At 66.3% G+C, this 113,095-nt stretch carries 105 protein-coding genes and 1 riboswitch (1 of these 106 only partly in view); of the genes, 74 read left to right on the forward strand and 31 right to left on the reverse strand.

Annotated elements, in window-relative coordinates; genetic code table 11:
* The first annotated feature begins 40 nt into the window (after nt 1-40).
* The 4 genes from metG to CDV49_RS03805 all read left to right on the forward strand — a co-directional run bounded on the left by metG (nt 41) and on the right by CDV49_RS03805 (nt 3,125).
* Entirely contained in the window at nt 41-1,759 is a 1,719-nt protein-coding gene (gene metG, locus CDV49_RS03790; protein WP_088214248.1) for a methionine--tRNA ligase, read from the forward strand.
* 76 nt (nt 1,760-1,835) lie between these two features.
* Nucleotides 1,836-2,210, forward strand: a complete 375-nt coding sequence (locus tag CDV49_RS03795) for an NADH:ubiquinone oxidoreductase subunit NDUFA12 (protein WP_035744715.1) — start codon at nt 1,836-1,838, stop codon at nt 2,208-2,210.
* A gap of 4 nt (nt 2,211-2,214) precedes the next feature.
* Complete coding sequence (gene mlaD, locus CDV49_RS03800; protein ID WP_088214249.1) at nt 2,215-2,760, forward strand: outer membrane lipid asymmetry maintenance protein MlaD; 546 nt, start codon at nt 2,215-2,217, stop codon at nt 2,758-2,760.
* 89 nt (nt 2,761-2,849) lie between these two features.
* Nucleotides 2,850-3,125, forward strand: a complete 276-nt coding sequence (locus CDV49_RS03805; RefSeq protein ID WP_256947227.1) for a DUF2155 domain-containing protein — start codon at nt 2,850-2,852, stop codon at nt 3,123-3,125.
* A gap of 4 nt (nt 3,126-3,129) precedes the next feature.
* Here CDV49_RS03805 and aat read toward each other — a convergent pair whose 3' ends face one another.
* The 3 genes from aat to accB are packed head-to-tail and all read right to left on the reverse strand — an operon-like array spanning nt 3,130 to nt 5,627.
* Nucleotides 3,130-3,792: a leucyl/phenylalanyl-tRNA--protein transferase gene (gene aat, locus CDV49_RS03810; protein WP_088214251.1), complete on the reverse strand. Its 663-nt coding sequence runs from the start codon at nt 3,790-3,792 to the stop codon at nt 3,130-3,132.
* Entirely contained in the window at nt 3,785-5,131 is a 1,347-nt protein-coding gene (accC, locus tag CDV49_RS03815; protein ID WP_088214252.1) for an acetyl-CoA carboxylase biotin carboxylase subunit, read from the reverse strand. Before accC ends, aat begins: the two co-directional genes overlap by 8 nt.
* Before the next feature lie 7 nt (nt 5,132-5,138).
* Entirely contained in the window at nt 5,139-5,627 is a 489-nt protein-coding gene (gene accB / locus CDV49_RS03820; RefSeq protein WP_088214253.1) for an acetyl-CoA carboxylase biotin carboxyl carrier protein, read from the reverse strand.
* A 247-nt stretch (nt 5,628-5,874) separates the two neighbouring features.
* On the opposite strand from accB, the gene CDV49_RS03825 reads away from it, so the two are divergent.
* Nucleotides 5,875-6,606, forward strand: a complete 732-nt coding sequence (locus CDV49_RS03825) for a VPLPA-CTERM sorting domain-containing protein (protein ID WP_088214254.1) — start codon at nt 5,875-5,877, stop codon at nt 6,604-6,606.
* Nucleotides 6,607-6,787: 181 nt separating this feature from the next.
* On the opposite strand, the gene CDV49_RS03830 is transcribed toward CDV49_RS03825, so the two are convergent.
* Both CDV49_RS03830 and CDV49_RS03835 read right to left on the reverse strand, forming a co-directional pair.
* Nucleotides 6,788-7,360 (reverse strand): suppressor of fused domain protein, encoded by a 573-nt coding sequence (locus CDV49_RS03830; protein WP_088214255.1) that lies wholly within the window; start codon nt 7,358-7,360, stop codon nt 6,788-6,790.
* Complete coding sequence (locus CDV49_RS03835; RefSeq protein ID WP_088214256.1) at nt 7,357-7,986, reverse strand: TetR family transcriptional regulator C-terminal domain-containing protein; 630 nt, start codon at nt 7,984-7,986, stop codon at nt 7,357-7,359. The genes CDV49_RS03830 and CDV49_RS03835 overlap by 4 nt, the downstream gene beginning before the upstream one ends.
* Before the next feature lie 155 nt (nt 7,987-8,141).
* On the opposite strand from CDV49_RS03835, the gene CDV49_RS03840 reads away from it, so the two are divergent.
* The 16 genes from CDV49_RS03840 to CDV49_RS03915 all read left to right on the forward strand — a co-directional run bounded on the left by CDV49_RS03840 (nt 8,142) and on the right by CDV49_RS03915 (nt 23,245).
* On the forward strand, nt 8,142-9,392 hold the full coding sequence (locus CDV49_RS03840; protein ID WP_088214257.1) for a Zn-dependent hydrolase: 1,251 nt from the start codon (nt 8,142-8,144) through the stop codon (nt 9,390-9,392).
* A 38-nt stretch (nt 9,393-9,430) separates the two neighbouring features.
* Entirely contained in the window at nt 9,431-9,685 is a 255-nt protein-coding gene (locus tag CDV49_RS03845) for a hypothetical protein (RefSeq protein ID WP_088214258.1), read from the forward strand.
* A complete protein-coding gene (hydA, locus tag CDV49_RS03850; protein ID WP_088214259.1) occupies nt 9,682-11,133 on the forward strand; it encodes a dihydropyrimidinase in 1,452 nt (483 codons plus the stop codon). The genes CDV49_RS03845 and hydA overlap by 4 nt, the downstream gene beginning before the upstream one ends.
* Nucleotide 11,134: 1 nt before the next feature.
* Nucleotides 11,135-11,287, forward strand: coding sequence for a hypothetical protein (locus tag CDV49_RS20410; protein WP_179209113.1), 153 nt, complete (start codon nt 11,135-11,137; stop codon nt 11,285-11,287).
* Nucleotides 11,284-11,982, forward strand: a complete 699-nt coding sequence (locus CDV49_RS03855; RefSeq protein ID WP_088214260.1) for an SDR family oxidoreductase — start codon at nt 11,284-11,286, stop codon at nt 11,980-11,982. Before CDV49_RS20410 ends, CDV49_RS03855 begins: the two co-directional genes overlap by 4 nt.
* Before the next feature lie 190 nt (nt 11,983-12,172).
* Complete coding sequence (locus CDV49_RS03860) at nt 12,173-12,961, forward strand: ABC transporter ATP-binding protein (protein WP_088214261.1); 789 nt, start codon at nt 12,173-12,175, stop codon at nt 12,959-12,961.
* Nucleotides 12,962-13,413: 452 nt separating this feature from the next.
* The gene (locus CDV49_RS03870) at nt 13,414-14,289 is read left to right on the forward strand and encodes an ABC transporter permease (RefSeq protein WP_088214367.1); all 876 of its coding nucleotides are present in this window, start codon (nt 13,414-13,416) and stop codon (nt 14,287-14,289) included.
* Between the two features lie 142 nt (nt 14,290-14,431).
* Nucleotides 14,432-15,232 carry an ABC transporter permease gene (locus tag CDV49_RS03875; RefSeq protein ID WP_373447784.1) on the forward strand — a complete coding sequence of 267 codons (801 nt, stop codon included), beginning with the start codon at nt 14,432-14,434 and terminating at the stop codon, nt 15,230-15,232.
* Between the two features lie 95 nt (nt 15,233-15,327).
* A complete protein-coding gene (locus CDV49_RS03880; protein WP_179209114.1) occupies nt 15,328-16,314 on the forward strand; it encodes an ABC transporter substrate-binding protein in 987 nt (328 codons plus the stop codon).
* Nucleotides 16,315-16,317: 3 nt separating this feature from the next.
* Nucleotides 16,318-17,070: a metallophosphoesterase family protein gene (locus tag CDV49_RS03885; protein WP_088214264.1), complete on the forward strand. Its 753-nt coding sequence runs from the start codon at nt 16,318-16,320 to the stop codon at nt 17,068-17,070.
* Nucleotides 17,071-17,305: 235 nt separating this feature from the next.
* A complete protein-coding gene (locus CDV49_RS03890) occupies nt 17,306-18,583 on the forward strand; it encodes a helix-turn-helix transcriptional regulator (protein WP_088214265.1) in 1,278 nt (425 codons plus the stop codon).
* 105 nt (nt 18,584-18,688) lie between these two features.
* Nucleotides 18,689-19,057 (forward strand): response regulator transcription factor, encoded by a 369-nt coding sequence (locus CDV49_RS03895; RefSeq protein ID WP_088214266.1) that lies wholly within the window; start codon nt 18,689-18,691, stop codon nt 19,055-19,057.
* Nucleotides 19,058-19,060: 3 nt separating this feature from the next.
* Complete coding sequence (locus CDV49_RS03900; protein WP_088214267.1) at nt 19,061-19,324, forward strand: hypothetical protein; 264 nt, start codon at nt 19,061-19,063, stop codon at nt 19,322-19,324.
* Nucleotides 19,325-19,391: 67 nt separating this feature from the next.
* The gene (locus tag CDV49_RS03905) at nt 19,392-22,103 is read left to right on the forward strand and encodes an ATP-binding protein (RefSeq protein WP_088214369.1); all 2,712 of its coding nucleotides are present in this window, start codon (nt 19,392-19,394) and stop codon (nt 22,101-22,103) included.
* 42 nt (nt 22,104-22,145) lie between these two features.
* Nucleotides 22,146-23,036 carry a FliM/FliN family flagellar motor switch protein gene (locus tag CDV49_RS03910; protein ID WP_088214268.1) on the forward strand — a complete coding sequence of 297 codons (891 nt, stop codon included), beginning with the start codon at nt 22,146-22,148 and terminating at the stop codon, nt 23,034-23,036.
* A complete protein-coding gene (locus CDV49_RS03915) occupies nt 23,033-23,245 on the forward strand; it encodes a hypothetical protein (RefSeq protein ID WP_088214269.1) in 213 nt (70 codons plus the stop codon). The genes CDV49_RS03910 and CDV49_RS03915 overlap by 4 nt, the downstream gene beginning before the upstream one ends.
* Nucleotides 23,246-23,384: 139 nt before the next feature.
* On the opposite strand, the gene CDV49_RS03920 is transcribed toward CDV49_RS03915, so the two are convergent.
* The gene (locus CDV49_RS03920; RefSeq protein ID WP_088214270.1) at nt 23,385-23,612 is read right to left on the reverse strand and encodes a glycine zipper 2TM domain-containing protein; all 228 of its coding nucleotides are present in this window, start codon (nt 23,610-23,612) and stop codon (nt 23,385-23,387) included.
* A 250-nt stretch (nt 23,613-23,862) separates the two neighbouring features.
* Between CDV49_RS03920 and murD the strand changes: the two genes are divergently transcribed.
* The gene (murD, locus tag CDV49_RS03925) at nt 23,863-25,266 is read left to right on the forward strand and encodes a UDP-N-acetylmuramoyl-L-alanine--D-glutamate ligase (protein WP_088214271.1); all 1,404 of its coding nucleotides are present in this window, start codon (nt 23,863-23,865) and stop codon (nt 25,264-25,266) included.
* 7 nt (nt 25,267-25,273) lie between these two features.
* Here murD and CDV49_RS03930 read toward each other — a convergent pair whose 3' ends face one another.
* Complete coding sequence (locus CDV49_RS03930) at nt 25,274-25,474, reverse strand: hypothetical protein (RefSeq protein WP_088214272.1); 201 nt, start codon at nt 25,472-25,474, stop codon at nt 25,274-25,276.
* Between the two features lie 132 nt (nt 25,475-25,606).
* On the opposite strand from CDV49_RS03930, the gene CDV49_RS03935 reads away from it, so the two are divergent.
* The 13 genes from CDV49_RS03935 (at nt 25,607) to recN (ending at nt 40,534) form a co-directional block, all read left to right on the forward strand.
* The gene (locus CDV49_RS03935; RefSeq protein ID WP_143413115.1) at nt 25,607-26,554 is read left to right on the forward strand and encodes a DUF429 domain-containing protein; all 948 of its coding nucleotides are present in this window, start codon (nt 25,607-25,609) and stop codon (nt 26,552-26,554) included.
* An 85-nt stretch (nt 26,555-26,639) separates the two neighbouring features.
* Nucleotides 26,640-27,803, forward strand: coding sequence for a peptidoglycan glycosyltransferase FtsW (locus CDV49_RS03940; protein ID WP_088214274.1), 1,164 nt, complete (start codon nt 26,640-26,642; stop codon nt 27,801-27,803).
* Between the two features lie 3 nt (nt 27,804-27,806).
* A complete protein-coding gene (gene murG / locus CDV49_RS03945; protein WP_088214275.1) occupies nt 27,807-28,919 on the forward strand; it encodes an undecaprenyldiphospho-muramoylpentapeptide beta-N-acetylglucosaminyltransferase in 1,113 nt (370 codons plus the stop codon).
* Nucleotides 28,916-30,358 (forward strand): UDP-N-acetylmuramate--L-alanine ligase, encoded by a 1,443-nt coding sequence (gene murC, locus CDV49_RS03950; RefSeq protein ID WP_088214276.1) that lies wholly within the window; start codon nt 28,916-28,918, stop codon nt 30,356-30,358. Before murG ends, murC begins: the two co-directional genes overlap by 4 nt.
* Nucleotides 30,359-30,383: 25 nt before the next feature.
* Nucleotides 30,384-30,617 (forward strand): DUF2484 family protein, encoded by a 234-nt coding sequence (locus CDV49_RS03955; protein ID WP_088214277.1) that lies wholly within the window; start codon nt 30,384-30,386, stop codon nt 30,615-30,617.
* A gap of 36 nt (nt 30,618-30,653) precedes the next feature.
* The gene (gene murB / locus CDV49_RS03960; protein ID WP_088214370.1) at nt 30,654-31,589 is read left to right on the forward strand and encodes a UDP-N-acetylmuramate dehydrogenase; all 936 of its coding nucleotides are present in this window, start codon (nt 30,654-30,656) and stop codon (nt 31,587-31,589) included.
* A gap of 80 nt (nt 31,590-31,669) precedes the next feature.
* Entirely contained in the window at nt 31,670-32,581 is a 912-nt protein-coding gene (locus CDV49_RS03965; protein ID WP_088214278.1) for a D-alanine--D-alanine ligase, read from the forward strand.
* On the forward strand, nt 32,569-33,456 hold the full coding sequence (locus CDV49_RS03970; RefSeq protein WP_256947228.1) for a cell division protein FtsQ/DivIB: 888 nt from the start codon (nt 32,569-32,571) through the stop codon (nt 33,454-33,456). Before CDV49_RS03965 ends, CDV49_RS03970 begins: the two co-directional genes overlap by 13 nt.
* Entirely contained in the window at nt 33,453-34,787 is a 1,335-nt protein-coding gene (gene ftsA, locus CDV49_RS03975; RefSeq protein ID WP_035708102.1) for a cell division protein FtsA, read from the forward strand. Before CDV49_RS03970 ends, ftsA begins: the two co-directional genes overlap by 4 nt.
* 174 nt (nt 34,788-34,961) lie before the next feature.
* Nucleotides 34,962-36,656, forward strand: a complete 1,695-nt coding sequence (ftsZ, locus tag CDV49_RS03980; protein WP_088214280.1) for a cell division protein FtsZ — start codon at nt 34,962-34,964, stop codon at nt 36,654-36,656.
* A gap of 250 nt (nt 36,657-36,906) precedes the next feature.
* Nucleotides 36,907-37,827 carry a UDP-3-O-acyl-N-acetylglucosamine deacetylase gene (gene lpxC / locus CDV49_RS03985; RefSeq protein WP_088214371.1) on the forward strand — a complete coding sequence of 307 codons (921 nt, stop codon included), beginning with the start codon at nt 36,907-36,909 and terminating at the stop codon, nt 37,825-37,827.
* Nucleotides 37,828-38,007: 180 nt separating this feature from the next.
* Nucleotides 38,008-38,856 (forward strand): outer membrane protein assembly factor BamD, encoded by an 849-nt coding sequence (locus tag CDV49_RS03990; RefSeq protein WP_088214372.1) that lies wholly within the window; start codon nt 38,008-38,010, stop codon nt 38,854-38,856.
* A gap of 25 nt (nt 38,857-38,881) precedes the next feature.
* Nucleotides 38,882-40,534 carry a DNA repair protein RecN gene (recN, locus tag CDV49_RS03995; RefSeq protein ID WP_088214281.1) on the forward strand — a complete coding sequence of 551 codons (1,653 nt, stop codon included), beginning with the start codon at nt 38,882-38,884 and terminating at the stop codon, nt 40,532-40,534.
* Between the two features lie 3 nt (nt 40,535-40,537).
* Here the strand turns inward: recN and CDV49_RS04000 are convergent, their stop codons facing one another.
* Together CDV49_RS04000 and cobT are read right to left on the reverse strand one after the other, a co-directional pair.
* Nucleotides 40,538-42,340 (reverse strand): aminopeptidase P family protein, encoded by a 1,803-nt coding sequence (locus CDV49_RS04000; protein ID WP_088214282.1) that lies wholly within the window; start codon nt 42,338-42,340, stop codon nt 40,538-40,540.
* Nucleotides 42,341-42,501: 161 nt separating this feature from the next.
* Complete coding sequence (gene cobT, locus CDV49_RS04005) at nt 42,502-44,394, reverse strand: cobaltochelatase subunit CobT (RefSeq protein ID WP_088214373.1); 1,893 nt, start codon at nt 44,392-44,394, stop codon at nt 42,502-42,504.
* Nucleotides 44,395-44,564: 170 nt separating this feature from the next.
* On the opposite strand from cobT, the gene CDV49_RS04010 reads away from it, so the two are divergent.
* Nucleotides 44,565-45,149: an NADPH-dependent FMN reductase gene (locus CDV49_RS04010; protein ID WP_088214283.1), complete on the forward strand. Its 585-nt coding sequence runs from the start codon at nt 44,565-44,567 to the stop codon at nt 45,147-45,149.
* 105 nt (nt 45,150-45,254) lie between these two features.
* Nucleotides 45,255-45,791: an isochorismatase family protein gene (locus CDV49_RS04015; RefSeq protein ID WP_088214284.1), complete on the forward strand. Its 537-nt coding sequence runs from the start codon at nt 45,255-45,257 to the stop codon at nt 45,789-45,791.
* Nucleotides 45,792-45,859: 68 nt separating this feature from the next.
* On the opposite strand, the gene cobS is transcribed toward CDV49_RS04015, so the two are convergent.
* The gene (gene cobS / locus CDV49_RS04020; RefSeq protein ID WP_256947229.1) at nt 45,860-46,831 is read right to left on the reverse strand and encodes a cobaltochelatase subunit CobS; all 972 of its coding nucleotides are present in this window, start codon (nt 46,829-46,831) and stop codon (nt 45,860-45,862) included.
* Nucleotides 46,832-46,993: 162 nt separating this feature from the next.
* On the opposite strand from cobS, the gene CDV49_RS04025 reads away from it, so the two are divergent.
* Entirely contained in the window at nt 46,994-47,758 is a 765-nt protein-coding gene (locus CDV49_RS04025; protein ID WP_088214286.1) for an SDR family NAD(P)-dependent oxidoreductase, read from the forward strand.
* Between the two features lie 3 nt (nt 47,759-47,761).
* Here CDV49_RS04025 and CDV49_RS04030 read toward each other — a convergent pair whose 3' ends face one another.
* The gene (locus tag CDV49_RS04030) at nt 47,762-48,394 is read right to left on the reverse strand and encodes a J domain-containing protein (protein WP_088214287.1); all 633 of its coding nucleotides are present in this window, start codon (nt 48,392-48,394) and stop codon (nt 47,762-47,764) included.
* A 72-nt stretch (nt 48,395-48,466) separates the two neighbouring features.
* Between CDV49_RS04030 and CDV49_RS04035 the strand changes: the two genes are divergently transcribed.
* Nucleotides 48,467-48,724 (forward strand): BolA family protein, encoded by a 258-nt coding sequence (locus CDV49_RS04035; protein WP_088214288.1) that lies wholly within the window; start codon nt 48,467-48,469, stop codon nt 48,722-48,724.
* A gap of 16 nt (nt 48,725-48,740) precedes the next feature.
* Here CDV49_RS04035 and CDV49_RS04040 read toward each other — a convergent pair whose 3' ends face one another.
* A complete protein-coding gene (locus CDV49_RS04040) occupies nt 48,741-49,184 on the reverse strand; it encodes a hypothetical protein (protein ID WP_088214289.1) in 444 nt (147 codons plus the stop codon).
* 946 nt (nt 49,185-50,130) lie between these two features.
* Nucleotides 50,131-51,642, reverse strand: a complete 1,512-nt coding sequence (gene gatB, locus CDV49_RS04045) for an Asp-tRNA(Asn)/Glu-tRNA(Gln) amidotransferase subunit GatB (RefSeq protein ID WP_088214290.1) — start codon at nt 51,640-51,642, stop codon at nt 50,131-50,133.
* A gap of 147 nt (nt 51,643-51,789) precedes the next feature.
* Between gatB and CDV49_RS04050 the strand changes: the two genes are divergently transcribed.
* Nucleotides 51,790-52,347 carry a type 1 glutamine amidotransferase domain-containing protein gene (locus CDV49_RS04050; RefSeq protein WP_088214291.1) on the forward strand — a complete coding sequence of 186 codons (558 nt, stop codon included), beginning with the start codon at nt 51,790-51,792 and terminating at the stop codon, nt 52,345-52,347.
* Nucleotides 52,348-52,507: 160 nt separating this feature from the next.
* The gene (locus CDV49_RS04055) at nt 52,508-53,086 is read left to right on the forward strand and encodes a lytic transglycosylase domain-containing protein (RefSeq protein WP_088214292.1); all 579 of its coding nucleotides are present in this window, start codon (nt 52,508-52,510) and stop codon (nt 53,084-53,086) included.
* 181 nt (nt 53,087-53,267) lie between these two features.
* Here CDV49_RS04055 and pepN read toward each other — a convergent pair whose 3' ends face one another.
* Nucleotides 53,268-55,829: an aminopeptidase N gene (gene pepN, locus CDV49_RS04060; protein WP_088214293.1), complete on the reverse strand. Its 2,562-nt coding sequence runs from the start codon at nt 55,827-55,829 to the stop codon at nt 53,268-53,270.
* A gap of 117 nt (nt 55,830-55,946) precedes the next feature.
* On the opposite strand from pepN, the gene CDV49_RS04065 reads away from it, so the two are divergent.
* Both CDV49_RS04065 and CDV49_RS04070 read left to right on the forward strand, forming a co-directional pair.
* The gene (locus tag CDV49_RS04065; protein WP_088214294.1) at nt 55,947-56,276 is read left to right on the forward strand and encodes a hypothetical protein; all 330 of its coding nucleotides are present in this window, start codon (nt 55,947-55,949) and stop codon (nt 56,274-56,276) included.
* 119 nt (nt 56,277-56,395) lie between these two features.
* Complete coding sequence (locus CDV49_RS04070) at nt 56,396-57,175, forward strand: gamma-glutamyl-gamma-aminobutyrate hydrolase family protein (protein WP_088214295.1); 780 nt, start codon at nt 56,396-56,398, stop codon at nt 57,173-57,175.
* Between the two features lie 29 nt (nt 57,176-57,204).
* Here CDV49_RS04070 and CDV49_RS04075 read toward each other — a convergent pair whose 3' ends face one another.
* From CDV49_RS04075 to dapA, 4 genes are all read right to left on the reverse strand, one after another.
* Nucleotides 57,205-58,404, reverse strand: a complete 1,200-nt coding sequence (locus CDV49_RS04075) for an amino acid aminotransferase (protein ID WP_088214296.1) — start codon at nt 58,402-58,404, stop codon at nt 57,205-57,207.
* 4 nt (nt 58,405-58,408) lie between these two features.
* Nucleotides 58,409-59,257 carry a 3-mercaptopyruvate sulfurtransferase gene (gene sseA, locus CDV49_RS04080; protein WP_088214297.1) on the reverse strand — a complete coding sequence of 283 codons (849 nt, stop codon included), beginning with the start codon at nt 59,255-59,257 and terminating at the stop codon, nt 58,409-58,411.
* A gap of 345 nt (nt 59,258-59,602) precedes the next feature.
* Nucleotides 59,603-60,076, reverse strand: coding sequence for an SsrA-binding protein SmpB (gene smpB, locus CDV49_RS04085; protein WP_088214374.1), 474 nt, complete (start codon nt 60,074-60,076; stop codon nt 59,603-59,605).
* A gap of 106 nt (nt 60,077-60,182) precedes the next feature.
* The gene (gene dapA, locus CDV49_RS04090; protein ID WP_088214298.1) at nt 60,183-61,055 is read right to left on the reverse strand and encodes a 4-hydroxy-tetrahydrodipicolinate synthase; all 873 of its coding nucleotides are present in this window, start codon (nt 61,053-61,055) and stop codon (nt 60,183-60,185) included.
* 145 nt (nt 61,056-61,200) lie between these two features.
* On the opposite strand from dapA, the gene CDV49_RS04095 reads away from it, so the two are divergent.
* Entirely contained in the window at nt 61,201-63,156 is a 1,956-nt protein-coding gene (locus CDV49_RS04095) for a lytic transglycosylase domain-containing protein (RefSeq protein WP_088214299.1), read from the forward strand.
* 222 nt (nt 63,157-63,378) lie between these two features.
* Here CDV49_RS04095 and CDV49_RS04100 read toward each other — a convergent pair whose 3' ends face one another.
* Nucleotides 63,379-64,293 (reverse strand): DMT family transporter, encoded by a 915-nt coding sequence (locus CDV49_RS04100; RefSeq protein WP_088214300.1) that lies wholly within the window; start codon nt 64,291-64,293, stop codon nt 63,379-63,381.
* Between the two features lie 18 nt (nt 64,294-64,311).
* On the reverse strand, nt 64,312-64,998 hold the full coding sequence (mnmD, locus tag CDV49_RS04105) for a tRNA (5-methylaminomethyl-2-thiouridine)(34)-methyltransferase MnmD (protein ID WP_088214301.1): 687 nt from the start codon (nt 64,996-64,998) through the stop codon (nt 64,312-64,314).
* Nucleotides 64,999-65,067: 69 nt separating this feature from the next.
* Between mnmD and CDV49_RS04110 the strand changes: the two genes are divergently transcribed.
* Both CDV49_RS04110 and CDV49_RS04115 read left to right on the forward strand, forming a co-directional pair.
* On the forward strand, nt 65,068-66,105 hold the full coding sequence (locus CDV49_RS04110) for an NAD(P)/FAD-dependent oxidoreductase (RefSeq protein WP_088214302.1): 1,038 nt from the start codon (nt 65,068-65,070) through the stop codon (nt 66,103-66,105).
* 254 nt (nt 66,106-66,359) lie between these two features.
* Nucleotides 66,360-68,024: a thiamine pyrophosphate-binding protein gene (locus CDV49_RS04115; protein WP_088214303.1), complete on the forward strand. Its 1,665-nt coding sequence runs from the start codon at nt 66,360-66,362 to the stop codon at nt 68,022-68,024.
* 68 nt (nt 68,025-68,092) lie between these two features.
* On the opposite strand, the gene CDV49_RS04120 is transcribed toward CDV49_RS04115, so the two are convergent.
* The gene (locus CDV49_RS04120) at nt 68,093-69,427 is read right to left on the reverse strand and encodes an MFS transporter (protein ID WP_088214304.1); all 1,335 of its coding nucleotides are present in this window, start codon (nt 69,425-69,427) and stop codon (nt 68,093-68,095) included.
* Nucleotides 69,428-69,647: 220 nt separating this feature from the next.
* Between CDV49_RS04120 and cyoA the strand changes: the two genes are divergently transcribed.
* The 9 genes from cyoA (at nt 69,648) to CDV49_RS04165 (ending at nt 79,330) form a co-directional block, all read left to right on the forward strand.
* On the forward strand, nt 69,648-70,832 hold the full coding sequence (gene cyoA, locus CDV49_RS04125; protein ID WP_256947230.1) for a ubiquinol oxidase subunit II: 1,185 nt from the start codon (nt 69,648-69,650) through the stop codon (nt 70,830-70,832).
* 14 nt (nt 70,833-70,846) lie between these two features.
* Nucleotides 70,847-72,850 (forward strand): cytochrome o ubiquinol oxidase subunit I, encoded by a 2,004-nt coding sequence (gene cyoB, locus CDV49_RS04130; protein WP_088214305.1) that lies wholly within the window; start codon nt 70,847-70,849, stop codon nt 72,848-72,850.
* A gap of 18 nt (nt 72,851-72,868) precedes the next feature.
* Entirely contained in the window at nt 72,869-73,498 is a 630-nt protein-coding gene (cyoC, locus tag CDV49_RS04135) for a cytochrome o ubiquinol oxidase subunit III (RefSeq protein WP_088214306.1), read from the forward strand.
* Complete coding sequence (gene cyoD / locus CDV49_RS04140; protein ID WP_088214307.1) at nt 73,495-73,908, forward strand: cytochrome o ubiquinol oxidase subunit IV; 414 nt, start codon at nt 73,495-73,497, stop codon at nt 73,906-73,908. Before cyoC ends, cyoD begins: the two co-directional genes overlap by 4 nt.
* Nucleotides 73,905-74,684: an SURF1 family protein gene (locus CDV49_RS04145; protein WP_256947231.1), complete on the forward strand. Its 780-nt coding sequence runs from the start codon at nt 73,905-73,907 to the stop codon at nt 74,682-74,684. Before cyoD ends, CDV49_RS04145 begins: the two co-directional genes overlap by 4 nt.
* Nucleotides 74,681-76,024, forward strand: a complete 1,344-nt coding sequence (locus CDV49_RS04150; protein WP_218821882.1) for an ATP-binding protein — start codon at nt 74,681-74,683, stop codon at nt 76,022-76,024. The genes CDV49_RS04145 and CDV49_RS04150 overlap by 4 nt, the downstream gene beginning before the upstream one ends.
* Entirely contained in the window at nt 75,963-76,520 is a 558-nt protein-coding gene (locus CDV49_RS04155) for a response regulator transcription factor (protein ID WP_035744874.1), read from the forward strand. The genes CDV49_RS04150 and CDV49_RS04155 overlap by 62 nt, the downstream gene beginning before the upstream one ends.
* Before the next feature lie 117 nt (nt 76,521-76,637).
* Nucleotides 76,638-77,816 carry a biopolymer transporter ExbB gene (locus CDV49_RS04160; RefSeq protein WP_088214309.1) on the forward strand — a complete coding sequence of 393 codons (1,179 nt, stop codon included), beginning with the start codon at nt 76,638-76,640 and terminating at the stop codon, nt 77,814-77,816.
* Nucleotides 77,816-79,330 carry a peptidoglycan -binding protein gene (locus tag CDV49_RS04165; protein WP_088214310.1) on the forward strand — a complete coding sequence of 505 codons (1,515 nt, stop codon included), beginning with the start codon at nt 77,816-77,818 and terminating at the stop codon, nt 79,328-79,330. Before CDV49_RS04160 ends, CDV49_RS04165 begins: the two co-directional genes overlap by 1 nt.
* 340 nt (nt 79,331-79,670) lie before the next feature.
* On the opposite strand, the gene clpA is transcribed toward CDV49_RS04165, so the two are convergent.
* Both clpA and gloB read right to left on the reverse strand, forming a co-directional pair.
* Nucleotides 79,671-82,019, reverse strand: coding sequence for an ATP-dependent Clp protease ATP-binding subunit ClpA (clpA, locus tag CDV49_RS04170; protein WP_088214311.1), 2,349 nt, complete (start codon nt 82,017-82,019; stop codon nt 79,671-79,673).
* A gap of 202 nt (nt 82,020-82,221) precedes the next feature.
* On the reverse strand, nt 82,222-82,992 hold the full coding sequence (gene gloB, locus CDV49_RS04175) for a hydroxyacylglutathione hydrolase (RefSeq protein WP_088214312.1): 771 nt from the start codon (nt 82,990-82,992) through the stop codon (nt 82,222-82,224).
* 67 nt (nt 82,993-83,059) lie between these two features.
* On the opposite strand from gloB, the gene CDV49_RS04180 reads away from it, so the two are divergent.
* From CDV49_RS04180 to CDV49_RS04205, 6 genes are all read left to right on the forward strand, one after another.
* Entirely contained in the window at nt 83,060-83,818 is a 759-nt protein-coding gene (locus tag CDV49_RS04180) for a methyltransferase domain-containing protein (RefSeq protein WP_088214313.1), read from the forward strand.
* A 225-nt stretch (nt 83,819-84,043) separates the two neighbouring features.
* A complete protein-coding gene (locus CDV49_RS04185; protein ID WP_088214314.1) occupies nt 84,044-84,613 on the forward strand; it encodes a F0F1 ATP synthase subunit delta in 570 nt (189 codons plus the stop codon).
* Nucleotides 84,613-86,151, forward strand: a complete 1,539-nt coding sequence (gene atpA, locus CDV49_RS04190; protein WP_035744890.1) for a F0F1 ATP synthase subunit alpha — start codon at nt 84,613-84,615, stop codon at nt 86,149-86,151. Before CDV49_RS04185 ends, atpA begins: the two co-directional genes overlap by 1 nt.
* 24 nt (nt 86,152-86,175) lie before the next feature.
* Entirely contained in the window at nt 86,176-87,051 is an 876-nt protein-coding gene (locus CDV49_RS04195; protein WP_088214315.1) for a F0F1 ATP synthase subunit gamma, read from the forward strand.
* Between the two features lie 15 nt (nt 87,052-87,066).
* The gene (gene atpD / locus CDV49_RS04200; protein ID WP_088214316.1) at nt 87,067-88,485 is read left to right on the forward strand and encodes a F0F1 ATP synthase subunit beta; all 1,419 of its coding nucleotides are present in this window, start codon (nt 87,067-87,069) and stop codon (nt 88,483-88,485) included.
* Between the two features lie 10 nt (nt 88,486-88,495).
* Nucleotides 88,496-88,894, forward strand: coding sequence for a F0F1 ATP synthase subunit epsilon (locus CDV49_RS04205; protein ID WP_088214317.1), 399 nt, complete (start codon nt 88,496-88,498; stop codon nt 88,892-88,894).
* Nucleotides 88,895-89,057: 163 nt separating this feature from the next.
* On the opposite strand, the gene CDV49_RS04210 is transcribed toward CDV49_RS04205, so the two are convergent.
* Complete coding sequence (locus CDV49_RS04210) at nt 89,058-90,074, reverse strand: ribose-phosphate pyrophosphokinase (protein WP_035744902.1); 1,017 nt, start codon at nt 90,072-90,074, stop codon at nt 89,058-89,060.
* A gap of 98 nt (nt 90,075-90,172) precedes the next feature.
* Between CDV49_RS04210 and CDV49_RS04215 the strand changes: the two genes are divergently transcribed.
* On the forward strand, nt 90,173-90,769 hold the full coding sequence (locus CDV49_RS04215) for a 2-hydroxychromene-2-carboxylate isomerase (RefSeq protein WP_088214318.1): 597 nt from the start codon (nt 90,173-90,175) through the stop codon (nt 90,767-90,769).
* Between the two features lie 8 nt (nt 90,770-90,777).
* Nucleotides 90,778-91,575 carry an alpha/beta fold hydrolase gene (locus CDV49_RS04220; protein WP_088214377.1) on the forward strand — a complete coding sequence of 266 codons (798 nt, stop codon included), beginning with the start codon at nt 90,778-90,780 and terminating at the stop codon, nt 91,573-91,575.
* On the opposite strand, the gene CDV49_RS04225 is transcribed toward CDV49_RS04220, so the two are convergent.
* Nucleotides 91,576-93,483 (reverse strand): hypothetical protein, encoded by a 1,908-nt coding sequence (locus CDV49_RS04225; RefSeq protein WP_088214319.1) that lies wholly within the window; start codon nt 93,481-93,483, stop codon nt 91,576-91,578.
* A gap of 158 nt (nt 93,484-93,641) precedes the next feature.
* Between CDV49_RS04225 and CDV49_RS04230 the strand changes: the two genes are divergently transcribed.
* Entirely contained in the window at nt 93,642-94,334 is a 693-nt protein-coding gene (locus CDV49_RS04230) for an SIMPL domain-containing protein (RefSeq protein WP_088214320.1), read from the forward strand.
* 84 nt (nt 94,335-94,418) lie between these two features.
* Here CDV49_RS04230 and CDV49_RS04235 read toward each other — a convergent pair whose 3' ends face one another.
* The 3 genes from CDV49_RS04235 to CDV49_RS04245 all read right to left on the reverse strand — a co-directional run bounded on the left by CDV49_RS04235 (nt 94,419) and on the right by CDV49_RS04245 (nt 97,121).
* On the reverse strand, nt 94,419-95,705 hold the full coding sequence (locus CDV49_RS04235; protein ID WP_088214321.1) for an O-acetylhomoserine aminocarboxypropyltransferase/cysteine synthase family protein: 1,287 nt from the start codon (nt 95,703-95,705) through the stop codon (nt 94,419-94,421).
* 188 nt (nt 95,706-95,893) lie between these two features.
* Nucleotides 95,894-96,304, reverse strand: coding sequence for a hypothetical protein (locus CDV49_RS04240; RefSeq protein ID WP_088214322.1), 411 nt, complete (start codon nt 96,302-96,304; stop codon nt 95,894-95,896).
* Between the two features lie 85 nt (nt 96,305-96,389).
* Nucleotides 96,390-97,121 (reverse strand): lipopolysaccharide kinase InaA family protein, encoded by a 732-nt coding sequence (locus CDV49_RS04245; protein ID WP_088214323.1) that lies wholly within the window; start codon nt 97,119-97,121, stop codon nt 96,390-96,392.
* 160 nt (nt 97,122-97,281) lie between these two features.
* Here CDV49_RS04245 and ftsY point away from each other — a divergent pair, with 160 nt between their 5' ends.
* Nucleotides 97,282-98,388, forward strand: coding sequence for a signal recognition particle-docking protein FtsY (gene ftsY / locus CDV49_RS04250; protein ID WP_088214324.1), 1,107 nt, complete (start codon nt 97,282-97,284; stop codon nt 98,386-98,388).
* A gap of 120 nt (nt 98,389-98,508) precedes the next feature.
* On the opposite strand, the gene CDV49_RS04255 is transcribed toward ftsY, so the two are convergent.
* Nucleotides 98,509-99,012 carry an MgtC/SapB family protein gene (locus CDV49_RS04255; protein ID WP_088214325.1) on the reverse strand — a complete coding sequence of 168 codons (504 nt, stop codon included), beginning with the start codon at nt 99,010-99,012 and terminating at the stop codon, nt 98,509-98,511.
* Between the two features lie 63 nt (nt 99,013-99,075).
* Between CDV49_RS04255 and CDV49_RS04260 the strand changes: the two genes are divergently transcribed.
* Both CDV49_RS04260 and CDV49_RS04265 read left to right on the forward strand, forming a co-directional pair.
* Nucleotides 99,076-99,984, forward strand: a complete 909-nt coding sequence (locus tag CDV49_RS04260) for an EamA family transporter (protein WP_088214326.1) — start codon at nt 99,076-99,078, stop codon at nt 99,982-99,984.
* A 52-nt stretch (nt 99,985-100,036) separates the two neighbouring features.
* Nucleotides 100,037-100,645, forward strand: coding sequence for an inner membrane-spanning protein YciB (locus CDV49_RS04265; RefSeq protein WP_088214327.1), 609 nt, complete (start codon nt 100,037-100,039; stop codon nt 100,643-100,645).
* 119 nt (nt 100,646-100,764) lie between these two features.
* Here CDV49_RS04265 and CDV49_RS04270 read toward each other — a convergent pair whose 3' ends face one another.
* Nucleotides 100,765-101,472: a glutathione S-transferase N-terminal domain-containing protein gene (locus CDV49_RS04270; protein ID WP_088214328.1), complete on the reverse strand. Its 708-nt coding sequence runs from the start codon at nt 101,470-101,472 to the stop codon at nt 100,765-100,767.
* Nucleotides 101,473-101,571: 99 nt separating this feature from the next.
* A riboswitch (SAM riboswitch) is annotated at nt 101,572-101,649 on the forward strand.
* A gap of 55 nt (nt 101,650-101,704) precedes the next feature.
* Here CDV49_RS04270 and metZ point away from each other — a divergent pair.
* The 3 genes from metZ to CDV49_RS04285 all read left to right on the forward strand — a co-directional run bounded on the left by metZ (nt 101,705) and on the right by CDV49_RS04285 (nt 105,940).
* Nucleotides 101,705-102,883 (forward strand): O-succinylhomoserine sulfhydrylase, encoded by a 1,179-nt coding sequence (gene metZ, locus CDV49_RS04275; protein ID WP_088214329.1) that lies wholly within the window; start codon nt 101,705-101,707, stop codon nt 102,881-102,883.
* A gap of 165 nt (nt 102,884-103,048) precedes the next feature.
* Nucleotides 103,049-104,155, forward strand: coding sequence for a GTP cyclohydrolase FolE2 (folE2, locus tag CDV49_RS04280; RefSeq protein ID WP_088214330.1), 1,107 nt, complete (start codon nt 103,049-103,051; stop codon nt 104,153-104,155).
* 336 nt (nt 104,156-104,491) lie between these two features.
* Nucleotides 104,492-105,940: a TrkH family potassium uptake protein gene (locus CDV49_RS04285; RefSeq protein ID WP_088214331.1), complete on the forward strand. Its 1,449-nt coding sequence runs from the start codon at nt 104,492-104,494 to the stop codon at nt 105,938-105,940.
* A gap of 159 nt (nt 105,941-106,099) precedes the next feature.
* Here the strand turns inward: CDV49_RS04285 and CDV49_RS04290 are convergent, their stop codons facing one another.
* Entirely contained in the window at nt 106,100-107,758 is a 1,659-nt protein-coding gene (locus CDV49_RS04290; protein ID WP_179209115.1) for a peptidoglycan-binding protein, read from the reverse strand.
* A gap of 143 nt (nt 107,759-107,901) precedes the next feature.
* Here CDV49_RS04290 and CDV49_RS04295 point away from each other — a divergent pair, with 143 nt between their 5' ends.
* From CDV49_RS04295 to CDV49_RS04310, 4 genes are all read left to right on the forward strand, one after another.
* A complete protein-coding gene (locus CDV49_RS04295; RefSeq protein ID WP_088214333.1) occupies nt 107,902-108,831 on the forward strand; it encodes a glycine--tRNA ligase subunit alpha in 930 nt (309 codons plus the stop codon).
* Nucleotides 108,828-109,313: a DUF6446 family protein gene (locus CDV49_RS04300; RefSeq protein ID WP_179209116.1), complete on the forward strand. Its 486-nt coding sequence runs from the start codon at nt 108,828-108,830 to the stop codon at nt 109,311-109,313. The genes CDV49_RS04295 and CDV49_RS04300 overlap by 4 nt, the downstream gene beginning before the upstream one ends.
* Nucleotides 109,294-111,438 (forward strand): glycine--tRNA ligase subunit beta, encoded by a 2,145-nt coding sequence (glyS, locus tag CDV49_RS04305; protein WP_088214335.1) that lies wholly within the window; start codon nt 109,294-109,296, stop codon nt 111,436-111,438. The genes CDV49_RS04300 and glyS overlap by 20 nt, the downstream gene beginning before the upstream one ends.
* Nucleotides 111,439-111,517: 79 nt before the next feature.
* Nucleotides 111,518-113,095 carry the 5' portion of a putative PEP-binding protein gene (locus tag CDV49_RS04310; RefSeq protein ID WP_373447783.1) on the forward strand. Its footprint extends 960 nt past the window's final position, so only the first 1,578 of its 2,538 coding nucleotides appear in the window; it begins with the start codon at nt 111,518-111,520; its stop codon lies off the right edge, out of view.

Below are 113,095 nucleotides of genomic sequence, written 5' to 3' on the forward strand. Positions count from 1 at the left end.
AGCGGCAGGCAATCTGGCAGGCCCGACAGGAAAGACGCGCATGGCCCGTATTCTCATCACCTCTGCAATCCCCTACATCAACGGGATCAAGCATCTGGGCAATCTGGTGGGCTCGCAGCTGCCTGCCGACCTGTTTGCCCGCTACATGCGGGCACGGGGGCATGAGGTCATGTTCATCTGCGCGACCGATGAACACGGCACGCCCGCCGAACTGGCCGCGGCCAAGGCAGGCAAGCCCGTGGAAGAATACTGCGCGGAGATGCATGAGGTGCAGAAGGAGCTTGCCGCGGGCTTCCGGCTGTCCTTCGATCACTTCGGACGGTCGTCCTCAGAGCGCAACCGCAAGCTCACGCAGCATTTCGCCGGCAAGCTCGCCGACAACGGCATGATCGCCGAGGTGGCGGAGCGGCAGGTGTTCTCCATCGATGACAACCGCTTCCTGCCCGACCGCTATATCGAGGGCACCTGCCCGAACTGCGGCTATGACCGGGCGCGGGGCGACCAGTGCGAGAACTGCACCAAGCAGCTCGACCCGACCGATCTGATAAATCCGCGCTCCGCCATCTCCGGCTCCACCAATCTGGAAGTGCGGGAGACGAAACACCTCTACCTCCGCCAGTCCCTGATGCGCGACCGGCTTGAAGAGTGGATCGCTTCCAAGACGGACTGGCCGATCCTGACCACCTCCATCGCTAAGAAATGGCTGAACGATGGCGACGGGTTGCAGGACCGGGGCATCACCCGCGACCTGCACTGGGGCGTGCCGGTGAAGCGGGGCGACCAGGACTGGCCGGGGATGGAGGGCAAGGTCTTCTACGTGTGGTTCGACGCGCCCATCGAATATATCGCCGCGACGGCGGAATGGGCCGATGCTCAGGGCCTGCCCGACAGTGCCTGGCGGCGCTGGTGGCGGCTGGACGAGGGCGGCGATGACGTCACCTACTTCCAGTTCATGGGCAAGGACAACGTCCCCTTCCACACGCTGTCATTCCCCGCGACGATCATGGGGTCGGGCGAGCCGTGGCGGCTTGTCGATTACATCAAGTCGTTCAACTACCTGAACTATGACGGCGGCCAGTTCTCCACCAGCCAGGGCCGCGGCGTGTTCATGGATCAGGCGCTGTCGATCCTGCCCGCCGACTACTGGCGCTGGTGGCTGCTCTCCCATGCGCCGGAGAATTCCGACAGCGAGTTCACCTGGGAGAATTTCCAGGCGAGCGTGAACAAGGATCTGGCCGATGTGCTGGGCAACCTCGTGTCCCGTGTCACGAAGTTCTGCCGCTCCAAGTTCGGGGAGGCAGTGCCGGAGGGCGGTGACTGGGGCCCGCAGGAGGAGGCGCTGATCGCCGAACTCACCACCCGGCTTCGCGCCTATGAGACCTTCATGGAGCAGATGGAGATCCGCAAGGCCTCCTCCGAGCTGCGCGCCATGTGGGTGGCCGGCAACGAGTATCTGCAATCGGCCGCGCCCTGGACTGCCGTCAAGACGGACCCGGAGCGGGCGGCGGCGATCACCCGGCTCGCGCTGAACCTCATCCGGGTCTATGCCGTCATTTCCGCGCCGTTCATTCCCGATACCTCGGCGCGGATGCTGGCCTCGCTCCGCACGATGGAGGGGGTGTGGCCCGACGATCTGGCGGAGGCGCTGACGCAGCTGAAACCCGGACATGCCTTCGAGGTGCCGGACGTGCTGTTCAACAAGATCGCGGATGAAGACCGCGAGGACTGGGAACGCCGCTTCTCCGGCACGCGGAGTTGAGGTTGTCCGTCCCGTCACGACTGGACGTCGTGGCGGGGATGGGCCATATCAGGGCAGGCAAGGCCCGGAGGGACGGATGGACTTTCTCAAACGTGTGCTGACCTGGTGGAATGGCCAGACCATCGGAACGCAGGTCTTCACCTGGCGTAACGGCATCCGTGTCGGTGAGGACGATCAGGGCAACGTGTTCTACCGCAACAAGGACGGCAGCCGTCGCTGGGTCATCTACAACGGTGAGGCAGAGGCCTCTCGTATCAGCCCCGACTGGCATGGCTGGCTGCACCACACCTGGGACAAGACCCCCGAACAGGCGCCGTTGGCCCGCAAGACCTGGGAAAAGCCGCATCAGGAGAACCTGACCGGCACGCCGCTCGCCTACGTGCCGCCGGGATCGCTGCTGCGGCCCGAACCTGCCGAACGGCGGGATTACGAGGCGTGGCAGCCGGAGTAGGTAGATGGCGGAAACGAAGATCTCCGAAGTTCTGGTTGGCGGACTTGTTCTTGTCGTCGCAGCGGGTTTCCTGCTGTATTCCTCGGGCACAATCGGCCTGCATCGGGCGGGCGGCAGCTATGATCTGCATGCGAGCTTCCGCTCGGCCGAGGGTATCGCCGTCGGCACCGATGTACGGCTCGCGGGCGTCCGGGTGGGGTCGGTCACCGGTCTTGCGCTGAACCCGCAGACCTACTTCGCCGATATGACGATCTCCGTGCAGAACGGGCTGGAACTCCCGCAGGATACGGCGCTGCTCGTGTCATCCGAAGGGCTGCTCGGCGGCAACTTCATGGAGCTGGTGCCGGGCGGGATGCCGATGAACCTCGCCGCGGGCGATGAGATCGTCGATACGCAAGGGTCGGTCAGCCTTATTTCGCTACTCATGAAGTTTGTCGGCGGCTCCGCCAGCGATGCGCTGAGCGGTGGCGGTGAAGCCGGGGAGCATTCCTCGACAGAGGGGGCACCCCCCGTCGAAACAGAGCCCGCTCCGGCGCCTGCGGGTCAATGACGGGCGGGCGCGCGCTCCTGGTGGCGGCTTTGCTTGCGGTCTCGGCAGGCAGCGCCGGGGCTGTCCCGGTGTCTTCCGCAACGGGAGGCATGGTTCGCTGGCTCGACAAGGTCTCCGGCGAGACACGGGACATTCCCCTTCGTCGCGGCGAAACCAAGACGGAAGGGCGGCTTTCCATCACGCTCGACGAATGCCGCTATCCCAGCGCCGACCCCGCTTCCAACGCTTACGCACATCTGACGATCGTCGATTCGCTCCAGACCAGCGGCCCGGTATTCGCGGGCTGGATGATCGCCGACAGCCCGGCGCTCTCCGCGCTGGAAAGTTCCCGCTACGACGTGTGGATACTCCGCTGCACCAACTGACGGCTCATTGCGCCTGACGGGAGAGCAGAACCTCCGGCGCGGGGATGTCTCCGGGTGCCTCGAAGCTCGCATCCTTCCTGATTGCGGCGTGCAGCTGCTTCAGATAGGTGGCGCGCGGGATTTCGATGGCGCCGAGACTGGCGAGGTGGGGCGTCAGAAACTGCGTGTCGAACAGGACGTAACCCCCGGCGCGCAAGCGGTCCACCAGATAGGCCAGTGCGATCTTGGAGGCATCCGTACGGCGGGAGAACATGCTCTCCCCAAAGAACGCGGCCCCCAGCGTCACGCCATAGACCCCTCCGACCAGCATCTCCCCCTCCCATACCTCTATGGAATGGGCGTGGCCCGCGCGGTGCAGTGCGCCGTAAACCGACATGATCTGGTCGTTGATCCATGTCTCCTCCCGTCCGGCGCAGCCTTCCATGACGGCAGCAAAAGCGCGGTCCGCGGTCACGCGAAAGCGGCCGCTGCGGATGCGGCGCGCCAATGACCGGGAAATGTGGAAGTCGTTGAGTGAAAAGACACCCCGAAGCGGAGGGTCTATCCAGCGCAGCTCCGTCGCCTCACGGCTGTCCGCCATGGGAAACAGGCCAGCGGCATAGGCACGGAGCAGAAGCTCCGGCGCGAGCGGCAGGACCTCGGTGCCTGCCGCTCCCCGGTCAGGCATAGGCCTGCGCCAGCCAGCGTTCGAGCCAGTGGATATCGTAATTCCCGGCCTGAATATCCGGCTCGCCCATCAGGTCGTAGAAGAGCGGCACCGTGGTATCCACGCCGTCCACGATCAGCTCGCCCAGCGACCGGCGCAGCCGCGCCAGCGCCTCCTCCCGGTCGCGCCCATGCACGATGAGCTTGCCGACGAGGCTGTCGTAGTAGGGCGGGATCTTGTAGCCGCTGTAGAGCGCCGAATCCATCCGCACTCCCAGACCGCCCGGTGCATGGAACATCTTCACCAGACCGGGGCAGGGCGCGAAGTTCGGCAGCCGCTCGGCGTTGATCCGCACCTCGATGGCATGGCCGTTGATGACCAGATCGTCCTGCCCGAAAGAGAGCGGCATCCCGGAGGCCACGCGGATCTGCTCCCGCACCAGATCGACGCCGAAGATCGCCTCCGTCACCGGATGCTCCACCTGAAGCCGGGTGTTCATCTCGATGAAGAAGAACTCGCCATTCTCGTAGAGGAACTCGACGGTGCCCGCACCGGAATAGCCGATCTTGGCAACCGCATCGGCGCATATCGCCCCGATACGCGCCCGGGTTTCCGCGTCGATCACCGGCCCGGGGGCTTCTTCGAGCACCTTCTGATGGCGGCGCTGGAGCGAGCAGTCCCGCTCTCCCAGATGCACGGCCTGGCCCTTGCCGTCGCCGAAAATCTGGATCTCGATGTGACGGGGCTTTTCGAGGTATTTCTCGATATAGACCTCGTCGTTGCCGAAGGCGACCTTGGCCTCGGAGCGGGCGGTGCGGAAGGCGATCTCCAGATCCTCCTCGCTCCGCGCGGTCTTCATCCCGCGCCCGCCGCCGCCGGCAGTGGCCTTGATGATGACCGGATAACCGATCTCCCGCGCGATGACCTTTGCCGTCTCCACATCCGGCACGCCGCCGTCGGAGCCGGGAACGCAGGGCACGCCGAGCGCGCGCATGGTTTCCTTGGCGGTGATCTTGTCGCCCATGATGCGGATATGCTCGGCGCGCGGACCGATGAAGGTCAGGCCGTGATCTTCCACCATCTGCACGAAGCTGGCGTTCTCCGACAGGAAGCCATAGCCGGGATGGATCGCTTCCGCGCCGGTGATCTCGCAGGCGGAGATGATGGCGAGCGGCGAGAGATAGCTTTCGGAGGAGGGGGGTGGCCCGATGCAGACGCTCTCATCGGCCATGCGGACATGCATCGCGTCGGAATCGGCCGTGGAATGCACGGCGACGGAGCGGATACCCATCTCCTGACAGGCGCGCACGACGCGAAGGGCTATCTCACCCCGGTTGGCGATCAGGATCTTCTCGAACATTCCCGCCTCACTCGATGATCATGAGGGGCGCGCCGTATTCGACAGGGGTGCCGTCCTCGATGAGGATCCGCTTGACCGTCCCGGCCCGCGGCGCCGGAATATGGTTCATCGTCTTCATCGCCTCGATGATGAGGACGGTCTGCCCCTCGCGCACCTGCGCGCCGATCGTCACGAACGGCTGCGCGCCGGGTTCGGGCTGGAGATAGGCGGTGCCGACCATGGGGGAGGTCACGGCGCCCGGATGCTGGGCAGGATCCTCGACCGCGGCCGCTTGTGGGGCCGCCGGTGCGGCCGGTGCGACTGCGAGCGGGGCCGCGTACGCCGCCTGCGGCGCGGGCGCATAGGTCACCGTCGATTGGCGCGAGATGCGCACGTCGAGGCTGTCATCCTCGCCATAGTCGCGTTTCACGGCGATTTCCGCCAGGTCGCTCTTGTTCAGGATTTCTGCCAGCGCTTCGATGAACGCGACATCTGCCTCCCGCGTGGATTTCGTCATGCTCTTCCTCTTCGTGCGGCGATAGGACGTTCGGCCTTTGGACGCGCTTATATGCGACACGGCCCGCGGTTTAAAGCGGGCATCGTAGCGGCGCGAAAGCGCGCTCATGCACGCTTTCGGGGCAAAGGCCCGCAGCAATTTTATTGGCCTTTCGGTCAAAACATGGTTAATCTTCCAAAAGAAAGCGATTTTGCTTTCTGTTGGCTCAGAATTTTGGTCGAAGAGCCTATTTTATTGGGGGATTTTTATGAAGTTAGCTTTGATGGGCGCATGTGCGCTCGCCATGTCCACTCTCATGGCACAAGCCACGACCCTGACGGTTTATGACGGGGTCAAGGCGGGCAAGCAGAAGTTCGATGCAACGGTCGCGGCGGCGGATGGCGTGGTCAAGAACGATGTCCTCGACGATCTTCCCTATGCGTCGGACAGTATCGACAGGGGCGACTACACCATCACCAAGAATGATGGCGGCACGCTCTATTCCACCACTTACGGCACGCTCTCCGGTCAGGTGCTGGGCATCAGCCCGGCGGGAACGGGGCCGGGACTGGGGGCCTTCGGAAGCGGCATCACCTTCACCTTCAAGGACAAGGTCAACGCCTTCGGTTTCGAGGTGGGCGACTGGGCGACCTGCTGCTTCCTCCCGACGAACCTCTACATCTCGTTTGACGGCGGCGCTCCGATCCTTGTGGGAAGCGCACTGGACCCGTCCGAAGGACAGTTTCCGTCGCAGGATGGAAACGGCTCTATCGTCTATGAGATTTTCGTCGCGGCTTTTGACGATACCGGCAGCTTCGGAACCGTCTCCTTCTGGGGCGATGGCTTTGGCGAATATCTGGTCGCCGGAGGTCAGGTGAAGTACGCGCTGCTTGATGAAGGCAGCCTCCCGCCGCCCTCTGCGGTTCCGCTGCCCGCGGCGGGCCTCCTGCTCATGGGCGGGATCGCCGCAGCGGCCGGCCTGCGGCTTCGCCGCCGCTGAGGGAAGGGGCGTGGCCCACGGGCCGCGCCCTCCGGCAGGGCGCTGAAAAAGGTCTGAAGTGTCCGGCGCAGGCTCTGGAATCGGGAAAATCGACGGCGGACTGGACCAAGATCGCCAGATTTCCTCAGATTACGAACGGTTTCCACTCCAATGGAAATCTGAAGGCCCTTTTCAGCAGCCTTCAGACCACCGACTCGCGCTCGAAATCGAGTACGTCGGCTTCGGCTTGCTCCAGCAGATCCTCCAGCCGCTCTGCACCGTCCTGCAAGGCCAGGGCCCGCTCCGCCTCACTGATCGGGATGGCCTGCAGGAACAGCACCAGCCGTTCGGGCAGGCGAAGCGGCGCAGGCGGCGTGTTCCACAGAAAAGGCGCGGAGAGGAGGACATGGCGCAAATGCGGCGCGATGCCCGCGCGCCCCTTCAGCGCATCGGTCAGGATCATGTCAGGCACCAGCGCCTTGCCATGGTCGGCGACCTGCTGCGCGATATCGGCCAGAAGTCCCGCGCCTTCCTCACCTACGACGGAGGCGAGCACGATCTCCGCCCCGTGACCGGCGGTGGTGCCGTCATCCAGCCGCAGCGGAAGGGCAGAGAGGCCAAGCGTGGCGTGGCTCTCCACCCCCGGTTCGGGACTGTCCTCGACCGTCAGGAGGGCGGAGCCCCGCTCCCGGCGCAACCGCGCGGATTGTCCGAGGCTGTCGCGCAGATGCCGGACAAAGGCATCGCGGGGCACGTCATGGAGGGTATCGGTCATGGTTGCAGCAGCTTTCTGAACAGCAGGTCGAGATGGGCTTCCGCCGGGGGGAAGGGATCGCTTTCATGCGGGCCGAGCACCGCGCGCACCTGCACGTCGAAATCGGCGTAATGCTGCGTCTCTGCCCAGATGGAGAAGATCAGATGCTTGGGGTGGACCACGGCGATCCGCCCCTCTGAGGACCAGCGGGCGATGACCTGCGCCTTCTCCTCCACCAGTTCGGCCAGCGCCCCCGCAAGCACCCCGCCGATATGTGGAGCACCCTGCAGAACCTCATTGGCGAACAACCGGCTTTCGCGGGGGAACTGGCGGCTCATCTCCAGCTTGCGGCGGACATAGGCGAGGATCTCCTCCACCGGTTCCCCCGCCGGATCCAGCGCGCGGAGCGGGTCGAGCCAGCTTTCCAGCATTCTGCCGATCAGGGTGAGATAGATCGCCTCCTTCGACGGAAAGTAATAGAGGAGGTTCGGTTTCGACAGCCCCGCCGCCCCCGCGATGGCGTCGAGCGTGGTGCCCCGGAACCCCTGCTGGGAGAAGAGGTCGAGCGCGGCCTCAAGGATCGCGTCGGAATTCTTGCGCTGTATCCGCGTCTTGCGAGCGGGGCGGACCGTGCCCTCTGGCTTCATCGCGATCTCCTGTTGCCTTGATGATAGGCGTTTCTCCGGCTTTGCGCCAGAGAAGCGGCAACGGGCGCCGGGGCCGGGTTGACTGTCTTCCGGCCTTTGATAGCGTCCGCTGTGTGCTGCCGGACAGGCGCGCGGAAGAACAGGCAGGACGGACTATGACGGCAGCAGCCGGGAATCTGAAGGTCGATGGCGCGCGGCTGTGGACAAGTCTGATGGATATGGCGGAGATCGGGCCCGGCGTTGCGGGCGGCAACAACCGCCAGACGCTGACCGATGCGGATGGCGAGGGACGCGCGCTCTTTGCCCGCTGGTGTGAGGCTGCGGGACTGACGATGGGTGTCGATGCGATGGGCACGATGTTCGCGACCCGCCCCGGCACGGATGCGGAGGCGCTGCCGGTCTATGTCGGCTCCCATCTCGACACCCAGCCGACGGGCGGGCGGTTCGATGGTGTGCTGGGCGTGCTTGCCGGGCTGGAGGTGATCCGCACGCTGAACGATCTGGACATCCGCACGAAGCATCCGATCGTCGTCACCAACTGGTCGAATGAGGAAGGGGCGCGCTTTGCCCCCGCGATGCTGGCGTCCGGTGTCTTTGCCGGCGTGATCGGTCTTGAGCATGCCTACAGCCGCACCGATGCCGATGGCCTGACCTATGGCGCGGAGCTTGAGCGCATCGGCTGGAAGGGCGATGAGCAGGTCGGTGCGCGCCGCATGCACGCCTATTATGAGCTACATATCGAACAGGGTCCGATCCTTGAGGCGGAGGATGTCGATATCGGCGTCGTCACCCATTGTCAGGGCCTCTGGTGGCTGGAATTCACGTTGGAGGGGCGGGAGGCGCATACCGGCTCCACGCCCATGGCGATGCGGGTGAATGCGGGCCTCGCCTTCGGCCGCATTCTGGAGAGCGTGCAGCGGATCGCGATGGAGGAGCAACCCGGTGCGGTGGCCGGTGTCGGGCAGGCGCGGTTCTTCCCGAACTCCCGCAACGTCCTCCCCGGCAAGGTCGTTTTCACCGTGGATCTCCGCACGCCGGACGCCGAAAAGCTTGCCCGCATGCGCTACCGGATCGAGACGGAGGCTGCGGCGATCTGCGAGGGTCTGGGCGTCGGCTGCGCGGTGGAGGCGGTCGGCCATTTCGAGCCGGTGACATTCGACGAAACGCTGGTCGGCAATGTGCGCGAGGCGACGGAGGAACTGGGCTACAGCCACCGCAACATCGTCTCCGGCGCGGGTCACGATGCCTGCTGGGCCGCACAGGTCGCCCCTGCCACGATGATCTTCTGCCCCTGCAAGGATGGCGTGAGCCATAACGAGGCCGAGGAAATCACCCCGGAATGGGCGGAGAAGGGCACGAACGTGCTGCTCCACGCGGTCCTGAAAAGCGCGGAGGTTGTCGTTTGAGAACAGTCTGTGCCCGCACCAGGCGGAAGGCGAAGCCCATGAAGGGCCGCCTCGACCCGCTGCCGGGCTACAAATGCTTTCCGCCCGCTGGCAGGACGAACGGCGGCAGGAAGAACAGGGACGGCACCGCCGTGAAATTCCGGCTGATCGAGGATGCCGCAAACTGGCTGCGCGTGACGTCCGGCGGCGGCATCCGTGCTGCGCCGAACGGCGCCTCCGCAGGTCAGGGAAGTGCGATCCTGAACCGGGATCTGGCGATCGAACATGATGACGGAAGGAGGGAGTTCCCATGACCACCGTTATAAAGAACGGCACCGTCCTCACCGCCGATCTGAGCTACAGGGCCGATGTTCTGGTGGAGGGCGGGCGCATCGCCGCCATCGGGCCTGACCTGTCGGGCGACACCGTACTGGACGCCACGGGTTGCTATGTCGCGCCGGGCGGGATCGACCCGCATACGCATTTCGAGATGCCCTTCATGGGCACCTATTCCGCTGACGACTTCGACAGCGGCACCCGCGCGGCACTGGCTGGCGGTACGACGATGACGGTGGATTTCGTCCTGCCGGAGCCGGGGCAGTCGCTTCTCGACGCGCTGAAGATGTGGGACAACAAATCCGCGCGGGCGCATTGCGATTACTCCTTCCACATGGCGATCACGTGGTGGGATCAGCAGGTGTTCGAGGAGATGAAGGCCGTGACGGAACGCGGCATCAACTCCTTCAAGCATTTCATGGCCTACAAGGGCTCGCTCATGGTGAATGACGAGGAGATGTTCGCCTCCTTCCGCCGCTGCGCGGATCTGGGCGCCATCCCCTTCGTCCATGCCGAGAATGGCGATATCGTGGCCCAGATGCAGGCGCGCCTCATGGCCGACGGCAATACGGGCCCGGAGGCGCATGCCTACAGCCGCCCGACCGCCGTGGAAGGGGAGGCCGCCAACCGCGCCATCGTCATCGCCGACATGGCGGGGGTGCCGGTCTATATCGTCCACGTCTCCTGCGAGGAGGCGCATGAGGCCATCCGGCGCGCACGGATGCAGGGCAAGCGCGTCTGGGGCGAGCCGCTGGTGCAGCATCTGCTGCTGGACGAAGGCGAATATGCCAACCCGGACTGGAACCACGCCGCCCGGCGTGTGATGTCGCCGCCCTTCCGCAGCAAGGCGCATCAGGACGGGTTGTGGGCCGGGCTGGCCGCGGGGACATTGTCCTGCGTGGCGACCGATCACTGCGCCTTCACCACCGCGCAGAAGCGCACCGGGCTGGGCGATTTCACGAAGATCCCCAATGGCACCGGCGGGGTGGAGGATCGTCTCGCGCTGCTCTGGACCTATGGGGTGGAGCAGGGGCGGCTCACGCCCAGCGAATTCGTGGCTGTGACCTCCACGAATATCGCCAAGATCCTGAACATCTATCCCCGGAAGGGGGCGGTTCTGGTCGGTGCGGATGCCGATCTGGTGGTCATCGACCCGAAACGGGGCAAGACCATCAGTGCCGCCTCGCAGCAATCCGCTATCGACTACAACGTGTTCGAGGGGATGGAGGTGCGGGGCCTGCCGCGCTTCGTGCTTTCCCGCGGGCGCGTGATGGCGGAGGAGGGCGCGCTCCGTCCCGCGGAAGGACACGGCCGCTTCGTGGACCGTCCGCCCGCAGGGCCGGTCAGCCGCGCGCTCTCCACCTGGAAGGAACTGACCGAACCCCGCGCCGTCGCCCGCGGGCCCATCCCAGCAACCGGAGTATGACATGACACAACCCGCCCGCCGCCCGTCGCACCTGCCCTCCGCCTACATGAAATCCGCCTGGTGGATTTACCGCCACCCCGTCCGCTCAATGGCGATTGTCGCAGGCTCCATGGCGCTCGCCACGTTGCTTGGCGCGCGGCTCGGGGGGCGATGATGAAGGTCGCTCTCGTCACTGCGGGCGGATCGGGCATGGGTGCGGCGGCGGCCCGGCGTCTGGCCAAGGACGGCTTCGCGGTCGGCATCCTTTCTTCCTCAGGCAAGGGAGAGGCGCTTGCGGAGGAGCTGGGCGGCCTCGGCATCACTGGCTCAAACCAGTCGCAGCAGGATGTCGCGTGGCTCGTCGATGGCGCCATGGCGCGCTGGGGACGGGTCGATGTGCTGGTGAATTCCGCGGGACACGGGCCGCGGGCCGATATCCTCGACCTTACGGACGAGGACTGGCACCGGGGGATCGACACCTATTTTCTGAACGCGGTGCGCCCTACTCGGCTGGTCACGCCCATCATGGTGGCGCAGGGCGGTGGCGCGATCATCAACATCTCCACCTTCGCGGCCTTCGAACCCGACCCGGCGTTTCCGACCTCGGGCGTGGCGCGGGCGGGGCTGGCGGCCTTCACCAAGCTCTTCTCCGACCGCTATGCCCGCGACAATGTCAGGATGAACAACGTTCTGCCCGGCTTCATCGACAGCCTGCCGGAAAAGGAGGCGGCCCGGGCGCGGATCCCCATGGGTCGCTATGGCCATATGGAAGAGATCGCGGCGACCGTGGCCTTCCTTGCCTCTCCCGGGGGCGGCTACATCACCGGACAGAACATCCGCGTGGACGGCGGCATCACGAGGTCCGTATGAGCGGAACCGCTTGCCGGGCGTCGGAAAGTCCGCGGCATCGAGCCACGGCCTTTCCGGCTGCCGCGGAATATCCGGCGCGGCATGGCGCAAGACCGGACGGAGGAGCAGCGGCACAGGCGCCCAACCCGGTCCGAGTGGAAGCGGCGCTGCTCCGCGCGGCCACCGACGCCGTTCCGGCAGGTGAGCGGCCATGAGTGAACCGCGGCCCGTGATCGCCGCCAAGAGCCTCGGCCTGACCTTCACTACGGCGGATGGACCCGTCGTTGCGTTGAAGGATGTGAACCTCACCATCCGGCAGGGAGACTTCGTCTCCTTCATCGGTCCCTCCGGCTGCGGCAAGACCACCTTCCTGCGTGCTATCGCCGGGCTGGAGGAGCCGACTTCCGGCGAGCTGTCCGTCAACGGCATGACGCCGGATGCCGCGCGGCGGGCGCGCTCCTACGGCTATGTCTTTCAGGCGGCCGGGCTCTATCCGTGGCGGACCATCGCCGCCAATGTCCGCCTGCCGCTGGAGATCATGGGCCTTCCGCGCGCGGAGCAGCGGGAGCGTGTGGCGCGCGTCCTCGATATGGTGGAGCTTGGCGGCTTCGCGCGGAAATACCCCTGGCAGCTGTCGGGCGGCATGCAGCAGCGCGCCTCCATCGCCCGCGCGCTCGCCTTCGATGCGGATATCTTGTTGATGGACGAACCTTTCGGCGCGCTGGATGAGATCGTACGCGACCGTCTGAACGAGCAACTCCTGGCGCTCTGGGCCCGCACGGGCAAGACGGTGGGCTTCGTCACCCACTCGATCCCGGAGGCCGTATTTCTCTCCACCCACATCGTGGTCATGTCGCCGCGTCCCGGGCGGATCACGGATGTCATCGAAAGCCCGCTCCCGCGCGAACGGCCGCTCGACATCCGCGACAGCCGGGAGTTCATCGAGATCGCGCACCGTGTTCGTGAGGGGCTGCGGGCGGGGCATGGCGATGCCGTTTGAGGGTCCGTCGGACGGTCCCGCCGCTGCGTCGGTGCACCACAGGTCCAGAGGGCCGCTTTATCGGCGGGGGACGATAGCGATGCTTTTTGAGCGTCCGCGAGACCGTCCCGCCGCTCTATCGGTGGGCACCGCAGGTCCAGAGAGCCGGCTTCATCCGCGCGAAAAGATTGCGTTCGGAGGCCGGATGTTTTCCGAGGGTTCCGTCATGACCGGCAAGGTGGTTCTCATTAAGGCTTCCGCGGCCACCACGCCCTTCAGGAGGCAGGCTGTCCTCCGGGAGAGCGGGCCCGGTGCGGCCACCTCAACGGCTCCCCTTCCCGGCCGGCTAAAATCCTGCGGCGGGCAAGCCACTGCCGGGGCAAGCGAGGCGCGATTTCGGCACAGGAAGCATGCGGCAGACGATGGGCGGGAGCATGGCATCGGGCGGAGCGGCCTGCGGTACCGGCGGCATGATGACCGGGCGTAGCGCCTCCGTCCTGCCGGTCGCGGTGCTGGTCGCGCTGCTGATTGCCGTCTGGTATGTCGCGGCGGTCTGGATGAATGCCACCTGGACCTATGATCAGGCCGCGCGCGCGGGAACGACCCCGACGCTGGCGGAAGTGATCCGGGATACGATGGGGCAGGATCGCCCGAAACTTCCCGCTCCGCATCAGGTCGCCGCGGAGTTGTGGCGGACGGTGGCCGGGGTTGCGCCCACGTCCCGGCGCAGCCTACTCTATCACGCCTGGATCACGCTCTCCGCGACTTTGGCGGGCTTTGCCATCGGCACGGCGGCGGGGCTGCTGCTGGCGATCGGCATCGTTTACAGCCGCGCGATGGAGATGAGCGTCATGCCCTGGGCCATCGCGAGTCAGGCCATACCGATCCTCGCCATTGCACCGATGATCATCGTGGTGCTGAACTCGGTAGGGGTGTCGGGGCTGCTTCCGAAGGCGGTGATCGCGGCCTATCTGTCGTTCTTCCCGGTGGTGGTCGGCATGGCCAAGGGGCTGCGAAGCCCCGAGGCGTCGGATCTCGACCTCATGCGCACCTATTCAGCCAGCGGTTTCCAGACGTTCGTCAAACTCCGCCTCCCGGCCTCTCTCCCGTGGTTCTTCACGGCGCTGAAGGTAGCGGCGGCGGCGGCCCTCGTGGGCGCGATCGTCGGCGAAATGCCCACCGGCGCGGTGGCGGGGCTAGGCGCGCGGCTGCTCTCCGGCTCTTACTACGGACAGACGGTTCAGATCTGGGCTGCGCTCTTCATGGCAGCCCTGCTGGCGGCGCTCCTTGTGGCGGTGGTGAGTCTTGTTCAGCGCGTAGTGCTGGGGAACATGGGGCTTGCGAGGTGATCGGTGTCCTCACCGCTCGCATGCGGCAGCCGGAAAGGCCGGGGTTCGATGCCCCGGTCTTGCCGCGCCCCGGCATAGGGAGGGTGGGCGTGTGTCAGGCTGGCTGATCGGTGCGCTTCTTTTCTGGCTCGCAGCCTGGGCGGTGAACGTCGGTCTGGCGAACGGGCGCTTTGCCCGCCGCCGCTGGGTCAGGATCGTCGTGCCGCTCCTGTTCGGTGTGACGGTCCTTGTGCTGTGGGAGGGGGTGGTGCGCGGCCTCGGCGTGCCGGGAGCGATCCTGCCGCCGCCCTCCGCTATCGGGTTGGCGGTCTGGCAGAATGCGGCCCTGCTGCGGGAGGATTTCGTCCAGACTTTCCTCAAGGGCGCGCTGACCGGCTGGGTCATAGGCTCCGCGGTGGCGTTGCTGACTGCCGTCGCCATCGACCGCTCCCCCTTTCTTCAGCGTGGGCTGCTGCCGATCGGCAATTTCGTGGCGGCCCTTCCCGTCATCGGGATCGCCCCCATTCTTGTGATGTGGTTCGGGTTCGACTGGCAGTCCAAGGCCGCGGTCGTCGTGGTCATGGTGTTCTTCCCGGTGCTCGTGAATGCTATGGAGGGGCTTCGCGCCACGCAACCCATGCAGCGGGATCTGATGCGGACCTATGGCGCGCGCTATGGTCAGGCGCTGGCCAAACTGCGCGTTCCCGCGGCGATGCCCTTCATCTTCAACGGGTTGAAGATCGCGGCGACGCTGGCGCTCATCGGGGCCATCGTGGCTGAATTCTTCGGCTCGCCCACACGCGGCATGGGTTTCCGCATCTCCACTGAAGTGGGCCGCCTGCGTCTCGACATGGTCTGGGCGGAGATCGCGGTCGCGGCGGCGGCGGGCACAGCCTTCTATGGCCTCGTCGCTCTGGCCGAGCGCGCGGTGACCTTCTGGCACCCCGCCCAGCGCGGCGGCTGAGAGGGAGCCTGCGTCCCCGCTTCTCAACGAGGCGGGGAGGTGGCAAATCTGGAACGGGAAATCGCGGGAAACACCGCGGCAACAGGGAGTTCGACATGAAGAAGATGCTTTTTGCGGCGGCGCTGGCCACCACCGGCAGTGCGGGGGCCGCGATGGCCGCCGATGCGGTCACGCTGCAACTCAAATGGGTCACGCAGGCGCAGTTCGCGGGGTATTACGTGGCGCTGGACCAGGGTTTTTACGAGGCGGAGGGGCTGGACGTCACCATCCGCCCCGGCGGGCCGGACATCGCGCCGGTGCAGGTGCTGCTGGGAGGCGGGGCCGACGTGATGGTGGACTGGATGCCCTCCGCCCTCGCCGCGCGGGAGGGCGGGACGCCGGTCGTCAACATCGCCCAGCCCTACAAGACCTCCGGCATGATGCTGACCTGCCTGAAGGAAAGCGGCGTCGCGACGCCGAAGGATTTTCCCGGCCATACGCTCGGCGTCTGGTTCTTCGGCAACGAATACCCGTTCCTGAGCTGGATGGCGCATCTTGGCATCCCGACCGACGGTTCGCCGCAGGGGGTGACGGTGCTGAAGCAGGGCTTCAACGTCGATCCGCTTCTTCAGAAGCAGGCCGCCTGTATCTCCACCATGACCTACAACGAATACTGGCAGGTGATCGACGCCGGTATCACGCCGGAGCAGCTCGTGACCTTCAAGTATGAGGATCAGGGCGTTGCCACGCTGGAGGACGGGCTTTACGTGATGGAGGACAGGCTCTCCGACCCGGCGTTCGTGGAGAAGATGGCGAAATTCGTCCGCGCCTCCATGAAGGGCTGGAAATGGGCGGAGGAGAACCCCGAGGACGCCGCGATGATCGTGCTCGAATACGACGAAACCGGCGCCCAGACCGAGTCCCACCAGAAGCGCATGATGACCGAGGTGGCAAAGCTGACCGCCGGTTCCAACGGAGCGCTTGATCCCGCCGATTACGAGCGGACGGTCAAGACGCTGCTGGGCGGCGGTTCTGATCCCGTGATCTCGAAGGAGCCGGTGGGCGCCTGGACCCATGCGGTGACCGACAAGGCGTTGAACTGAGTCATGCGCCGTCTGGCCGCCATCGCAGACATCCACGGCAACAGCGCCGCGCTGGAGGCCGTGCTGGCCGATATCGCCGCGCTGGGCGTGGAGAAGGTGGTCAATCTCGGCGACTGCCTTTCCGGCCCGCTCGATCCCGTGGGGACAGCCCGGCGGCTCATGGCGCTCGACCTGCCGACCGTGCGGGGCAACCATGACCGCTGGCTGGCGGAGCGGCGGGCAGGGTCGAGCTGGGAGGATGTCACAGCGCCCCTCATCGATGAGGAGACGCGCGCCTGGCTCGGCGGTCTTCCGCCCTGCCGGGTGGCGGAGGGCGTGTTCCTTTGCCATGCCACGCCCGGCGACGACGTGACCTACTGGTTGCACCGTGTGGCGGGCGGGGGCGGGATGCGGCCCGCGACGCTGGAGGAGGCGGAGGCCTCCGCTCATGGGCTGACGGAGCGGTTGCTGCTTTGCGGGCACACGCACCTGCCCCGCGCGGTGCGGTTGTCGGACGGCCGGCTCGCGGTCAATCCCGGCAGCGTGGGATGTCCGGGCTACACCGACGACACGCCCCTGCCGCATCGGGTGGAAGCGGGGGTTCCCCATGCCTCCTACGCAGTGCTGGAGGAAGGGGCGCAGGGCTGGCATGTGAACTTCCGCCTCGTCCCCTATGACGCGGGGGAGATGATCGCCTGCGCGCGAAGACAGGGATTCGACGATTGGGTGAGCCTCCTCTCCACCGGCTTTCTTCCGCGGGATCAGGTGCTGGCGTGATGTGATCCACCTCACGCCCTCGATCACGGTTCCCGTTCTGCGGGAGCCGTGATCGAGGGGAGCACGCCGAGGGGAGCACGCCGAGGGGAGCACGCCGAGGGGAGCACGCCGAGGGGAGCACGCCGAGGGGAGCACGCCGAGGGGAGCACGCCGAGGGGAGCACGCCGGGGGGGTGCTTGCCTCCGCGGTGCCCGCCGCGCATCCTTGCGGCGGGGCAGCGTTTCGGGGGGACGGAATGGCGCGACGGTCATTGCTCGGCAGCCGCATCCGGGAGCGGCGGGGGCTCCTCGGGCTGCGACAGGCGGAGCTTGCGCGGGCAGCGGGGGTGTCTGCCTCCTATCTCAACCTCATCGAACACAATCGCCGCCGGGTGAGCGAGGATCTGCTGGACCGCATCGCCCATGCGCTCGGCACGGAGACGGCCGCGTTGAGCGAGGGGGGGGAGGCCCGCGTGATCGACGGCCTGCGACTGGCTGCTGCCGGAGGGGCGGAGAGCGGGACGGAAATCGACCGGCTGGAGGAATTCGCCGGACGCTTTCCCGGCTGGGCGGGCCTGCTCGCTTCTCAGGCGCGGCAGGTGCAGGGGTTGGAGCGGGCGGTGGAGACGCTGACTGACCGTCTCGCCCATGACCCTTACCTTTCCACCGCGCTCCATGAGGTGCTTTCCGCAATCACCTCCATCCGCACGACAGCGGAGATCCTTGCAGAGACGGAGGATATAGACCCGGCATGGCGCTCCCGGTTCCACGGCAACCTGCGCAGCGATTCAGAGCGGGTGGCCCATGCGGCGGAGGCACTGGTCGATTACCTCGACAGCGTGCCGGAGGAGCGGACGGGTCTCGCTTCGCCGCAGGAGGAGGTGGAGAACTGGCTGGAGGGGCGCGGCTATCGCTTTCCCTCGCTGGAAGGGGATGAAGATCCCGCGCGGCTTCTTGAGGCGCGGGATCTGACGGGGGTCTCCGCCTCCGCGCGGCTGCTGGCGGAGCGGCACCTTGCCCGCTACCGGGAGGATGCACGCCTCATGCCGGAACATCCGTTTCGGGCCCTATGGGCCGAAGCGCCCGACCCGACCCGCCTCGCGGCCCGGTTCGGTGTGCCGACGACCGCGGTTCTGCGGCGGGCAGGGGTGCTGCTTGAGACGGTCGGCTTCGTAATGTGCGATGCGTCCGGCACGCTGACCTTCCGCAGGCCGCTGCCGGATTTTCCGCTGCCGCGTTTCGGGGCGGGCTGCCCGCTATGGCCGATCTACCGTGCATTGTCGCGCCCCGGCGAACCCATCAGCGCGCGGGTGGAGATGGCGGGCCGGTCGCCACGGGTCTTCCGCGTATGGGCGGCGGCGGAGCGACGCTGGCCCGACGGTTTCGCGGCGGGAGAGGTGGTGGAGGCGGCGATGCTGCTTCTCCCGGACGAGGGGAGCGGCCCGCCGCTTCCGGTGGGGACCGGCTGCCGCATCTGCCCGCGCGCGTTCTGCATCGCGCGGCGAGAGCCGTCGATCCTGACGCAACTCACCTGACCCGTGATCTGCACCGGAATTTAGCCACGGGGGATTTTGACAGGCCCTCGCCCTTCCGCGATAGTCGCGAAAACGCAAGCCGCGACCGGGGGAGGGGCGCACGCCATGCGGAGAGACGTGCTTCTCATCGAGGACGAACCCCATATCGCCGAAGCGATCCGCTATATCCTCGCCCGCGACGGCTGGGAGGTCGCCGCCCATGCGGACGGGGCGAGCGCGATGACCGCGATCCTTGCGCGCAGCCCGCTCCTCGTCATCCTTGACGTGATGCTTCCCGGCCGCTCCGGCTTCGACATCCTGAAGGACATGCGTGACGATCCGGCGACGCGCGCCATCCCCGTTCTCATGCTCACCGCGCGTAGCCAGTTGAAGGACCGCGAGCTGGCGGAGCGGCTCGGGGCAAGCCGCTTCGTGGCCAAACCCTTTTCCAATGCCGACATGCTTGCCGCCGTACGCGATCTGGCGGGAGGATAGACCATGCGGGGCACACAGCAGCCGGTGTTTCTCGCCCGCCAGACCTACCGGATGCGGCGCGTGGTGGACGCGGCGCGCGTGCTGCCCGCGGTGGGCCTGATGCTGTTTCTGCTCCCGCTTCTGTGGGCAGAGCCATCTCTGGCGGCTGTCGGGCTTTACGTCTTTGCCGTGTGGTTGCTGCTGATTGTGGCCGCCCTCGCCATGTCCCGCCGCCTTGCACGGCTGACGGGGGGCGAGGGGGAGCCGCCCGAAGGCCCGGAGCCATGACGGCTGCCCTGCCATGCCGCAGGGGCCGGGCCGGGCCGCGAACACTGGCGGGAGACGCGGCGCCGTGATCCCGTTCAAACTCCTGCTGCTCGTCTGCCTGGCCTATGTGGTCTTTCTGTTCCTCGTCGCCTTCTGGGCGGAGCGGCAGGCGCAGGCCGGGCGGCTCCGGCTGTTGCGCTCGCCGCTCGTCTATACGCTGTCGCTGTCCATCTACTGCACAGCATGGACGTTTTACGGCGCGGTGGGCTATGCCGCCCGCTCGGGGCTGGAGTTCGCGACCATCTATCTCGGGCCGACGCTGGTGTTTGCCGGGTGGTGGCTTCTCCTTCGCAAGCTCGTACGGATCGGGCGGCAGCAGCGGGTGACTTCCATCGCGGACCTCGTCTCCGCCCGGTACGGAAAGTCGAGCCGTGTTGCGGTGATGGTCACGCTGATCTCCGTCGCCGCCGCCACGCCGTATATCGCGCTGCAACTGCGGTCCGTCACGCTGTCCTTCGGGGTCTTTGCCGCGGACGTGCCGGAGGAGTGGACAGCCTCCGGCTCCGGCACCGCGCTCTGGGTGGCGGTGGGGCTGGCCTTCTTCACCATCCTGTTCGGCACGCGCAAGATCGCCGCGAACGAACAGAACCACGGGGTTGTCGGGGCCATCGCAGTGGAGGCGGTGGTGAAGCTGGTGGCGCTGATCGCCGTCGGTATCTGGGTGGTATGGTTCGTGGCGGCAGGGCCCGTGGACATGTATCGCCGCATCGAAACCTCGCCGCTGGCCGCCAGCACGCTCGTCCCGAGCCGCTGGGCGGGGCTGACGCTGCTGTCAGGGGCGGCGATCTTCACCCTGCCACGCATGTTTCAGGTGCTGGTGGTGGAGAACACCAACGAGCGCTACCTTGCCACGGCGGGCTGGGCCTTTCCGCTCTACCTGCTCGGGATGAGCCTGTTCATCGTGCCCATTGCGGTGATCGGGCTGGAGTATATGCCCGCAGGCTCCAACCCGGACCTTTTCGTCCTGACCCTGCCCCTGTCCTTCGACAAGGGATGGCTCGCCATGCTGGCGTTTCTGGGCGGCTTCTCCTCCGCCACCTCCATGGTCATCGTCGCGGCCATTGCGCTTGCCACGATGGTGTCAAACCATATCGTGACGCCGCTCTGGCTCCGCATCCGGCCGGGCGTGAGCGAGGATCTGCGCGGCGTCGTCCTTACCGCGCGGCGGCTGTCGATCCTTGGCGTGCTCGCCCTCGGCTACGTCTATTACCGCATGATGAACGAGGCCGCCGCCCTGTCCGAAATCGGCCTGATCTCCTTCGTGGGGGCCGCGCAGGTGCTGCCCGCGCTGGTCGGGGGGCTGTGCTGGCGGGGGGCCACGCGATCCGGGGCCATGGCGGGGCTTTTGATCGGCGCGGCACTCTGGGCCTATTGCCTGCTCCTGCCCACATTGGCGCCGGGCTGGGCCGCCGGGCTTCTGACGGCCGGACCCTTCGGCTGGGGATGGCTCCGTCCCACGCATCTGCTGGGGATGGATACGCTGGACCCGCTCCTGCACGCGCTCTTCTGGTCCATGCTGCTGAACACGCTGGCGTATGTTCTGGTGTCGCTCCTGACCTTTCCCACGCCGATCGAGCGTCTTCAGGGCGTTCAGTTCGTTAACGCCTTCGAAGCGGACGCCACCCCCGGCGGCTGGCGGCGGAGCGGGGCAGAGGCGGAGGAGCTTCTGGTGCTCGCCCAGCGGATACTCGGGCGGGACGATGCGCAGGAGTTGTTTTCCAGAGAGGCGGCGGCGCAGGGGCAGTCGAGCCTTCTGCCGGAGACCACGCCCGAATTTCTTGGCAGACTGGAGCGGCGCCTCGCCGGTTCGGTGGGGGCAGCCACGGCGCATGCAATGCTCGCGCAGCTTGCCGGGCGCGCATTGGTGACGGTGGAGGATCTGATGGCGGTCGCCAACGAAACCGCACAGATCATGGAATATTCCAGCCAGCTCGAAACCAAGTCGGAGGAACTGGCCCGTACGGCCCGCCAGCTTCGCGCCGCCAATGAAAAGCTGACGGCCCTCTCCGTGCAGAAGGATGCGTTTCTCGGTCAGATCAGTCACGAGTTGCGCACGCCCATGACCTCCATCCGGGCATTCTCGCAGATACTGGCAGAGGAAGGCGACCTCCCGCCGGAGCGGCAGCGGCACTATGCCGGGATCATGGCCGCTGAATCCGCGCGGCTGACGCGGCTGCTGGACGATCTTCTCGATCTCTCCGTTCTGGAACATGGCGAGGTGCAGCTCGACCTTCAAAAAGTGCGGCTGGGCGATCTCATCGACACCGCGCTTGCCGCGGCGCAGGCGGGAGGTACGGGGCCGCTTCTCCGGCTCGACCGCGATCCGGCGGGGGAGGGGACGGAGATCGTCACCGATGCGGGCAGGCTCACGCAGGTCTTCATCAACCTGATCTCCAACGCGCGGAAATACTGCGACGCGGCGGTTCCCACGCTGCGGATCGAGGTGACGCCCCTGCCGCGCGGGCGGCTTGCGATCGACTTCCTCGACAACGGTCAGGGCATTGCGCCACGTCACCGGGCGCTCATTTTCGAGAAGTTCTACCGAGTCACCGACGGCAATCGCGCGGGAGGCGCGGGTCTGGGGCTGGCCATCTCGCGCGAGGTGATGCAGCGACTGGGGGGCACGCTCTCCTATCTCCCCGGCCAGTCGGGGGCGGCGTTCCGTGTCATGCTGCCGCGCCGTGGTCCGGCGGTGCTGCCGATCCGGGCGGGAACCGGGCGTCGCATCAACCTTCCATAAACCTGTTTCGGGCATCGTACAGCTGTGACGAAGGGATGCGTGATGGCGACAGGCGATTCGGTACTGCGGCGCAAGGCCTCCGCGCGCGCGGTAAGAAAGGCGGCTCCTCCCACGCCTGAGCGGGCGACCCGGCTTGCGCTGCTCCGCGCGGCGCGGAAGGTGGAGGGTCTCGATGCGGTGGTGGAAAATGTGGAGGATGGCCGCCATGGGCTGACGGAACTGCTGGATGCATTGCCCTCGCCCGCGTTCTTCGGTCTGCTCCCCGGCCCGGAGGAGGCGCTGGGACTTGCCGCGTTGAGCTTGCCGGGACTTGCTTCCGTGGTCGAAGCGCGGATGACGGGCCGTCTGATTGCTGCCGATCCACAGGTACGGCGACCGACTGCGACGGACGCCGTGCTGACGGCTGAGTTCATCGACAGTTTCATCAGTGAAATGGCGGAACTGCCTGCCGGATCCGGGCTGCGGGACGTGGCGGGCTTCCGCTACGGCTCCTATCTCGACGATCCCCGGCCTCTTGACCTGATGATGGAGGACCGGACGTATCGCACGCTCCGGCTCACATTGTCCTTCGGCTTTGGCCTGCGCCGCGCGGTGCTGCTGCTGGCCATCCCGGAGATGGAGCGCGCCCGGGTGGATGCCGTGCCCGCGCTGCCGCAACCCATGCTCGCCGCGGAGGAATGGTCGCGGCGGCTGGAGGCGCAGGTCTCCCGCGCGGCGCTGCGTTTCGACGTCCGGCTCGCCCGGCTGACCCTGCCGCTCGGAGCGGCGACGAGCCTGCGGCCGGGAATGGTCCTGCCGCTGGACGGCGCCTCGCTCGAGGCGGTCCGCCTCGTCGGTTCAGATGGGCGCGACATAGCGGAGGGGCGGTTGGGCCAGCTGCAGGGGCGGCGCGCGCTGCGCCTGTCCGGGCCGCTTCTGGGAGAGAATACATGAGGCTGATTGCCCTGATTCTCCTCTGCAGTGCCTGCGCGCGGACACCGGCGACCCCGCCGGAGGTGGTCATCAGCGACGCGGCGGACCAATGTGAGGAGCTGGGCTTCCTGCGTGGGTCGTCCGATGAGGCAAGTTGTGTCCAGCGACTTTTCGAGCGGGAGGCTGCTGCGCGAGAGGCCGCGTTGCAACGGGAGCTCGACAGGTCCTGAAGTTCGTGAACCGGCTCCGGGGCTCGGCCGCATCACTGCCCAGGAACGGAGTGCGCAACGACGTCCCGCAATGCAACAGAGGCGGCTGATCGCCGCCTCTGGGAATGAGTCTCGCGGCTGACTTGCCGGCCGCTTGCGATCAGCGGCAGGCGACCGATTGGCCACCCATGGCGCCAGCCGCGCCGCCGGCGGCGGTCATGATGGTGCGGCCGCTGCCACCCCCGAAGGCGTTGCCCGCCGCTGCGCCAAGCGCCGCGCCGCCCACGGTGCCGATCCCGCACTCCAGTTGGCGCTGCTGATGCGGTGTCGGATTGCATGCCGCGGCGAGGGCGAGGGCGGAAAAGGCGAAGACGAGACGGTATTTCATGAGGTATCCCCTGACTGCGATTTTTCCGTAACCTACCCAAATGATGCAAAGACACAAGCATGGCGAGCGATGACTCGCGCAGAGTTGCTGTCCGGGCCGTGTCCGGGAAGCGACCGGCGGGAGGCCGCTCCCCCCGGACAGGATGCATCTTGCCGTGGCATCCGCCAGTTCCGCGCGGTAATCGGAGATGACAACGAAGCAGCCGTTCGTGGCGATACGGAGCGGCGCATAAAAGCAGGAGCGGCGGGACATGATACCGGTCAGGGGGGTTGAGGGGCAGCGCATCGCTGTTCTGGGGCTGGGCCGGTCTGGCCTTGCGACGGCGCGTGCCCTGATCGCGGGCGGCGCGGAGCCGCTTTTGTGGGACGACAGCCCGGAATCGCGCGCCCGCGCCGAGGCCGAGGGGTTCTCCCTGCATGATCTGACACGTGAGGGCGCCTGGAAGGGCGTCTCGCTGTTGGTGGTCAGCCCCGGCATCCCGCATCTCTACCCCCAGCCCAACCGAATCATCGCGCGCGCGATGATGGAGGGGGTGCCGGTTGACAACGATATCGGCCTGTTCTTCCGGTCCTGGGGCGAAGCGGACTGGGCGCGCTACGATCAGCCGCCGCGTGTCATCGCAGTGACCGGGTCCAACGGCAAATCCACCACGACGGCGCTCATCCACCACATCCTGACCGTCGCCGGGCGGCCGACGCAGATGGCGGGCAACATCGGCCGTGGCGTTCTGGATATCGAGCCTCCGGTGGATGGGGAGGTGATCGTGCTGGAGCTGTCTTCCTATCAGACGGAGCTTGCCCGCGCGCTCACGCCCGACATAGCCGTGTTCACGAACCTTTCGCCCGACCATCTGGACAGGCATGGCGGCATGGGCGGCTACTTTGCCGCGAAGCGCCGACTGTTCGCAGAGGGCGGCCCTGATCGCGCCGTCATCGGCATCGATGAGACGGAAGGGCTGTTCCTCGCGAACCAGCTCTCGCAGGGCCCGGCGGATGATCGGGTGATCCGCATCTCCGTCGCCCGGAAGCTGGAGGGGGAGGGGTGGAGCGTCTTTGCCCGCCGCGGTTTCCTGTCGGAATGGCGCAAGGGGCGGCAGGTCGCCTCCATCGACCTGCGCAGGATCAGGGGTCTTCCGGGCACACACAACCACCAGAACGCCTGTGCGGCCTATGCGGCGACGCGCACGCTCGGTATCGCGCCGCGCGTGATCGAGCAGGCGTTCCTGAGCTTCGAGGGCCTGCCCCACCGCAGCCAGATCGTCGCGGAGCGCGCGGGCGTGACCTTCGTCAACGATTCCAAGGCCACAAACGTGGATTCCGCGGCCAAGGCTCTGGCCGCCTTTCCGAGTATCCGCTGGATCGCCGGCGGGCTGGGCAAGGACGGCGGCATCACGATGCTGAAGCCCTTGCTGGGGCCTGTCGTGAAAGCCTATCTCATTGGCCATTCCGCCCGGGATTTCGCGCTCGAGATCGGTGAGACGCCGCATGAAATCTGCGAAACGCTGGACCGTGCCGTTGCCCGTGCGGCCGAGGAGGCAGAGGCAGGAGATACCGTCCTGCTCGCGCCTGCTGCGGCCAGTTTCGATCAATATCCGAACTTCGAGAAACGCGGCGAACATTTCATGGAACTGGTCCGCGCCCTGCCTCCCGCATGACCCCGGCTCAGATTTCTTTTTCGGTGGTTGCGGTGTTGCAGCGCCATCGGGCGATCCGCCATTTCGGATGGCTGTCCACCCAGCGGGCGAGTTCCGGCTGCGCGCTCATCATGCAGGTGAGCGGCGTGACTTCGATGAACAGCAGGCTTTTCTTTTCGCAAAGCGCGGGTGCGGCGGTCAGACAGGCGATGAAAGCGAGTTCGATCATGGCGGGCCTCCGGTTGAAGCTTGGGCCTCCCTCTGCAAACGTTGCAGCGAATCGGGTGTTCCAGACCATTCGCATTTTCGGTGATGCAGCAGCCGACGCCACGTCCCTGTATTTCCGGCGAGGGTGATTGCCGTGGAAACGATCATCCATGCGGACTGGAGCGTCGCTGTGCAAAAGCGGTGGCAGGCGCGGGCGGCGCGTGAGGGTGGGGTCTGGACGCTTCACCCGCCGGTGAGGGGGTTGGAGGCCACGGATCTGCTCCGCACCTCCCGCGCGGGCCGTCTGATCGCAGGGTTCGACTTTCCCATCGGCGTTCCGGCCTTTTACGGCCGGCAAACGGGGTTTCGCGATTTCCCAACGCTGCTGGACGCGCTGGCTGAGGAGGATTGGGCGGCCTTCCTGTGCGTCGCTGCAGAAAGCGATGAGATTTCGGTGAAGCGTCCCTTCTATCCGCACCGGCCCGGCGGGCGCCGGCAGGAGGATCTCATCCGCGCGCTGGGGGCCGAGCGGATGGATGATCTACGCCGGTGCTGTGACCGTGCGACCGACGAAAGGCCTGCCGCGCCGCTTTTCTGGACGCTGGGCGCCAATCAGGTTGGCAAGGCCGCGCTGGACGGCTGGATGCGGGTCATCCTGCCCGCGCGCCGGGCCGGTGCGGCGCTCTGGCCCTATGATCGCGGCACGGAGATGCTGGAGCGGCCCTTCATCCTCGCGGAAACCTATCCGGCGGAGGCGATGCGCCGTCTGAAGTTCATGCCGGAGGGCCGCTTCAGCAAGCGGCGGCAGGCCGACCGGGCCACGGTGGCCGCCCGCGTCATTGGCTGGGCGGAGCGTCTGGGCGCAAGGCTCTCGACCGAACTTCTCACCGCACTCACCCAGGGTTTCGGTGCAGACAGGACGGCGGAGGATCGCTTCGACGCCGTGGTGGGCCTGTGCGGTATGATCGACCTCGTGGAACGGAAGGGCAGGGCGGAGGTGCCCGCGCTGGACGACGTTCACCTGTGGGAAGGCTGGATCTTCGGGAGAAGCCTGTCGCTCGCGCCCGCTCACGCAGGCGTGGCAGGGGAGCGGGTGTATTGACGCTGGCGCGAAACCACGGTTTCGGCTAGGTTACCGCATCAGACCCGGGCGAAACCGGGCGTATAGGGCAGAGGGCAGTCTTCCCATGACGGAAATGGTCTACGGCACTGCGCCCGTTCGGGCCGGTGAGCCTATACTCCCGCGGTGGTGGCGGACCATCGACAAATGGGCCGTTTCGGCCATCCTGCTGCTGTTCGGCGTGGGATTGCTGCTGGGCCTTGCCGCCTCTCCGCCGCTGGCCGCGCGCAACGGGCTGGACCCGTTCTATTACGTCAATCGTCAGATGTTCTTCGGCGGCATCGCCATCGCCGCGATGTTCATCGTTTCGATGATGTCGCCCGAAATGGTGCGGCGCGCCGGGGTGATCGGCTTTTTCGGGGCCTTTCTGGCGCTGGCGCTGCTGCCGTTCTTCGGGACGGATTTCGGCAAGGGGGCGATCCGCTGGTTCTCCTTCGGCTTCGCATCCGTGCAACCGTCGGAGTTCCTGAAGCCCGGCTTCGTCATCCTCTGCGCCTGGCTGATGGCGGCGGGGCAGGATCCGAACGGCCCGCCCGGCAAGACGATGTCGCTCCTCATTGCGGGTACGGTCGTCGGGATGCTGGCCATGCAGCCGGACTTCGGTCAGGCCGCGCTGATCCTGTTCGCCTGGGGCGTGATGTATTTCGTGGCGGGCGCACCGATGACGCTCCTGCTCATCGTCGCAGGGATCGTGGGGTTCGGCGGGACAGTGGCCTATGAAGGTTCCGAGCACTTCGCCCGCCGAATCGACGGCTTCCTGACCGCCGAGATCGACCCGCGCACCCAGATCGGCTATGCCACCAACGCCATCCAGCAAGGCGGCTTCTTCGGCGTGGGCGTGGGCGAGGGCGAAGTGAAATGGTCGCTGCCCGATGCGCATACCGACTTCATCATTGCCGTCGCGGCGGAGGAATACGGCCTGATCCTCGTGCTGTGCATCATAGGGCTGTTCTGCCTCATCACCGTACGGTCGCTGTTCCGGCTGACGCGGGAGCGGGACATGTTCACCCGCCTCGCGGGGACGGGACTTGCCTGCCTGTTCGGGGTGCAGGCGATGATCAACGTGGGCGTCGCGGTGCGGATGCTTCCGGCCAAGGGCATGACGCTGCCCTTCGTGAGCTATGGCGGTTCCTCGCTCATCGCGGGCGGGATCGTCGTGGGCGCGCTGCTCGCCTTCACCCGGACCCGGCCGCAGGGGCGGATCGGCGACATCCTGACGAAGGGGCGCTGATCCATGGCCGCCGGCGAGGCATCACCGCTCCTGCTCATCGCGGCGGGTGGCACCGGCGGGCACATGTTCCCCGCCCAGGCGCTGGCGGAAGCGATGGTGCAGAAGGGCTGGAGGGTCAAGCTCTCCACCGATGCGCGGGGCGCGCGCTACACCGCCGGTTTCCCGCAGGCCGTTCCGGTGGAGGAGGTGAGCTCTGCCACCTTCGCGCGCGGAGGTCCGCTGGCCAAGGCCGCGACCCCGTTCCGCATTCTGGGCGGCGTTCTGGCAAGCGCGCGGGCCCTTCGCCGCGACCGGCCCGCCGTTGTGGTGGGCTTCGGCGGCTATCCGACGATTCCGGCGCTCGGGGCTGCCTGGCTGCTTGGTCTGCCGCGCATGATCCATGAACAGAACGGCGTTCTGGGCAAGGTGAACACCGCCTTTGCTTCGCGGGTCGATGCCGTGGCCTGTGGCACGCGGCCCACCGCCCTACCTTCAGGGGTGGAGGGGGTGCATACCGGCAATCCTGTGCGCACGGCGGTGCGGGAGAAGGTCGGCGCTTCCTATATCCCCCCTTGCGAGGGGGTGATCCATCTGCTGGTCATCGGCGGCAGTCAGGGCGCGCGCGTTCTGTCCGACGTGGTGCCGGAGGCCATTGCCCGGCTGCCGGAGCGGCTCCGCACCCGGCTTTCGGTCTCCCACCAGGCACGGGAGGAGGATCTGCCCCGCGTGGTGGAGGCCTATCGCAAGGCGGGCGTGGTGGCCGAGGTGCAGACCTTCTTTACCGACGTGCCCCGGCGGATCGAGGAGGCGCAGCTTGTCATCTCCCGCTCCGGCGCCTCGTCGGTCGCCGATATCGCGGCCATCGGCCGGCCGTCACTGCTGATCCCCTTTGCCGCTGCCGCTGCGGATCACCAGACCGCCAATGCCCGCGGGCTGGCCGAGGCAGGTGCCGCCATCGTCATTCCCGAATCCCGGCTTGAGCCTGCCGCGCTTTCGGAGCAGATAGCGTCGGTCCTGTCGGACCCTGCCCGTGCGGAGGCCATGGCCGATGCCGCGCGGGGCGAAGGCCGCCCCGATGCGACGGAACGGCTCGTCACCCTGGTCGAAGCGATCGCCAACAAAGGAAAGAACCGATGAACGCTGCCACCAAGCTGCCGCTCGAACTCGGCCCCATCCATTTCGTCGGCATCGGCGGCATCGGCATGTCGGGCATTGCCGAGGTGCTGATGACGCTCGGCTACACCGTGCAGGGATCGGACGCCAAGGCGTCGAAGATCACCGACCGGCTGGTGGGGCTGGGAGCGACCTTCTTTGAGGGGCAGCGGGCGGAGAATATCGGCGAGGCGGCGGTGGTTGTCATCTCCTCTGCCATCAAGCGCGGTAACCCCGAACTGGAGGAGGCGCGGCGGCGCAACCTGCCGGTCGTGCGCCGGGCGGAAATGCTGGCGGAACTGATGCGGCTGCGCTCGAACGTCGCCGTGGCGGGAACCCACGGCAAGACCACCACCACCACGATGGTCGCGACGCTGCTCGACAAGGGCGGCTTCGATCCGACCGTCATCAACGGTGGCATCATCCACGCCTACGGCTCCAATGCGCGGGCGGGCGCGGGCGAGTGGATGGTCGTGGAGGCGGACGAATCGGATGGCTCCTTCAACCGGCTTCCGGCGACCATCGCCATCGTGACCAATATCGACCCGGAGCATATGGAGCACTGGGGCACCTTCGACGCGCTGCGGAAGGGGTTTTACGATTTCGTCACCAACATTCCGTTCTACGGCATCGCGGTCTGCTGTACCGATCATGCGGAGGTTCAGGCGCTGGTGGGCCGTGTGACCGATCGCAAGGTCGTAACCTTCGGCTTCAATGCGCAGGCCGACGTGCGGGCGATGAACCTGCGGTATGAGAACGGGACCGCCGCATTCGACATCCTCCTCCAGAACGAGGAAGGCGGGCTGATCGAGGGCTGCACCCTGCCCATGCCGGGGGAGCACAACGTGTCGAACGCGCTGGCGGCCGTCGCCGTGGCGCGGCATCTGGGCATGAAGAAGGACGAGATTCGCACGGCGCTGGCGGCGTTTGGCGGGGTGAACCGGCGCTTTACCAAGGTCGCCGAGGTGAACGGCGTCACCATCATCGACGATTACGGCCACCATCCGGTGGAGATCGCCGCTGTGCTGAAGGCCGCGCGTCAGGCAACGAAGGGCCGCGTGATCGCCGTGCATCAGCCGCACCGCTATTCCCGGCTGCACAACCTGTTCGAAGAATTCTGCACCTGCTTCAACGACGCTGATGTGGTGGGCATCACCGATGTCTATTCCGCGGGCGAGGAGCCTGTGGAAGGTGCCGACCGCGATCACCTCGTGGCAGGGCTGATCGCGCATGGCCACCGTCATGCCCGCGCCATTCTGGACGAGGACGATCTGGCCCGGCTGGTGCGGGAGCAGGGGCGCCCCGGCGACATGGTGGTGTTGCTGGGTGCAGGTTCCATCTCCGGCTGGGCGCATGGCCTGCCCGCGCGTCTGGAAGGCCGGCAGGGCGGGGCGCGCGTCACGCCGCTTCGCGCGCGGGCCTGAGGGGGATGGCCGCAGCCATGGCGATATGACCTTCTCCTTCCTGCTGTCTGCCCTGTGGCTCCTGCTGGCGGCCGTGCTGGCGCGGCGTGGCTGGCGGGGGCGGCGGCGGGTCGTGCTGGTGCTGCTGGCGACGGGCATTCCGGTGCTGGGCCTCCTCACCCATTCCTGCGGGCCGGTGCTGGGGCTTGTCGCGCTCGGGATCGGCATGACCGTCATGGCGATGACCCAGCGGCCGCCGCGTCGCCGCCTTGACGGATGAGTTGAGCGGCGGGGCATGTCGCGCTATGGGATCGCCATGACCGACACGCTTCCCCTTCCCGCCGTGCGCGGCACGCTCACCCCCTCGCGCCCTCTGGCGGATCTGACGTGGCTCCGCGTCGGCGGTCCGGCAGACTGGTTGTTCCAGCCCGCGGATGTGGAGGATCTCTCCGGCTTCCTCGCCGCGCTGCCTCCGGCGATTGCGGTCTTTCCCATCGGCGTCGGTTCCAACCTCATCGTGCGGGATGGCGGTATTCCGGGTGTGGTGATCCGACTGGGCCGGGGGTTCAATGGGATCGAGACGGGGGACGGCACCGTCACGGCGGGGGCGGCCGCTCTCGATGCCCATGTGGCCCGGAGGGCCGCCGCCGAGGGGCTGGATCTGACGTTCCTGCGCACGATTCCCGGCTCCATCGGCGGTGCGGTGCGGATGAACGCGGGTTGCTACGGCACCTATGTAGCCGACCGTTTCGTGAGTGCGGAGGCGATCCTGCGCAACGGCGATCGGGTGGTTCTGGGGCGGGAGGCGCTTGCCTTCGGCTATCGGGAGACCTTTCTGCCCGAGGGCGCGGTGATCGTCTCCGCCACCTTCCGTGCGCCTGCCGGTGACCCGTCGGCGCTGGAGGCGCTGATGGCGGAGCAGGTCGCCCGCCGCGATGCCTCCCAGCCGGTGAAGGAGCGGACGGCCGGTTCCACATTCCGCAATCCGTCAGGTGCAAGCTCCACGGGCCGTGCCGACGACAGCCATGAGATGAAGGCGTGGAAGCTCATCGACGACGCGGGCATGCGCGGCGCGCGGCGGGGCGGGGCGGAGATGAGCCCGAAACACGCCAATTTCCTCGTCAATACCGGGGGGGCGAATGCCGCCGATCTGGAGGGGCTGGGCGAGGAGGTCCGAAATAGGGTGTTCCAATCGAGCGGTTTGTGGCTAGAATGGGAAATCATGCGCGTCGGAAAACCGGCGGGCAGTTGACGGCCTGTTGGGCTGGCCAATAACCAAAAGGGGGACAACCCCCTGATAACAGGGCGAAAGCCCGGACGAGGCGGTGGGGCATGTCGAGCAGGGCAGCCCCCAAGGTGGCGGTACTGATGGGTGGGCCTTCCGCGGAGCGGGAGGTATCGCTTGTCTCCGGGCGTGAATGCGCCGGCGCGCTGAGGGTGGCGGGTTACGATGTGGTCGAGGTGGACGCGGGGCCGGATCTGGCCGCGCGCCTTGATGCCATTCGCCCTGATGTCGCGTTCAATGCCCTGCATGGCCGCTGGGGGGAAGACGGCTGCGTTCAGGGCCTGCTCGAATGGCTGCGGATCCCCTATACCCATTCGGGCGTTCTGGCGTCCGCCCTGGCGATGGACAAGATCCGGGCCAAGGCCGCCTTTGCCGTCGCCGGCCTTCCTGTGGTCGAAAGCTGCCTCGCCACGGCGGAGGAGGTGCGCGAACGTCACGTGATGGCCGCGCCCTATGTGGTCAAACCCCATAACGAAGGATCATCCGTCGGTATCCATATCGTTGCAGCCGCCAACAACGGGCCTCCCGCGCTGACCGGCGTCTCCGGCACGATGATGCTGGAAACCTATGTGCCCGGGCGCGATCTGACGGTCGCGGTGATGGGGGCTGAGCCGCTGGCCGTGACCGATATCATCACCGAGGGATGGTATGATTACGACGCGAAGTACCGCCCCGGCGGGTCGCGTCACGTGGTGCCCGCCGATATTCCCGCCGACGTGGCGGATGCCTGTCTCGACTATGCGCTCCGTGCCCATCGGGTGCTGGGTTGCCGGGGGATCAGCCGCTCCGATTTCCGCTGGGACGACTCCCGCGGGGTCGCGGGGCTGGTCATTCTGGAGACGAACACCCAGCCCGGCATGACCCCCACCTCTCTTGCGCCGGAGCAGGCGGCGGCACGGGGCATCTCCTTCCCGGAGCTGTGCCGGTGGATCGTGGAGGATGCCTCGTGCGATCGGTGATGCGCCGCGATCCTGCCCCATCCCGTATCGCCTACCGCCTTCAGCGGATCTGGCTGACCCCGCTTTACCGCCGCCTGATACGCACGGGTGTACCCGTGCTTCTGGTCGCCGCGGTGGCTGGCATCTGGTTCTCCAACGCGGATCGCCGCGCGCAGGTGGCGGGTGTCGTTCAGGACATCCGCGCCCGAATCGAGAGCCGGCCGGAGTTGCAGCTCGTCCGTCTCACGGTGAGCGGCGCTTCGCCGGAGACGGAGGAGGCGATCCGTTCCGGGCTGGCCATGCAGTTTCCTGTTTCGTCGCTGGCGCTCGACCTGAGCGCGCTTCGCGCCCGGGCCGAAGGGCTCGATGCCGTGCGCCGCGCCGATGTTCGGGTGCGGCCGGAGGGGACGCTGGAAGTCGCGGTGACGGAACGTCTGCCGATCGTCGTGTGGCGGAATGCCGATGACCTCGTGCTGCTGGATGAGGCCGGCCACCGCGTGGCCGGGCTGGAGAACCGCATCGACCGCCCGGACCTGCCGCTGATCGCCGGTCCGGGTGTTCAGGACGTGGTGCCGGAAGCGATGCGGCTGCTTGCCGCGGCAGAGCCGTTGCGCACGCGCATCCGCGGTCTTGTCCGCATCGGGGAGCGGCGCTGGAACCTCGTGCTCGACCGCGGGCAGGAGATCATGCTGCCGGAGCAGGATGCCGTCGCCGCGCTGGAACGCGTCATCGCGCTCGATCAGGCGGAGGATCTGCTGGATCGCGACGTGACGGTCGTGGACATGCGCATCGGCCGTCGCCCGACCCTCCGCCTTTCCGAAGAAGCCATCGCCGCGCTGCAGGGGGCAAGCCTCACCGCACGCAATACACGCCAGACCAAGGGAGCCCTGCATTGACCGACCTCTATCAATCGCAACGTGCGATGCGGAACATGCGCAGGGCGGCCATGCAGCGGGGAGTCGTGGCGATTCTCGACATCGGCACTTCCAAGATCGCCTGCGTGGTGCTGCGGTTCGACGGGCCGGACAGTTTCCGCGAGCAGGATGGAGTGGGGCCGATGGCCGGCCAGTCCTCCTTCCGCATCATCGGCGCTGCCACCACCCGCTCCCGCGGCGTGCGCTACGGTGAGGTGGCCGCGATGCAGGAGACGGAGCGCGCGATCCGCACCGCCGTCACCGCCGCCCAGAAGATGGCCAATGTACGGGTTGACCATGTCATCGCCTGCTTTGCCGGAGGCGAGCCGCGCTCCTACGGGCTGGCGGGCGAGGTGGAGGTTTCCGACAGTCTGGTCACCGAGGAAGACGTGGCTCAGGTGCTGTCCGCCTGCGAGGTGCCACCCATCGGTCATGGGCGCGAGGTGCTGCACGCCCAGCCGGTGAACTTCGCGCTCGATCACCGCTCCGGCCTTGCCGATCCTCGCGGCCAGATGGGGCGGCGGCTGGCCTGCGACATGCACCTTCTGACCGTTGAGGGTGCGGCGGTGCAGAACCTCCTCCACTGCATCAAGCGCTGCGATCTGGAACTCGCGGGGATCGCCTCCTCCGCCTATGTCTCCGGCATGTCGGCGCTGGTGGAAGATGAGCAGGAGCTGGGTGCGGCCTGTATCGACATGGGCGGCGGCGCCACCGGGCTGTCGATCTTCCTCAAGCGCCACATGATCTATGCCGACAGCGTGAGGATGGGGGGGGAGAATGTCACCTCCGACATCGCGCAGGGCCTGCGCATCCCGCTGGCCACCGCGGAGCGGATCAAGACCTTCCACGGCGGCGTCGTGGCAACAGGCGTCGATGACCGCGAGATGATCGAGATCGGCGGCGATTCCGGCGACTGGGAGAAGGATCGCCGGACCGTCAGCCGCTCCGAGCTGATCGGCATCATCCGTCCGCGGATGGAGGAGATACTGGAGGAAGTGCGCGCGCGTCTCGACGCTGCGGGCTTCGAGCATCTCCCCTCCCGGCAGATCGTGCTGACCGGCGGATGCAGCCAGATGCCGGGGATCGACGGGTTGGCCGCGCGGATCCTGGGCCAGCAGGTGCGTCTTGGCCGTCCGCTCCGCGTGCAGGGCCTGCCGCAGGCGGCCACGGGTGCCGCTTTCGCTTCATCCGTGGGGTTGTGCCTTTTTGCGACTCACCCGCAGGACGAGTGGTGGGATTTCGATATCCCGATGGGTCGCTATCCGGCGCGCTCCCTGCGCCGCGCGGTCAAATGGTTCCGCGAGAACTGGTAACCGCTACATCCTGCGTCGTAGGCGAAATCCCGCTTGCCGCCCCTGCGCGGCAGGCCAGATTTTGTAGGAAAACCGCGTTTTTTTCGTGACCTTCGCTGCCACACACTGTAGCCTTTAGGTAACGTGCGGGAAAAAATCGGCCATGAGCCGGCACAGGCAGGCGGGACCAGAACCATGACATTGAACCTGACGGTCAACGACCAGGAAGAGCTGAAGCCGCGTATCACGGTGTTCGGCGTCGGCGGGGCAGGTGGTAACGCCGTCAACAACATGATCGAGAAGCAGCTTGAGGGTGTGGAGTTCGTCGTCGCGAACACCGACGCGCAAGCGCTCCAGCAGTCGAAATCCACCGCACGCATCCAGATGGGCGTGAAGGTGACGGAAGGTCTGGGCGCCGGTGCGCGTCCTCCCGTCGGCGCCGCCGCGGCCGAGGAGACGATCGAGGAGATCGTTGACCATCTCGCCGGCGCGCACATGTGCTTCATCACCGCAGGCATGGGCGGCGGCACCGGAACGGGCGCCGCGCCGATCATCGCGCAGGCCGCGCGTGAACTGGGTGTGCTGACGGTCGGCGTCGTGACCAAGCCCTTCCAGTTCGAAGGCAACAAGCGGATGCGTCAGGCCGAGGAGGGGATCGAGAACCTCCAGAAGGTCGTCGATACGCTGATCATCATTCCGAACCAGAACCTGTTCCGTCTGGCCAATGAGCGCACGACCTTTACCGAAGCGTTCCAGATGGCCGACGATGTGCTGTATCAGGGCGTGAAGGGCGTGACCGACCTCATGGTGCGTCCGGGTCTCATCAATCTCGACTTCGCCGACGTTCGCGCGGTGATGGACGAGATGGGCAAGGCCATGATGGGCACCGGTGAGGCAGAGGGCGAAGATCGCGCCATCCACGCCGCGGAGAAGGCGATCGCCAACCCGCTGCTGGACGAGATCAGCCTGAACGGTGCGAAGGGTGTCCTCATCAACATCACCGGCGGTTACGATCTGACGCTGTTCGAACTGGACGAAGCGGCGAACATCATCCGCGACAAGGTCGATCAGAACGCCAACATCATCGTCGGCTCCACGCTGGATACGACGATGGAGGGCCGGATCCGCGTCTCCGTCGTGGCGACCGGTATCGACGCCGCTCCCGTGGCCGATGAACTCCCCGTGCCGCGCCGCAGCCTTGCCGCGCCGCTCGCGCCCCAGCAGGCGCAGGCTGAGCCCGTCCAGCACACGCCGCAATTCGTCCCGCAGCAGCCCGCCGTGCGGGAGCGTCCCCAGCCGCAACAGTTCCACGCGTCCCAGCAACCGGTTCAGCAACCCGCTGCCCGGGCACCGCGTCCGGCTCCGCAATCGCAACCGCAGCGCCAGCCGCAGGAGCCGAGCTTCGATGCCTATGCGGCTCGGCAGGAACCGCAGCAGCGCTATGAGGAGGCGGACGACCTGCCGCCGCCGGCTTATCAGCCGCAACCCGCCTACCAGCCGCAGGCTGCGCGGAACTATCCGGTCAATGACGATCCCGCGGCCTTCGTCGCTCCCCGTGGTGCGCGCCCCGCGGGCACCCCTTCTGAGGAGACGCTCGCCCGTCTTCATGCCGCGGTGAGCAAGTCGCCCGCTCCGCAGGCCGCCCGCCCCGTGGCGCAGCGCCCGCAGCAGGCTCAACCCGCCCCGGCGGCAGAACGTCCGCGCATGGGGATCAGCTCCTTCATCAACCGGATGACCGGGCATGGTGAGGCAGCCGCTCCGGCGGAGCGCCCCGCGCCGCAACAACCCCGCCAGCAGCCGCAGGTTTCGGGTTACGAGGAAGAGCCGAACATGTCGCCCGAGCAGGAGCGGATCGAGATTCCGGCCTTCCTGCGGCGTCAGGCAAACTGAATAAACCAAGAAACTTCGTGAACAAAACCTGAGAGGGTCGAAGCAATTCGGCTCTCTTTTTATTTTTGTTTTCAGTTGTTTAGATAACGGGCGCCGCTTGTTCGGCAGGTTTGTGCGGTGTGTAACGCCCTCTGTTACACGAGGTAGCAAAGAGTGAATTGAGGTCTGGATATCAAGCCCTTACCTCCATGCTTGTCGGATCGACCGCAAACAGGCGTTTGTGATCCCGGCGTGTAGAAGGATGAACGAAGTGCAAACGACGATCAAATCTCAGGTGACGTTCACCGGCGTGGGTCTCCACTCCGGCCGTCCTGTGCGCATGACGATCCATCCCGCCTCCGCCGAATACGGGATCTGGTTTCGCCGGACAGATGTGGAAGGGGACAACCTGATCCCGGCCCGCTGGGATGCGGTGGTGCCGTCGAAACTCTGCACGCTGATCGCCAACCGCTCGGGCGCGTCGGTCTCCACCATCGAACACGTGATGGCGGCGCTCGCCGGATGCGGCGTGACCAACGCCCTGGTGGAGGTCGATGGGCCGGAAGTGCCGATTCTGGATGGTTCGGCGCAGCCCTTCGTGAAGGGTATCCTGTCCCGCGGCCTGCGCGAGCTTGCGGTGCCGGTGCGCGCGCTGCGCATCCTGAAGCCCGTCGAAGTGCGCAATGGCGCGGCATGGGCGCGGCTGGATCCGGCCGACATGCTGGAGATCGACTTCACGATCGACTTCGCCGAGCCGGCAATCGGCCGTCAGGAAAAGGCGCTCAACATGTCGAACGGCGCTTTCGTGCGGGAACTGTGCGACAGCCGCACCTTCTGCCGTCAGGACGATGTAGAGCGGATGCAGGCCAATGGTCTGGCGCTTGGTGGCACCTATGAGAATGCTGTCGTCTTTGACGATGACAAGGTCCTGTCCCCCGGCGGACTGCGCCACAAGGATGAGGCCGTCCGCCACAAGATGCTGGATGCGCTTGGCGATCTGGCGCTCGCAGGGGCACCGATCCTTGGCAAATACACGTCGCAACGCGGTGGTCATGCGCTCACCAACAAGCTGCTCCGGGCGCTGTTCGCCGATCCCTTCGCCTATCGCATGGTCGATGTGGCGGAAGGCGTCACGGGCGGAAAGCTGCCGGGTGTGGGTGTGCGCCGCACCGACGTGCCCGTTCTCATCTGAACCCGAAGATCACGCTTTCGACCCTCGCGACGCCGGGGGTCGATTGCCGTTTTGCGCCCCGGATTTTTCTATGTTAGGACCAACGGGAAACAGGCGGCGAAACGGGCTGCAACGTCCCGAAAAGGGGTTGGCAGACCGGGAAGCGCATCGCCCGTGGGGCAGTGAATGAGGTTCAGGATCATGGCAGGCTGCAAGCGGGGAGCGATTCTCGTCGGGTCGATGATGCTGGCGACGATTCTCGCGGGCTGTTCGGGGAATGGCGGTTCGGGGACGAACGTGCCGCTGGATAATTTCACCGCGGAGCAGATCTACCAGCGCGGTGAGTATGAGCTTGAGACAAACCGCAAGCCGAAGGACGCCGCGCATTACTTCTCGGAGATCGAGCGGCTCTATCCCTATACCGAATGGGCCAAGCGCGCGCTGGTGATGGAGGCCTATTCCTACCATCAGGCGCGTGACTATGAGAACGCGCGCGGTGCGGCCCAGCGGTTCGTCGATCTCTATCCCGGCGATCAGGATGCGGCCTATGCCCAGTATCTTCTCGCGCTGAGCTATTACGATCAGATCGAGGCCGTTGGCCGCGATCAGGGGCTGACCTTCCAGGCGCTTCAATCGCTCCGCGACGTGATCGAGAAATATCCCGACAGCGAATATGCGAAATCGGCGATGATGAAGTTCGACCTCGCCTTCGACCATCTTGCGGCGAAGGAAATGGAGATCGGTCGCTTCTACCTGAGCCGGGGGCATTACACCGCCGCGATCAACCGGTTCCGGGTGGTGGTGGAGGATTACCAGACCACGACCTATACGCCCGAGGCGCTGCACCGTCTTGTGGAGGCGTATCTCGCGCTCGGCTTCGAGAACGAGGCGGTAACGGCGGCGGCGATTCTGGGGCACAACTTCCAGTCCAGCCCGTTCTATCAGGACAGCTACGCGCTCCTGCGCGGCCGCGGGCTGGAGCCTGAAGTGCGGGGCGATAGCTGGCTGTCGCGAATCTATCGGCAGACGATCCGCGGCGAGTGGCTCTGACGGGCCGCGCGGGCTGGGGGGAACCATGCTCCGCGGGCTGGATATCCGCGACATTCTCATCATCGACCGGCTGGAGCTGACGTTCCATCCGGGCCTGAACGTGCTGACCGGCGAAACGGGGGCGGGGAAATCCATCCTGCTCGACGCGCTGGGATTCGTGCTGGGCTGGCGCGGCCGGGCGGAGCTCGTGCGGCAGGGTGCGGCACAGGGAGAGGTGACCGCGGTCTTTGACCTGCCCCCCGGGCACCCGGCGCGGGCGGTGATGACGGAGGCCGGTTTTCCGGACGACAGCGAACTGATCCTCCGCCGCGTGAACATGCCGGACGGGCGCAAGACCGCGTGGATCAACGACCGCCGTGCCGGGGGTGAGCTGCTTCGCGCCTTGTCGGAGACATTGGTGGAGCTGCATGGCCAGCATGATGACAGGGGTCTGCTCAACGCCCGTGGGCATCGCCGGCTGCTGGACGATTTCGGAGGTCTCGCGTCGGAGGTGGAGGCAGTCCGCATCGCATGGCGGCGGCTTGCCGCTGCGCGCCAGGCGGAGGCTGCCGCGACTGCCGCGCTTGCGGCGGGCAAGGCGGAGGAGGAGTTCCTGCGCCATGCCGATGCGGAGCTGGAGCGCCTCTCCCCGGACGTGGGGGAGGAGGCGGATCTCGACGCCCGCCGCCGCATGATGCAGGGGGCGGAACGCATCCGCGCCGATGTGGCCCGTGCGGGCGATGCGCTCGGCCTTCAGGGGGCAGAGGGCGCGATGACGGATGCGCTCCGCTGGCTGGAGGGGGCCGCAGACAAGGTGGAGGGGGTTCTGGAGGAGACCGTCGCCGCCCTGGGGCGCGCGCTTGCCGAACTGGCGGAGGCGCAGTCCGGGGTGGAGCGTTGTCTGGATGTGCTGGATTTCGATCCCGGTGCGCTGGAAGCGGTGGAGGAGCGGCTGTTCGCCATCCGGGCGCTGTCGCGCAAACATGCGGTGCTGGCCGACGACCTGCCCGCGCTGGCGGCGGCGATCCGGGCGCGGTTGGCTGCCGTGGATCAGGGGGATCAGGCGCTTCTCCGCGCCGCCGCGGAGGTGGAGGCGGCGAGCCTTGCCTATGACAGCGCCGCCCGCGCGCTCACCGCCCGGCGGCAGGAGGCCGCGACACGGCTCGACCTGTCCATGGCGGAGGAGCTGCGCCCGCTTCGCATGGAGCGCGCGGTCTTCACGACGCTGGTGGAGGAGGGCGATCCCGGCCCGGAGGGACGGGATGCCGTGACCTTCACAGTGGCGACGAACCCCGGCGCACCGGCGGGTCCGCTGGACCGGATCGCATCGGGGGGCGAACTCTCGCGTTTCCTCCTCGCGCTGAAAGTGTCGCTGACCCGGCAGGCAGGCGGGCAGACGCTGATCTTCGACGAGATCGACAGGGGCGTGGGAGGCGCCACCGCCGATGCCATCGGGCGCCGTCTCCACCGTCTGGCGGAGGAGGGGGCGCAGGTGCTGGTTGTCACCCATTCCCCGCAGGTCGCGGCCTATGGCGCGCAGCACTGGCGGGTGGAAAAGCGGGTAGAGGGCGGCATGACGCTGTCTTCGGTCACGCCGCTCGGCGCGGAGGCGCGGGTGGACGAGATCGCCCGCATGCTCGCGGGCGATGTGGTGACCGATGCGGCGCGCGATGCGGCGCGGGCGCTGCTCTCCCCCTGACGGTCAGAGGGGGGCTGTCGCCCTCTGCAGCCAATCCAGCGTTTCCGGGCTGACGCGCTCCCCGATGCGCTCCAGCACTTCCGCGTGATAGGCGTCGATCCAGAAGCGTTCCGCGGGCGAGAGCATGTCGCGCAGGATCAGCCGTCGGTCGATCGGCACCCAGGTGAGCGTGCGGAAGGAGAGCATCGCCCGGTCGTCTCCGCCGGGAAGCGTCGGGGCTTCCTCAACCACCAGCAGGTTTTCCGTGCGGATGCCGAAGGCGCCCTCGCGGTAGTAGCCCGGCTCGTTGGACAGGATCATGCCCGGCTCCAGCGGCACTTCCGAGATGCGGGAAATGCGCTGCGGCCCCTCGTGCACGCAGAGGAATGCGCCAACCCCGTGCCCTGTGCCATGGTCGTAATCCTGCCCGGCGAGCCAGAGCGGCATCCGCGCCAGCGCATCCAGATCGCGCCCCGCCAATCCGCGCGGCCAGCGGGCGCGAGAAATGGCGACCATGCCCTGCAGCACACGCGTGAAGGCAAGCTTCTCCGGCTCTCCCACCTGTCCGACCGCGACGGTGCGGGTGATGTCCGTCGTGCCGTCCACATATTGCCCGCCCGAATCGACCAGCAGAAGCTCTCCGGTTTTCACCGGACGATCCGTGCCTTCGGTCACACGGTAATGCACGATGGCGCCGTTCGGACCTGCGCCGCAGATCGTGTCGAAGCTGATGTCCCGGAGCGCATTGGTCGCGCGACGGAAGCCTTCGAGCGCGGAGACAACGGCGATCTCCGTCAGCGTCCCCTTCGGCGCTTCCGCGTCGAGCCAGGCGAGGAACGCGCACATGGCCGCCCCGTCGCGCAGATGCGCCTCCGCCGTTCCGGCGATCTCGGCGGGGGTCTTGCGGGCTTTCGGCAGGATGCAGGGATCGGGCGCCCAGACGATCTCCACACCCGCAGCGGCGAGCCGGTCCGACACCGCCTTGGGCGCGGAGGCCCGATCGACGTGGACCGGGCCTTTCAGGCCGTCCAGCGCGGGGGCAAAGTCCTCCACCGGTTCCACGCTGATCTCCGGCCCGAGATGACGGCGCAGATCCGCGTCGAGCTTCCGCTCATCGACAAAAAGCCGGAGCCGCCCGTCATCGCCAAGGATGGCAAAGGCATGGACGACCGGGTTGCGCGGAATGTCGCGGCCCCGGATGTTCAGAAGCCACGAAATACTGTCGGCGAGGGTGAGGATCGCGGTCTTCTGCCCGGCCTCCTTCAGCGCCGCGGCGAGGCGGGCACGTTTCGCCGCGCTTGTCTCGCCCGCCAGCGCCTCCGGCTGTACCTCCACCCGGCCAAGCGGCGGGGCGGGCTGATCGGGCCAGATGGCGTCAACAAGGTTCTCCGTCGGCTCCAGCGTCACCCCGGATCCGGCCAGCGCGGTGGCGATCCGGTCGATCTCGTCGCGGCTGTGCAGCCAGGGGTCGTAGGCCACCCGCCCCTGCGACAGATGTGTGCGTATCCAGTCGCCGGGTTTTGTCTCCGGCCACGGAACGGGGGTGAAGCTGTCGAGGGCGACCTGCGCCTTCACCTGCACGCGGTAGCGTCCGTCGATGAACACGCCCGCGATTTCAGGCAGCACGATCGCGAACCCTGCCGAGCCGGTGAACCCGGTGAGCCATGACAGCCGCGCGTCATGATCGGCGACATACTCGCCCTGATGGGCGTCGGCGCGCGGCACGATGAACCCGTCGAGCCCCCGCTCCGCCAGAAGCTTGCGCAGTGCGGCGAGCCGGGGCGGACCCTGCTCCGGCGACGTGGGCGCATCGAAACTCTGGAACATGGGACTCCCCCGGCCTGACCGCGCCTCCAACCGACGCGTCCCTGTCTAGCGCGGCGCCAGCGGCGCGGACAAGACGAGAGCGGGGCGCAACTCCATCGCAGGCGTGGGACCGGACGACAGCGTCGGCTATGAGCAGCCGCTCACCAGGGGTGGGGCGCCCATCAGGCCCGACGGGCGAATCGCCCGCCGGCGCCGGGCAGTTTCGCCCGTGCCCGCGCCCGGGGATCGGCGTCGAACAGCGCGGCCAGTTGCTCCGTCATCGCGCCCGCAAGCTGCTCCACATCGGTGATCGTGACGGCCCGATTGTAATAGCGTGTGACGTCGTGACCGATGCCGATGGCGAGAAGCTCCACCGCCTTCTTGCGTTCCACCATGGCAATCACGTCGCGCAGGTGTTTCTCAAGATAATTCGCCGGGTTCACGGAGAGCGTGGAATCATCCACCGGGGCGCCGTCGGAGATGACCATGAGGATCTTGCGCACCTCCGGCCGACCGGCCAGCCGCCGATGCGCCCATTCGAGCGCCTCACCGTCGATATTCTCCTTCAGCAGCCCTTCCTTCATCATCAGGCCGAGATTCTCGCGCGTGCGCCGCCATGGCGAATCGGCGGATTTGTAGATGATGTGACGCAGGTCGTTCAGGCGTCCCGGCTGCGGCGGGCGGCCTGCGGCCAGCCACGCTTCCCGGCTCTGCCCGCCCTTCCACGCGCGCGTGGTGAAGCCGAGGATCTCCACCTTCACCTGCGTGCGTTCCAGCGTCCGGGCGAGGATATCGGCACAGATGGCGGCAATGGAAATGGGTCGCCCGCGCATGGAGCCGGAATTGTCCAGCAGCAGCGTGACGACCGTATCGCGGAATTCGGTGTCCTTCTCCTGCTTGAAGGAGAGCGGCGTCGTGGGGTTCGCCACGACGCGGGCCAGCCGCCCGGCATCGAGCGTGCCTTCCTCCAGATCGAACAGCCAGGAGCGGTTCTGCTGGGCCTGCAGGCGGCGCTGCAACTTGTTGGCCAGCCGGGACACGGCCCCCTTCAGCGGTTCGAGCTGCTGGTCCAGATAGGCGCGCAGCCGTTCCAGTTCCGCCGGATCGGCCAGTTCCTCCGCCTTGATCTCCTCGTCATAGGCGGTGGTGAAAACCTTGTAGCCGGGATCGGCTTCCGAATGCGGAGCAGGGGGCGGAGGGTCGGTCGGCGGTTCGCCGTCCGGCATCTCCGCCTCCTCGGTCATCTCGCCATCGGCGTCGTGTTCGGTGGAGACCTGCGCCTCGGCGGCGTCCTGCTGCTGCTCCTGCGACTGTTCGGGGCTGGCCTCGTTCTCCTCGCCCTGCTCCTGATCGTCGCCCTCGCTCTCCGGCGCGTCCTGATCGTCTTCGGTCTCGGCGCTGTCTTCCTCATCCTCGTTCTCGAGGTCGGGATCGTCACCAAGCTGGTCGCCATAGCCGAGATCGGAGATCACCCGCCGCGCCAGACGCGCAAAGGCCGCCTGATCCGCCAGCACGTCCTGAAGGTTGGAGAACTGCCCACCTGCCTGATTCTCGATGAAATCCCGCCACAGGCCCATCACATTGGCCGCAGCAGGCGGCAGCGGCCGCCCGGTCGCGAGGTGACGGACGAGATAGCCCGCGGCCTGCGCCAGCGGCGCATCCGCCGCATCGCGGATCTGGCCGTAGCCCTTCCGCTCTGCCTCATGGCCGATCTTGGCGTCGATGTTCTTGGCCGTGCCGGGCATTTCCCGTGCGCCGATGGCCTCCGTCCGCGCGGTTTCCATGGCATCGTAGAGATCGCGGGCCATATCACCCTGCGGAAGGTAACGGGCGTGGGTTCCGGTATTGTGATAACGATGGCGGAGCGCGAATGCATCGGCGGTGCCACGGGCGAGGAGCACCTCGTCCTTCGTCACCCGCCGGGAAATCTGCGGCAGCCTGACCCCCTCCTTCGTCTGGCCGGGAGGATCGACCGAATAGGTTACGGCAAGATCGCGGTCCGCCGCCATGGTGCGGGTCGCTTCGGCCAGGGCCTTTTTGAACGGATCGGCGGGGTTGTCGTTGCGCTTGCTCATGGCAAAGATAAAGCACTGCGTCTGTCCCGCGGCAAGGCCCGGTGGGCAGATCACGGCGGTTTCCATGCCGCGCCTCGGTTACGTACAGGTGCCGTCTTGCGCTCTTTGGGCGGCAAGGCGACAGTTCGCCGGTCACTAAAGGAAATTCTGTCAACTTTGGAGAGTGTGACATGACCAAGCCGAAGATCGCCGTCATCATCGGATCGACGCGCCCCACCCGCTTCGCGGACAAGCCTGCCGCGTGGTTCATGGAAATCGCCGGTCAACGCGACGATCTCGAGGTCGAACTCGTGGATCTGCGGGATTATGACCTGCCGTTCTTCCATGAGGTCGCCAGCAACGCCTGGGTCCCGTCGCAGGACCCGAAGGCGGTGGCATGGCAGAAGAAGATCGCCGAATTCGACGGCTACATCTTCGTCGTGGCGGAATACAACCACTCGGTCAGTGGATCCCTGAAGAACGCGCTGGATCAGGCCTATGTGGAGTGGGTCCACAAGCCGATGGGCGCGGTCGGCTATGGCGGCGTCGGGGCTGCGCGGGCCATCGAGCATCTGCGCGGCATCGGGGTGGAGCTGCAGATGGTGCCGGTGCGCAATGCGGTGCATATCGGCGGCGGCGATTTCTTTGCCGTGTCCCCGCTTGGCCAGAATGGCGAAATGTCCACCATCTCTGCCCACCTGGAGCCCTCCGCCAAGGGTCTGCTCGACGATATGGCCTGGTGGGCGAAGGCGACGATGGCGGCGCGGTCCGCCTGACGGTGTGGTCGCCCCGTCCCGGATCGCGGCGGGGCGATTCCTTTCGGTACTGGCGGGCGCGCCACCTTCGCGGCTATGCCGGCCGCATGAAGAAAGGTCTCGCCCATGAAGGCCCTGATCGTCATCGACATGCAGATGGAGATGCAGCACCGGATCGATTCCGGTGCGGATCACGTCAATCCCGATGCGCCGCTTCGGATTGCCGCGCTGTCCGATGCCTTTCGCCAGAAGGGCTGGCCGGTTGTCCATGTCCGGCACCGCGATGCTGATCCCGCCTCACCGTTCCATCCCGGCGCCTCAGGCCACGCGCCCATGCCTTGTGACGATGCGTGGAAGAGCGAGCCGGTTTTCCTGAAGACCACATCCTCGGGCTTTGCCTCGACAGATCTCGCCCGCTACCTGCAAGGGAAAGGGATCTCGGACCTTGTCGTGACCGGTGCCGTGGCCGGGTTCTGCGTCAATTCGACCGTCAGGGCGGGGGCGGACCTCGGTTTCAACATGACGGTCGCGCGGGATGCTGTGATCGGCTTTGGCCTGCCCGCTGCCGGTCTGTCGGCGCGCACGATCTTTGATGTGACCATGGCGCATCTTGAGGCGGATTTCGCGCGGGTGACGGATGCCGCGGTGTTGCTGGACGAATAGCCTTTCCCGAATGCCCAAAGCAAAAGGCCCCGGACTGAGCCCGGGGCCTTTTGCTGTTCCGTTGCGCCTCAGGCGAGGCTCATCGACACCGCGCTTTCGGGCAGTTCCTCATCGAAGCAGCGCTGGTAGAACTCCGCCACCGTCTGACGTTCCAACTCATCGCATTTGTTGAGGAAGGTGAGCCGGAAGGCATACCCCACGGAGCGGAAGATCCGCGCATTCTCCGCCCAGGCGATGACGGAGCGGGGGGACATCACCGTGGACAGATCGCCGTTCATGAAGGCGGTCCGGGTCATGTCGGCCACGGTCACCATCTGGCTGATGATCCTGCGGCCTTTTTCCGTGTTGTAGGTCGGGTTCTTGGCCAGCACGATCGCCACTTCCGCATCGTGGGACAGGTAGTTCAGCGTGGCGACGAGGCTCCAGCGGTCCATCTGGCCCTGGTTGATCTGCTGGGTGCCGTGATAGAGGCCGGTCGTATCGCCCAGACCCACCGTGTTCGCGGTGGAGAAGATGCGGAAATACGGATGCGGGGTGATCACCTCGTTCTGGTCGAGCAGCGTGAGCTTGCCGTCCGTCTCCAGCACCCGCTGAATCACGAACATCACATCCGCGCGGCCCGCATCGTATTCGTCGAACACGATGGCGGTCGGGTTGCGGAGCGCCCAGGGCAGGATGCCCTCCTGAAACGCGGTGTATTGCTTGCCGTCCTTCAGCTTGATCGCATCCTTGCCGATCAGGTCGATCCGGCTGATGTGACTGTCGAGGTTGACCCGCACGCAGGGCCAGTTGAGCCGCGAGGACACCTGTTCGATATGTGTCGATTTGCCCGTGCCGTGATAGCCTTGGATCATCACACGGCGGTTGTATTGAAAACCTGCGAGAATCGCGAGCGTCGTGTCAGGGTCGAACTTGTAGGTCGGATCGAGCGTCGGCACGCGGTCGGTGGCTTCGGCGAAACCCTTCACCACCATGTCGCTGTCGATCCCGAAGACTTCGCGGACCGAGATTTCCTCGGTGGGTTTCGCATTCACGTCCATCGTTCTGCCCTGCGCTTTCGAGGCTCCCTGCCCCAGACCGGGCGGAGCATAACGGACCATGCGGGGAGAACAAGGGCACCCCCGTCACGGAACAGCGCGCGGTGGCAGCCGTTTCTCCCCCGACGGGCGTTCGTGGCCCGGAATGAAACGGAGAGATCACCCATGGCACGCTTCGACGGCAAGACGGTTATCGTGACGGGCGCGAGTTCCGGCATCGGGCTCGCCACTGCACGGCGCTTTTCTGAGGAGGGCGCCAACGTGGTTCTGGTCGCCCGCGAGGTGGAGGCGCTGGCAGGGGCGGCAAAGGGCATGGACCAGGCAAGAACCCTTGCCTTTGCGGGGGATATCAGCCGCGAGCCGGATGTCATCTCCATCGCCGATGCAGCGGTGGAGCGTTTCGGGGGGATCGATGTTCTCGTCAACAATGCCGGGGTCGGCATGACCGGACGCATAGACGAAATGAGCCTTGAGGACTGGCGCAAGGTCATCGACATCGATCTGACCGGCGTTTTCCTGATGAGCCGTGCGGCCTGGCCGCAGCTTGAGAAGGCACAGGGGTCGGTGATCAATACCTCCTCCGTTTCCGGTCTTGGCGGCGATTGGGGCATGTTCGCCTATAACGCGGCAAAGGGCGGGGTGAGCAACATGACCCGTGCGCTGGCGCTGGACGCGCGGGATTCGGGTATCCGCGTCAACGGCGTGGCTCCCGCGCTTACCCGCACCGGAATGACCGAAGAGATGATGGGCGATGAGGCGCTGGTGCAGAAATTCCTTGAGCGGATCCCGCTGGGTCGTGTCGGGGAGCCGGAGGATGTTGCCGCCGTCATCACCTTTCTCGCGTCAGAGGATGCGCGATTCGTGAACGGCGTCATCATCCCCGTCGATGGCGGGCTGCACGCCTCCAACGGACAGCCGCCGCAGGCGTGAACCTCAGTCACGGAAGTGGCGGCTGTCCTTGATCTGGTCCCAGGCCCAGACGACCTCCTGCAACCGGTCCTCGTCGGAGCGGTTGCCGCCGTTCATGTCAGGGTGCAGATCCTTGACGAGGCTCTTGTACTGCTTGCGGATTTCCAGACGGCTCCAATGGTCCTTGGCCTCAAGGATCTCCAGCGCCTTCCGCTCCGTCGGCGGCAGCTTCCGCGTGATGCCGGAGGTGGGCGCCTTGGATTGCGTGGCCTTCTCCCCAAGAACCTCGAACGGGTCGTCGATGCCAAGCCGCGCCCAGGCCTTCGCTTCTTCGGTGCGCTGCGCGAAGGGCTTCGTTTCCCGGCCCCATACCCGGTCGCTGTCCATCATGCGCTGAAACTCCTCCTCCGTGGTGGAGGAGAAGAAGTTCCATTTCAGGTTGTACTCCCTGACATGCTCCTTGCAGAACCAGAGATACTCGTCGAGGTGGTCGGGTGATTTCGGGGCACGGTATTGGCCGGCTTCCGTGCATCCCGGATGGTCGCAGCCCCGCTGTGAGGTTTCGAATGCGCCGGACATGCCCCGCCGACCACGCGTGCGGCGCTTCTTGTCCGTCGAAACACGAATGTCGAACTCAAAAGGGGGGCGGTTTGACATGGGGGTACCTTTTCGACTCGGGCCGACGAGTTTAGAGTTTTTGCAGCGCGATTGAAGGGGTTGACATCAAAAATGGCGGTTACTGACGAAATCCAGACCCGGCTTGAGGCGGCTTTCCGCCCGCGGCGCCTGTCCGTGGAGGATGAGAGCGAAAGCCACCGCGGCCATTCCGGCTGGCGGGAAGGCGGAGAAACGCATTTTGCCGTGACGATGGAAGCCGAGGATCTTGGCCCGCTCTCGCGCCTTGAGCGGCACCGGGCCGTTCATTCGGCACTGGGGCCGGACCTCATCGCCCGGATCCACGCTCTCCGCCTGACGCTCTCCGCCTGAGGACTATGGCTGAGGGCTATGGCTGTCCGGGATCCGTAGGCCGATCGGCGACGATGCGCGGCGTGGATCCCTCGGGTGCGCTCGCGACCAGCGTGGGTTTCTGCTCCGCCGGAGGCAGGGAAGGAGCCTGCGACTCGGGCTTCTCGCGGCCCCAGAGGCGCTGAACCATGCGGATGTCGGGCCGCGCGGCGGGGGCAATCTCCCGGGGCATGGCCGGCGCTCCCTCGCGAAGCCTGCGGAAGACCAGCAAGGTTTGAAAGGAACTCCGCGCCCGGGACAGGAGGCCGCGGGGTTCTTCGAGGGGCAGAGTGTCGGCCCGCAGATATTCCCACCCATCCGCCGCCATCCTGTTCATGACGTCGGAAACGGTGGCAGCCAGCTTTTCATCGGGCCGCTTGACCCCTTTGATCTTTGCGGGGCGGGACGGGGCGGGAAGCGCCTTGTACTCGTACCGTGACATACGTTCCTCGTTCGTGAATCACGCGCGACGAGGCGCGCCTTGGGCCGCGTAGGCTAGCAGATGTGTCCGCCTTGCGCGAGTTTCAAGCTGAAATGGAATGGCGTGGGCGGGCTGTGACGGCCAACACGTGGTGAGGAAAGAATTTTCTTAAAATGTTCACTGAGACGACACGAATCATGTTGAAATGCTCTCAAGTTAAGCAATAATGAAACCCATGAACGCGATGATCGGGCGTGTTGGGAGGCTCGCCGGATCATCTGGGTGAAGGTGATGTTTGTCGTCACTTTCATCTGCAGCTCCCGCTTCGCTCACCCGGATAGCGTCGCGGGAGCAGTAAAGAAGTCGCGATGGGTAACTGTCGCGATAGGCGGCGTCGGGGCATGACTCCGAGAGTGGAGCGTAACGGCAGGGGAGCGGATCCGTTACGTGGAGCTTCGGAAGACTACCCGCGACGTAGCGAGGAACGGCGGCCCTAGGCCGCCGTTTCCTTTTTGGCACATGATCCAAAGAGAAAATTGTCAGCAGTCTGCCCCCGGTAGCTGCCATCCGGCCTTCTTGCCAAGGCGGAGACGTCTGAATGCTCTGTCGGTGACGATCAGGTCCGGGATCGCCCCGCTTTGATAGACTGATAAATAAAGGCGGAGATCCATTGAAGGACAGGAAATCGGCCCGGCCATGAGCCAAAACCTGCGGCTTCCGGGGTGATCTCCGCGTGAGGGCACCCCCGGGATGTTTTCAGCAGCCCGCTAACAGGCTGCTGAAAAAGGCTTTTTGGCCTCTATTGGGGCGGAAATCGTTCGCCATCTGACGAATTCCAGCCGGAAATCTATATATTTCCGTGCCGTTTTCCGATTTCCGGCACCTAAGCATGACACTTCAGGACGTTTCCCGCAGCCGCTAACGGTACCGGGCAGCGCCCCCGCAGGCCAGGACCCGCGGGTTCGGCCTAGAGTCCGAGCTTCTGGGCAACCAGCGCGTTTACCGCCGCAGGATTGGCCTTGCCGCCGGTCGCCTTCATCACCTGTCCGACGAACCAGCCCGCCAGTTTGGGGTTCTGTTTGGCCTTTTCCACCTGCGCCGGGTTGGCAGCGATGATCTCGTCAACGGCGGCTTCGATCGCGCCGGTGTCGGTCACCTGCTTCATTCCCCGCGATTCGACGATCTCCGCCGGGTCACCGCCTTCGGTCCAGAGGATTTCGAACAGATCCTTGGCGATCTTGCCGGAGATGGTCTCATTCGCCAGCAGGTCGAGAATCCCGGCGAGTTGCGCGGCTGAAACCGGGCTATCCGAGATGCTCAGCCCCTCCTTGTTCAGCCGGCCGAAAAACTCGTTGATCACCCAGTTGGCGGCCTGCTTGCCATCGCGGCCGGAGGCGACGGCCTCGAAAAACACCGCGTTCTCCGTCTCGGCGGTGAGAACGCCGGCATCGTAATCCGTCACGCCGAAATCGGCGATGAAACGCGCCTTCTTCGCATCGGGCAATTCCGGCATCGCGGCGGCGATGTCATCGACCCATTCCTGCTCGATCTCCAGCGGCAGCAGGTCCGGGTCGGGGAAGTAGCGGTAGTCGTGCGCCTCTTCCTTCGACCGCATGGAGCGGGTCTCGCCCTTGTCCGGGTCGTAGAGACGGGTCTCCTGATCGACCTTTCCCCCGTCTTCCAGAATGGCGATCTGGCGGCGGGCTTCGTAGTCGATGGCCTGCTGGATGAAGCGCATGGAGTTCATGTTCTTGATCTCGCAGCGGGTGCCGAGATGCGAGAAATCCTGCGTTGCCTGATATTTCTCGTATTGCCCCGGCCGGCAGACGGAGACGTTCACATCCGCGCGCAGGTTGCCGTTCTGCATGTTGCCGTCGCATGTGCCCAGATACCGCAGGATCTGGCGCAGCTTCGCCACATAGGCGGCTGCCTCCTCCGGCCCGCGGATATCGGGGCGAGAGACGATCTCCATCAGCGCCACACCGGTACGGTTCAGGTCCACGAAGGACATGTTCGGATCCATGTCATGGATGGATTTGCCCGCGTCCTGCTCCACGTGGATACGCTCGATCCGTACGCGCCGCGCGATGCCGGGGGACATCTCGACCCAGACCTCGCCCTCGCCGACGAGCGGGTGATAGAGCTGGCTGATCTGATAGCCCTGCGGCAGGTCCGGGTAGAAGTAGTTCTTCCGGTCGAAGGCCGAACGCAGGTTGATTTTCCCCTTGAGGCCGAGGCCGGTCAGCACCGCCTGACGGATGCAGAATTCGTTCAGCACCGGCAGCATGCCCGGCATCGCCGCGTCGATGAAGCTCACGTGGCTGTTCGGCTCTGCCCCGAAGCCGGTGGAAGCGCCGGAGAACAGCTTGGCCTCAGACGCGATCTGCGCATGGATCTCCATCCCGATGACCAACTCCCATTCGCCGGTCGCGCCGTGGATCACCTTGGGTTCGGGCGGGGCGGGGACTGTGTCCAGCATCTTGGCCTCCTTGGTCTCGGGATCTTCGCGTTACACGAAAGGTGGGGGAAATGTGCAAGGGGAAAAGCGGTCGTTGAGGCCGTCCCGTGCAGGAACTTCTCGTTTCAGGGCCCGTTTAGAGAGGGACAAACGAAAGGAGAGTCCCCGATGACCGATATCAGGAAAGCCCGCATCGCCATTCTCGCCACCGACGGGTTCGAGCAGTCGGAGCTTGAGGTGCCGCTGAAGGAACTGCGTGACCGTGGCGCACAGGTCGAGGTCGTCACCCCGGAAGGCAAGGCGATCCGCGGCTGGAAGGACGGCAACTGGACAGACGAGATCAAGGCCGATCGCGAACTGGAGGAGGTGACCGAGAGCGATTACGATGCGCTCGTTCTTCCCGGCGGCGTCATCAATCCCGATAAACTGCGCACCAACCGGCGTGCTGTCGATCTGGTCAAGGCCTTCGTGCGGGAAGGGAAGGTCGTTGCCGCAATCTGTCACGGGCCGTGGATGCTGGTGGAGGCCGATGCCGTGCGCGGGCGCAACGTGACCTCCTACAAGTCGATCATGACGGACATGAAGAATGCCGGCGGCCATTGGGCGGACGACGCTGTGGTTACCGATCAGGGCATCATCACCTCCCGCTCCCCCGATGATCTGGAGCCGTTCGTGGCCAAGATCGTTGAGGAAGTCAGGGAAGGAAAACATCAGCGCGCGGCCTGACCCCATACCTGAACCGCGTGCGGTGGCGGGGATCCGCCACCGTGGCCGGGGTGTCGGCGGTTGACCGCCGACAGGATTTTCAAATGGTTGCAGGCAGGACCGGTTCCATCGCAGGGTCCGCGCGCCGGACGATCTGGTTCGGTGCAGCGCCCACGGTCCAATGCCTGTTACGTCCTTTCGCAGTCTCCTCCTTGTGGCGCTGGTGATGCTGCCGCTTGCCGCCTGTTCCACGCCCCAATCCGTCGAAGTGCCCACGGCACTCCCGGTTGCGCAATGGGACCACCGGCCGGAGGCGACGAAATGGACAAAATCCACACTCAATGCGCTGAAGGCGGAGGGGGCGGTCCTGCTTTCCGCCGTGCCGGATGATGTGGAGGATTTCTGCCCCGGTTATCGCACTGCGTCCACCGAGGAGCGGAGCGCGTTCTGGACCGGGCTTTTCTCCTCCATCGCGCGGTATGAGAGCACGTGGAACCCCGAGGCCAAGGGCGGTGGTGGCCGCTACCTCGGTCTGATGCAGATTTCTCCCACAACCGCCCGTTACGTCGGGTGTGAGGAGACGGCGAGCGGTCTTTATGACGGGGCGAGCAATCTCGCCTGCGCGGTGAAGATCGCGGCGCGCAAGGCCGATCGGGCTGGCGTTGCCGAAGTGGTATCGGATTGGGGTCCGATGCACGATCCGGCAAAACGCGCCCAGATCTCCAAATGGACCCGCACCCAGGCTTACTGTCAGGTCTGAGGCCGCAAAGGCCGCTGCCGTTCTTGCGGGGCTGATTCCCCCGCAATCTTTCGCATGTCACGGGCAGTGTCGCCGCTGACCGGGTAACCCCGTTCCTCGTCGTTTGCGAACGGGATACCGCTTTTGCCCCGTTCGGATGGAAGGAGTGGAAAACGCCCGGCCTGAGCGGCAGGGCGGATGTTCATTCGGCCATGCGATCGAGCATCTCGCGCATGTCTCGCGAAAGCCCCCTCGTCGCCATCATGCGGTGCATCTCGCCAAGGGCGAGGCCCTGCCGGTCCGCGTCATACCGGCGCCATGTCTCGAACGCCGTGGACATGCGCGCGGCCAGTTGCGGGTTCAGCGGATCCACCTTCAAAAGCCAGTCCGCCACAAAGCGGTAGCCCGCGCCATCCGACCGATGGAAGGCCGCGTGATTGCCTGACAGTGCGCCTACCAGCGCCCGGAAGCGATTGGGCACCTTCCAGTCGAAATCGGCCCGCGCGGCGAGAGTCTGCGCCAGTTCCACGGCTGTCCCCGGCGCGGCATGGGCGAGCTGGAGGCTGAACCACTTGTCCATGACGAGCCGGTCCCCGGCCCATTGCCGGTGGAATCGGCCCACTTCTTCCTGCCCACGACCGATATCCAGCAGGGCGGCAAGGGCGCCGAGCTGCTCGGTCATGTTGTCAGCTGCTGCGAACTGCCGCGCGGCGCGCTGCCCCTCGTCGAGCCGCGTGAGGAAACCAAGCGCCGTCAGCCGCAGCGCACGGCAGCCGGCCGTCCGCGCGTCCGGCGTATAGGGGCCGGGCACGTCCATCGCCTCGTAAAGCCGTGACAGGGTAGGGGCGAGGGCCTCCGCCACGGCGAGTGTCAACCGCTGCGACGCGGTGTGTATGCGGTCCGGGTCCGGGGTCACACCCGCATCATGAAGTGTCTGCGCCATGTCGTCCTGCGAGGGCAGGCGGAGGGCCAAGGCGCGGAACGCCGGGTCAAGCGCCTCATCCCGCGCCACACGATCAAGCGCGGTGAGATAGTCGGGGCCGGGCGTCGCGCTCTCCGTCACCATGCGGGCGAGAACATCCTTGGCCAGCGCGCGGCCCGCATCCCAGCGGTTGAACGGATCGGTATCATGCGCAAGCAGGAAGGCCCGCTCCTCGCTCGATGTTTCCCGTTCCAGAATCACCGGGGCGGAGAAGCCCCGGAGAAGGGAGGGAACAGGGCGCGTGGGCATATTGTCGAAGGTGAAGCTCTGCCGCGCCTCCGTCACCTCCAGCACGGTCGTCGGCAGCACCTCGTTCCCGTTCGGGTTCAAGAGACCAAGGGCCACCGGAATGACACGCGGCGGTTTCTCGGGCTGGCCGGGGGTAGGCGGCGTCTGCTGGGCAAAGGTCAGGGTGTAGCGGTCGCCCTCATGGCGTTCGCTTACCTTCAGCCGGGGGGTGCCCGCGTCGGAATACCAGCGCTTGAACTGTGTCAGGTCCCGCCCCGTCGCTTCGGAAAAGACCGCGAGCCAGTCCTCAATCGTCGCGGCATGCCCGTCCAGCCGGTCGAAATAGAGGTCGAGCGCCTTGCGGTAGCCCTCCTCTCCCACCAGCCGCCGCAGCATCCCGATCAGTTCCGCGCCTTTCTCATAGACGGTGGCGGTGTAGAAATTGTTGATTTCCACATAACTTTCGGGACGCACCGGATGCGCCAGCGGACCGTTGTCCTCCCGGAACTGGCGGGCGCGCAGGGTCATCACCTCCTCGATCCGCTTCACCGGCTCCGACCGTTCGTCGCGGCAGAACTGCTGGTCGCGAAAGACGGTCAGACCCTCCTTCAGGCAGAGCTGGAACCAGTCGCGGCAGGTGATGCGGTTGCCCGTCCAATTGTGGAAGTACTCATGCGCGATGATGCGCTCAATATTCTCGTAATCCGTGTCCGTCGCGGTTTCCGGGCTGGCCAGCACGTAGCGGCTGTTGAAGATGTTCAGCCCCTTGTTCTCCATCGCACCCATGTTGAAGTCATCGACCGCGACGATGTTGAACACGTCCAGATCATATTCGCGGCCATAGACCCGCTCGTCCCAGGCCATGGAGCGTTTGAGTGCATCCATCGCGTAGGCGCACCGATCCTCATCCCCGGGCCGGACCCATATGGCCAGCGCGACCTCCCGCCCTGAGCGGGTGGTGAAGTTGCTCCGATGCGCGACAAGCTGACCCGCGACGAGGGCGAAGAGATAGGAGGGCTTGGCCCAGGGGTCGTCCCATTCCGACCAGCCCGGCCCGGAGGCGACCGGATTGCCGTTCGACAGCATCACCGGCATGTCCGATTCGATCCGTACGCGGAAGGTCGCCATCACATCGGGACGGTCGGGATAGAAGGTGATCTTGCGGAAACCCTCCGCCTCGCATTGCGTGCAATACATGCCGTTCGACATGTAAAGCCCTTCGAGGGCGGTGTTCGCAGCCGGCGCGATCTCCACCTCCGACTCCCACAGGAAGGCGGTCCGCGGCAGCCGCGCCGCCGGAATCGTCAGCCCGCGGTCATCGGGCGTCACATCGAGCAGCACGCCGTCCATCCGCGCGGCAATCAGCGACAGGTGTTCTCCGTCCAGCCGGAGGTCGTGATGCCCCTCCCGCGCCGGGTTCGGGCTGAAGGCGATTCGCGAGATGACGCGCGTGGCATGCGGCGAAAGGCGGAACGTCATCTCGACATGGGTGACGAGCCACGCGGGCGGCAGGTAATCGCTCAGCAAGACCGGCGTCGGCGCGGTGTCTTTCATCTATCTCTCCGCAGGCGCGGGGAACCTCCCCGGGAGCAGAACGTTAGGCAGGGAAGGAGAGGCGTGCAACCCGTCCGCCGGACCTCTCGTCCAACGACGCCACGGCAGGAGAAACCCATGTCCGCACCGAACGCGAATATCGAGAAGCAGACCCGTCGCCACCGCGGCCCGTTGATCGGCATGATGCTGGTTGTGATATTCGCGGTGGGTATCATCTTTTTCTGGCTTGCACGGGACACAGCCACGGCGCCCGGACCCGATGGGGCCGATGTTCAGATCGACGGTCGGACAGGCCAGCCGGTTCAGGATCAGACGCCGCCCGCGACTCAGCGCGCGGTAACGCCCGGCGCGCCGACATCCGGCGAAACCGGAACACCCGGCCAGTCCGGCCCCGCAGGCACGGTAACGCAGCCTGCAGTGCCCGTTCAGCCGCAACCGCAGAACTGATCCCGTGTATTCTGCCTTCGTTTCGGGCAGTTGACTGTTCTTTGGCGCCCGTGAAGCCGATGACCGCTTCTTTTTTGCGACCGGAGTTCATACATTGGTCGCAAAAGCGGGGAAAAATCATGTCACGCCCGGTTGTGGGAATCATCGGCAATTATCTTGATATCGAGGGTCGTTATCGCGGCCATGCGGGTGGCGTCATCAACAGTGAGGCCGTGGCATTGGTGTCGCAGGGCGTGCCTTTGGTGGTTCCCGCGGATCCGCGACTGGTCTCTGTCGATGATCTGATGGAAGCCTGCGACGGTTTCCTCCTGACGGGTGGCAGGCCGAACGTCCACCCTTCCGAATACGGTGAGGAAGCGACCGAGGCCCATGGCAGTTTCGAGCGGGAGCGAGACGCCATCACCCTGCCGCTCGTGCGGGCCTGCGTGGAACGCGGGCAGCCCTTCCTTGGTATCTGCCGGGGATTTCAGGAGGTGAACGTCGCCATGGGCGGCTCCCTTTTCCCGGAGATCAGAGACCTTCCGGGCCGCATGAATCACCGTATGCCCCCCGACGGCACGCTGGAGGAGAAGTTTGCCCTCCGCCATATCGTGAAGTTCACCAAGGGCGGCGTGTTCCAACGGCTGATGGGCACGGACGAGGTGATGACCAACACGCTTCACGGGCAGGGCATCAACCGTCCTGGCGCGCGTATCGTCATCGACGGCCATGCCCCGGATGGCACGCCGGAGGCGCTTTACGTGAAGGATGCGCCGGGGTTTACGCTGTCTGTCCAATGGCATCCCGAATGGAACGCCGCGAACGATCCTGTCTCTCGCCCGCTTTTCGAGGCCTTCGGACAGGCGCTGGAGGATTTCGCCAGCGCCCGCAGGGGAAGGAAGCTGCTCAGGACAGCCTGAGCAGCAAACGGATCAGGCCACCGTCATCTTCAGGCCACCGTCGTCTCGCGCAGCACTTCTGCGACGGCGGATGCCAGCCGTGGCACGCTTTCCGCGTTGAGCCCGGCCACGTTGAAGCGGCTGTCATCCACCATGTAGATGGCAAACTCCTCCCGCAGCCGCAGCACCTCCGCTTGCGTTAGCCCGAGACGGGAGAACATGCCGCGATGGCGGGCGACGAAGTCGAACCGGTCGGAATTGGTCGCCGTCCGCAGCGCCGCCGCAAGCTGCTGCCGCAGTTCGAGCATCCCCTCCCGCACGTCGCGAAGCTCCGCTTCCCAATCGGCACGGAGCGTCTCGTCCTCGAGGATCATCGTCACGATCCGCGCGCCGTGATCCGGGGCGAAGGAGTAGTTCACCCGGTTCAGCGCTGCGAGATTGTCCTGCGTGAGATCACGCGCCGTCTTGTCCGCCGCGACGGCGAACACGATCCCGGCCCGGTCGCGATAAAGGCCGAAGTTCTTGGAGCAGCTCGCCGCCACCAGCACTTCCGGCAGGCGGGAAACCAGAAGCCGCGTCGCCGCCGCGTCTTCCTCGATCCCGTCGCCGAAGCCCTGATAAGCGATATCGACCAGCGCGACGGCCTTCCGTTCCACCAGCAGATCGGCGATGCGATCCCACAGCGCGGCAGTGGGATTGGCGCCCGTCGGGTTGTGGCAGCAGCCGTGCAGCAGGACGATATCGCCCTCCGCCACGCCCGCGAGATCGGCCAGCAGCCCCGCCTCGTCCACCTCACCCGTGACGGGGTCGAAATAGCGGTATCCGCGATGGGAGATACCCAGATGGCGGGCGATGGACGGATGGTTGGGCCAAGTCGGTTCAGGTATCCACAGCGTAGCCCCCGGTGTCGCCGCGCGGGCAAGCTCCAGCGCCTGATGCAGCGCACCGGTGCCGCCCGGCGTTGCCGCCGCCGCGATCCGGTCGAGCGGGCGATCGCGGCCCAGCACGAGCTCGCCCATCGCCAGCAGATAGGCGGGGTCGCCCGCCAGCGCGGTATAGGCCTTGGTCGGCTGCGTCTCCGCCAGCCGCTTCTCCGCCGTGCGGACGGCGCGCATCACGGGCGTATGGCCCGTCGCATCCTTGTAGACGCCAACGCCGAGATCCACCTTCTCCGCCCGCGGATCGGCGCGGAAAAGCTGCGTGATGTGGAGGATCTTGTCGGCGGGCTGCGGTTTCAGATTGGAAAGCACGGGTTCATCCTTTCTCGACGGGGAGATCTTCCCTGCCGCCCCATTCGGTCCACGAGCCGTCATAGAGCGCGTGGCCCTGATTGCCGATCCGTTCGAGCGCGAGGCTCAACACGGCCGCCGTCACGCCAGAGCCGCAGCTGGTGATGACGGGGCGGTCAAGGTCGATGCCCGCAGCCGTGAAGACGGTGCGGAGCGCCTCGATCTCCTTCATGGTGCCGTCTGCGTTCAGCAATGTCTTGAAGGGCACATTCCGCGCGCCCGGAATATGGCCGGAGCGCAGACCGGCGCGCGGCTCCGGCACCTCGCCGCGGAAGCGTTCGCCAGCACGTGCATCGGCGATGTTCGGCGCGCCGCTCTCAACGCTTGCCAGAACCTCGGCGGCGTTGCGGACAAGATCGGTTTCAGGGCGGGGCTGAAAATTCCCGCCCCCCACGGTCGCGGGACCGCTTTCCACCGGCCGCCCTTCCGCCCGCCACTTCGGCAGGCCACCGTCCATCACGGCGATCCGGTCGAAGCCCATATGCCGGAACAGCCACCAGACCCGCGCGGCGGAAAACAGGCCCGCCCCATCATAGACCACCACCTGATCGCCCTTGCGGAGGCCCAGATCGGCCGCTGCCGCTGCGAAATCCTCCGCAGGCGGCACCATATGGGGGAGGGGGGTGGCCGGATCGCTCACCGCGTCGATATCGAAGAAGCGAGCGCCGGGAAGGTGGGCTGCCTCGAACTCGGCCTTGGGGTCGCGCTTGTCGGCCGGCATGTACCACGAGGCGTCGAGCAGCTTCAGCGCCGGATCATCCAGCCGCGCCGCGACCCAACCGGTGGAAACAAGGGTTTTCGGATCGTCCTGCATCGCGCTCTCCCTATATGGAGCGGGTTATGACGCCGCAGGGCGGGACAGGCAAGAGTGGTCAGGAGGGCGCTGCGCTGCAAAGCCGTTGCGGGCCGGATCAGGCCCGCTGGCGCGCGGACGTCGCGCCTTAGCAGGCTGCTGAAAACGGCTTTCTGGCCAGTGTTGGAGCGGAAATCGTTCGCAATCTGACGAAACCCAGCCGGAAATCTATAGACTTCCGGGCGTTTCCGGGCGGATTTTCCGATTTCCGGCACAGAGGCATGACATTTCAGGACTTTTCAGCAGCCTGTTAGCAAAATGCCGTAGGTCGGTCACATCAGGCCCGGCTGGCCCCGGACGTCTCCGTCAGCCCCGATCCCGCAGAAGGCGCTGCTTCTGCCGGTTCCAGTCGCGCTTGGCTTCGGTCTCGCGCTTGTCGGCGACTTTCTTGCCCTTGGCGATGCCGATTTTCAGCTTCACGATGCCGCGGTCATTGAAATACATCGACAGGGGAACAATGGTCATCCCCTCCCGCGCGGTGGCGTTCCAGAGCCGCGACAGTTCCCGCCGGGAGACGAGGAGCTTGCGCCGCCGCCGCTCCTCATGTCCGAAGATCCCGGCTTCCTTGTAGGCCGCGATATAGGAGTTGATGAGCCACAGCTCCCCCTGCTCCACATTCGCATAGCTTTCCGCAATGTTTGACTGACCGCGGCGGAGGGATTTCACCTCCGACCCCGTCAGCATGATACCGGCTTCGAGGTCGCTCTCGATGAAATAGTCGAACCGCGCGCGGCGGTTCTCGGCGATGAGCTTGGAGTTGGGATCGGATTTCTGGGCCATGATCGCCGTCAGATAGGGGAGAGGGAGGGCCCTGTCCACTCACTTGCCGCACATCGGGGGGTCAACCCCCCCGATGGCGTTGCGGAAATGCGCCCTGCACCCTGCTTCAGAGAAGCCCCGCATGCTCCATCGCCGCGCGGATTGCGGCCTTGGTGCCTTCGGTGAGCGGGGTGAGCGGCAGGCGCACCTCCTCCGCGCAGCGCCCGAGCAGCGACAGGCCGTATTTCGCCCCTGCCACGCCCGGCTCAAGGAAGATCGCGGTATGCAGCGGCATCAGCCTGTCCTGATAGTCCAGCGCCTTGGCGTAATCGCCTGCGAGCGTCGCCGCCTGAAACTCGGCGCAGAGCCGGGGGGCTACATTGGCCGTGACGGAGATGCAGCCAACGCCGCCATGGGCGTTGAAGCCGAGCGCCGTCGCATCCTCGCCCGAGAGCTGGATGAAGTCCGGCCCGCAGAACTGCCGCTGGAGCGACACCCGTTCGATCCGGCCGGTCGCGTCCTTTACGCCCACGATCCGCGGCAACTTCGCAAGCGCGCCCATCGTTTCCGGCATCATGTCCACCACGGAGCGTCCGGGGATGTTGTAGATGATGATCGGCAGGGAGGAAGCGTCGTGCATCGCGGTGAAATGCGCGACCATGCCCGCCTGCGTGGGCTTGTTGTAGTAGGGCGTCACGACGAGCGCCGCCGTGGCGCCTGCGGCTTCTGCGTGGCGGATCAGGTCGATCCCCTCCGCCGTCGCGTTGGAGCCGGCGCCCGCGATCACCGGCACGCGGCCACGGGCGACGCGCACGACCTCCTCGATGACGCGGCCATGCTCTTCATGCGTGACCGTCGGGCTTTCACCAGTGGTGCCGACGGGGACGAGGCCGCTCGACCCCTCCGCGATATGCCATTCGACCAAGCTTTCGAGCGTGGCGAGATCAAGCTTTCCGTCCTTGAACGGCGTGACCAGAGCTGGAAGAGACCCCTTGAACATCGTGCACCTCCTTGGGCTTCCGGCCCGGTTCCTTCGGGCGCCTTTTAATCATCGCGGAAGCGGTTGCCAACTGGCCCTATTGTGAGTTGGAGGACGCCTCTCGCATCGCTACACTCCCGGCAAAACAAGAAGCAGGTTCCGTCACATGTCCCGTCTCGTCCCCGCCGTTGCCGCGGCCTTTCTGCTGGCCTCGTTCGCCGCGCCCTTTGCCCAGGCCGCGGCGGAGCAGCGTCCGGCGAACCGTCTCGCCGCCGCGCTGGACGCGGCCGGGCGGCAGGACTGGGACGCCGCGCAGGCTTCTGCCCGGACATCCGGGCCCATCGCGGCGGACATCATCGAATGGCTCCGGCTCCGGCAGGGGGAAGGGAGTTTCGGCGCCTATACCGCCTTCGTGGCGCGGCACGGCGACTGGCCGGGGATAGACCTCGTGCGGCGACGGGGGGAGGCGGCCATTCCGCCGGGCGCCGACCCGGACCGGGTGATCGGCTTCTTCGGGACGCAGCGCCCGCTGACCGGGCAGGGGGCGCTGGCGCTCGGCGCGGCCTGGAAGGCCAAGGGGCAGACGGACAAGGCCGCGGCGGTCGTCACCCGCGCCTGGCGGGAACTGCCGCTCACCGAGAGCGAGCAGGCGGCGCTGATCTCCGCCTGGCCCGCGCTGCTGGCCAAGCATCATGTCGAGCGGCTGGACAACATGCTCTGGCGCGAACGGTTTACGGATGCGGAGCGGATGCTGCCGCTGGTCAACGGGAACTGGCAGGCGCTGGCGCGCGCGCGGATCGCCCTGCGACGCGATCTGCCGGGGGTGGACGGTTTCATCAATGCGGTGCCCGACAGGGCGCAGTCGGACCCGGGTCTTGCCTGGGAGCGGTTCGCCTGGCGGATGCGCAAGAGCCGGTATGAGGAGGCGGCACTGTATCTCGACGGGCTGGACCGCAGCCCCGCCTCGCTCGGCAGGCCGGAGATCTGGGCGGAGCGGCGGGCGCTGCTTGCACGGCGGGAGATGCGGCTGGGCGATACCAAGCTGGCCTACCGGCTGGCCTCGCAGCACGGGCTGACAAAAGGCGCGGATTACGCCGATCTCGAATGGCTCGCGGGCTATATCGCGCTGCAGCGGCTCAACAATCCCCGGCAGGCGATGACGCATTTCCGCAATGTGCGGACGGCGGTGAACTCTCCCATCAGCCTAGGGCGCGCAGCCTATTGGGAAGGGCGCGCGGCGGAAGCTGCGGGCGATCGCAAGGCCGCCGGAGCGGCCTATGCGCTGGCCGCCGAGTTCCAGACCGGCTTCTATGGCCAGCTCGCGGCGGAGCGGATCGGCCAGCCCATGAAGACCGATCTGGCAGGAACGGCCAAGGTGCCCGACTGGCGTGGCGCTCCCTTCACCCGCGATTCGCGGTTTCAGGCGGCAGAGCTTTTGCAGGCGGCAGGGGCCCGCGATCAGGCGAAGCGGTTCTACATCGCGCTCGCCGATTCGCTCGATGCGGGCGGATTGGCGCAGCTGGGGGAGGCGGCGCTGGCGAAGGGGGAGCCGAATATCGCGCTTCTGGTCGCGAAGGAGGCGGCCTCCCGCTCCATCGTGCTGCCGCGCGCCTATTTCCCCACGATGGAACTCGCCCGGCTCGACCTGCCGGTGGAGCGGGCTCTGGCCCTGTCCATCGCCCGGCGGGAGAGCGAGTTCGACGCGGGCGTCGTGTCCTCCGCTGGCGCGCGCGGGCTGATGCAGGTCATGCCCGGCACCGCAGAGCAGATGTCGCGCAAGCTGGGCGTGGCCTTCGCGCCGCAGAAGCTCACCAGCGACTGGACCTACAACGCGCGGATGGGCGCCGCCTATCTCGCCCATTTGCAGGAGGAGTTCGGCGGTTCCGTGGCTTTGCTGGCGGCGGGCTACAACGCAGGGCCGGGGCGGGTCCGGGAATGGATCGCGACCTATGGCGACCCCCGTTCACGTGAGGTGGACGTGGTGGACTGGATCGAGAGCATCCCGTTCACCGAAACCCGGAACTACGTGATGCGCGTGGCGGAGGCACTCCCCATCTATCGCGCGCGGCTTGCCGGAAAGACGGTGGAACTGCGCCCCACGGCGGATCTGAAGTCTCGGTAGAGCGGGCAAGTTGCGCTGGAACGGGCGTCCGGTCCCGCAGGTCCGGGCGGTTCCGTCAGGGGCGGACCCATCCATCCGCCTGCGCCGGAGCAAAGGCGGCTTGGCATTGCGGCGGCATCTCTCGAAGGCATTTCGAATGGTGCGAGTGCGGGGGCGCAGCCGCGCGATGACGCCTGTGAACCGGACCCCAGTCAGGCAGAGCCGCGCGCCATCCGCCCCCTTTCAGGGGGAGGTGATCGCGGCCTCTGCCCGTGCGGCGGCGGCGGCCCGCGCGGCCACCTTCCGTTCCCGCCAGAGCGTGAACAGCCCGGCGCCGACCACGATGGCCGCGCCGATCACCAGGTTCCATGCCAGCGTCTCGCCGAAAATCGTCAGGCCGATCACCGCGACGAAGGGAAGCTGGAAATAGGCAAAGGGCTGCACCGCGCTCGCCTCCGCCACCTCGTAGCAGCGGATCAGCATGTAGTGGGAGAGCACGCCCACACAGCACAGAAGCAGCATCCAGCCCCAATCCGGCGCGCTCATCGGTTGCCAATTGGGCAGGCCCACCGCCGTCATCACCACGGCACCCACCGTTCCCGTCCAGAAGAAGCTGACGCCCGCGCTGTCCTTCTGGCCGACGTAACGGGTCAGAAGCCCGTAGATCGCAAAGGAAGTGGCGGAGATGAACGGGACCAGTGCCACTGCCGAAAAGACGTGATGTCCGGGCCGCAGGATCACCAACACCCCGAGGAAACCCACGGCGATCGCGGCCCAGCGGCGCCAGCCGACCTTCTCCCCCAGAATCGGGCCGGAGAGCGCCGCGACGATGAGCGGATAGGCGGTGAAGATCGCATGCGTCTCCACCAGCCCCAGCAGGGTGAAGGCCAGCACCATCACGCAGATCTCGAAGGCGAGGAGCAGGCCGCGGAGGATCTGGAGCTTCGGATAGGCGGGCCGGAGCGCCCGGCGCAGGCCGCCCGGCATCCGCGCCGCCAGCGCCACGCAAAAGGCGGCGAAGAACCAGTAGCGGATCATCGTCACCATCAGCACGTTGTATTCGCCCGCGAGATGGCGCGAAATCCCGTCCTGCACCGCAAAGACGAAGGTCGTGCAGATCATCAGCACGATGCCGAGACGGGTGTTCTGTTGTGCCATGGCTGGTCAGCGTCCGCTTCAGGGTGTGAGCAGACGACCAGCGGTCATATGCCGCTTGCGTCCGTATCCCTCTCTGCGCTCTACCGCAAATCCCGCCGCCTGCAAGGCCCGCCGCACATGTCCCGCAGCCGTATAGGTGGCAAAGGTGCCGCCCGGACACGTGTGAGCGGCGACGGCGACCATCAGCGCCTCATTCCACAGCTCCGGGTTCTTGGCGGGGGAGAAGCCGTCGAGGAACCACGCATCCGCCCGCCCCGTCCAGAGCGGCAGCGTCTCCCGCGCATCGCCCTCTACGATCTCCACCTCCGCCGGGCCGAGGGGGAAGCGGCGCTCCCCTCCCGCCCATGCCGAGAGCAGCGGCTCCGCCATGCCCGCGGCCTCCGGGAAGGCGGAGAGCGCGCGGGCCATGTCATCCGCGCGCATCGGGAAGGCCTCGAAACTGGTAAAGCGGAAGCTGCCGGGAAGGTCCGCCGCCTGCCATGCCAGAACGGTCGCGATCAGGTTCAGCCCGGTGCCGAATCCCAGCTCAGCGATGTGGAAGCCGTCTTGGAACCGCGCGGGCAGATCATTGCCGCCAAGGAAAACATGCCGCGTCTCCGCCAGCCCGTCGCCCAGCGAGAAATACGGGTCGTCGAAGCGGCGGGCGACCGGCACGCCGCCGTCGCGCCAGTCGATCTGGGCCGTGTCGGAAGGTGTGTGCGGCATGGCATGGTCCTCAAGGCTGTTCCGGGGCTAGAACAGAGCGGCACGACACACAAGCGGGGAGAGCAGGGCATGACGGATGTGACGGTTTACGGCGCGGGCGTGTTCGGGCTTTCCATCGCCTGGGCCTGTCTGGAACGCGGAGCCAAGGTGCGGGTGATCGACCCGTCGGGTGTGGGGGCCGGAGCGTCGGGCGGCGTGGTGGGCGCGCTTGCACCGCATGTGCCGGAGACGTGGAACGAAAAGAAGCAGTTCCAGCTCGACAGCCTGCTGATGGCGGAGACCTGGTGGGCGGGCGTGGCACGGGCCTCCGGCCGCGATCCGGGCTATGGGCGGACGGGGCGTATCCAGCCGCTCATGAGCGCGGAGGCCGCGACGCTGGCCCGCACGCGGGAGGCCACGGCCGAAGCGCTCTGGACGGGGGCGGCGAGCTGGCGTGTGCGCCCTGTTTCCGCTGGCGAAGGCGACTGGCTCCCCCCCGGTGTGGTCGAGGTGGTGGAGGATACCCTCACCGCCCGCATCCTGCCCGCCGCAGCTTGCGAGGCGCTGGCCCATGCGATCATCGCCCGGGGGGGCGATGTGCGGCGGGAGGGCGCGCCCTATGGCCGGGTGGTCTGGGCCACCGGCTGGACGGGGCTGGCGGCGCTGTCCCTGGCGCTGGACCGGAAGGTGGGCGGGGGCGTGAAGGGGCAGGCGCTGACCCTCGCGCTTCCGGCGGCGGAGCGCCCGCAGGTGTTCACCGAAGGCGTTCATATCGTGCCCCATGCCGATGGCACGGTGGCTGTCGGATCCACTTCCGAGCGGGAGTTCGATGTGCCCGACCGGGTGGACGGTGCGCTCGCGGAGTTGCATGCGCGGGCCGTCGGGCTTTGCCCGGCGCTGGAGGGCGCGCCGGTGGTGCGGTGCTGGGCAGGGGTAAGGCCGCGTGCGCGGAGCAGGTCCCCCATGCTCGGACCCTGGCCGGGGCGGGCGGATCATTTCATCGCAAACGGCGGCTTCAAGATCGGCTTCGGCATCGCGCCCAAGGTGGCCGAGGTCATGGCGGACCTCGTGCTGGAGGGGCGGGAGGAGGGCATTCCTTCGGGCTTCCGGGTCGAGGCCAACCTCTGACGCGCCTGGCGGGCCGGGTAGACATGGCGCATGGTCGATGTCGCCGCGTGCGATGCCGCCGCCGCGGGCGCGCGCCTTGAGGTGATCCCGGGGCGGATGGGGCGCAGCCCCCTCGCTCCGCGCCAAGTTCCCCATGCGGATCAGGGCAAGCCCGGCATCGGCGGCTATCCCCTTCCGTCGCCGGGAGACATTTCCAACACTTGCCCCCTCGCCTCCGCTGTCGCACTGTGCGGCCCGAACGGAAGGGAGCACCCATGCGGCACGGCGGACAGATCCTTGTGGACCAACTGAAGGCGCGGGGGGTGACGCGCGTCTTCTCCGTTCCGGGGGAGAGCTTTCTGGCTGTCCTTGACGGGCTTTACGACAGCGGGATCGAGAATATCGTCTGCCGTCACGAAGGCGGCGCGGCCATGATGGCGGAGGCCTATGCCAAGCTTACGGGCGAGCCGGGCGTCTGTTTCGTGACCCGCGGGCCGGGGGCGACCAATGCTTCCGCCGGGGTGCACGTCGCCCGGCAGGATTCGACCCCGCTCATCCTCTTTGTCGGTCAGATCGCCCGTAGCGACCGCGACCGGGAGGCGTTTCAGGAAATCGACTACCGCGCCGTCTTTGGTCCGCTGGCGAAATGGGCCACCGAGATCGATCAGACGGAGCGGATCCCGGAATATGTCTCCCGCGCTTTCCGGCTCGCCGTCTCCGGCAGGCCCGGCCCGGTGGTGCTGGCCTTGCCGGAGGATGTGCTGGCCGGCCATGCGGATGTGCCCGATCTGGCCCCTGCCGAACCGCGCGCCCCCGCGGTTGCCGAGGCGGATGTGGCTGCCGTGATGGCGGCGCTGGAGGGGGCGGAGCGCCCGCTCCTCGTCGTCGGCGGGTCGCAATGGTCGGCTCAGGCGGCGGTGGATCTCGCCCGGTTCGCGGAGGCGCAGAACCTGCCGGTGACGACTTCCTTCCGGCGGCAGGACAGGCTCGACAACCGCCATTCGCATTATGCGGGTTATCTCGGCGTCGGCATGAACCCGAAGCTCGGCGCGCGTCTGGGCGAGGCGGACCTGCTGATCGTCCTCGGCTCTCGCCTGGGCGATACGGCCACCAATGGTTACACGCTGCTCGACCCGGCCGCGCCGGGACCGCGGATCGTGCATGTCCATCCCGACCCGGACGAACTCGGTCATGTCTGGCGGCCGGATGTCGCGGTCGTCGCGACGGCGCCCGCGATGATCGCCGCCCTCGCCCGCCAGAACGCAGCGCCGAACCCGGTGCGGGAGGGCTGGACCAAGGCGCTCCGCGCGGATTTCGAGGGCTGGACCCGGCCCAAGGAAACCCCCGGTGCGGTGAAGATGGAACAGGTGATCGGCTGGCTGGCGGAAACGCTTCCCGACGATGCGATCCTGACCAATGGCGCGGGCAACTTCGCGGCCTTCCTGCATCGCTACTACAGCTATCGCGGCTTCCCTACGGAACTGGCGCCGACGTCGGGCAGCATGGGCTATGGGTTCCCGGCGGCGATCTCCGCCTCGCTCGAACATCCGGGGCGGCGGGTGGTCTGCGTGGCGGGCGACGGCGATATCCAGATGACGCTGAACGAGTTCTCCACCGCGATGCAGCATGGCGCGACCCCGATCACCATCGTCGCCAACAATGGCCAGTATGGCACTATCCGCATGCACCAGGAACGGACCTATCCGGGACGGGTCAGCGGCACGCGCCTGGCCTCGCCTGATTTCGCGGCGCTGGCGCGGGCCTATGGCGGGCATGGCGAGCGGGTGGAGCGGACGGAGGATTTCGCGGCGGCATTTGAGCGCGCGGCGGCCTCCGGCAAGCCTGCGATGATCGAACTCGTGCTGGACCCGGAGGCGCTCTCTGCCGGCGCGACGCTGGCCCAGACGCGGGCACAGGGCGAGGCGGCGCAAAAGGGCTGAGCTCCCGGGCCGAAATGAAGAAGGGCCGCTCCGGGGAGCGGCCCTTTTAATTTTGGAAGGCCCGATGCTCAGTTCTTGAATTCGAGCTGCCGGTTCGCCCGGAGCGCCACCAGCGTGCAGATCGCGCCGGAGAGCAGATAGGCGCCCGCCGACCACAGGCCGAACCAATGCACCAGCGCCAGGGCGACCAGCGGCGCGAATCCGGCGCCGAACAGCCAGGCGAGGTCGGATGTCAGGGCGGACGCGGTGTAGCGATAGGTCGGATCGAACCGCGCCGCCGTCGCGCCGGAGGACTGGCCGAAGGACAGGCCGAGCAGCACGAACCCGACGATCATGTAGATCAGCTCCCCCGTCTCCGCCCCGCCAAGGAAGGCCGGCGCCACGACGCTGAACACCGCGATACCGATGGCGGCGAGGGCGAGCAGGTTGCCCCGGCCGATCCTGTCCGACAGCACACCCGACAGCAGCACGGCACCGACGCCCACAACAGCCGCGATCACCTGGATGATGAGGAAGTCCGCCGGCGGTTCCTCCGTGTAGAGGAATACGTAGGACAGCGGGAACACCGTCATCATGTGAAAGAGCGCAAAGCTCGCGAGCGGGGTGAAGATGCCGAGGATGATCCGCGGCCCTTCCGCGCTCAGCGTATTGCCGACCGGCGCGGGTTGCAGGTCGCGGCTTTCGAAGAGGCGCTCGTATTCCGGCGTCACCACGATGCGCAGGCGGGCGAACAGGGCCACCACGTTGATCGCGAAGGCGACGAAGAACGGATAGCGCCAGCCCCAGCTCAGGAAATCTTCGGTGGAGAGGCTGAGCACCAGATAGGCGAACAGCGCGGACGCCACGATCAGCCCGAGCGGTGCGCCAAGCTGCGGCAGCATCGCGTACCAGCCCCGCTTGCCGGGAGGCGCGTTCATGGCGAGCAGCGAGGACAGCCCGTCCCATGCCCCGCCGAGCGCGATCCCCTGCAGGAAGCGGAAGGCGGCAAGGAACAGGATCGACCAGTAGCCGATGGTGGCATAGCCGGGAATCAGCGGGATGCAGACGGTCGCCGTTCCGAGCAGGAACAGGGCGAGCGTGAGCTTTGCTCCCCGTCCCCAGGCGCGGTCAATCTGGATGAAGAGGATCGTGCCGATGGGACGCGCGACAAAGGCCAGCGCGAAGACCGCGAAGGACAGCAGCGTGCCCGTCAGCGGATCGGCGAAGGAAAAGAACACCGCTGGAAAGACCAGAACGGAGGCGATGGAATAGACGAAGAAGTCGAAGAATTCCGACATCCGGCCGATGATGACGCCGATGGCGATTTCGTTGGGCGAGACGTCATGACCGCCATCCTTGTGGATGGCGCGGGCGTCGCGTTCCGCCGTCGTCTCCGGCGTTCCCGTGGCTGCGGTGCTGCTCATGCTGGACCTCGCCTCTTCCTGCATCTGATATAAGTTGTGCATGATAGCGCACTCCGCGCCACTGGCACGGGGCGGCGTCTCTATAGAGCCGACGGCTGCACCTGCGGCATTGGGCAAATTGTCCAATGTCGTACCTGCGGCAGAGCCTTTAATCCAACGCCCGATCTTCCGGCCCAGCCGGATCGCCCCCTAGTTTCCTTGCCAGATGATGGGAAAGCCCGTGAAACCAGCGCGCCTCGTCCCCCTTATCCTCGTTCCGCTCCTTCTCGCAGCGTGCAAGCCGGTGGTCCTGTCACCGGCGGGCGATATTGCGATGCGGCAGCGGGACCTGCTTGTGATCTCCACGCTGCTCATGCTGCTCATCATCATTCCGGTGATGGCGCTGGTGATCTTCTTCGCGTGGAAGTACCGCGAATCTAACCGGAAAGCGGAATACAAGCCGGACTGGGATCACTCGACCCAGCTCGAACTCGTCATCTGGGCGGCGCCGCTGCTCATCATCATCTGCCTCGGTGCGCTGACATGGGTCGGCACGCACCTGCTTGACCCCTACCGGCCGCTCGACCGGCTGGACAAGGACAGGCCGCTTGCCGCCGATCACCGGCCGCTGGAGGTGCAGGTCGTGGCGATGGACTGGAAATGGCTGTTCATCTACCCCGAAGAGGGGATCGCCACGGTGAACGAACTCGCCGCGCCGGTGGACCGGCCGATCCGGTTCAAGATCACCGCCACCTCCGTGATGAACGCCTTCTACATTCCGGCGCTGTCGGGCATGATCTATGCGATGCCCGGGATGCAGACGCAGCTCAACGCCGTCATCAACCATGCAGGCGATTATGAGGGCTTCTCCGCCAACTACAGCGGCCACGGCTTCTCCCACATGCGATTCGCCTTCCACGGGCTTGACGACGCGGGTTACGACCAATGGGTTCAGCAGGTGCGCGAAAGCGGCCAGACGCTCGACCGCGCGACCTATCTCGACCTCGTCAAACCCAGCGAGAACAACCCCGCCACGCATTACCAGTCGGTCGATGCCGATCTCTATCGCCTGATTCTCAACATGTGCGTGGAGCCGGGGCGGATGTGCATGAATGAAATGGCCTCCATCGACGCACGGGGCGGGGCGGGTCTGGCCGGAACGCTGAACGTCCGTCCCTTCGATGCCGACGGACCGATGCGTCAGGCGACCGTCTTCGGCGGCCTGCCTTCGTTTGTGGAGACATTCTGCACCGTGGAAGACTCAAAGCTTGCCTTCGGCGGCCCGCTGGCTGCGGCCGAACTGCCCGAGCAGGTCCGCACCCGGACGCCGTTCCGCGGGCATGGCCTGACGCAGCCCTCGCTCCTGCCGTTCACGGCGCCCACTTCGCAAGCGGAGGCAGACGCCGCCCGCCCCTCCGCGCTCTGAGACAGGACTGACCGATGTTTGGTATGCCGCTCTCCGAATTCATCTTCGGCCGCCTCACCTGGGAGGCCCTGCCGCTGCACGAGCCAATCGTCGTCGCGACCTTTGTCGCGGTGGCGATAGGCGGGATCGCGCTTCTCGGCGCGCTCACCTATTTCAAGCTGTGGGGCTATCTCTGGAAGGAATGGTTCACCACGGTGGACCACAAGAAGATCGGGATCATGTACATGATCCTGGGCCTCATCATGTTCGTTCGCGGATTTGCCGATGCGGTGATGATGCGGATCCAGCAGGCCATGGCCTTCGGCGGATCGGAGGGCTATCTGAACGCCCACCACTACGACCAGATCTTCACCGCGCACGGGGTCATCATGATCTTCTTCGTGGCCATGCCGATGGTCACGGGGCTGATGAACTATGTCGTGCCGCTGCAGATCGGCGCGCGGGACGTGTCCTTCCCGTTCCTGAACAACTTCTCGTTCTGGATGACGGCGGGCGGGGCGATCATCACCATGGTGTCGCTGTTCGTGGGTGAATATGCCCAGACCGGCTGGCTGGCCTATCCCCCCTTGTCGGGGATCACCTACAGCCCATGGGTCGGGGTGGATTACTACATCTGGGGCCTTCAGGTCGCGGGTGTGGGGACCTTGCTTTCCGGCGTCAACCTGATCGCGACCATCGTGAAGATGCGCGCGCCGGGTATGACGATGATGAAAATGCCGGTCTTCACCTGGACCTCGCTCTGCACCAACGTGCTGATCGTCGCGGCGTTTCCGGTGCTGACGGCAGTGCTGACGCTGCTGACCCTCGACCGTTACGTGGGGACGAACTTTTTCACCAACGATCTCGGCGGCAACGCCATGATGTATGTGAACCTGATCTGGATCTGGGGCCACCCGGAGGTCTACATCCTGATCCTGCCGCTGTTCGGCGTGTTCTCCGAGGTGGTGTCCACCTTCTCCGGCAAGCGGCTCTTCGGCTATACGTCTATGGTCTATGCGACGGTGGTCATCACGATCCTGTCCTACCTCGTGTGGCTTCACCACTTCTTCACCATGGGGTCGGGCGCGTCGGTGAACTCCTTCTTCGGGATCACCACGATGATCATCTCCATCCCGACGGGCGCGAAGATCTTCAACTGGCTGTTCACCATGTACAAGGGGCGGATCCGGTTCGAACTGCCGATGATGTGGTCCATCGCCTTCATGCTGACCTTCGTGATCGGCGGGATGACGGGCGTGCTTCTGGCCGTGCCGCCGGCGGATTTCGTGCTGCACAACTCGCTCTTCCTCGTCGCGCACTTCCACAACGTGATCATCGGCGGCGTGCTGTTCGGCCTGTTCGCGGCGATGAACTTCTGGTGGCCCAAGGCCTTCGGCTTCAAGCTCGACCCGTTCTGGGGCAAGGTATCCTTCTGGTGCTGGGTGCCGGGCTTCTGGATCGCCTTCACGCCGCTCTACATCCTCGGCCTCATGGGGGTGACACGGCGGATGCGGGTGTTCGATGACCCCTCGCTGCAGATCTGGTTCCAGATCGCGGCGGTCGGTGCGGCGCTCATCGCGCTCGGCATCCTGACGATGTTCATCCAGTTCGGTGTTTCCATCCTGCGGCGCGATCAGCTTCGCGACGTGTCGGGTGATCCCTGGAACGGGCGCACGCTGGAATGGGCGACCTCGTCGCCGCCGCCGGAATACAACTTCGCCTTCCAGCCTGTCGTGCGCGATCTCGATGCGTGGTGGGACATGAAGGAGGCGGGCTACCGCCGCCCGGTCGAAGGGTTCCGCGATATCCTTATGCCGCGCAACACGGGGGCGGGCATCATCATCGCGGGGCTCAGCACCGTGCTCGGTCTGGCGATGATCTGGTATATCTGGTGGCTGGCCGCGCTCTGCCTCGTCGGCGTGTTCTGGGTCGCGATCGCCAACAGCTTCCGCTACGACCAGACCTTCACCATTCCCGCCGCGCACGTGAGCACGACGGAAGCGGACCGGACGCGGCAGCTCGCCCGAGCCCGAGCCTGAGCCTGGAGAGACAGTTCCATGACAACCATGACTGCAAAGACCGCGGGCGAGGCGCCGGAGTTCTTCGATCTCGACCCGCATGAGCATCCCGAAGGCGCGAGCACCATGCTCGGCTTCTGGATCTACCTGATGAGCGACTGCCTGATCTTCGCGGTGCTCTTTGCCTGCTTCGGCGTGCTCGGTGGCAACTTCGCCGGCGGGCCGGGTCCGCGCGACCTGTTCGACCTGCCGCTGGTGGCGCTGAACACCTCCATGTTGCTGTTCTCCTCCATCACCTACGGCTTCGCGATGCTGGCGATGGTGAAGGGGCACAGCCGCCATGTCATCAACTGGCTGATCGTGACGGGGCTGTTCGGGCTGGCCTTCCTGTGCATCGAACTCTACGAGTTCCACCACATGATCCACCTGGGTGCGGGCCCGCAGCGGTCGGGCTTCCTGTCGGCCTTCTTCGCCCTGGTCGGCACGCACGGTCTTCACGTGTTCATCGGCCTGATCTGGCTGGTGGTGCTGGTCACGCAGGTGCGCCGGAAGGGGCTGATCGCCGCGAACCGTCGCAGGCTCACCTGCCTGTCGATGTTCTGGCACTTCCTCGACGTGATCTGGATCGGGGTCTTCACCTTCGTTTACCTTATGGGGATGTTGAGATGAGCAAAGACTACACGCCTCTCCATACCGCGCACGCGACGCAGGGGTCGCACCAGCAGCACCTCCACGATCACCCGGATGAGGAGGAGGATCACGGCTCGTTCGGATCCTACATGACCGGCTTCATCCTGTCGGTCATCCTGACGGCGATCCCGTTCTGGCTGGTGATGGGCGAGGTGATCCCCAACCCGCGGACGACTGGCATTGTCATCATGGCCTTTGCCGTGGTGCAGATCGTGGTCCACATGATCTACTTCCTGCACATGAACACCCGGTCGCAGGGCGGCTGGACGATGCTGGCGCTGATTTTCACCCTTATTCTGGTGATCATCACGCTCTCCGGTTCGCTGTGGGTGATGTATCACCTGAACACGAACATGATGCCGGAGATGCACAACATGAGCACGATGTGACCGCCAAGGGTCATGACGTGGAACCGGGACGGGGCGATACCGAAAGGGCGCCCCGTTCGCCATTGCGGATGGGGGTGATCGCCGCCATCGGTCTCGTGCTGACAGTGTGCCTCCTCGCGCTCGGCTGGTGGCAGGTGGAGCGGCGGGCATGGAAGCATGGCCTTGTGGCGCGGGTGGATGCCCGCATCCATGCCGCTCCGGTCGCGGCACCCGGGCCGGAGGCCTGGCCCGTCGGCGCCGATACGGACGAATACCGCCGCGTGACAGTCACCGGCACCTTCGATCACAGCCGCGAGACGCTGGTGCAGGCGCTGACCGCTCTGGGCGGAGGTTTCTGGGTGATGACCCCGCTTGCGACCGATCAGGGCTTTACGGTCGTGGTGAACCGGGGCTTCGTCCCCTCCGATCGGCGGGACGCGGCCAGCCGGGAGCAGGGAGAGATCGCGGGCCGCACCACGGTCACCGGGCTTTTGCGACTGACGGAACCGGGGGGCGGGTTCCTGCGGTCCAACGATCCGGCGGGCGACCGCTGGTATTCGCGCGACGTGTCGGCCATTGCGGCTGCCCGCAGCCTGAGCGGGACGGTTGCCCCCTACTTCATCGACGCCGACGCCACGCCGAACCCCGGCGGCCTGCCGGTCGGCGGACTGACCGTCGTGCGCTTTCCCGACAACCACCTCAGCTATGCACTGACATGGTTCGCGCTGGCGATCGGAATGGCGGGCTGCACGATCTTCGTCCTGCGGCATGAAGCCGGAAGGCGGAGGCGGGCGTGAGGCCGCCCGCCGCCAGCCCGCCCACCGCGCGCAAGAACATGTGGCTGCTGATCCAGCTTCGCTGGATCGCCGTGGCTGGCCAGATCGTCGCCATCGCCTTTGCCGCGTGGTTCCTGCGGGTGCAACTGCCGCTCGTGCCGATGTCGGCGGTCGTGGCCTGCCTCGTCCTGCTGAACGCCGCGACCATCCTCTGGCTCCGCCGGGCGGAGCGTGTGCCGGGGCGCGTGGTGTTCATGGCGCTGACGCTCGACGTGCTGGCGCTGACGGCGCAGCTCGCGCTCAGCGGCGGGGCCAGCAATCCCTTCGTCACGCTTTACGTGGTGCAGGTGGCGTTGGGGGCGATGATGCTCCGGCCTCCGGCGGGGTGGTTTCTCGTCGCGCTGACGAGCTGCCTCTTTGCGCTGCTGATCGTGCTGCACCGGCCGCTGGGATTGCCCCCGGACGGACCGTCCTTCTTCAAGCTTTACGTCGCGGGCATGTTCGTCGGTCTTACGCTGGATGCGGTGCTTGTCGTCGCCTTCCTGACGCGGGTCGCCGCGAACCTGCGGCAGAGCGATGCCCGCGTGGCCCGCCTTCGCCAGCAGGCGGCGGAGGAGGACCACATCGTCCGCATGGGGCTTCTGGCCTCCGGTGCGGCGCATGAACTCTCTACGCCGCTTGCCTCCATCTCCGTCATTCTGGGGGACTGGCGGCGGATGCCAAAGCTCTCCGACGATCCCGAACTCCAGCAGGAGATCGAGACGATGCGCAGTTCGGTCGATCGCTGCAAGGCGATCATCACCGGCATCCTGATGACCTCCGGCGCCGCGCGGGGCGAGGGAACGGAACTGACCACCGTTCACAGCTTCGTTGCCCGCATCTCGCGCGACTGGCAATCCGCGCATCCCGGCGTCATGCTGGAGCGTCACAACGATTTCGGCGAAGATGTGGGCATCGTATCCGATGCGACGCTTCGGCAGATCGTGATGAACGTGCTCGACAATGCGGTGGAGGCCTCGCCCGACTGGGTCGGCCTCGACGTGCGGCGGGAGGGGGCGATGCTGCTGCTTCGTGTCACGGACCGCGGTCAGGGTTTTTCATCGCAGATGCTTGACGAATTCGGCCGGCCCTATCAAAGCACCAAGGGACGGCAAGGGCGTGGCTTGGGGTTGTTCCTCGTGGTGAACGCCATACGCAAGCTCGGCGGATCGGTATCCGCCGGGAACCGGCCGGAGGGCGGGGCGGAAGTGACCTTGCGGTTGCCCCTGCATCTCCTCAGCGCCGAGGACGAGGATGACAATGACGGAGACTGGTCAGACGGGGAGTGGGACGGAGGAGACGATCCTTCTGATCGAGGATGACCCCGATTTTGCGGCGACCCTGAAGAAATCGCTGGAGCGGCGCGGCATGACCGTCTTCCACTCGCACGGGATGGAGGATCTGGAGCAGGTGCTCGCGGCGCATCGGCCGGCCCGCGCCGTGGTGGATCTCAAGCTTTCCGGCGGCTCGGGCCTTGTCTGTGTCGATCACCTTCATCGCCGTGACCCGGAGATGCAGATCGTCGTCCTCACCGGTTTCGCCAGCATCGCGACAGCGGTCGAAGCGATCAAGCTGGGCGCCTGCCACTACCTGACGAAGCCCGCGAATACCGATGAAATCCTCGATGCCTTCGTGCGCGGAACAGGGGATCCGGGGGTGGAGCTGTCCACCCAGCCCTCCTCCATCAAGACGCTGGAATGGGAACGCATCCACGAAACGCTGGTCGCGACGGGATTCAACATCTCGGAAACCGCGCGGCGGCTGGGGATGCATCGCCGGACGCTGGCGCGCAAGCTGGAGAAGCGTCAGGTTCGCTGACCGGCTATTCTGCAACGGCGGCGTAATGGCCCGCGGCATCAGCCGTCTTGCCTGTTGGCATCGCGGGCCGGGCACGTCATTCTCCCCCGAAATCGAACGTCATGTGAACGGATTGCAATGAACCGCCCGACCCGAGAGGTTGATACCGTTTTTTCCCAGCCGGTCCGGCAGGTTCTGTTCATGGTCATCGCGCTGCTGCTGGTCGCGGCGGGCGCGTGGATGATCCACCGGGAGGTGTCGGAGGTCTTCCGCGCGAACGTCTGGCTGAACGGCTCCATCCTGTTCGTGTTCGTCGTCGGGGTGGTGGCCTGCTTCTGGCAGGTGGGTCAGCTCATGGCGGCGGTGAACTGGATCGAGGGATTTGCGCACAACCGCCCGGGCTACGTCGCCTCCCGCCCGCCGAAGCTGCTGGTGCCGCTTGCCACGCTTCTGGGGCAGCGCACGCCGGGAGCGGGGCGGCTTCAGCTCTCCTCAACCTCCGCGCGCTCCATTCTGGAATCGGTCGGCGCGCGGATGGAGGAGATGCGGGACATCACCCGCTATCTTGGCAACCTGCTGATCTTTCTGGGGTTGCTCGGCACCTTCTTCGGCCTCGCCACGACGGTTCCCGCGGTCGTGCGGACCATCGGCGCACTCAGCCCCCAGCCGGGGGAGGAGAGCCTCGCGGTGTTCGGCCGGCTCATGCAGGGGTTGAACTCGCAGCTTGGCGGGATGGGGACGGCGTTTGCATCCTCGCTGCTCGGCCTGTCGGGGTCGCTGGTCATCGGGCTTCTGGAGATCTTTGCCAGCCACGGGCAGAACCGCTTTTACAGCGAGCTTGAGGACTGGCTCTCCTCCATGACGCGCATCGGGATCGCCTCCGGCGACGACGGCTCCATCAGCCAGGAGGCCGTGGGGGGTCTGATCGACCACCTGTCGGACCAGATGGATGCACTGACCCAGCTTTACGCACAGGCGGAGCAGCGGCGGAGCCTGCTCGACCAGCGTATCGGGCTGCTGGCCGAATCCGTGGATCGCCTGACCCGCAAGCTGGAGGGGGAGGCGGGCACGATGGGCGCGCTCACCCGGTTGACGGAGGGGCAGGAGCGGCTGGTCGGCGCCCTTGCCCAGCGTGAGGAAACCGGCGCGCTGGATGCCGAAAGCCGTATGCGGCTGCGGTCCATGGACGTGCAGCTTCTGAAGATTCTCGAAGAATTGTCCGCGGGGCGGCAGGAGACGCTCTATGATCTCCGCAGCGACCTTGCCGCACTCGCATCGGCGGTGCGGGGTCTAGGCTCCGACCAGCGGAGGGGGTGATGGCGTTCTCGCGCGGGCGCACACGATTTGAAACCAACGTCTGGCCGGGTTTCGTGGACGCGATGACCTCGCTCCTCATGGTCATCATGTTCGTGCTGTCGATCTTCATGATCGTGATGTTCGTGTTGCAGGATCGGGTGAGCAGCCAGGATTCCGAGCTGGAGGCGCTGACGGGCGAAGTGGCCCAACTGTCGCGCGCACTCAACATTTCCGAACGCCGGGGGCAGGTGCTTGAAGGCACACTGGCGGAGCGGCAGGGGGCACTGGACGCTGCGACTGGCCGTATCACCGATTTCGAGGCGCAGGTCGCCGCGCTGATCGCAGCGCGGGATCGGGCGCAGACCTCGCTCGCAACGGCGGAGGGCGAGAAGCGGGAGCTTCTGTCCGCGCAGGAGGCGCTGAATCTCGCGCTCGCACAGGCCCGGCAGGAGGTCGATGCGGGGCAGGAGGCCGCCCGGCTGGCGGCTGCCCGGCGGGAGGCGCTGGAGGCGCTTGTTGCCGATCTTCGGGCAAAGGGAGAGGCGGATGCGGCCCGCCTGTCGGAGGCGGAGGTCCAGCGCCTGACGGAGTCGGAGGCCGCCGCGGCGCTTCGTGAGCGGTTGAAGAATGCCGACGCGGAACTGACGGCCATGACCCTCGCCCTGGAGGAGCAGCGCAAACGGGCAGAGGAAACGCTGACCCTGCTCGCCGCCGCGGAAGCCGCGCGCGACACGGCGAAGGCGGATGCGACGCGGGAACTCACCGAAGCCGAGCGGCGCGCGGGTCTGCTTGCCGCCGCCAATTCCGCGCTGGCAGGCCAGCAGGCACGGGGAGCCGAGGATGCCCGCCGGCTTGCCGCCCTGAATGAACAGGTGGCGGCGTTGCGCGCACAACTCGGCTCCTTGCAGGCCGTGCTCGATGCCTCCGGCGAGAAGACGCGTGAGGCGGATGTGCGTATCGAAACGCTTGGGGGTCAGCTCAACGTCGCGCTGGCGCAGGTCGCTGAAGAACAGCGGCGGCGGGCGGAACTCGAAGCGGCGGAGCGGGCCCGGCTTGCGGCGGAAGCCGAACGGCTGGAACGCTACAGCTCGGAGTTCTTTGGCAAGCTGCGCGATGTTCTGCAGGGAAGGGATGGCGTGCGGATCGTGGGGGATCGCTTCGTCTTTTCTTCCGAAGTGCTGTTCCAGCCGGGTTCGGATACCCTTGCGCCCGAAGGACGCTCGCAGATCGCCGGGGTCGCCTCGATTCTGAAGGATATCTCGAATGAAATTCCGCCGGGCATCGACTGGATCCTTCGGGTGGATGGCCATACCGACGATACGCCCCTGTCGGGGACGGGACAGTTTCGCGACAACTGGGAGCTGAGTCAGGCCCGAGCCCTGTCTGTCGTGCGCTACATGGTCAACGATCTGGGATTCCCACCCGAACGTCTGGCCGCGACGGGATTTGGTGAATTTCGCCCCGTCGCGAGCGGCAACTCACCCGAAGCGCGGGCGCAGAACCGCCGAATCGAGTTGAAACTGACCGAGCGTTGAACCCGTGGGGGTGATTTCGGGTGGGCCTGACGTTTGGAGGCGCGCGCCAGCAACAAGATAGCGCTTCTTTCACGAAAGTGCCGGTCGTGTAGGGTGTTGCGCTGCGGATCCTCACCAAGGGAGATTTAGACATCTCCACGGACTGCTGAAAAGGCGTTCAGGTCTGCGTTGAGGCGGTGATCGTTCGCAATCCAAAGAAGAATTCAAACGGTTCTGATCATCCAGGAGCCGATTTCCCGATTTGCGGAACAGGACATTTCAGGGCTTTTTCAGCAGCCTGCCAAGCGCAGCAAAGAAAAGGCCCCGCTGCGCACAGCGGGGCCTTTCATGAAGATCCGGCTTACTCTGCCGTCAGAAGCGGCGGCTTGTTGCCCGTGAGCCGGGGGCGCGACGGCTCCTCGATCTCCAGGGCGATGGTGTCGTCCTTGACCGCGATCTTGACCACGCCGCCCTTGGCGAGCCGACCAAAGAGCAACTCCTCCGCCAACGGCTTCTTGATGTGCTCCTGGATCACCCGACCCAGGGGACGCGCGCCCATCTTGTCGTCGTAACCCTTCTCGGCCAGCCAGTCAGCGGCGGCTGGTGTCAGTTCGATATGCACCCCACGGTCCATCAACTGGGCTTCGAGTTGCAGAACGAACTTTTCAACGACTTGCAGGATCACCTCACGCGGCAGCGGTGCGAAGGAGATCACCGCATCCAGACGGTTGCGGAATTCCGGCGTGAAGGTCCGCTCGATGGCTGCCGTATCCTCACCTTCGCGACGGTCACGGTTGAAACCGATGGCCGCCTTCGCCTGTTCGGAGGCCCCGGCATTCGAGGTCATGATCAGGATCACGTTGCGGAAGTCCACCTGCCGGCCATTGTGGTCGGTGAGTTTGCCGTGATCCATCACCTGCAACAGGATGTTGTAGACATCCGGGTGCGCCTTCTCCATCTCGTCCAGCAGCAGCACGCAATGCGGATGCTGGTCCACGCCGTCGGTCAGCATGCCGCCCTGATCGAAGCCGACATAGCCCGGAGGCGCGCCGATCAGCCGGGAAACCGCATGTTTCTCCATGTATTCCGACATGTCGAAGCGCAGCAGTTCCACGCCAAGCGTATTGGCGAGCTGTTTGGCGACCTCCGTCTTGCCGACGCCGGTCGGACCCGCGAAGAGGTAGTTGCCGATGGGCTTCTCCGGCTCCCGCAGGCCCGCGCGGGCCAGCTTGATCGCGGAGGAGAGCGCCTCGATCGCCTTGTCCTGACCGAAGACCACGCGCTTGAGGGTCTTTTCCAGGTCGCGCAGCACCTCTGCATCGTCCTTGGAGACGCTTTTCGGGGGGATCCGGGCGATCTTGGCCACGACGGCCTCGATTTCCTTGGCGTTGATCGTCTTGCGGCGGCGTGACTCGGGCAGCAGGTGCTGAGCGGCACCTGCCTCGTCGATCACGTCGATCGCCTTGTCGGGCAGTTTCCGGTCATGGATGTAGCGCGCGGACAGCTCCACGGCCGTCTTGATGGCATCCGCGGTATAGCGGATGTCGTGATGCTCCTCGAAATAGGGTTTCAGGCCCATCAGGATCTTGATCGTGTCGGGCACCGACGGTTCGTTCACGTCGATCTTCTGGAAACGCCGCGACAGCGCCCGGTCCTTCTCGAAATGCTGGCGGAACTCCTTGTAGGTGGTGGAGCCCATGCAGCGCAGCCGCCCCCCCTGAAGCGCGGGCTTCAGCAGGTTGGAGGCATCCATCGCGCCGCCGGAGGTGGCGCCCGCGCCGATCACCGTATGGATTTCGTCGATGAACAGGATCGCGTCGGGGTGATCCTCCATCTCCTTGACCACAGCTTTCAGGCGCTCTTCGAAATCCCCCCGGTAGCGGGTTCCGGCGAGCAACGCGCCCATGTCGAGCGAGAAGATCGTGGCGGAGGCCAGAATGTCCGGCGTCTCCCCTTCGACGATCTTCCAGGCGAGTCCTTCGGCGATGGCGGTCTTGCCGACTCCGGGATCCCCCACGAGAAGCGGGTTGTTCTTGCGGCGGCGGCAGAGCACTTGGATGCAGCGCTCCACCTCCCCCTCCCGGCCGATCAGCGGATCGACATCGCCCTTCCGCGCCTTGGCGTTCAGGTCAACACAATATTTCGCAAGCGCGGATTCGCGCGACTCACCCCCGGAATTCCCCGAGGTGGAACCGGATTGGGACGACGTGTTCTGTTCCTCCTCATGATCGCTGGTTCCGGTGATCGGGCGCGTCTCGCCGAAGGAGGGATCCTTGGCCACGCCATGGGCGATGAAATTGACCGCGTCGTAACGGGTCATGTCCTGCTCCTGCAGGAAGAAGGCCGCGTTCGATTCGCGTTCGGCAAAGATCGCGACAAGGACATTCGCCCCCGTCACCTCTGTCCGGCCGGAGGACTGGACATGGATCGCCGCACGCTGGATCACGCGCTGGAAGGCCGCGGTCGGCACCGCCTCCGAGCCTTCGATATCGGTCACGAGGGTCGAAAGATCATCGTCGATGAAGTCGGTGAGCGTCCGGCGGAGTTCCTCAAGATCGACACTGCAGGCCCTCATCACCCGGGAGGCGTCGGGTTCGTCGATCAACGCCAGCAACAGGTGCTCCAGCGTTGCGAGTTCGTGGCGCCGCGCGTTGGCCAGCGCCAGCGCAGCATGGATTGCTTGCTCGAGGGTGGTCGAAAAAGAAGGCACGGGCCGTGCTCCTGTCCTTGAGGGTCGGAGGTGGGGCGGACCCCGCTCCAACCGTGTCCCCATATCCTTAAAGTTCGGTGTTCGAGGCCGCGCTTCAAGTTTTTTCTGTGAGATTCCGCCCGATCCGCGCGCAGTTGCGACAAATGTGATCGGAAAGGCTCCTCCCATGTCCCGACCGGATGACCGGTCGTCCCGGAATCGCTCAGAATGCGTCCTTTCTGCGCCGGATTTCGGCAAAAACTTCCGCATCTTCTGCATCGCTCCCGAACCCGAGCTGGCGTCTGATGCCGGCCTCGCCGGGCCGCAGGAAAGGATTGGTCGCGAGTTCTTCCGAGAGCGTCGAGGGTACGGTCGGTTGCATTCGCGCACGCAGAGCCGCCACCTCGGTCTGTCGCGATCTAAGCATTCCGTTCTCAGGTTCAATGGTTAGCGCAAACGCGATGTTGCCCGTCGTGTATTCGTGGCCGGAATAGACGCGCGTTTCGGGCGGCAATGAGATGAGCTTCGTCAGGCTTTCCCACATCATAGCAGGCGCTCCCTCGAAAAGCCGCCCGCAGCCGCAGGCCATGAGGCTGTCTGCGGAAAAGAGCGCCCCTGTCTGCGGGAAATGGAAGGCGACATGTCCCACGGTATGGCCGGAGACATCGATCACCCGGCCGTCCTCCCCGCCGACCCGGACCGTGTCGCCCTCCGTCACCGCAGTGTCGAGCGCGGGGAGCCGGTGTCGGTCGGCGGCGGCGCCAATCACGCGGGCCTTCGTGGCGGCCCGAAGCTCATCGACCCCCTGAACGTGATCGGGATGGTGGTGGGTGAGGAGGATCGTGCCCAGCCGCCAATCCCGCTCCTCAAGGGCGCGGAGAATCGGCGCGGCCTCCGGCACATCCACCACGGCAGTGTCGCCGGTCGCGGTGTCGTGCAGCAGGTAGGCGTAATTGTCGCTCAGGCAGGGGATGGTGACGATGTCGAGGGTCATGGTGTTTCCTTGCGGCTCGGCTATCTTGCGGGTCATGGCCAAGCTAATCGCTGATACCGCGGAGACAATGCACCTGGACGCGCTGGAACTGCGTAATTTCTATTACCGCACCGGCCTCGGCCGGGTTGCGCAGCGGAGCCTGCGGCAGAGCTTCCTTGAGCTCTGGCCGGAGGCTCAGGGCCAGACGGTGGTGGGATTCGGCTTTCCCGCGCCGCTTCTGCGACCCTACATGGGCAAGGCGCGTCGGATTGTCGCACTGATGCCGGGTCAGCAGGGCGTGATGTCCTGGCCGCGGGGGGAGGCGAACGTCTCCGTGCTTTGCGAGGAGACGCAGTGGCCACTCCCCACCGGCATCGCGGACAAGCTCTTCCTGCTCCATGGGCTGGAGACGACGGACTACCCGTCCGAGCTTCTGGAGGAGTGCTGGCGGGTGCTGGGGGCGGGGGGGCGTGCGATCTTCGTCGTGCCCAACCGGTCCGGCATGTGGTCCCGGACGGATTCGACGCCCTTCGGTTTCGGCCGTCCCTATTCGCTCCGCCAGCTGGAGTCGCAGCTCAAGCGCCACGCTTTCACCCCCGAACGCTACGTCACCTCGCTTTACACCCCGCCATCTCCCCGGCGATTCTGGTTGCGCACCTCAGACTTCTGGGAGGGGACGGGGCGGCGGCTTTCGTCCGTCTTTTCGGGCGGCGTACATATCGTGGAGGCGTCGAAGCAGGTTTATGCCCCCACCCGTCCGGGCCTGAGGCAGATGGTCCGCCGGCCGCTCCGCGTGCTGGAGGGGGCAACCCAGCCCGGTCCCGTCGCAGGCGCGGAGCCCGCTTAAGTCACAGGTTGCACAGAGCTGTGGCAACCTTGCCAGATGTTGGCGCTAAAGGCCCGAAATAAGCCTTTTGTGGGTGTCTCCTTCGGCCCAACACGGTTGCGAGCGCGGAAGGGGTCTGCTACACGCAACCCCGGATTTGGGCCGCGCCGTGCGTGCGCCTTGGACGGCCCCGGACCCGCGTGCTTTTCCCGCACTGCGCCGGTGAGGGGTCACAGCATCGGAAGGGTGGACGTGGCCGAACCTGCTTCGATTTCATACGGTATCGCCGCGCGTTATGCGACGGCCGTCTTCGAACTGGCACAAGAGCAGAACGCGCTTGATGCGTTGGAGGCCGATATCGGCACTCTCGACGCGATTCTTAAGGAAAGCGCCGATTTCCGAACCATGATTACCTCGCCCCTCTACTCGCGCGACGCGGAGAAGAATGCGGTGATGGCCGTCGCGGGCAAGGCCGGTCTCACGGATGTGATGTCGCGCACGTTGGGCCTCATGGCGGATCATCGGCGGCTGTTCACGCTCCCCCAGTTCGTGACCGAGCTTCGGGACATGATCAAGCGCGCCAAGAACGAGGTGACTGCTGAGGTGATTTCCGCCCAGCCGCTCACCGAGGATCAGGTGCAACGTCTCGAAACCGTGCTCACCGCCAAGGCGGACGGGCGCAAGGTTCTGATCAATACGACCGTGGATGACACGCTCATCGGTGGTCTTGTCGTCAAGCTGGGCTCGAAGATGATCGACACCTCGGTCCGCTCGAAGCTCTCGGCACTCCAGAATGCAATGAAAGAGGTCGGATAATGGGTATCCAAGCTGCTGAGATCTCCGCGATCCTCAAAGAGCAGATCAAGAATTTCGGCCAGGAAGCCGAAGTGGCGGAAATCGGCCGCGTCCTGTCGGTTGGCGACGGGATTGCCCGGGTCTATGGCCTCGACAACGTGCAGGCGGGGGAGATGGTCGAGTTTCCCGGCGGCATCCAGGGGATGGCGCTGAACCTCGAAGTCGACAACGTCGGTATCGTGATCTTCGGTGACGACCGCGGCATCCGCGAGGGCGACACCGTAAAACGCACGAAATCCATCGTGGACGTGCCCGCGGGCGAGGGGCTGCTGGGCCGCGTGCTCGACGGTCTCGGCAACCCGATCGACGGCAAGGGCGCGCTGAACTTCTCCGAGCGCCGCGTGGCCGATGTGAAGGCTCCCGGCATCATTCCGCGGAAGTCCGTGCACGAGCCGATGGCCACCGGCCTCAAGGCGATCGACGCGATGATCCCGATCGGCCGCGGTCAGCGGGAGCTCATCATCGGCGACCGTCAGACCGGCAAGACCGCCGTGGCGCTCGACACCATCCTGAACCAGAAGTCCTACAACGAGGCTGCCGGTTCCGACGAATCCAAGAAACTCTACTGCATCTACGTCGCCATCGGGCAGAAGCGCTCGACCGTGGCGCAGCTGGTGAAGAAGCTCGAGGAGAGCGGTGCGATCGAATACACGATCGTCGTCGCCGCGACCGCTTCCGATCCCGCGCCGATGCAGTATCTCGCGCCCTATTCGGCGACCGCGATGGCGGAATTCTTCCGCGACAACGGCCGTCACGCGCTCATCATCTATGATGACCTCTCCAAGCAGGCCGTTTCCTACCGTCAGATGTCGCTGCTGCTGCGCCGTCCGCCGGGACGCGAAGCCTATCCGGGCGACGTGTTCTATCTCCACTCCCGTCTGCTGGAACGCTCGGCGAAGATGTCGGATGCCTTTGGCGCCGGTTCGCTGACGGCGCTGCCGATCATCGAAACCCAGGCGGGCGACGTGTCGGCCTATATCCCGACCAACGTGATCTCCATCACCGACGGTCAGATCTTCCTTGAGACGGAACTGTTCTACCAGGGCATCCGCCCGGCGGTGAACACCGGCCTCTCGGTGTCGCGCGTCGGCTCGGCTGCTCAGACCAATGCCATGAAATCGGTCGCGGGCCCGGTGAAGCTGGAACTCGCGCAGTATCGCGAGATGGCGGCCTTCGCCCAGTTCGGCTCCGACCTCGATGCTTCCACGCAGAAGCTGCTGAACCGCGGTTCCCGCCTGACGGAGCTGATGAAGCAGCCGCAGTATTCGCCGCTGACCAACGCGGAGATCGTCTGCGTGATCTATGCGGGGACGCATGGCTTCCTGGATTCGATCCCGGTTGGCAAGGTCGGTGCCTTCGAGAAGGGCCTGCTGGGCCATCTGCGCACCAATCACCGCGCGCTGCTCGACGACATCACCGTCAACGACCGCAAGGTGAAGGACGAGCTCGAAGCCAAGATCAAGGCCGCGATCACTGAATTTGCCAAAGACTTCGCTTAAGGGCGGGGGAGCAGGGACGGATAGATGCCGAGCCTAAAGGACCTCAAGAACCGGATCAGCAGCGTCAAGTCGACGCGCAAGATCACCAAGGCCATGCAGATGGTCGCGGCGGCGAAACTGCGCCGCGCCCAGGAAGCCGCCGAAGCCGCCCGCCCCTATGCGGAGCGGATGAACTCGGTCATCGCGGGCCTCGCCGGGTCGGTCGCGGGCTCGCCTGGCGCGCCGCGGCTGCTCGCCGGAACGGGGCAGGACAAGGTCCACCTCCTGGTCGTCATGACCTCGGAGCGTGGCCTTGCCGGTGCCTTCAACTCCTCCATCGTCCGGTTGGCGCGGCTCCGTGCCGACACGCTGATCGGGCAGGGCAAGACAGTGAAGATCCTGACCGTGGGCAAGAAGGGGCGCGAACAGCTCCGCCGCGACTACGGGCAGTATCTCGTCGGGCATGTCGATATGTCGGAGGTGAAGAAACTCGGCTACGTCAACGCCCACGACATCGCGCGTCAGGTCATGACGCGGTTCCAGAACGGCGAATTCGACGTGGCGACGATCTTCTACAACCGTTTCCAGTCGGTCATCAGCCAGGTGCCGACGGCGAAGCAGATCATCCCCGCCTCGTTCGAGGAAACGCCCGCCACATCCGCCTCGTCGCTCTATGAGTATGAGCCGTCCGAGGAAGGTATCCTGACCGATCTGCTGCCGCGTTCCATCGCGACCCAGATCTTCACGGCGCTGCTTGAGAACGCAGCCTCGGAGCAGGGTGCGCGGATGAGCGCGATGGACAACGCGACCCGCAACGCGGGGGACATGATCAACAAGCTCACGATCCAGTACAACCGCTCCCGGCAGGCTGCGATCACCAAAGAGCTTATCGAAATCATCTCGGGCGCCGAAGCGCTCTAACGACCGGAGTAACCAATGTCACAAGGCAAAGTCACGCAGGTCATCGGCGCTGTCGTGGACGTGCAGTTCGACGGCGCGCTCCCGGCGATCCTGAACGCGCTGGAGACGACCAACAACGGCAAGCGCCTCGTTCTGGAAGTGGCTCAGCACCTTGGCGAGAACACCGTGCGCACCATCGCGATGGATGCGACGGAAGGCCTCGTCCGCGGCGAGCCGGTGAGCGATACAGGCGCACCGATTTCGGTGCCCGTCGGCGACGGCACGCTCGGCCGCATCCTGAATGTCATCGGCGAGCCGATCGACGAGAAGGGTCCGGTCGAAGCGACCGAGCGCCGCGCCATCCACCAGCCTGCGCCCGACTTCGAGGACCAGTCCACGGAATCGGCGATCCTCGTCACCGGTATCAAGGTCATCGACCTGCTGGCCCCCTATGCGAAGGGCGGCAAGATCGGCCTCTTCGGCGGTGCGGGCGTCGGCAAGACGGTGCTCATCCAGGAACTCATCAACAACATCGCCAAGGTGCACTCGGGCTATTCTGTGTTCGCCGGCGTGGGTGAGCGGACGCGCGAGGGCAACGACCTCTACCATGAGTTCATCGAATCGGGCGTCATCAACATCGACAAGCTCGAAGAGTCCAAGGTGGCGCTGGTCTATGGCCAGATGAACGAACCGCCGGGTGCCCGTGCCCGCGTGGCGCTCACCGGTCTGACCATCGCGGAGCAGTTCCGTGACCAGTCGGGTTCGGACGTGCTGTTCTTCGTCGACAACATCTTCCGTTTCACCCAGGCGGGCTCGGAAGTGTCGGCGCTGCTGGGCCGCATCCCCTCCGCCGTGGGCTATCAGCCGACGCTCGCCACCGACATGGGTGCGCTGCAGGAGCGGATCACCTCGACCCGCGCCGGGTCCATCACTTCGGTGCAGGCGATCTACGTGCCGGCCGACGACCTTACCGACCCGGCACCTGCGACGTCGTTTGCCCACCTCGACGCCACGACGGTGCTGTCCCGCGCCATCTCGGAGCTGGGCATCTACCCGGCGGTGGACCCGCTCGACTCGACCTCCCGGATCCTCGATCCGCAGGTGGTGGGGCAGGATCACTACGACACCGCCCGCGCCGTGCAGGGGATCCTTCAGCGCTACAAGTCGCTGCAGGACATCATCGCCATCCTCGGGATGGACGAACTGTCGGAGGAGGACAAGCTGACCGTGGCCCGCGCCCGGAAGATCCAGCGCTTCCTGTCGCAGCCCTTCGACGTGGCGCAGGTGTTCACGGGTTCGCCCGGCGTGCAGGTTCCGCTCGACAAGACCATCGCCTCCTTCAAGGCGGTCGTCGCGGGCGAATACGATCACCTGCCGGAAGCGGCCTTCTACATGGTCGGCGACATCGAGGAAGTGAAGGCGAAAGCCGAGCGTCTCGCTGCGGCCGCGGCCTGAGGGAGCTGACATGGCCGATACGATGCAGTTCGACCTCGTGGCGCCGGAGCGGATGCTGACATCCGTTGCCGCCACGGCGGTCACCATCCCCGGATCGGAGGGAGAGCTTACGGCCATGCCGGGGCACGCCCCCCTGATCCTCACGCTTCGTCCCGGCATCGTCCGGGTCGAAGGTCCGAAAGGCGCGGCGAGTTTCGTCGTTACTGGGGGCTTTGCCGAGATCAACGCGGGCGCGGTTTCTGTGCTGGCGGAGAAGGCGATCCCGATTACGGAGGTGACCTCCAGCGTGATCGACCAACTGGTGCTCGAGGCTGAGAGCCTTGCCGACAGCGCGCCGCCCGAGGAAAAGGCGAATACGGAAAAGCTGGTCGCCGATACCAAGGCGCTGAAGGATCTGATCCGCCACTGAGCGGCGGCTCCATGAGATGCGGGAAAGCCGGCAGCGATGCCGGCTTTTTTCATGCGCCAGCCTTCGCCGGCATGAAAGCCCTTCGCCGGTATAAAAACCTTTCACCGGCATGAAAAAGACCGCGCCGAAGCGAGGTCCGATCCCTCTCCCGAAGGCCGCGCCGTCAGCGCGGATACATGCCCTCATAGATCGGCACCAGCGTATTGGTGTCGAACAGCGAGGACACCGATGTCCCGTTCCAGATGTTCAGGATCGCCTGCGCGAACATCGGCGCGGTGGGCACGATGCGGATATTATGCGCCGCTTTCACCGCCGCCGTCGGCTCGATGGAATCGGTGATGACGAGGTTCTTCATGGCGGAATTGGTGATCCGTTCCACCGCGGGGCCGGACAGCACCCCGTGGCTGATATAGGCGTGGACCTCCTTCGCGCCATTCTCCAGAAGCAGGTCAGCCGCCTTCACCAGCGTTCCGGCCGTGTCACAGATATCGTCGATGATAAGGCAGATCTGGTCCTCCACCTCACCGATGATGGTCATTTCGGCGACCTCACCCGGCTTGGTGCGCCGCTTGTCCACGATGGCGAGGTTGGCGCCGATCCGCTGGGCGAGCTCCCTCGCGCGGCCCACGCCGCCGACATCGGGCGAAACCACGGTGATCTCGTTCATCCGGCCGCGGAAATTGTGCTCCACATCCAGAGCAAACACCGGGGCGGCATAGAGGTTGTCCACCGGGATGTCGAAAAAGCCCTGAATTTGGGCCGCATGCAGGTCGAGCGTGAGGATGCGCTCGATCCCGGCCTCGGTCAGCAGGTTGGCGACCAGCTTCGCGGAAATCGGCGTGCGCGCCTTGGTGCGGCGATCCTGTCGGGCATAGCCGAAATAGGGGACCACGGCGGTGATCCGTCCGGCGGAGGAGCGGCGGAGCGCATCGGTGATGATGAGCAGCTCCATCAGGTTGTCGTTCGCCGGGTTGGAGGTCGGCTGGATGATGAACATGTCCTCGCCACGGACGTTCTCATAGACTTCGACGAAGATTTCCTGATCGTTGAAGCGCTCCACCCGCGCATCGACGAGCCCGACGGTCATGCCGCGGTGCATCGACATGCGACGTGCGATGGAGGAGGCGAGCGAGCGGTTGGCGTTGCCGGAGATCAGTTTCGGCTCATTCATGGCAGCCATGACGGGATCCTTGCTACAATCGGCGGGAGGCCGGATTCGCGATATTGACACCGCTTATCACCGGGCTACGCTCGCGCCAACACGCGGGGGGACGGTTCATGACGCAGATCGACTACTTCTTTTCGACGGCCTCGCCCTATACCTACCTCGCGGGCCTGCGCCTGGAAGAGATCGCCGCCCGCCACGGCGCGACCATCGCCTATAAACCGGTCGATCTCGGCGGACTGTTCCCCCGCACGGGCGGGCTGGCGTTGCCGCAACGTCACCCGGCGCGGCAGGCCTACCGGTTGCAGGAATTGCGGCGGCAGGCGGCGAAGGCCGGGCTGCCGATCCATCTCCAGCCGCGTTTCTGGCCCGTGAACGCCGCGCCTTCCGCCTATGCGATCATCGCGGCGCAATCTGCTGGCGGAGGCGATCTGGGAGGTCTCGTTCACGGGTTCTGCGCCGCCTGCTGGGCGGAGGAGCGGAACATCGCGGAGGATGACGTGATCCGCGACGAACTCTCCCGCCACGGCTTTGACGCCGCACTGGCCGACAAGGGCCTGCTGGTGGGAGCGGAAACCTATGCGAGAAATCTGGAGGAAGCCGTATCCCGGGGCGTCTTCGGCGCTCCTTTCTACATAGTCGGCGAGGAGATGTTCTGGGGGCAGGACCGGCTCTCCGACCTCGACGCGCATCTGTCGGGGCGGCTGTAGTGGCCGACATGGTGGACCGCGGAGCGCCGCTTGCCACGCGAAGCTGGGGCAGCGGCCCGCGGGCAGTCGTTCTGGCGCATTGCTCGCTCGCCCATGGCGGAGCGTGGAGCGGTGTCGCTGCTGATCTGGATGACCTCTGCGCGATGACTGCCGTGGATTTGCCCTCGCACGGGCGAAGCTGGCGGTGGGCCCCCGGCCTTGGCGACTATCACGATGTCGCGACGCATGCGCTACGTCGTTCGGTGCTGACGGCGGGCAGGGGCGGGCCGGTCGATCTGGTCGGCCACTCGCTCGGCGGCACGCTTGTTCTTCGTCTGGCGCTGGAGACCCCTGAACTCGTGCGGAGCCTCGCCCTGGTGGAGCCGGTGCTGTTCGCCGCGGTGACGGGTGGCGGACCCGTAGCTGACAACCGGGCCTTTGCAGAGGCCTGGGGGCGGGGCGACAGGGAAGAGGCCTCCCGCGCCTTCATGTCGCGCTGGGGTGCGGGCATGGCATGGGAGCGGTTGCCCGACCGAATGAAGCGCTACATCGTCGATCGTATCGAGGTGATTCCCGCGACATCGGCGGCGCTGTCCGAGGATTCCGCAGGCCTGCTCCGACCGGGGCGGTTGGAGGGGCTGGCCCGGCCCGTAACGCTGATCCATGGGGCCGCATCCGCGCCCCTCGCGCCGGAGATCGTGCACCGGCTTGCGGCGCACCTTCCCGATGCGGAGGTCGTGGCGATTCCGGGCGCGGGCCATATGGCGCCCATCACGCATCCGGCGGCTGTGGCAGAGGCCTTGCGGCGTTTGCTCGCGCGGAGCTGATCAGGTCTTGGGCATGGCGAGCACGAAGCCACGCCCCGACTTCACGTAATGAAGCTCGCTTGCCCCGATGGCCACCACCTGACCCCCGTCGAACCGGTCTCCCACCTTCACCTGCTGCAACCGTCCGTTGGATAGCCGAACGAGGGCGCGGCGGTTCGACGATGTGCCGAACACGCCAAGCAGATTAACATCGCGCAGGTTCATCGCTTTGGTGATGGTGGCTTGCTTGGCAACGGAGGCTCGGGTGGGGATTCTGGGTGTCACGACCTGTGGTTCCGGTTCATCGTCAGATTCTGTGGCTGCGGCCAGAGGGCTTCTGGTCACGACCGGTTGGCGCGCCGCAGCAATGACCGGCGGCGTCATTTGCGGCTGAGGAGGGGCCGCGACGGCGGCGCGCGCCGGGGCGGCTGGTTCCGCCACGGCTGCGGCAAGGGCGACCGCGATGGCGGGTGCGAAATTCCTTGGTCTCGAACGGGGCCGATCGACGGCGAGCGCGACGGGGGGGTTCTCTGCCTCGGCTGCAGCCTGGCCACGCGCGGCAATGCCTGCGGGCTTCGGCATCGGACGATGCGAGGACAGTTTCGGGGCAGGATCGTTGCTGGCCATGTTCCGGGGTGCCGCCGGTGCGGCGGCTATCGGGCGGGAGCCGGGTCGCGCTTTCGGCCGGGTGGCGTCGATCTGCGCCCCCGTGCGGCGGCGCGGTGCTTCCGTCAGTGCGAGGCGCGGGCCGACCGGATAAGCCACTCCCAGCATGGCCGGACGGTGTCGTGCAAGCAGCCCACGAAGGGTCTCCGCCTCCGCCGCTTGCGCCGTCAGAGGGCGGGTCGGAGCGGCGAGGGTGCCGGCGTGCGCGGCACTGACAAGGCCGAACTGACCGGCGCGGCTCGTCCGCTGGTCACCCAGAAACAGGCCGGACCCGAGCAGGACAAGCAGGATAAGCACCAGAAGCCCAAGGGCGAGCATCAGTCCGCGCCGCATGCGTGTCCGCTCTCTGGCAGGCGCACGCAGGGTGTTCTTCGCATCCGTCGCAGGGGACGTGCTGGCGGCGCCCTGAAGCGGCGGGCTGACATGCCGGACGCTCTCCTGCGGGGGCAGATCGGGGCGCGGCGCGGTCGGCCGAACAGTGGCGGCTGGAGCGGCGAGGGCGGCCACATCCGCATCGAGCGGCGGTGGTTCGGCCGCCATGGGGGCAGGGGCGTGGGTTTCCCGTCCCTCCTCCACATGGTCGGACAGAACCCCGACAGAGCCCGGCGCATCCACCGCCATCGCCTCGGAGCCCTGCACCGACCCCTTCGCCCCCCCGGGGGACGAAGCCGTCGGCGCGGCCTCGGCCGGCCGTTTCGGCTCCACCGGAACAGGACGCCGGTCGAGAAGGCGCATCGGTACGGTCTCACGCTCCACCCGCTCCTCCGGGCCGAGCAGCGCGGGGGCAAGATGGGTCTGGCCGAAGAACGGTTCGCCATTGAACTGGCCCTGCGGCGGTATCGCCACGAAGGCCACCGGCGCAAAGCGGCTATCGGCGGCGAAGGCCTCCGCCTCCTCCAGCGTCTCCCGCGCGACGATGGCGACCTGCACCTCCCGCCCGTCGCCGGTCCAGTCGAAAACCAGCTCCTCCGGCGCATAGGGGGTCATCCCCTCCAGCGCCGCGCGGATCTGGCGGCGGCGGGAGGCGGCATCCGGCCCGGGGGCCATGACGCGCGTATAGAGTATCTGGTCGTTCGGGATCGCAAGACGCGTCGTCAGCACGCCGGGCTCCATGCCAAGCGCGGTGCTGCGGAGCGCCGCGACCTTCTGGCCGAGGTCGGGATCGCCCAGACCGACGGCCCCGACCGTTCGCCAGCCAAGCGGCGTGCGGTGGAAAAGACGGATGCCGTCGGCGGCAAGTTCGAGCGTGAAACTGGGCTTCATCGGAACGCACCTACCACGAAAGACGGACCGCTGCGATTATGCAGTGGCATCAGCATGGGGTATAGCGGGAAATCGCGCACGCTAGGGGTAGGAACACGGAGAGTTCACTTGTCAGCGGTGCGGCGCCCCGCCACAGCAGAGGAAAAAGGAGGCATATCATGCGGTTCACCACTCTCGCCATGCTCATGACGTTCGCGGCCACGCCGCTTGCCGCGCAGGAGGCACAGATGACCTATCCGACCATTACCGTGAACGGAGAGGGAGAGATCAGCGCACGCCCCGACATGGCCACCGTGACGCTGGGGGTCGAGACCCTGGGGGATAGCGCGAATGCGGCGCTGGCCGAAAACACCGCCGCGACCGCCAAGATGCTTGAGACGCTGAAGGCGGCCGGAATTGCCGCCAAGGACTTGCAGACCTCCGACCTGACGCTCGGGCCCCGCTGGGAGCAGCCGCAGCAGGGCCAGCCGAAGGTCGTGGGGTTTGTCGCCGCCAACAACGTGAGCGTGACGGTGCGGGATCTGAACAAGCTGGGCAGCGTGCTGGATACCGTCGTGAAGAACGGGGCGAACACGTTCCAGGGGCTGCGGTTCGGGCTGTCCGATCCCAAACCCAACGCGGATGCCGCGCGCAAGGCCGCCGTCGCCGATGCCATCGCACGCGCGCATCTTTATGCGGAGGCGGCGGGCGTCGCGCTCGGCCCGGTTCAGTCGCTGACCGAAAGCTTCACCGGCCAGCAGCCGCGCCCGATGATGCGCATGAGCGCAGACAGCGGCGCGGGCGTCCCGCTGGCAGAGGGTGAGGTCAGCGTGAACGCGAATGTGACGATGGTTTTCCGTCTGGGACAGTAGGCCCCGCGATACAAGGATGCGCGACACAGGGAAAAGGCCCGGACAACCTGTCCGGGCCTTTCGTTTGCGCTGGCTGCCCGGGCGTTACCCCACCGCGGCGCTGAGGGCCTGATCCAGATCCGCGATCAGGTCGTCGGCATCCTCGATCCCGATGGACAGACGAACGACATTCGGCCCGGCGCCTGCGGCTTCCCGTTGCGCATCGGTGAGCTGCCGGTGCGTGGTGGAGGCCGAATGGATGATGAGCGAACGCGTATCGCCAAGGTTCGCCACGTGGCTGAACAGCTTCACGCTGTCCACCAGCTTCACCCCGGCCTCGTAGCCACCCTTCACGCCAAAGGTGAACAGCGCGCCCGCGCCACGGGGCGTGATCCGCTGCGCCCGCTCATACCAGGGGGAGGACGGCAGCCCCGCATAGGTCACGACCTCCACGCGGGGATCGGCCTCCAGCCAGGCGGCGACCTTCCGTGCGTTCTCCACGTGCCGGGCCATGCGCAGGCTCAACGTCTCGATCCCCATGAGCGTGTAATGTGCGCCCTGCGGGTTCATCGTCATGCCGAGATCACGCAGACCGACGGCGATGCCGTGGAAAGTGAAGGCCATCGGCCCCAGCGCCTCGTGGAACTTCAGCCCGTGATATGCGGGTTCCGGCGTGGAGAGGGAGGGGAACTTGTCCGACGCCGACCAGTCGAACTTGCCCGAATCGACCACGACCCCACCCGTGACCGTGCCGTTGCCGGTCATGTATTTCGTCAGCGAATGCACGACCAGCGTCGCGCCCATCTCTATGGGGCGGCAGAGCCAGGGCGTGGCGAGCGTGTTGTCCACGATGAGCGGCAGCCCGGCCTCATCCGCCAGCTTTGCCACTGCGGGAATATCGGTGACATAGCCGCCGGGATTGGAGATCGATTCGCAGAAGATCGCGCGGGTGTCCTCGTCGATCGCGGCCCGCAGCGCGTCCAGATCGTCGAAATCCACCAGCTTGGCGGACCATCCGAACCGCTTGATCGTCTGGGTAAGCTGCGTCACCGTTCCGCCGTAGAGCCGGGTGGAGGCGACAACGTTCCTGCCCGGCGCCATCAGCGGGAACAGCGCCATGATCTGCGCGCCATGGCCGGAGGAGCAGCAGACCGCGCCCGCACCGCCCTCAAGCGCCGCCACCCGATCCTGAAGCGCGCTGACCGTGGGGTTGGTCAGGCGGGAATAGATGTAGCCCACCTCCTGAAGGCCAAAGAGCGCCGCTGCGTGATCCGCATCGCGGAACACATAGGCGGTGGTCTGATAGACCGGCACCTGACGGGCACCGGTCGCGGGATCGGGGTTCGCGCCCGCATGGACTTGCAGCGTGTCGAAACCGGGGGTTCTGGTCATGTCGTTCTCCTCTTCGCGCGGGAGGCTAGGGGAGGGCGCAGCCCGCCGCAAGCGGCGCGTGACCGACCGGTGACAGCGCAGTCATTCCAGGCGGGGAGTTCCGGCACCGGTCATCCGTCCGGCAGAGGATGAGACGGAACCTCGCAGGGCCAGTGTCCGCTCGCAAGGCCAGTGTCCGGTGGCTGGACTCAGGCTCCCACCTTCGGCCCGGGGCAGGGCATGTTGTCGTTGCTCTGGTTCACTTCCACCAGATCCTCCCCGTTCGGATCCCCGCTGAAATGGGCGCGGAGGCCCCCCGGCGTCGCGTAGAAGACCCAGCATTGCGGAAGCGGATCGCTTTCATAGACGAAACAGATCTCGTCCCCGGCGGGATACCACTGGCCGTAGCGGCATTCCTGCCCGACAAACGCCCAGACGACCTGCCGCCCCGGCAGATAGCGCTCGATGCCATAGGGCGCGCCGTTCGCGCCATAGGTCAGTGTCTTGCCCGTCGAATACCGCTCGAACGCCTCTGCCGACATGGGCCGTTCGGCCGTCGTGGCCGAGAGCACGGGCAGGGCGGCAAGGCCAAGGGCGAGAGCGGAGAGCAGAAGGCGCATCGGAACCTCGTCGGGGTCACCTCCGAAGTGGGGGGCACCTCCGAACGGTGACAGATCGACCGGCGTCTGGCCAGTCCCTGTTTCCTCACGTCTCCGCGCTGAAACGATGGAGCGTCAGCGGCAGGGCGGCAAGCTCGCGCGAGCGGGGTCTGCGCCTGCGGAGCGGCGCGGTCAGTGGCGTCAGAAAGCCCAGCATACGCGCGATACGCCCCGCCAGAGGCCACAGTCCGATGCTGTCCTCCTCCCGGTAGGCCGCGATGGCGGCGTCGATCTCCGGGCGCTCGCCCTCCGCCGCGACATAGGCGGAAAAGACGAACATCAGCAGATCGAGCGCCATGTTGATCCGGCGGTTCCTGCGGGGGGCATAGCGCTCGAAGTCGATGAGCGTGATGCGCTTCCCGTCCCACAGCATGTCGCGCAGGTTCGGGCGTCCATGCGCGATTCCGGCTGCGTGGAAGGCATGGAGCGCGCGCGCCGCGGCCCGAAAGGCCGCCATCCGCTCCTCCTCCGCAAGAAGCCTGTCGCGAAGGATTTTCGCCAGCGGCACACCGCTGTCGGGGGTGACGAAATAATCCTCCGCTTCATCGACCACCGGCGGAACCGGTAGCCCGAGCCGGCCCAGATCATGAAGCGCGCGGCGCTCCCGCTCGAAGGCGCGCGCGGCATCGCCTTTCTGCAGCCGGAGCTTCAGGCTGTCGTAATGCTCCCGCCGCTTCACCCAGTAGCGCCTGCCATCCACCGCCACCGGCGCGACGCGCTGTGCGGGTGGCAGCGTGGCGATTGCGGCACGGAGCCGGGGGAGGAAAGCGTCGGTCATAGCGGTTATCTAGCCGCTCACGCTCCGAAACGGGAGGGGAAAGAGCCTTCGGGCTGGTTTCGGGGGGTGCGGGTCTTTCAACTGACGCCCGTCTGCTTTAGCTGAGAGAAAAGCCGAAAGGCCCAGTGAAATCGCCGGTGCAATCGCGGGGAGAGTGCCCATGTCCTTCTTCAGCAAGCTCAAGGAACGGCTCACGCGATCATCGAGCCGGATCGAGCAGGGGATCGATGCCCTCGTGGAAGAGGCTCCGGCCGCGGAGGCAGAAACCCAGCCTGCCGGGCAGACATCCCCTTCCGCGCCGCCCGCCCTGCCGCTTGCCGCGACGCCGGTCCTGCCGGTCGATGTGGCGCCGGAGCCGCCCGCTTCCATTCCGCCGGAACGGCCCGGTCTGGTCGGCCGGCTGTTCAGCCGCGAAGCGCGGGTGGAGGAGCCGCGCCGCGTCGTGGATGACGCGATGCTGGAGAGCCTTGAGGAGCTGCTGATCCAGGCTGACATGGGGGTTGAGACCGCGCTCCGCGTCACGGCCAATATCGCCGAAGGACGTATGGGCCGCCGCATGTCCGCCAGCGAGATCCGCACGGCGCTGGCCGATGAGATCGCCCGGATCATGGAGCCGGTGGCGCGGCCCCTGCCGCTCTATCCGAAGAAACCGCAGGTGGTGCTGATCGTCGGCGTGAACGGATCCGGCAAGACCACCACCATCGGCAAACTCGCCTCGCAGTTCCGGGCAGCGGGCAAGAAGGTGGTCATTGCCGCAGGCGACACCTTCCGCGCAGCGGCGGTCGAGCAGTTGCAGGTCTGGGGGGAGCGTGCCGGTGTGCCGGTGCTGACGGCGCCCGAAGGATCGGACCCGGCGAGCCTCGCGTTTGACGCCATGACCAAGGCGGAGGCGGAAGGCGCGGACCTGCTGATGATCGACACCGCCGGACGGCTTCAGAACCGCGCCGACCTGATGGAGGAGCTGGCAAAGATCGTGCGGGTCATCCGCAAGAAGGACCCCTCCGCGCCGCATAATACCGTTCTCGTTCTTGATGCGACGACCGGGCAGAACGCGCTGAATCAGGTGGAGACGTTCCGAAAGCTTGCCGATGTGTCCGGCCTCGTGATGACCAAACTTGACGGAACGGCGCGCGGGGGCGTGCTCGTGGCGCTGGCCGACAAGTTCGGCCTGCCGATCCATGCGATCGGCGTGGGCGAGCAGATAGACGACCTCGCCCCGTTCGACCCGGAGGATTTCGCGCGCGCCCTGACCGGGGCGGAGGCGTGATCGCCCTCCCGCGCCATCCGGGAGCCGCCGGGCCCGCTGGCCGGTGAGAGGCTGACCGGTGAAAGACGGCCAGCGTCCGATGCCGCGCCGATGCGCGCGACAGCGACGGTCGAAGGAAGATCAGGCGCGGTCACCGCGTTCCACCGCCCCGATCCGGCGCGAAGCGAGATGGACGAGCCAAAGCACGATGAGCGTCACCAGCGTCGCGAGGGCGGCAAGCGGGATGCGCCCCGCCCCGCAGGCAAGGCCGACCGCCCCCGCGAGCCACATGCTCGCCCCCGTCGTCAGCCCGTTGACCCGCCCCCTCTGGCTGAAGATCGTGCCCGCAGCAAGGAAGGCCACACCCGCCGTCACGGCCTCGATGGCGCGGATCGGGTCGGCCTGGATGGAGGCGCCGCTGCCTTTGGCCTCCACCTGCACCATCTCGAAGGCCATGAGGGTGAACAGACAGGCGGCCAGCGCGACCATCATATGCGTGCGGAGCCCGGCCGGTTTTTCCTTCATCTCCCGCTCGAAACCGATGAGACCCCCCAAGGTCACGGCGGCCAGCAACCGCAGAACCGCCACCTCCATCGGAAATGCCTCGAATGGCGCGGACAGTTCTTCCTTCAGCACGGCCAGCATGATCGCCCCCTTTTTTCCCTTTGCTACAAGCGGGGGGAGCCGGTTGCGGTTCCCGGCGTGGCGATGAGCGAATGGCTCGTCAGCATCGCGGGAACGCCGCTCGGCCAGGAGATCTCCATGGGGCTCGCGCTTCTGGCCGCGCTCCTCCATGCGGTGTTCGGCGCGTTGCAGAAGGGGCAGCGGGCGGACCCGTGGAAATCGCGCGCGGTGATCGACCTGACGGCGGCGGCCATGGCCGCGCCCTTTGCGCTGTTCGTCGTGCCATGGCCTGAGCCGCACATGTGGCCGATCTTCGCGGGGGTGCTGGTCATTCACCTCGCCTACAAGTTCCTGCAGGCGGCGACCTATGCCCGCGGCGCCTATACGGTCGTCTATCCGGTGGTGCGGGGCGCAGCGCCGCTCTTTGCGGTGCTCGGGGCCTATCTGTTCTTCGGGGAGGTCTTCGCGCCCTTGCAGTTCGCAGGCGTTCTGGTGCTGGTGGGGGCGATCTTCGGGCTTGCCTTCTACAACCTGCGGACGATCGTCCTGAACCGCGAAACGCTGGTGTCCGCCCTGGGCTTTGCCGTGGCGACGGGCGGGTTCGTCGCGCTTTACACCACCTATGACGCCTTCGGGATCCGCTCCACCGCCGATCCCTTCACCTTTCTGGCGTGGTTCTTTCTGATCGACGGGCTGAGCTTCCCGCTCGTCATCCGGCGCAGGTGGTATCCCATCCGGCCCGGAGAGGCCCGCTCGCTCATCAGGCTCGGCCTGATCGGGGCGGTGACGGCGTTCTTCAGCTTTGGCGCCATCATGATCGCCACGCGGATCGGCGATGTCGGGCAGGCGGCGGTGCTCCGGGAGACATCGACCGCCTTCGCCGCGCTGATCGGATGGCTGATGCTCGGCGAGAAGGTCGGGCCGGCGCGCACGGCGCTCATGCTGCTTATCGCCGCAGGTGCCGTGCTTGTGCAGGTGGGGGCGGTGCATTGACGTTGCATTGCCCCGCCCGAACGCGCAATTTGCCGCCCGAACGGAGGTGCCGATGGCTGTGAGAAAGATCAACCCGTGGCTGAAGCTCGCGCTGGAGCTTGGGCCGGTGCTGCTGTTCTTCGTGGGCTACATGCGGATCAAGGACCAGAGTTTCGTCATCGGCGGCACGTCCTATGACGGCTTCATCCTGATGACGGCGGCCTTCATCCCGGTGATGATCGTCTGCACGGCGATCCTCTGGGCGCTGACGGGGCATCTGTCGCGGATGCAGGTGCTGACGCTGGTGCTGGTGACCGTGTTCGGCGGGCTGTCGGTCTGGCTGAACGACGAGCGGTTCTTCAAGATGAAGCTCACCATCATCTACCTGCTGTTCGCGGGTGTGCTGGGGGTGGGGCTGTTGCAGGGCAAATCCTACCTCCGCTTCCTGATGGATGAGGTGGTGCCGATGCGGGAGGAGGGTTGGATGATCCTCACCCGCCGCGTCTTCGTGTTCTTCCTGCTCATCGCGGTCGCGAACGAGGTGATCTGGCGGATGCTTTCCACCGAGGTCTGGGTGAACTTCAAGACCTTCGGCCTGACGCTCGCGGTCTTTGCCTTCTTCATCACGCAGGGCAAGCTGTTCGAGCGTTACGCGGTGCGGGAGGAAGAGCCGGGGGAGTGATCCCGGCCCTCTGATCGCCGCTCAGTTCCCCGGCCCTCTCATACTCGGCCTTCAGATCCGCGGCCCGCTGATCGCCAGCGCTGTGATACTCGGCCCCCAGATCCCCGGCCGCGGAAGGGTCAGTCGCGCTTGCCGAACAGCACTTGTTGCGCCTTGCGGTCCTGCGCGATGTCGGTCTTCCGGTCGGCGGCGATGGCGCGGCCGGCCTTCACGGCGGGCCGCTTGCCCACGGTCTCCAGCCAGCGGGCGAGGTTCGGCTTGTCGTCCAGCGTCTGCTGCTGGCCTTCCCAGCCGATGGCCCAGGGCCAGATCGCCATGTCGGCGATGGAGAAGAAATCCCCCGCCACGAATTCCGCCTTGGCCAGTTGGCGGTCCAGCACGCCGTAAAGCCGCGCGACCTCCTTGCGATAGCGGTCCTTAGCATAGGGCAGGTCGTTCGGCGGATCCATGGAGGGGGCGTATTTCAGGAAGTGATGCGCCTGACCCGCCATCGGGCCGAGTCCTCCGACCTGCCAGAACAGCCATTCGTCAACGGTCAGCCTGTCCCGCTCCGTCGTGCCGTAGAACTTGCCGGTCTTGCGGGCGAGGTATTGCAGGATCGCACCGGATTCGAACACGGACACGGGTTTTCCGTCCGGCCCGTCCTCATCGATGATGGCGGGCATCTTGTTGTTGGGGGAGATCTCCAGGAACTCCGGCTTGAACTGGTCCCCTGCGCCGATGTTCACGGTCTTGACCACATAGGGCAGGTCCATCTCCTCCAGCGCGATGGAAATCTTCCAGCCGTTGGGGGTGGGCCAGTAGAAGAGTTGGATCGGTCCCGGCATGACTCACGCTCCTTTTTCGATTCGAGAATGTTTGCGCGCGCCGTCTATCCGATGCAAGCCCGCCCGGCAGGTGTTGACGTCGCAGCCGGGGAGGCTTATCCGAACGGGCGTGGCGATTTGTTACCGGATTGCGGGCCACGTTAAACAAGCCGCTAAAGAGGTGTAGGTCATCCGCGGATCCGCTCCCGGTCTCCGACACCCGTTCCGGGCGAGAGACGTGGAGACGTGAAGAATGAACAACTGGAACAGCCGCACGAAACTGGTTCACGCGGGCACCCGGCGTAGCCAGTATGGCGAGGTCGCCGAGGCCATCTTCCTGACGCAGGGCTTCGTTTACGACAGTGCCGAACAGGCGGAAGCGCGGTTCATCGAAACCGGGCCGGACGAGTTCATCTATGCCCGCTATGGCAACCCGACCGTGCGGATGCTGGAGGAACGGATGGCCGCGACGGAGGGGACGGAGGACGCCTTCGCCACCGCTTCGGGGATGGCCGCGGTCAACGGCGCGCTGGTGTCGCTGCTCAAGGCGGGGGATCATGTCGTGGCGGCGCGGCAGCTTTTCGGCTCCTGCCTCTATATCCTCAACAACGTTCTCGGTCGTTACGGGGTGGAGGTCACCCTGGTCGATGGCACGAACCTTGCGGAATGGGAGGCCGCAGTGCGTCCCGGAACGAAGGCCGTGTTCTTCGAATCCGTCTCCAACCCGACACTCGAGGTCATGGATATCGCCGGTATCGCCCGGATCGCGCATCGCGTGGGGGCGCTGGTCGTGGTGGACAACGTCTTTGCCACGCCGCTCGAGTCGCGGGCCGTGGCGCTCGGGGCGGATGCCGTCGTTTACTCCACCACCAAGCATGTGGACGGGCAGGGGCGCTGTCTGGGCGGCATGATCCTCGGTTCCAAGGAGTTCATCCGCAAGACGGTGGAGCCTTACCTGAAGCATACGGGCGGCGCGATGAGCCCGTTCAACGCCTGGGTGATGCTCAAGGGGATCGAGACGCTGGACCTTCGTGTGCGCGCCGCCGCCGACTCCGCCAGGGCGATCGCCGAGGCGGTCCAGGGGCACGGCAAGCTGGCCCATGTGATCTACCCCGGCCTTGCCGATCATGCGCAACATGCGCTCGCCGCACGGCAGATGCCGAATGGCGGTACGCTCCTGGCGCTCGACCTGAAGGGCGGGAAGGAGGCGGCGTTCCGTTTCCTCAACGCGCTGAAGATCTTCACGATCACCAACAATCTCGGTGATTCCAAGAGCCTTGTGACGCATCCGGCAACGACCACCCATTCCAGCCTGACCGATGAGGCGCGTGCTGTCGCGGGTATCGGGCCGGGGCTGGTGCGGGTGAGCATCGGGCTGGAGGATACGCAGGACCTGATCGAAGATGTCATGAAGGCACTGGAAGCGGCCTGATACGACCTTGGTATGGGGGTGGGCCGGGCTGGAAATCGGCCTGCCCGCGCCCCATTTTGCTGACACGGGAAAGGCCCGCAGCCGATGCTGCGCGTGTCAGACCTTATGCCAGAACAGACGCCAGCGCGGGCCCCGCGCGCCGAGACAACGATCCGGAGCCACAGGATGAACGCGCCGACGAAACCCGACCTCACGCCCGCCGCCCCTGACCGGGAGAAGGCAAAAGCCGCGCTGGATCTGCTCCGGAGCTGGGCGGCGCTCGCCACGCCCGAGGAGGTCGCGACGCTCGACCCCGCCATCGCGCGCCTGTTGCCGGGGCGCGAGGTCGCGAACTATCCCGACCTCAACCGCAGCTATCCGGCGGATTTCGTCGCCGACGAGGCCTATCGCGCCACGCTGCCCGATTTGCAGAACGGCCCGTCCAGCCTGATCGTGGGGGCGCATCGGCCGATCCAGCAGGTCGGCATCTCCAACTTCCGCCTGCCCATCCGTTACCGGCTGCGCGCGGGGGGGGAGATCAGCCTTGAGACGTCCGTCACCGGCACGGTGAGCCTCGCCTCCGGCAAGAAGGGCATCAACATGTCCCGCATCATGCGCAGCTTCTACGCGCATGCCGAACGGAGCTTCAGCTTCGAGGTGATGTCCTCCGTGCTGGATGACTACAAGGCCGATCTGGGCAGTTGCGACGCGCGGCTGATGATGCGCTTCTCCTTTCCGGCAAGGGTAAAGGCGCTCCGCTCCGGGCTGGAGGGCTACCAGTATTACGACATCGCGCTGGAGATGATCGAAACGGATGGGCGGCGGGAGCGGTTCGTGCATCTCGACTATGTCTATTCCTCCACCTGCCCCTGCTCGCTTGAGCTGTCCGAACACGCGCGCCAGGTGCGGGGGCAGCTTGCGACGCCGCATTCGCAGCGTTCGGTCGCACGGATTTCCGTGGCGCTGGCGGGTGGGCGGACGCTGTGGTTCGAGGATCTGATCGACATCTGCCGCGCCGCCGTGCCGACGGAGACGCAGGTGATGGTCAAGCGCGAGGACGAGCAGGCCTTCGCGGAGCTGAACGCCGCCAACCCGATCTTCGTGGAGGATGCGGCGCGTTCCTTCGCGGAGCGGCTGCTGGGCGATGCGCGGATCGGCGATTTCCGGGTCGCGGCAAGTCATCAGGAGAGCCTGCACAGCCACGATGCGGTCTCCATCCTGACGGAAGGGCCGACCTTCGCCCAGCGGAGCGTGGACCCGCGGTTTCTGGCGACGCTGCATCATTCGGGGTAAGGCTTTCCTGCCGTCCTGCCCCCCCGCCGCGCATGGGCAAGCCGCTTCCCGAGGCGCTGCGATGGCCATCGGCCGATGCGAGCCCGCCTGTGCCAGCCCTGCTGCGTCCAAGGCACAGCCATCGGGCCGTTTTCCGGGTAGCGCCTTCCTCCACCGCGGCAGGTCGCCGGCTTCGGGCCGGCGTTTTCACCGCGTCGAAGTCACGGCTTCTTACAAAACCCGCCACGCCTCCGCTTCCCGGCCGGACACCGGCCTCCGGCCATCACAGCCTGACCGCTGACCGCTGACCGCGACGACTGGTCTTGACAGCGGGCGCGCCTCCGGGAAGCTACGGCCATGCTGGACGTGCGACCTGTCGGATACATCATCGGTCTGCTGGTCGCCGTCATTGGACTGGCGATGCTTGCGCCGCTTGCGCTGGAGGTGGCGCTCCGCACGCCGCACTGGCGGCCGTTCGCGGAGGGCGCGATTGTCACCGTCCTCACCGGCGCTCTCGTGGCGCTTGCCTGCCGGGGAGAGAGCCGGCATGGCCTCACGATACGCCAGTCTTTTCTGCTCACTACGGGGACGTGGATCGTGCTGCCGTTCTTTGGTGCGCTGCCGCTGATGATCGGCGCACCCCATGCGAACCTGACGGATGCCTATTTCGAGGCGATGTCCGGCTTCACCACCACGGGCACCACGGTTTTCGTCGGGCTGGATGATCTGCCGCAGGGCACGAACCTGTGGCGGGCGATGATGAACGGCATGGGCGGGCTCGGCATCGTCATCGTGGCGATGATCTTCCTGCCGGTGATGCGCGTGGGGGGCATGCAGTTCTTCCGCTCCGAAGGGTTCGACACGCTGGGCAAGGTCTTGCCGCGGGCCATCGACATCGCGGGCGCACTTCTGCGGCTTTACATCGTGCTGACGGTCACTTTCATCGTGATCTTCCGCATGCTAGGCCTTTCGGCCTATGATGCGACGGTGATGGCGCTGTCCTCCGTTTCCACAGGCGGATTTTCCAGCTACGACGACAGCTTCGCGCGCTTTGGCCCGGGGCCGCAATGGGCGGCGGTGGTGTTCATGATCATCGCCTCCACCCCGTTCATCCGCTACATCCAGCTCGTCCGGGGGGATCCGACGCCGCTCTGGCGGGACGTGCAGGTCCGGGCCTATCTCCGCTGGCTGTTCTACGCGGTGATGCTGGTCTTTCTGTATCGCACGCTGGTCTCCGGCGCGCCCGTTGTTCAGACGTTGCAGGAGAGTGCCTTCAACGTGGTGTCGCTGTTCTCCGGCACGGGTCTGACGACGGCGGATGCCTCCAGTTGGGGGCAGTTTCCGTTGACGGTGGTCATTCTGGCGGGGCTGGTCGGGGGGTGCACATCCTCCACCGGCTGTTCGATCAAGGTGTTCCGCTTCCTGATCCTCTTTCAGGCAATCCGCAGCCAGATCCTGCGGATCAACTCCCCCCATGCGATGCATCCCGTCCGGTTGGAGGGACGGGTGGTGGATTCGGATGTGCTGAATTCGGTGATCCTGTTCTTCACCATATTCATGCTGAGCCTCGGCGTGCTGACGCTTGGCCTGTCGGTCTGCGGGCTGCATTTCCGCACCGCCATGACGGCCGCCTGGACGGCAATCGCCAATGTCGGCACCGTCTATGGGCCGGAGGTGGAGGCCAGCGGGGCGGTGGCGGGTTTCCCGCGCACCGCGAAATGGCTGATGACCTTCGGAATGTTGCTCGGGCGGCTGGAGCTTATCGCGGTATTCGTGCTGCTGATGCCCCGCTTCTGGCGCGGCTAGCAGGGTGCTGAAAAGGGTTCCGAGTTTGCTCCTGGGCGGAGATCCTTCCTACATGGGTGAAGATCTCCCCGGAAACCGCAGGTCTTGGCTCGTGCCCGGACCGATTTTCTGCTTCTCAGCGCAGGGCCGGGTGAACCCACGACTTTTTCCAGCAGCCTGCTAGTTCCAGCAGGCGATGCGGAGCGTGATCGCGCGGGCCAGCGTGGCCAGCGCCTCCGGCTCCAGCGTAACCGGCGAGGCGGCGCCTTCCAGCGGCAGATCGCGGGCAGGGATGGCGCGTGCGACGGCCCCCGGCCCGCTCGCGGGCAGCAGCATTCCCAGGATGCCACCCGTCCGGTCGAGCACCGGCCCGCCCGCGTCCCCGGGCGTCGTGCGGAGGGCCAGCCGCGCCCGCCCATCCGTCTCGCCGTTGTAGCGCCCCTTGAGGATCGCAGCCCGCGCCCCGCCCGGCGTCGCCCCATAGCCCGCCGCGACGATCTCTCCGCTTCCCAGCGGCTTCAGCGGCGCGCCCGCAGGCGGGGCGACGGGGCCGGGTGCCATCTGGCCCTCCGGCCGCAGAATGGTGAGCTCGCCGCGCTGTTCCTCAACCACCATCGTAGCCGGGGCTAAGCCCTCCGCCGCCGCGGTGATCCGGGTGCAGCCGGCCACGGCCTCCGTGACGGTCGCCACACGCCCTGCCGCATCGAGCCGGAAGCCGGTGGCACGGCGCGTGGGCCTGCCGATGTCCACCCCGGCCAGCAGGGCCGCGCGATCCGCTTCGCCCATCCTGCCCGCCGTGGGGTCCAATGCGCGGCCGGGCAGGGGGTGGAAGCTGCGCCGGATTTCCGCCACGACACGCTTCATTTCCGCCTCCCGGTCCAGCGGCCAGACCGCGATCCAGCCCTTGATGACATCGCCTTCGAGCCGGGCCTCTCCTTCCGCCGCGCGGCTGCCGTCTCTTGCGCTGAGGGTGAACCCCTCCGGTCCGAAGCTGTTCAGGCGCCCACCGGGAAGGGCGAGGGTCTCTGTCGCCTCGAAGGTGCGTGTCAGCGGGCCGTCCGGTGCGGAGATGAGCAGCACCTCCACCCCGTCGTCGCCCGCATAGCGTACGAAGGGCGGCTCATAACCCCGGAACGCCAAAAGCCCGAGCGGCAGGGTAACGCGGATCCCGGAGGGGCCTTCGGTGACCTCCGTCATGCCGAGATGGGCCACCTGCGCGCGGTAGCGGGCCACAAGGGCCGCACGGCTTTCGGGGCCGGGCGAGCCTGTCTCCGGCTCTCCGTTCAGGCGCTGCCATGCGGAAAGGGCGGCCCGTGTGCCGGAACCGAAAGCCCCGTCGATCCTACCGTCATAAAGGCCGAGCCATGCCAGCGCCGTCTGCGTCTCCCTGCGTTCCTCCAGCGAAAGCTGGCTCTCCGCCCGCCGCGCGCTATCGGGGCCGGTCGGAGCGGTGGGCGCCGCCGGGCGGCGTGGCGGACTGGCGGCGAGCATTGCCTGCGCCTCGGCCCGTACGCCCTGCGGCCAGAAGCGCGCGCCATAGGCCGCACCGCGCATCAGGTAGCTGTCATGCGGAACCCGGCCTTCGCCCTGCAGCTCCGCCAGCCGCTTCTCCGCCTCCGCGCGGGAAAACGGTCCGATGGCAAGCGCGTGCCAGCCGGTGGGCAGCAGGAAGCCGGCCAGATCGGGAAACTCCCGCTGCCAAAGATGCGCCCGATCCAGTGCCTCCGCCTCGGCCGGGCGGGCCTCGATCTGGATCCATACCGCATCCTCGGCCCGGGCGGGTTGGCCCAGCACGAGAGCGAGAGCGATAACCCATGCCGCCACCACAAAAATCCGCATCTCTGCCCCTTCTTCTGCCGTGTTCCCGGCTTTGGAGGCGACATTAGCGCGCCCGCCGCCATTTCGCATCCGCGAAAACGGGGGCTGCCGTTGACCGCCCCGCGCCCCGCGCCTATGGAGATGACGACCTTTCAGGAGGCAGCATGGCACCCGCAACCACCCCCCGGAGCTTTCAGGAGATCATCCTGCGGCTTCAATCCTATTGGGCCGCGAAAGGCTGCGCGGTGTTGCAGCCCTATGACATGGAGGTCGGCGCGGGCACGTTCCACCCGGCAACCACGCTCCGCGCGCTGGGAACGAAGCCCTGGGCCGCGGCCTATGTGCAGCCCTCCCGCCGCCCGACGGACGGCCGCTATGGTGAGAATCCGAACCGGCTTCAGCACTACTACCAGTATCAGGTGCTGATCAAACCGTCGCCGCCCGATCTTCAGGCGCTATATCTGGGCTCGCTCGATGCCATCGGCATCGACACGGCGCTCCATGACATCCGCTTCGTGGAGGATGACTGGGAAAGCCCGACGCTGGGCGCTTGGGGGCTGGGCTGGGAGGTCTGGTGCGACGGGATGGAGGTGAGCCAGTTCACCTATTTCCAGCAGGTCGGCGGCCATGACTGCAAGCCCGTTTCGGGCGAGCTGACGTATGGGCTGGAACGGCTGGCCATGTATGTCCTGGGCATCGACCACGTGATGGACATGCCCTTCAACGACCCCGCCGCGCCCATTCCGCTCAGTTATGGCGACGTGTTCCGCCAGACGGAGCAGGAATACAGCCGCTGGAACTTCGATCAGGCCGATACGGCGATGCTGCTCCGGCATTTCGAGGACGCGGAGGCGGAGTGCGAACGCATACTCTCCGCCCCGGAGGTGGACAAGGCAGGCCGTCGGATCGTCATGGCGCATCCGGCCTATGACCAGTGCATCAAGGCCAGCCACCTGTTCAACCTGCTGGACGCCCGCGGCGTGATCTCCGTGACGGAGCGGCAGGCCTATATCGGGCGGGTGCGCGCGCTGGCCAAGAAATGTGCCGATGCCTTCGTCACGACAGAGGCGGGCGGAGCAGGGGAAGCGGCGTGAATGGCAGGCTCGTCGGCGGGATACTGATCGGCGCGGCGCTCATCGCGGGCGCCGCAATCTACTGGTTGCAGGTCTATGCCTTCTATCGCGACGTGCCGGAGGCGGAAGCCGCGCTCACGCTGACCGACCGGAACGGGCAGGTGGAGCCGCTGGCGGTCAGTGACTTTCGCGCCATCGATGCCTCCTCCTCCCCTATCCGGTTCCGCGCCTGTTTCCGCACCCGCCTGACGGCGCAGGAGGTGGAGCGCTTCGCCCCCTATCCCGGTGCGGAGCCGCTGATCGCGCCGCGCTGGTTCGATTGCTTCGACGCCCCCGCCATCGGCGCGGCGCTTGCCTCCGGCGCGGCGAAGGCTTTCCTTGGCGCGGCGCATTCCGAAGGGTATGACCGCGTCATTGCCCTCTATCCCGACGGCCGGGCCTATGCCTGGCAGCAAATCAACCCGACTTTCGCGCGAGAGACCGATGCCAGACCTGCTCCTTGAACTCTTCTCCGAGGAAATCCCGGCGCGGATGCAGGCCAAGGCCCGCGACGATCTGAGGAAGCTCGTCACCGACGGGCTGGTGGAGGCTGGGCTGACCTATGCCGGGGCTGCGGCCTTTTCCACGCCGCGGCGGCTCACGCTGACGGTTCACGGCCTGACCGCCGAGAGCCGCGCCGTGCGGGAGGAGCGCAAGGGGCCGCGGGTCGATGCACCGGCGCAGGCCATCGAGGGCTTCCTGCGCGCTACGGGGCTGACGCAGGAGCAGCTTGAGATCCGCGCCGACAAGAAGGCGCAGGTCTATTTCGCCGTGGTCGAAAAGCCCGGGCGCCCCGCGCCGGAGATCGTGGCGGAGGTGGTGGAGCGCACGATCCGCACCTTCCCCTGGCCGAAATCCATGCGCTGGGGCTCCGGGTCGCTCCGCTGGGTGCGTCCGCTGCATTCGATCCTATGTCTGCTCACCAGCGAGGCGGGAGCGGAGATCGTGCCCTTCGCGGTGGACGGGATCAAGGCGGGCGCCATCACCGAAGGCCACCGTTTCATGGCGCCGGGCCGCTTTGCCGTCACGGGGTTCGAGGACTACGCCGCCAAGCTGAAGGCCGCGAAGGTGATGCTCGACCCGGCCGAACGGGCCGATCACATCCGCAACGACGCCGCCCAGATGGCTTTTGCGCAGGGCTTGGAGATCGTGGAGGATGCGGGCCTTCTGGCGGAGGTCGCGGGGCTGGTCGAATGGCCGGTCGTGCTGATGGGCCCGATCGGAGAGGAGTTCCTGACCCTGCCGCCGGAGGTGCTGCAAACCTCCATGAAGGAGCATCAGAAGTTCTTCTCCGTCCGCGACAAGGCGGGCCGGATCGTGAAGTTCGTGACCGTCGCCAACCGGGAGACGGCGGATGACGGCGCGACCATCCTTCAGGGCAATGGCAAGGTGCTGCGCGCCCGCCTGTCGGATGCGCGGTTCTTCTGGGAAAACGACCTGCGCACCGTGAAGGCGGAGGGGCTGGAGGGCATGGCCGCGGGGCTGGCCCATGTCACCTTCCACAACCGGCTGGGCTCGCAGGCCGACCGGATCGGCCGGATCGAGGCGCTGGCGCGGGAACTGGCCCCGGTGACGGGCGCCTCTCCCGATCTGGCGGCGGAGGCTGCACGGGTCGCGAAGGCGGATCTGCAATCGGCCATGGTCGGGGAGTTCCCGGAGCTTCAGGGGGTGATGGGCGGCTATTATGCCCGGGCTGCCGGCCTGCCCGATGCGGTGGCCGATGCCTGCAAAGCGCATTACTCGCCGCTCGGGCCCTCCGACGAGGTTCCGACGGAGCCGGTCTCCGTCACCGTGGCGCTGGCGGACAAGCTGGACACGCTCACCGGCTTCTGGGCGATCGACGAGAAACCCACGGGCTCGAAGGATCCCTTCGCGCTCCGCCGCGCCGCGCTGGGGGTGATCCGGCTCGTGCTGACGAACGGGCTGCGGCTGAACCTGCTCGAGTCGCTGCTGGCGCCGATCCGGCGGAGCCGCACCGCAATGGCGGCGACGATGCCGGAGGATGCGGGCGCACCCGATCTTTCGGATGAGCGGGTGGAGAAGGAATGCGCGCTGGTGCTGGCGGGCGATCTGCTCGCCTTCTTCCATGATCGGCTGAAGGTTTACCTGCGGGATCAGGGCATCCGCCATGACGTGATCGATGCTTGCCTCGCAATGCCGGGCAACGATGATCTCACGCTGCTGGTGAAGCGGGCGGAGGCGGTCGCTGCCTTCCTGAAGTCGGAGGATGGCGAGAACCTGATCCAGGGGTTCAAGCGCGCCAACAACATCCTCACGGCGGAGGAAAAGAAGGACGGCGTTGAATATTCCTTCGGGCCGGACGTGAAATATGCCGAAGCGCCCGAGGAAAAGGCGCTCTTTGCCGCGCTGGACAGGGCGGAGGCGGAAATCACGCCGGCACTGGCGTCCGGGGATTTTGCCGCCGCGATGACGGCGACAGCCGCCCTCCGCCAGCCGATCGACGCGTTCTTCGAGGCGGTGCAGGTCAATACCGAGAATCAGGTGCTGCGGAGAAACCGGTTGAACCTGCTGAACCGGATCCGCACCATCTGCACGCGGGTGGCCGACCTGCACCGCATCGAAGGCTGACGCTGCGTCGCGGCAATTTTCGGATGGCCGGACTTGTCGGATCGGCAAGCGCGGATATGTAAAAGGGGGGATTGCTGCGGTGCAGAAAGTGACGGATTTCGTCTCCATCACGCCGACGGCGACGATCGCCGTCCAGAGCCACGGCTGGCGGGCGAAATGCCTCCAGCGGCTTGTGCGTCTGCAGATGCCGGTTCCGCCGACGGTGGCGCTCTCCTTCGATGCGGTGCGGGCGCTGGCGGCTGGCTATCCGCTGGATGCTTCCGCGCTCACCGATCTGCTGGGTCCGGGGCAGCTTATCTGCGTCCGGCCCAGCCCAGAGAATACTGAATGGGGTGGGCCCTCCGCCGTTCTGAACATCGGCATGGGCGAGGAGTGCCACAACGCGCTGTCGGAAACCCATGGGCGGGAGGCGGCGGATGCGCTCTATCTCCGCTTCGTGCAGGCCTATGCCGTCAACGTTGCGCGCCTGGACCCCGACATGTTCGAGACCGACATGCCCACGGCGGAGGCGCTGCGCTTTGCGCTGCGCGCCTATGAGGACGAGACCGACGAACCCTTTCCGCAAGAGGCGGAACGGCAGCTCGCCGATGTGCTCCGCTCCATGTCGCGGGCGTGGGAGGGCACGTCGGCGCGGCTGCTGCGGCAGGCGAAAGGCGCGCCGGTGGATGCGGGGCTTGGTCTTGTCGTGCAGGCCATGGCGCTGGGTCTGGGCCGGGCGGAATCCGGCTCCGGTGTCATGCAGTTCGTTGACAGCACCACGGGCAAGCCGCGGATCACCGGTCGCTACCTCAGTCAGAGTCAGGGGCGGGAGGCGCTGGCACGGCGCGAGGGCTCGCTCTACCTGACCCGCGATCCGCGCGGTCCTTCGCTTGAGGAGCTTTGCCCCGGCCCCTTCGACGAACTGATCCGGCTGGGCGCGGTGAGCCGTCAGGGTCTGCGTGAGGAAATGCAGATCGAGTTTACCATTGAGAACGGCCATCTGCACGTTCTGGACGCGCTGAAGGTCGCGCGCACCTCGCGCGCGGCGGTTACCATCGCGGTGGCGCTGGCCGAGGACGGCGTCATCGAGCGGGAGGAGGCGCTTCTGCGCATCCAGCCCCGCGCGCTTTCCGAACTCCTGCACCCGCAGGTCGATCCCGCGGGCGAACGCGACGTGATCGTCAAGGGTATCGCCGCCAGCCCCGGTGCCGCACAGGGTCGTATCGTCTTCAGCGCGATGGCGGCGCAGGCCATGTCCGCGCGTGGGGAAGCCTGCATCCTCGTCCGCCGCGAAACGGCGCCGGAGGATGTCCGCGGCATGCATGCGGCGAAGGGCATCCTGACGGAGCGTGGCGGCATGACCAGCCACGCGGCGGTCATCGCACGGGGGCTTGGCCTTCCCTGTGTCGTCGGCGCCTCGTCTCTCCGGTTCAACCCGCGGGACAGGACCCTTACCGCGATGGACGGGCGCATCTTTCACGAAGGCGATGTGATCACGATAGACGGTACGCGCGGTGAGGCGCTGGCCGGTGCGCCCGGATTGCTGGAGCCGGCATTGGACGACGCGTTCTACAGCCTGCTTCACTGGGCGGATGCGGTGCGCGATATCGGTGTCCGCGCCAATGCCGACACGCCCGACGACGCCCGCATGGCCCGTGTCTTCGAGGCGGAGGGCATC

Origin of the sequence: Haematobacter genomosp. 1 (assembly GCF_002196855.1) — a bacterium.
Classification (GTDB): domain Bacteria; phylum Pseudomonadota; class Alphaproteobacteria; order Rhodobacterales; family Rhodobacteraceae; genus Haematobacter.

Excerpts from the sequence above, each read along its gene's own strand:
- metG (WP_088214248.1), top strand. The coding sequence starts at position 41 with ATGGCCCGTATTCTCATCACCTCTGCAATCCCCTACATCAACGGGATC.
- CDV49_RS03795 (WP_035744715.1), top strand. The coding sequence starts at position 1,836 with ATGGACTTTCTCAAACGTGTGCTGACCTGGTGGAATGGCCAGACCATC.
- mlaD (WP_088214249.1), top strand. The coding sequence starts at position 2,215 with ATGGCGGAAACGAAGATCTCCGAAGTTCTGGTTGGCGGACTTGTTCTT.
- CDV49_RS03805 (WP_256947227.1), top strand. The coding sequence starts at position 2,850 with ATGGTTCGCTGGCTCGACAAGGTCTCCGGCGAGACACGGGACATTCCC.
- aat (WP_088214251.1), bottom strand. The coding sequence starts at position 3,792 with ATGCCTGACCGGGGAGCGGCAGGCACCGAGGTCCTGCCGCTCGCGCCG.
- accC (WP_088214252.1), bottom strand. The coding sequence starts at position 5,131 with ATGTTCGAGAAGATCCTGATCGCCAACCGGGGTGAGATAGCCCTTCGC.
- accB (WP_088214253.1), bottom strand. The coding sequence starts at position 5,627 with ATGACGAAATCCACGCGGGAGGCAGATGTCGCGTTCATCGAAGCGCTG.
- CDV49_RS03825 (WP_088214254.1), top strand. The coding sequence starts at position 5,875 with ATGAAGTTAGCTTTGATGGGCGCATGTGCGCTCGCCATGTCCACTCTC.
- CDV49_RS03830 (WP_088214255.1), bottom strand. The coding sequence starts at position 7,360 with ATGACCGATACCCTCCATGACGTGCCCCGCGATGCCTTTGTCCGGCAT.
- CDV49_RS03835 (WP_088214256.1), bottom strand. The coding sequence starts at position 7,986 with ATGAAGCCAGAGGGCACGGTCCGCCCCGCTCGCAAGACGCGGATACAG.
- CDV49_RS03840 (WP_088214257.1), top strand. The coding sequence starts at position 8,142 with ATGACGGCAGCAGCCGGGAATCTGAAGGTCGATGGCGCGCGGCTGTGG.
- CDV49_RS03845 (WP_088214258.1), top strand. The coding sequence starts at position 9,431 with ATGAAGGGCCGCCTCGACCCGCTGCCGGGCTACAAATGCTTTCCGCCC.
- hydA (WP_088214259.1), top strand. The coding sequence starts at position 9,682 with ATGACCACCGTTATAAAGAACGGCACCGTCCTCACCGCCGATCTGAGC.
- CDV49_RS20410 (WP_179209113.1), top strand. The coding sequence starts at position 11,135 with ATGACACAACCCGCCCGCCGCCCGTCGCACCTGCCCTCCGCCTACATG.
- CDV49_RS03855 (WP_088214260.1), top strand. The coding sequence starts at position 11,284 with ATGATGAAGGTCGCTCTCGTCACTGCGGGCGGATCGGGCATGGGTGCG.
- CDV49_RS03860 (WP_088214261.1), top strand. The coding sequence starts at position 12,173 with ATGAGTGAACCGCGGCCCGTGATCGCCGCCAAGAGCCTCGGCCTGACC.
- CDV49_RS03870 (WP_088214367.1), top strand. The coding sequence starts at position 13,414 with ATGACCGGGCGTAGCGCCTCCGTCCTGCCGGTCGCGGTGCTGGTCGCG.
- CDV49_RS03880 (WP_179209114.1), top strand. The coding sequence starts at position 15,328 with ATGAAGAAGATGCTTTTTGCGGCGGCGCTGGCCACCACCGGCAGTGCG.
- CDV49_RS03885 (WP_088214264.1), top strand. The coding sequence starts at position 16,318 with ATGCGCCGTCTGGCCGCCATCGCAGACATCCACGGCAACAGCGCCGCG.
- CDV49_RS03890 (WP_088214265.1), top strand. The coding sequence starts at position 17,306 with ATGGCGCGACGGTCATTGCTCGGCAGCCGCATCCGGGAGCGGCGGGGG.
- CDV49_RS03895 (WP_088214266.1), top strand. The coding sequence starts at position 18,689 with ATGCGGAGAGACGTGCTTCTCATCGAGGACGAACCCCATATCGCCGAA.
- CDV49_RS03900 (WP_088214267.1), top strand. The coding sequence starts at position 19,061 with ATGCGGGGCACACAGCAGCCGGTGTTTCTCGCCCGCCAGACCTACCGG.
- CDV49_RS03910 (WP_088214268.1), top strand. The coding sequence starts at position 22,146 with ATGGCGACAGGCGATTCGGTACTGCGGCGCAAGGCCTCCGCGCGCGCG.
- CDV49_RS03915 (WP_088214269.1), top strand. The coding sequence starts at position 23,033 with ATGAGGCTGATTGCCCTGATTCTCCTCTGCAGTGCCTGCGCGCGGACA.
- CDV49_RS03920 (WP_088214270.1), bottom strand. The coding sequence starts at position 23,612 with ATGAAATACCGTCTCGTCTTCGCCTTTTCCGCCCTCGCCCTCGCCGCG.
- murD (WP_088214271.1), top strand. The coding sequence starts at position 23,863 with ATGATACCGGTCAGGGGGGTTGAGGGGCAGCGCATCGCTGTTCTGGGG.
- CDV49_RS03930 (WP_088214272.1), bottom strand. The coding sequence starts at position 25,474 with ATGATCGAACTCGCTTTCATCGCCTGTCTGACCGCCGCACCCGCGCTT.
- CDV49_RS03940 (WP_088214274.1), top strand. The coding sequence starts at position 26,640 with ATGACGGAAATGGTCTACGGCACTGCGCCCGTTCGGGCCGGTGAGCCT.
- murG (WP_088214275.1), top strand. The coding sequence starts at position 27,807 with ATGGCCGCCGGCGAGGCATCACCGCTCCTGCTCATCGCGGCGGGTGGC.
- murC (WP_088214276.1), top strand. The coding sequence starts at position 28,916 with ATGAACGCTGCCACCAAGCTGCCGCTCGAACTCGGCCCCATCCATTTC.
- CDV49_RS03955 (WP_088214277.1), top strand. The coding sequence starts at position 30,384 with ATGACCTTCTCCTTCCTGCTGTCTGCCCTGTGGCTCCTGCTGGCGGCC.
- murB (WP_088214370.1), top strand. The coding sequence starts at position 30,654 with ATGACCGACACGCTTCCCCTTCCCGCCGTGCGCGGCACGCTCACCCCC.
- CDV49_RS03965 (WP_088214278.1), top strand. The coding sequence starts at position 31,670 with ATGTCGAGCAGGGCAGCCCCCAAGGTGGCGGTACTGATGGGTGGGCCT.
- ftsZ (WP_088214280.1), top strand. The coding sequence starts at position 34,962 with ATGACATTGAACCTGACGGTCAACGACCAGGAAGAGCTGAAGCCGCGT.
- CDV49_RS03990 (WP_088214372.1), top strand. The coding sequence starts at position 38,008 with ATGGCAGGCTGCAAGCGGGGAGCGATTCTCGTCGGGTCGATGATGCTG.
- recN (WP_088214281.1), top strand. The coding sequence starts at position 38,882 with ATGCTCCGCGGGCTGGATATCCGCGACATTCTCATCATCGACCGGCTG.
- CDV49_RS04000 (WP_088214282.1), bottom strand. The coding sequence starts at position 42,340 with ATGTTCCAGAGTTTCGATGCGCCCACGTCGCCGGAGCAGGGTCCGCCC.
- cobT (WP_088214373.1), bottom strand. The coding sequence starts at position 44,394 with ATGAGCAAGCGCAACGACAACCCCGCCGATCCGTTCAAAAAGGCCCTG.
- CDV49_RS04010 (WP_088214283.1), top strand. The coding sequence starts at position 44,565 with ATGACCAAGCCGAAGATCGCCGTCATCATCGGATCGACGCGCCCCACC.
- CDV49_RS04015 (WP_088214284.1), top strand. The coding sequence starts at position 45,255 with ATGAAGGCCCTGATCGTCATCGACATGCAGATGGAGATGCAGCACCGG.
- cobS (WP_256947229.1), bottom strand. The coding sequence starts at position 46,831 with ATGGACGTGAATGCGAAACCCACCGAGGAAATCTCGGTCCGCGAAGTC.
- CDV49_RS04025 (WP_088214286.1), top strand. The coding sequence starts at position 46,994 with ATGGCACGCTTCGACGGCAAGACGGTTATCGTGACGGGCGCGAGTTCC.
- CDV49_RS04030 (WP_088214287.1), bottom strand. The coding sequence starts at position 48,394 with ATGTCAAACCGCCCCCCTTTTGAGTTCGACATTCGTGTTTCGACGGAC.
- CDV49_RS04035 (WP_088214288.1), top strand. The coding sequence starts at position 48,467 with ATGGCGGTTACTGACGAAATCCAGACCCGGCTTGAGGCGGCTTTCCGC.
- CDV49_RS04040 (WP_088214289.1), bottom strand. The coding sequence starts at position 49,184 with ATGTCACGGTACGAGTACAAGGCGCTTCCCGCCCCGTCCCGCCCCGCA.
- gatB (WP_088214290.1), bottom strand. The coding sequence starts at position 51,642 with ATGCTGGACACAGTCCCCGCCCCGCCCGAACCCAAGGTGATCCACGGC.
- CDV49_RS04050 (WP_088214291.1), top strand. The coding sequence starts at position 51,790 with ATGACCGATATCAGGAAAGCCCGCATCGCCATTCTCGCCACCGACGGG.
- CDV49_RS04055 (WP_088214292.1), top strand. The coding sequence starts at position 52,508 with ATGCCTGTTACGTCCTTTCGCAGTCTCCTCCTTGTGGCGCTGGTGATG.
- pepN (WP_088214293.1), bottom strand. The coding sequence starts at position 55,829 with ATGAAAGACACCGCGCCGACGCCGGTCTTGCTGAGCGATTACCTGCCG.
- CDV49_RS04065 (WP_088214294.1), top strand. The coding sequence starts at position 55,947 with ATGTCCGCACCGAACGCGAATATCGAGAAGCAGACCCGTCGCCACCGC.
- CDV49_RS04070 (WP_088214295.1), top strand. The coding sequence starts at position 56,396 with ATGTCACGCCCGGTTGTGGGAATCATCGGCAATTATCTTGATATCGAG.
- sseA (WP_088214297.1), bottom strand. The coding sequence starts at position 59,257 with ATGCAGGACGATCCGAAAACCCTTGTTTCCACCGGTTGGGTCGCGGCG.
- smpB (WP_088214374.1), bottom strand. The coding sequence starts at position 60,076 with ATGGCCCAGAAATCCGATCCCAACTCCAAGCTCATCGCCGAGAACCGC.
- dapA (WP_088214298.1), bottom strand. The coding sequence starts at position 61,055 with ATGTTCAAGGGGTCTCTTCCAGCTCTGGTCACGCCGTTCAAGGACGGA.
- CDV49_RS04095 (WP_088214299.1), top strand. The coding sequence starts at position 61,201 with ATGTCCCGTCTCGTCCCCGCCGTTGCCGCGGCCTTTCTGCTGGCCTCG.
- CDV49_RS04100 (WP_088214300.1), bottom strand. The coding sequence starts at position 64,293 with ATGGCACAACAGAACACCCGTCTCGGCATCGTGCTGATGATCTGCACG.
- mnmD (WP_088214301.1), bottom strand. The coding sequence starts at position 64,998 with ATGCCGCACACACCTTCCGACACGGCCCAGATCGACTGGCGCGACGGC.
- CDV49_RS04110 (WP_088214302.1), top strand. The coding sequence starts at position 65,068 with ATGACGGATGTGACGGTTTACGGCGCGGGCGTGTTCGGGCTTTCCATC.
- CDV49_RS04115 (WP_088214303.1), top strand. The coding sequence starts at position 66,360 with ATGCGGCACGGCGGACAGATCCTTGTGGACCAACTGAAGGCGCGGGGG.
- CDV49_RS04120 (WP_088214304.1), bottom strand. The coding sequence starts at position 69,427 with ATGAGCAGCACCGCAGCCACGGGAACGCCGGAGACGACGGCGGAACGC.
- cyoB (WP_088214305.1), top strand. The coding sequence starts at position 70,847 with ATGTTTGGTATGCCGCTCTCCGAATTCATCTTCGGCCGCCTCACCTGG.
- cyoC (WP_088214306.1), top strand. The coding sequence starts at position 72,869 with ATGACAACCATGACTGCAAAGACCGCGGGCGAGGCGCCGGAGTTCTTC.
- cyoD (WP_088214307.1), top strand. The coding sequence starts at position 73,495 with ATGAGCAAAGACTACACGCCTCTCCATACCGCGCACGCGACGCAGGGG.
- CDV49_RS04155 (WP_035744874.1), top strand. The coding sequence starts at position 75,963 with ATGACGGAGACTGGTCAGACGGGGAGTGGGACGGAGGAGACGATCCTT.
- CDV49_RS04160 (WP_088214309.1), top strand. The coding sequence starts at position 76,638 with ATGAACCGCCCGACCCGAGAGGTTGATACCGTTTTTTCCCAGCCGGTC.
- CDV49_RS04165 (WP_088214310.1), top strand. The coding sequence starts at position 77,816 with ATGGCGTTCTCGCGCGGGCGCACACGATTTGAAACCAACGTCTGGCCG.
- gloB (WP_088214312.1), bottom strand. The coding sequence starts at position 82,992 with ATGACCCTCGACATCGTCACCATCCCCTGCCTGAGCGACAATTACGCC.
- CDV49_RS04180 (WP_088214313.1), top strand. The coding sequence starts at position 83,060 with ATGCACCTGGACGCGCTGGAACTGCGTAATTTCTATTACCGCACCGGC.
- atpA (WP_035744890.1), top strand. The coding sequence starts at position 84,613 with ATGGGTATCCAAGCTGCTGAGATCTCCGCGATCCTCAAAGAGCAGATC.
- CDV49_RS04195 (WP_088214315.1), top strand. The coding sequence starts at position 86,176 with ATGCCGAGCCTAAAGGACCTCAAGAACCGGATCAGCAGCGTCAAGTCG.
- atpD (WP_088214316.1), top strand. The coding sequence starts at position 87,067 with ATGTCACAAGGCAAAGTCACGCAGGTCATCGGCGCTGTCGTGGACGTG.
- CDV49_RS04205 (WP_088214317.1), top strand. The coding sequence starts at position 88,496 with ATGGCCGATACGATGCAGTTCGACCTCGTGGCGCCGGAGCGGATGCTG.
- CDV49_RS04210 (WP_035744902.1), bottom strand. The coding sequence starts at position 90,074 with ATGGCTGCCATGAATGAGCCGAAACTGATCTCCGGCAACGCCAACCGC.
- CDV49_RS04215 (WP_088214318.1), top strand. The coding sequence starts at position 90,173 with ATGACGCAGATCGACTACTTCTTTTCGACGGCCTCGCCCTATACCTAC.
- CDV49_RS04220 (WP_088214377.1), top strand. The coding sequence starts at position 90,778 with ATGGTGGACCGCGGAGCGCCGCTTGCCACGCGAAGCTGGGGCAGCGGC.
- CDV49_RS04225 (WP_088214319.1), bottom strand. The coding sequence starts at position 93,483 with ATGAAGCCCAGTTTCACGCTCGAACTTGCCGCCGACGGCATCCGTCTT.
- CDV49_RS04230 (WP_088214320.1), top strand. The coding sequence starts at position 93,642 with ATGCGGTTCACCACTCTCGCCATGCTCATGACGTTCGCGGCCACGCCG.
- CDV49_RS04235 (WP_088214321.1), bottom strand. The coding sequence starts at position 95,705 with ATGACCAGAACCCCCGGTTTCGACACGCTGCAAGTCCATGCGGGCGCG.
- CDV49_RS04240 (WP_088214322.1), bottom strand. The coding sequence starts at position 96,304 with ATGCGCCTTCTGCTCTCCGCTCTCGCCCTTGGCCTTGCCGCCCTGCCC.
- CDV49_RS04245 (WP_088214323.1), bottom strand. The coding sequence starts at position 97,121 with ATGACCGACGCTTTCCTCCCCCGGCTCCGTGCCGCAATCGCCACGCTG.
- ftsY (WP_088214324.1), top strand. The coding sequence starts at position 97,282 with ATGTCCTTCTTCAGCAAGCTCAAGGAACGGCTCACGCGATCATCGAGC.
- CDV49_RS04255 (WP_088214325.1), bottom strand. The coding sequence starts at position 99,012 with ATGCTGGCCGTGCTGAAGGAAGAACTGTCCGCGCCATTCGAGGCATTT.
- CDV49_RS04260 (WP_088214326.1), top strand. The coding sequence starts at position 99,076 with ATGAGCGAATGGCTCGTCAGCATCGCGGGAACGCCGCTCGGCCAGGAG.
- CDV49_RS04265 (WP_088214327.1), top strand. The coding sequence starts at position 100,037 with ATGGCTGTGAGAAAGATCAACCCGTGGCTGAAGCTCGCGCTGGAGCTT.
- CDV49_RS04270 (WP_088214328.1), bottom strand. The coding sequence starts at position 101,472 with ATGCCGGGACCGATCCAACTCTTCTACTGGCCCACCCCCAACGGCTGG.
- metZ (WP_088214329.1), top strand. The coding sequence starts at position 101,705 with ATGAACAACTGGAACAGCCGCACGAAACTGGTTCACGCGGGCACCCGG.
- folE2 (WP_088214330.1), top strand. The coding sequence starts at position 103,049 with ATGAACGCGCCGACGAAACCCGACCTCACGCCCGCCGCCCCTGACCGG.
- CDV49_RS04285 (WP_088214331.1), top strand. The coding sequence starts at position 104,492 with ATGCTGGACGTGCGACCTGTCGGATACATCATCGGTCTGCTGGTCGCC.
- CDV49_RS04290 (WP_179209115.1), bottom strand. The coding sequence starts at position 107,758 with ATGCGGATTTTTGTGGTGGCGGCATGGGTTATCGCTCTCGCTCTCGTG.
- CDV49_RS04295 (WP_088214333.1), top strand. The coding sequence starts at position 107,902 with ATGGCACCCGCAACCACCCCCCGGAGCTTTCAGGAGATCATCCTGCGG.
- glyS (WP_088214335.1), top strand. The coding sequence starts at position 109,294 with ATGCCAGACCTGCTCCTTGAACTCTTCTCCGAGGAAATCCCGGCGCGG.